Here is a 112,282-nt window from a genome sequence, read left to right as displayed (position 1 = left end):
GACCACGGGCACGACTTCACCCGTCCGCGCAACACCAACTACCCGCGCGACGTGATCGATGAGCTGGTGCGCTACGACCGCGCGTACATGTACGGGTTCATGACGGACTCTGGCCGCAACGGCGACCCGACCAGCGAGCCGAATTGGGAGACCGAGGGGTGGGCGAACGCGCTCACGCTGCCGCGCCGCGTGACACTGCAGGGCGGCCACCTCTACCAGGTCCCGGCCCCGGGCCTGCCGGATGCGGTCGACACCGCAGAACGTGCCCTGATGTGGACGGCGTTGTGCGACATCCCGTCCGGCTCCCAGATCGTCGCGGAGGTGCTGGACGGGGGCGGCGAGCCGGCGGTGCGCATCACCCACGACGGCGAGCACATCGTGCTGGATCGCTTCGACGGCAACCCGAAGACCGCCGAGCTTCACGACGAGGATGAGGACAACGTGACCGTCATCGTCGACGGCTCCACGATCGAGGTGTACGCGGGCGGCGGCAGCGTCGTCATGTCTTCGCGGTTCTGGCCCGAGGGCGGCAGCACCGGTATCAAGGTGCGCACGAACGGCGACGCGCAGATCCACAGCGAGTGGCGCCGCGGCCACGCTTCCTTGGGCTAGGCCGCGCCCCTACTACGCTTTGCGCAGCCGGATGAGCTGCGCGCGGGCCGTGACCTCCAGGCGCTCGGGCAGCGCCGCGACGCGCTCCTTCAGCGTGGCGGGCTCCACGTGGCGCGCGGAGGGACTCATGCCCACCTGCGCCGCGATCGCCTCGCGCTCAAGCTGCATCGGGAACTCAATCAGTTCCGCATCCCCCACCGGTGCCAGGTAGCCCTTGGCCTGCTCCAGCATCCGCTCCAGCTTGCCTTGCTCCACACCGAGGATGCCCAGCGGCTCGCGCAGCTCGTCGAGGTGGCCCTGGTCCGCGGTGAGGACGACAACCTCGCCGTCATCCGCCAGCACGCGGTGGAACTCGGCGGGGTTGCGCGGCGCGAAGACGACCGTGATCGCGTCAACCGCCCCATCGCGCACGGGGATGCGCTCCCACACGTCCGCCACCACGGCACCGACGCGCGGGTGCGACTTCGCTAGGTGCTTCGCGGCCGGCACCGAAATGTCCAGTCCCACGCCGCGCGATCCTTCGATCGTGTCCAGCGTGTGCGCAAGGTAGTAGCCGGTGCCCGCACCGACCTCCAGAATCACCGGCTCGGCGACGCGCTCAACAACGTCCTCAACAGCCTCAGTGACCCGCTCCACAAACGGCGCGAAGTAGCCCTTGGACAGAAACGCCTCGCGGGACTGCACCATCTCCAGCGAGTCGCCCTCGTGGTTCAGGCCCTTGCCCCCGGCGAGCGTGACGTAACCCTGGCGCGCCACGTCGTACGAATGGCCGGTCTCCGACACCAGGCGGGTGAAATCGTCCGCACCGGTCAGCGGCGAGAGGTCTACCGGATCCGCCAGCACATCCACGATGTTGTTGAGCATGGGGGTGATAGTAGCGCAGCCCCGCGCCCGCGAATAAACGCAGGTACGGGGCTGGCATCGGGCGCGCGGCACATGCGCGGCCCGGGGTAACGTGGCGTGGGCTACTGAGCGGCGTCCAGCAACAGCTGGCCGAGCTCCGCAGCCTCCTCCTTACTCATTTCCACTACAAGGCGACCGCCGCCATCAGACGGGATGCGCATCACAATCTTGCGGCTCTCCTCCACGGCCTCCATCGGGCCGTTACCGGTGCGCGGTTTCATTGCTGCCATGCGTCAGCTCTCCTTCACGTATCACTGAGTCTCCCCTATATTCTACGCTGTTTTCCTCCAGAGCCGGGGCGGCAATCTCGCGCTCTGCCCGCGTATCCACGCTCGCAGGATCAGCCCCCGTCAACTGCGCGATCAGCGCGTCCACCTGGTCCATGCGGTAGCCGCGGTGCACAACCTCGAGCTGAATATCGTCGAAAGTGCCGGCTTCCACCGCAAGGCGGTTGGCCTCTTTCACGTCCGCGGTGTCCTCCATCGGCGGCAGCGCCTCGCCGCGCCCAAACACGGCGGAAAACAGCCAAACGCCGAGGACGCTGAACAGTACCAGCGCGATGATCAGCATGATCCAGGAAAGCATGCGTCGTATTCTAGCTGGCGCCGTTTACCCCGCACGCCACGGCGGTCGCTGCGCGGGCGCGAGCTCCGGCTCCAGCACCCCGGCGCGTGCCAGAATCGTCCGCGCGACCACATCCGCCATCGGTGCGAGTTCCGCCAGCGGCCGGGTGCGGTGCGTGCGCGCCCCAAGCGACACTTGGGTTGCGGCTTCTGGGGCATGGTGCTTGCCGACGTCGATAAGCAACCCAGCCTCAACCCCGTACCCTGCAACGAAGGGCAGCCCGAGCGCGGTGGAGCGGCGGATGGCGTATTCGCCGGCCAGCGGTTGCTCAATGTGCGCGAGTTCGGGGAAATAGCAGCGCAGGAGTGGTTTCGCGGTGAGCTCGGTGACGCGGCCGCCGCCACGGCCGTCTGCGGTCGGCGTGCGCTGGTAGGCGGCTTTGACCAGGTGGATCGCAGGATCCGCGAACGGCGCGGCGAGGGCGTCAACCCAGTTGGGCCGGACGGTGGTCACGTCCGCGTCGATGAACACCACCACGTCGCCCTTCGCGGCGCGCACCCCGCGCCACAGCGCCTCCCCCTTGCCCGGCCACGGCTCGCGCGGGTCTACGTCGCGCCAGTTGAGCACCGTCGCGCCGGCCGCCGCAGCCTGGCGGGCGGTGGCATCCGTGGAATCGGAGTCAATCACCAGCACCTCTGCGGCGCTCGAGGCGAGGCACTGCTTGACGACGTTTCCTACCGTCGCCTCCTCATTCAACGCCGGGATGACAACGCTGACGCTCAGTGCTGTTTCGGCTGTCTGGGCTGCCTCGGCTGCCTGGGCGGTCACGCCAAGCCCCGGATCGTGTCGAGTGGGGCCGCATCGCCGGTAATCGCGGCGGTCATGCGGAGGACGTCGACGGTTTCGCGGACCTCGTGGACGCGGAACGCCGCCACCCCTCGCGACGCTGCCCACGCCGTCGCCGCCAAGGTTCCGGCCACGCGCTCCCCCACGCCGCGGCCCACGGTTTCACCGACGAAATCCTTGTTGGACAGCGCCATGAGCACTGGCCACCCAGTTGCCACCAGCTCGTCGACACGGCGCAGAATCTCCAAGCCGTGGAAGGTGTTCTTGCCAAAATCGTGCGTCGGGTCGATGAAAATCTCGTCCTCTGGCGCGCCGAGGGACGCGGCCCGCTCCGCAAGCGCGCAGGTTTCGCGGATGACGTCGGCCACCACATCGTCGTAACGCACGCGGTGCGGGCGAGTGCGCGGGGTGGCGCCGCCAGTGTGGGAGCAGACGTAACCCACGCGGTTCGCGCCCGCAACCTCGACGAGCTCCGGGTCGTAGCCCGCCCACGTGTCATTGACCAGGGTCGCGCCGGCATCGATGGCTGCCTGCGCGACGTCCGCCCGCCAGGTGTCCACACTAATGGTCACCGCCGGGTCAGCCGCGCGCACCGCCACGATCACCGGCAGGACGCGATCCATCTCCGCGTGCGGGTCCACCTCATCGCCAGGGCCGGCCTTCACCCCGCCGATGTCGATGATGCTCGCGCCGTCCGCGATCGCCGCCAGCGCGCGCTCGACTGCCTTGTCCACCGCGAACGTCGCGCCTTTGTCGTAGAACGAGTCCGGGGTGCGGTTCACAATCGCCATCACCCGGGCGAGGGGTTTAGGCATCGTGCTGCTGGTTAATGCGCGCGTCCGTCATCACCTTGTGGGCCTCCACGATGTGGCTGACAGCCTCCTCCACGGAATCGGTGACGATGAACAGCTGGTCATCCCCCTCCGAAATCAGGCCGCGCGCGAGTTGCTGGTTGCGGATCCAGTCCACGAGCCCGGACCAGAACTCCGTGCCCATGAGCACGATCGGGAAATTGGTCACCTTGCCGGTCTGCACCATGCAGAGGACCTCGAAGACCTCATCCATCGTGCCGTAGCCGCCCGGCAGCGAAATGAACGCCTGCGAGTACTTCAAGAACATGGTCTTGCGCGCGAAGAAGTAGCGGAAGTTCAGGCCCAGATCCACCCAGTCATTCAGCCCCTGCTCGAACGGCAGCTCGATGCCCAAACCGACAGAAATGCCGTCCGCCTCGTGCGCGCCGCGGTTCGGGCCCTCCATCAAGCCCGGGCCGCCGCCGGTGATCACGGCGTAGCCAGCCTCGGTGAGCGCCTTGCCCACCTCGCGGGCCTGCTCGTACTCCGGCGTGCCCTCGCCCAAACGGGCCGAGCCGAACACCGTGACGGCCTTCGGCAGCTCGGACAGCGCGTCAAAGCCGGCCACGAATTCGGACTGGATGCGCATGACGCGCCACGGGTCCGCGTGCTTCCAATCGTGGTCCGAGTGGCCGAGCGACTCCAGCAGGCGCTGATCATACGTCGAGGCCTGGCCCTCCTCGCTGCGAACCATGATGGGGCCGCGCAGCTTACGGTCGCGGTCTGGCCGGGGGAAGATGTGCGGGGCCATAAAGGTGTCTCGCCTTCGTTATCGGTGATGCAACAGTTCTGCGCGCGGAGTTAGCGCGCCGTGAGGTACTCCATCAACTGCTCCGACACGTGCCGGATGTCCGCCACCGGGCACTGTTCGTCCCGTTTGTGGGCGAAACCTGGGTCGCCGGGGCCGAAGTTGACGGCCGGAACACCCAGACTAGAGAAGCGCGCCACGTCCGTCCATCCGAATTTCGCGCGGAAGTTCCCGCCCACAGCCTTGACCAAGTTCGCCGCGACCGGGTTGTCCAGGCCGGGCATGGCGCCGGGAGCGATGTCGTCGTATGTCAGCGTCAGCCCGTCCTCCAGCGCCAGCGCCTCCTCCAGGTGCGCCTTCGCGTCCTCGACGCTGCGGTCCGGGGCGTAGCGGAAGTTGATAACCAGACGCGCCTCGTCCGGAATCGTGTTGGTGGCCACGAACCCCTCTAAGCCGACAACGTTCAAGCCCTCGCGGTACTCGCACCCCGCGATGGTGACGCGCCGCGGCTCATACGCCGCCACGCGGGTGAGCACGCCCGCGAGATCGTGCGCCGCGTTGTGGCCCAGCCAGCTGCGGGCAGAGTGCGCGCGGGTGCCATGACCATCAACGAATACGCGAATGGAACCTTGGCAACCCGCCTCGATGATGCCGCCGGACGGCTCACCCAACAGCGCAATGTCACCGGCCAAGAGCTCCGGGTGCTCCTGCTCCAGGTGGTAGAGGCCGTTGTACTTCGTGGCCACTTCTTCGCACTCGTAGGCAATCAACGTGAGGTCGAACGCAGAGCCGCCCTGCGACAGCCGCGCAAACGCGTTCAGGTAGCACGCCAGGCCGGACTTCATGTCCACCGACCCGCAGCCGTAGAGCACCTCGCCCGCCTCGTCGAAGTGGTGCGGCGTGTTGTCCGCCAGCGGCACCGTATCAATGTGCCCCGCCAGCACCACGCGCTGCGGCAGCCCGAAGTGCGTCCGCGCAACAACAGTGTTGCCGTGGCGGATCACCTCCACGCCCTCCAGCGCACGAAGCGCAGCCTCGATCGCGTCGGCAATCTCGGCCTCGTGGTGGGACGGCGACTCAATATCGATGAGTGCTGCGGTCAGGGTCACGGGATCGTCGAAAAGCGAAAGCTCAGTCACCCTTCCGATCCTACGGGCCGCGGCGGCGGGGGTTATGATGTGGCCATGCCGCAGGGAGCACAGGGTACTGGAATTGCAAATATCGCCATGGATGGGACCGTGCTGGACACCTGGTTCCCCAACCCGACGCTCTTCGACTCGGACGCGCAGCCGCACCACATCACCGGCACCGAGCGCGTGAGCGCGCGCGACCTGTCGGATCGTTTCCTCAACCTCGTGGGCATGGACCGCGACCGCCTCGTCGAACTGGTGCCCGTGCGCACCACCATCGCGGACCTGGACCAGCCTCCCGTGGACGCGCACGACGTGTACCTGCGCCTGCACCTCCTCTCCCACCGACTGATCAAACCCACCACCATCAACATGGAGGACTGCCTCGAGCACCTCGTGCCGGTGGTGTGGACCAACAAGGGCCCGTGCCTGTCCGACAACTTCGAGTACATCCGCACCAACCTGCGCTCGCGCGGCACGATCCAGGTATGGAGCATCGAGCGCCTGCCGCGCATGGTCGATTACGTCGTGCCGTCCGGCGTGTCCATCGCGGAAGCCGACCGCGTGCGCCTGGGCGCCTACCTCGCGCCGGGCACGGCGGTGCTGCGCGAAGGGTTCGTGTCCTACAACGCCGGCGCGATCGGCCCGGCGCGCATCGAGGGCCGCATGTCCTCCTCCGTCACCATCGGCCAGGGCACGAAGATTGCGCTGTCCGCCGTCGTCATGGCGCGCTCCGGCACCGGCCGCAACCGCAAGCCGCTGCGGATCGGCGAGAACTGCCTGCTGCGCCACGCGTCCGGCGTCATCGAGGTGGACCTGGGGGACAACTGCGAGGTCGGGCTCGGGGTGATCCTTGAGCCGGACACCGTGCTTTTCGACGCTCGCTTCGGCCAATCCGTCACCGCCAAAGATGTCGCCGGGCAGGATAACCTCTTGATTTCCAACGAGCCGTTCTCGAATTCGCCGGTGTTGCGCACTCGCCCTGACGTGGGGCCGTCGATCCGCCTGTAGTTCGCCCGGAGGCGGTGCAAACGTCCGACCATAGGGCGTTTAATGTGTGACGCATGTCTTCTACCGTCTCCCCCGGTGCGCCGCAGCCTGCGCCTGTGCCCGCGCCTGCGCCCCCAGCTGTGCCTGCAGCCGCGCCGGAAACGGCGCTCAGCCGCGGGCTGAAAACCCGGCACCTGACCATGATGGGCTTGGGCTCCGCGATCGGCGCGGGGCTGTTTTTGGGTACGGGTGTGGGAATCGCCGCGGCCGGGCCGGCGGTGCTGCTGGCGTACGTGATCGCCGGCGCGATCACGGTGTGCGTGATGCAGATGCTGGCGGAGATGGTGGCGGCGCGGCCGTCGTCCGGCACGTTCTCCACCTATGCCGAGCAGGCCTTCGGGCCGTGGGCAGGGTTCACCGTGGGCTGGTTGTACTGGTTCATGATGATCATGATCATGGCGGTGGAAATCACCGGCGCCTCCGCCATCATCGCCGCCTGGTTCGGCATCTCCGCGTGGATCCCGGCGCTGGCAGCCATCGTGGTATTCACGCTGATCAACTTCGCGGCCGTGCGCAATTACGGCGAGTTCGAGTTCTGGTTCGCCCTGATCAAAGTGGCGGTGATTGTCGGTTTCCTTATCCTCGGCGTGCTGTTGTGGCTGGGAGTGCTGCCCGGCACCTCGTTTGTGGGCTTGAGCAACGTCCGCGAGGTCGGGTTCATGCCCAACGGCTGGGGCGGTGTAGCCACCGCGCTGCTTGCCGTCGCGTTCGCGTTCGGCGGCATCGAGCTAGTGACCATCGCCGCGGCGGAGTCGGAAGAGCCGGAGGTAGCCGTGCACTCTGCGATCCGCTCCATTATCTGGCGCATCAGCGTCTTCTACATCGGCTCGGTGCTGCTCATCGTGCTGCTGCTGCCGTTCGAGCAGATCGGCGGGGCGAACTCCGCCTCCGAGTCCCCGTTTACCGCCGTACTCAGCATGGCCAACATCCCGGGTGCCGTGGGCATCATGGAGGCGGTGATCGTGATCGCGCTGCTCTCTGCGTGCAGCACCCAGATCTACGGATCGTCCCGGTTCCTGCACAACCTCGCTGTGCGTGGGGACGCACCCGCCGCCTTCGCCGTCACCGATGCCCGCGGGGTGCCGGTTCGCGCCGTTATCGTCTCGGTGCTGTTCGGGCTCGGCGCGGTTGCGCTGCAGTATTGGAACCCTCCCGGTCTCTTGGCGTTCCTGCTCAACGCGGTCGGTGGCTGCCTGATTGTCATTTGGTTCGCCATCGCGTTCTCGTTCATCCGCCTCCACCCGCGCCTCGAGGCATCCGGCGAGATCACGCAGGTGCGCATGTGGGCGCCCAAGGTCTTGCCGTGGGCCACCATCGCCCTGGCGGCCGGCATTGTCGCGCTGATGTTCACCACCCCAGACGGTCGCTTCCAAGTCCTCGCGGTGGCCGTCGTCGTCGGCGTGATTGCGCTGGCCAGCTTGCTGTGGACGCGAAAGGAAATCTAGTCACATGACTACCGCACACCACGCTCACTCCAACACCGGCACTAACGCCAGCACCGGCACTATCACCAGCCCCGGCAACAGCGCCGGCAACAGCCCCGGCACCGGTACCGACCTGGGCAGCGGCCTGAAAACCCGCCACCTCACGCTCATGGGTCTGGGCACCGCCGTCGGCGCGGGCCTCTTCCTCGGCGTCGGCGTGGGTATCCGCGCGGCCGGCCCCGCGATCCTGATCGCCTACGTCATCGCCGGCGCCATCGTCATCGCGGTCATGCGCATGCTGGGCGAGATGGCGGCGGCGCGACCGTCGTCAGGCTCTTTTGCCACCTACGGCCGCCAGGCGTTCGGCCACTGGGCCGGGTTCCTCCTCGGCTGGATTTACTGGTTCCTCCTCATCATGGCGTGCGGCGCGGAAATCACGGGCGCGTCCGCCATCATGGCCAGCTGGTTCGACGTGCCGCAGTGGGTGCCGGCGCTGATTGTCGTGGCCGCCCTCACGGCCGTGAACCTCGCGCAGGTGAAGGGCTTCGGCGAGTTCGAGTACTGGTTCGCCATGATCAAGATCGCCGTCATCCTCGGCTTCCTGGTTATCGGCGCAGCCCTCTGGCTCGGCCTCCTGCCGGCCAGCGACTTTGTCGGCTTCGGCAACGTCCGCGAGTCCGGGTTCGCGCCCAACGGCATCACCGGTATCGCCGCTGGCCTGCTGGCCGTCGCGTTCGCGTTCGGCGGCATCGAGGTGGTCACCATCGCCGCGGCGGAGTCCGAGAACCCGGCGCAGGCCGTCAAAACCGCGGTCAACTCCATCATCTGGCGCATCGCGCTGTTCTACGTCGGCTCCGTCATCGTCATCATTCTGCTGCTGCCATACGCGCAGATCGACGGTGCTGATTCTGCCGCCACCTCACCCTTCACCCAGGTCCTCGAGATGGCGAACATTCCCGGCGCCGCCGGCTTCATGGAGGCCGTGATCGTGCTGGCGCTTCTTTCCGCGTTCAACGCTCAGCTCTACGGCACGTCCCGCCTCGCCTACCAGCAGGCGCTCGAAGGCGACGCTCCGCGCTGGATGGCGCGCACCAACCGCAATGGCGTGCCGATGAACTCCGTGCTCGTCTCCGTCTTCTTCGCGTTCGTGGCGGTCGGCCTGCAGTGGTGGAACCCGCCGGGGATGATCGATTTCATCATGAACGCCACCGGCGGCTGCCTCATCGTCACCTGGATCATGATCACGCTCAGCTACATCAAGCTGAAGCCGGAAATCACGGGCTCCGCCGTCCAGGTCCGCGGCTCCAGCTGGGTGCCGTGGGTGGCGCTCGCCGCGCTTCTGGGGCTCGTTGCACTCATGCTTTTCGACGACTCTTCGCGCAGCCAGGTCATCTCCGTCAGCATCCTGTCCGCGGGGTTGATCGCTTTGTCCTTCACCACCCGCGGCCGGAGGGTCAGGTAACCTCCGCCCCAATAATGTTTTAAGGTAGCTCCCATGACTTCCCCAACCTCCGCGTACGCGCGCGGCCTGGCCACTGTTACCCACGACGGCACGGTGCTGGATGTGTGGTATCCGGCTCCGAGCGTCGATAAGCATGAAGCCCAGACCGGCACGCGCCGCCTGGAGGAAGCGGATGCCCGGTTCGCGCACCTGGTCGGCCCAGATGAGGACCGCGGTGTGGCGCGCGTGGCTGTGGAGACCGCGATTGCGGATCTGTCCCAGCCCGCGGTGGACGCGTACGACGTGTACCTGCGCCTGCACCTGCTATCCCACCGCCTGATTCGCCCGCACGGCGCGAACATGGACGGGGTGTTCGGGCTGCTCGCGAACGTCGTGTGGACCAACTACGGCCCGTGCGCGGTGTCCGATTTCCAGATGACGCGCGGCCGCCTCGCTGCCAAGGGGCCCGTGATTGTGTACTCCGTGGACAAGTTCCCGCGCATGGTGGATTACGTGGTGCCGTCGGGCGTGCGCATCGGTGACGCGGACCGCATCCGCCTCGGCGCCCACCTCGCCGAGGGCACGACCGTGATGCACGAGGGGTTTGTGAACTTCAACGCCGGCACGCTCGGCGCGTCCATGGTGGAGGGCCGCATTTCCGCAGGTGTGATTGTGGGCGACGGCACCGACATCGGCGGCGGCGCATCCATCATGGGCACCCTTTCCGGCGGCGGCAAGGAGACCATCACCCTCGGCGAGCGCTGCCTGCTCGGCGCCAACGCGGGCGTGGGCATTTCGCTTGGCGACGACTGCGTGGTCGAAGCCGGCCTCTACGTCACCGCCTCCTCAAAGGTTGTGCTCACCGCGGAGGTCGCCCAGGCGCTCGGCCGCGAAGACGGCGCGACTGTGAAGGCGCTCGAGGTGTCCGGCAAGAACGGCCTGCAGTTCCGACGCAACTCCCTGACCGGTGCCATCGAGGTCGTGCCTGCGAAAGGCATCGAGCTCAACGAGGCGCTGCACGCGAACTAATGGCGCTTCCCGAATTCTCCTGGCCGATCTCCTGCCCCACGCTCCTTGACGGCGACCTGACGCTGCTTCCATGGTCAGAGGTGGGCACGCTGCCTAACCTTGTCGATGACATTGTTTCGGCTTGCCGCGACGAGCGCATGGTGCGGTGGACGCAGGTCCCGTTGGAGTACACGGCTGCCGATGCGGAGGAGTATATCCGCCGCGACAGGTCCACGTCAGCCGAATGGGTGTTGGTCCAGGGCGGCCGCTACAGCGGCAACATCTCGCTACGCCTAGGCAGCGAGATGCACCGCTCGGCTGACTTCGGTTACAGCACCACTCCGTGGGCACGCGGCCAGGGACTCATGCGCCGCGCCGTCGCAATGGTGAGCTCCCATGCGTTCGACCAGGGAGTTCATCGGTTGGAGATTCGCGCTGGTGTGGACAACGCCGCCTCCCGCCACGTCGCTGAGGTGTGCGGCTACACCTTCGAGGGCATCATCCGCGATGGCGAGCTGCTGCACGGGAAATTCCACGACATTGCGCAGTATTCGCTCCTGGCAACGGACCCGCGGCCGGCTTAATGAAAATTGCCTGTGGATAACGTTTTCCGTGATCCGCCGGATTGTGGATAAACGTTTTACGGATCCTCGTTCTCGCTCTAGGTTTCGGGGCATGAACTTCACTTCACTCATTGATGCCCTGTCCAACGCCACCATCGACACCCTTGCCGACTTTGACCGCCAAGCGGCGCTCGACGCCGGAATCAACCCCACCACCGTGCGTATGTGGGCCAAACTGCACGACGTTTACCTCGGCCCAAGCAAATACAGCAAGTTTCAGCGCCGCGGGTTGAGCAATGCCCGGGCCGGCGGGTTCACGCTCGATCAGCTAACGACGCTGGAGCGCCGCATCGCCCACCTGAACCCCGCCGAGCAGTGGCGCTACCGGGTGAGGCTTTTAGCCAATCCCGCCACGTATGCGGAGTTCGAGAAGGCTGTGAAAGCGAGCGTCCCCAAGCGGAAAGCCCCGAAGAAGCAGGAGCACACGCGCAAGGCACCGAACGAGCAGGGGTCGCAGCCGGCGAAGGGGTCGCAGCCGGCGGAGAAGCTGACGGAGCCAGCATCGTTCGAGGATAACGCCCGCAGCATCGGCTTGCTCATCGACCTACTGCAGCATGGCGGGTTCGGTTCGACCGAGGGCAAGGAGCAGGCGGTGATACTGCTAACGCTCGAACAACACATGGAGATCATGAGCGGCGATCTCGACGTGCTGATCCAGCGCAGCGACGGCACCACCATGACGGGTGCGGAGTACCTCTCGCGGCAGCACGCCATCGACCTCAATGTGGCGCTGATCCACCCTGTGATCGGGATGTTGAACGCGTACCGCGCAGATCGGGGAAGCGACAAGCGCGGCGGGAAACCCGGCCCAGCGCAGCGGGCGCTGCCGATCGCGAGCTAACGTGCGGTGCTGATTACCGGCTAGCGTCCGGCGGCGGCCTCGGAGACGGGGACCACCTTGGGCTTCCCGAACGTCCAAAACTTGTTGATGAAGAAGTTCACGGGCATGGCCACGAACGTCGAGATCGCCTGTGCCCAGTAGGACTTGGTGCGCAGGCCCGTGGAGTCGTCGAAAATGTCGGACGGCAGCGCCAGGGGCGACGTTTCGTTCATCAGCAGCGTCATCACGGTGAGCGACACCACCAGCGCCACGACGCCCGTTGCTAGGAACGGGAAGTACCCGCGCAGCCAAGAACGCTGCGGCACGTGCCTGAACGTCCAGGAACGGTTCAGCTGGTAATTCCACGTATTGGCCACCAAGAACGCGATGGTGGACAGCACGTGGTACCAGCGGATGTTCCACCGCGTGCCCAGCAGGTTCAGGAAGACTTCGGATTCGTGGATGTTGAAGCCGGCGTCGATAAGCTTCTTTACTGCGTAAAACACCAGGAAGTTGACTAGCACGCCGGAACCGCCGACGAGGCCGAACTTCACAAACTCGCGCAAGCCCGCCACGAGCCGGTGCGCGCGCGAAACACCCGCGGCAGGCGTTGCTGCGGCGGGGGTCGAAGGCGTGCGTGTCGGCTGAGACCGAGTTGGGTGAGACCGAGTTGGGTGAGACAAGGCGGGACCGGGATTTTTCGGAAAGCTAGGAATCAAGGCTAGGAATTACTGCGCGAGGCGGCGCGCGGCTTCTTCCACCCGCTCGTCGGTGGCGGTCAGCGCCACGCGGACGTGGTTAGCGCCGGCAGGGCCGTAAAAGTGTCCAGGCGCGGCGAGGATGCCCCGCTCGGCCAGCCAATCCAGCGCCTCGTGCGAGTTCAGCCCGTCGCGGCGCGCCCAGAGGTAGAGGCCGGCCTCGGATTCGTCGATAGTAAAGCCCGCCCCGGTTAGCGCCTTCAGCAACGTCGCGCGGCGCGCGGCGTAGAGCGACGCCTGCAGCTGCTCGTGCAAGTCATCGCCCAGCGCGGCGACCATCGCGTGCTGCACCGGCCCCGGCACAATCAAGCCGGCGTGCTTGCGCACCAGCAGCAGCTCCTGCACCAGCTCGCGGTCGCCCGAAATCGTGCCCGCGCGGTAAGACGCCAGGTTGGACGTCTTCGACAGCGAATGCAGCGCGAGAAGCCCCGTGTTGTCGCCGCCCGTCACGTCCGGGTGCAGCACGGAAACCGGTTCCGCCGCCCAGCCGAGGCCGAGGTAGCACTCGTCAGAAGCAATAATAGCGCCTGTCTCGCGGGCGAACTCGACCCACGCGCGCAGCTCGTCCGCGCTCATCACGCGCCCCGTCGGGTTGGACGGCGAATTCAAGAACACCAGCGACGCACCCGCGGCGGCGGAGGGATCGTCGGCACGCACGACATCGCACCCGGCAATGAGCGCGCCGACCTCGTACGTCGGGTACGCGACCTCCGGGATCACCACGGTATGGCCGCGCAGCCCCAGCAGCGTGGGCAGCCACGCAATCGCTTCCTTCAGCCCGATGACCGGCAGCACCGACTCCGTGTCCAGCCCGCCGATGCCGAAACGCCGCTCAAGCGCCGCGACGATCGTGCGACGAAGCTCAAGCGTGCCGGCGGTCTGCGGGTACCCCGGCTCCGCGGCGTGCTCCGACAGCGCGAGCTGAATCGACGGCGCAACCGGATCGACCGGCCCGCCGACGGAAAGGTCGACCAACCCACCGGGGTGAGCCGCGGCCTTCGTTTTCGCGTCAGCGATCGTGTCCCAAGGAAAATCGGGCAGGGTGGAACCGAGCGGGGTGCGCTGCATCATCGTCGCGGGCCTCTACTCCTGGTTCTGCGGCGGCAGGGCGGCAACAAACGGGTGGTCGAAGTCCTGCGGGCCGGTCTTCGCGGCGCCGCCCGGGGAACCGAGCTCGTCGAAGAAGCCCACGTTCGCGTCGTAGTACTCGCTCCACTCGTCCGGCAAGTCGTCCTCGTAGAAAATGGCCTCCACCGGGCACGCGGGCTCGCACGCGCCGCAGTCCACGCACTCGTCCGGGTGGATGTAGAGCATGCGCTTGCCCTCGTAGATGCAGTCGACTGGGCACTCCTCAACGCAGCTGCGGTCCTTCACATCAACGCACGGTTGGGCAATCACGTAAGTCATGCCCTTCAGTATGGCACTACCGCTTGGCCGTGGCCCAAACGCCGCCCGCAATCCCCGCCGCGGTCAGCACCACCATCAGCGGGAGCTCATTGCTTATCGACGCAACCATCCCACCAAAAACCCACACCCCCACCACCCAGATCGCGATGGGGACAAGCTGGAGTACGCGCGAAGACACCCACAGCCGTGCGGTTTTCACCAGCACCCAGTTGAAAGCGAACGCGGCCGGGATGGGCCACGGCACCGGCACCGGGCCGAGGTGCGCGCCGAGATACGGCACCTGGATCACCGCTGAAATTAAAGCGAAGATGGCGAGCCAGATGAACGCGTGGATGACCTCTCCCCTGGAGAAGTCATCGCGGTTAGCGTTCAAGGCCGCCGAAGAGCCCTTCGTCCGGGTTCGCCGGCGGGGCGCCAGCACCGAGCTGGTAGTGCTCGACGCGCTGAATGGGCTGCATGATGAGGTTGGACAGCGAGTAGTACACCACCGGCCCGGCCGCGAGGATCGCGTGCGGATTCGTCTTGGAGATCCGCCCGTCCCCGATCCACAGCTGGGTAGCGTGAGCGCGCATGGCTTCGACTTTGGCGCTGTAGGAGTGATCGTCGAGAAGCATGCTTACGTCAGCCCGCTCCACGCCGTCAAGCTCGCCCTCCTCCGGGAGGCGCCAGCCCTCGGGCGCTGTGTCCGGGAGAAGCGCGGCGGTCTCGGCGGCGAGACGCACCGTCCAGAGGATGCGCGGGATGTCGACGATTTTTGCAGCGGCGTGGGTGATCTCGTGCGCGCGGATGTGATCCGGGTGGCCGTAGCCGCCGTCGGGGCCGTAGGTGAGCACGAGGTGCGGGCGCTCGGCGGTGAAGATCTCCGCCAGCAGGTCCACGGCCAGCTTGCCGGAGTTCACGAACGCGCGCGGGTCCTCGCTGGAGGGGGACCCGGCCATGCCGCTGTCGCGGAAGCGTCCCGCACCGCCCAGGAAGCAGCCGCGCACGCCAAGCGCCGCGAGGGACGCCTCGAGCTCGCGGATGCGGAACCCGCCGAGCTGGTCGGCCTCGTCCGCCACGAGATGCTGGTACGTCTCGCCGATCACCTCGCCCTGCTCGCCGAGTGTGCAAGTGACCACCAGCACGTCGGCGCCGCGGGAGGCGAGGTTCGCCAGCGTGCCGCCGGTGGTAATCGCCTCATCGTCCGGGTGGGCGTGGACGGCCACTACGCGGTAACCCGCGAGATCGCGCGCAGCCATTACTTGTTCAGCTGCTTCGCGCGGGAGCGGGCGCGGCCGCGCTCGGTGGCGTTGAGGATGATCTTGCGCACGCGCATCGCTTCCGGGGCGACCTCGACGCACTCGTCATCGTCGCAGAACTCGATCGCCTCGTCCAGGGACAGCGTGCGCGCCTTCTGCAGCGTCACGGTCGCGTCCGCGGTGGCGGAACGCATGTTGGTCAGCTTCTTCTCCTTGGTGATGTTGACGTCCATGTCCTCATCACGGGAGTTCGCGCCGACGACCATGCCCTCGTAGGTCTCCGCGCCCGGCTCAACGAAGAAGTCGCCGCGGTCCGCCAGCTGCTGCAGCGCGTACGCGGTGACCTGGCCGGAGCGGTCCGCGACCAGGGAGCCGGTTGGGCGGCCCTTGATCTCACCGGCCCACGGGCGGTGCTCGATGGAGTAGGAGTTAGCGATGCCAGCGCCGCGCGTCTCGGTGAGGAAGGTCGTGCGGAAGCCGATCAGGCCGCGGGACGGCACGTCGAACTCCATGCGCACCCAGTCGCCGGAGCCTGCGTTGGACATGCCGGTCATCTGGCCCTTGCGGTTCGCCAGCAGCTGGGTCACGGCGCCCTGGTGCTCGGACGGCACGTCGATCACCATGTGGTCGTACGGCTCGTACACCTTGCCGTCGACCTCCTTGGTCACTACCTGCGGCTTGCCCACGGTGAGCTCGAAGCCTTCACGACGCATGGTTTCAATCAACACGGTCAGCGCCATCTCGCCGCGGCCCTGGACCTCCCACGCGTCCGGGCGGTCGGTCGGCAGCACCTTGATGGAGACGTTACCGATAAGCTCCTGGTCCAAGCGCGCCTTCACCATACGGGCGGTGAGCTTGTCGCCGCCGTTGCGGCCGGCCATCGGGGAAGTGTTCACGCCAATGGTCATGGAGATCGCCGGGTCGTCCACCTTGATGCGCGGCAGCGGCTCGACGTGCTCCGGGTCGCACAGGGTGTCACCGATCATGATCTCGTCCACACCGGAGATCGCAGCGATGTCGCCCGCAACCACTGCGTCGGTTGCCGGCACGCGGTCCAGCCCCTCGGTGACCAGCAGCTCGGCGATCTTCACGTTCTTCACGTGCTGGTTGCCCTCGGCGTCGTAGTGCACCCAAGCCACGGTCTGGCCCTTCTTCACGGTGCCCTTGTACACGCGGATCAGCGCGATACGCCCAAGGAAGGAGGAAGAGTCCAGGTTAGTCACCTGAGCCTGGAACGGCGCATCCACGTCGGCGGACGGCTCCGGAAGCACGTCATAGATAACGTCGAAAAGCGGCTGCAAGTCCTCGTTGTCGGGCAGCTCGCCGTTGCCCGGGTTGTTCAGCGAGGCGCGGCCAGCGCGGCCGGAGGTGTACAGCACCGGCAACTCGAGCAGGTTCTCCGCAGCCTCGGCCGCCTCCGGATCCTCCAGGCCCGCGCCGAGCTCCAGCAGCAGGTCCTGCGCTTCTTCAACGACCTCATCAATACGCGCGTCCGGGCGGTCGGTCTTGTTCACGCAGATGATCACCGGCTTCTTCGCGGCCAGTGCCTTGCCCAGCACGAAGCGGGTCTGCGGGAGGGGGCCCTCGGAAGCGTCGATAAGCAGAACAACGCCGTCCACCATGGACAGGCCACGCTCCACCTCACCGCCGAAATCGGCGTGGCCCGGGGTGTCAATCACGTTGATCACCAGGTCAGACCCGTCCTTGCCCTGGCCTACGCGGCGGATGGACGTGTTCTTGGCCAGGATGGTGATGCCGCGCTCAGATTCGAGCTCGCCGGAGTCCATCACGCGGTCGCCGTGTTCGCCGTGGTCGCCGAACACGCCGGACTGCTCCAGCATTGCGTTCACCAGGGTGGTCTTGCCGTGGTCAACGTGGGCGACAATGGCTACATTACGAAATTCAGGGTGCGACACGTGCTGCGTCCTTTAACATTGCGGGGTTTGAACGGTTTCACATTAGGGCTTTTTGCTTGACGACGCACACCCGACCACCGCCCTACGCCTCCAGCGCCGCCTGGATTTCCGCGTAGCCTTCGTCGAAAAATCGGTCGTCCTTATCGGATCTGCTCGAAGGCACAAGCCCGAAACCACGGGCACATCTGCTAGCAACCGCACAATCTTCTCCGACAACGCTTGACGCTGCCTTGGAAGTGACTACTGTTACTGGAGTTGCTGAAGTACATTCCAGTGATCCCAGTTCCCGTGCCCGAAGGAGAGCCGTGCGCTTCTTCCGTCCCTTGACGCGCGCCGCGACGTGCGCTGTCGCCGCCGCCGCCATCGCGGTCGGTGCCGCAGCTGCTACCCCGGCCGCGGCCCAGTCGTCGGTGTACCTCGACGAGCTTGGCCGCCCGACCGACCACACCGTCCAGCGCGTGAACGCGTTCGCCGACCAGCCGTTCGTCCCGCCCCAGGTGGCGAACGCCCTGCGCACCGCAGTGAACTTCTACGCCGGCACCGGCGAGCTGGGCGGGCCGCCGCTGCCGGAGGACGCTCCCCCGTTCACCCAGTTCTACTGGCCCACGGTATCCAGCAACTGCATCGGTGAAGGTTTGCACTCCACCGCCTCCGCGCTCGTCGTCCCCGGCCCCGCAACCACGCCAGCGCCGGGCGCGGGCCCCGGCGAGGCGACATTCGTGTTCACCGCCCTGGGCACCCCGGCCGCCGCGCCGGAGCAAGGTGAACTGCGTGCGTACTGGATCAACATCGACAACTTGCGCACGGGCGTAACACAACTTGGTAACAATCAGATAAACCCGTTAGGACCAGCAACCCTGTCCGGCACCGCTAACACGGGTCCGGGACGGGTACTCGCAGTCATTGACGGCCACGTTCGCACCGCCGACAACGTCTGCGCCTTCGCCCCAACCGCCGCTACTTTTTCCGTGAGGTAAACGATGAGCACTGATCTTCACCCCGTGAAGCAGGAGACGTTTGATACGTCGCGGAATACCAACATTGACCCGAAGGGCTACCTCCGCGAGGTGGATACGTTCCGTGTGACAGACTTCGGCCTTTATATGGCCCGCGGCGCGGACCACCCGGACTTCGGCTACCTGGAGAGCTGGCTGCTGCCGGAGCTCGGCCTGCGCGCGAACATCTTCCACTTCCGCGAGGGTGCGGAGCGCCACCAGGATTTCTACTTCGACGTCGCGGACATTGATACGGACGGCGACGTCTGGCGCACGCGCGACCTGTACGTGGACCTGGTCTCCCTCACCGGCAACCCGATCGACGTACTGGACATCGATGAGCTTGCGGCGGCCACCTCCGCAGGCCTCATCACCGCCGAAGAGGCGGAGAAGGCGATCGATGTCACACTCAACGCCGTCGAAGGCATCACCCGCCACCGCGATGACGCGATGGAGTGGCTGCGCGCCCTGGGCATCGAGCTCACATGGGCAGACGAGGTGGAACTTTCGCCTGTTGGTTAAGAGCCATCGTCGATAAGCATGAAAGCCCCGCTAAGGGGCTTTTTTTGCTTTGCGACGGGGGTAGTTTGCCGAATTGTGACTGGAGAATCTTGTTGAAAATGCTGTGATCTGGCCCGCATTGGGTTAGATTTCTCAGCAACCCGCTGTCTGCGTTCTGTTCACGTGCTGTTCGCTTTCACAGTCAGCTGGGGCGCCGAATGGTCGGTGCCACGTCACGAATACCGTTTTCCAACCGCTGCCCACCGCAAACGGTTGGTTTACCTGAAAGGATTCTCGGCCGAAATGAAGAACCGTTTCCGCGTCGCCGCGATCGCTGGTCTCTCCACCGTCTCCCTGGTTCTGGCCTCCTGCTCCGGCAACGAGGCTGACACCCAGACCGCTACCGAGACTGCAACCTCCACCAACACGGCAACCGAGACCGTCGCAGCCGCAACCGAGACCGCAGGCGCAGGCGCCAATGGCATCGAGGTCAAGCCGGCCGGCGACTACAACCCGCTCGAGCGCGACCAGATCAAGGACGGCGGCGAGCTGACCCTGGCCCTCACCGAGCTGGCTGAGCAGCAGAACCTCTTCCACGCGAACATGAACCTGTACACCCGCAACGTGTGGACCAAGTACAACCCGGTCATGACGCTCATGGATGGTGACGGCACCTACCACCCGAACCCGGCATACCTCACCGACGTGACTGAGGATGTTGTGGACGGCAAGACCGTGATCACCTACACCATCCACCCGGACGCCACCTACAACGACGGCACCCCGATCGACTGGACCGCCTACGAGAACACCTGGCGCTTCAACAACGGCTCCAACCCGGACGTGCAGGTCAACTCCACCGACGGCTACGAGCTGATCGAGTCCGTGGTCCGCGGTGACGACGACAAGCAGGCAGTGGTCACTTTCAAGCAGGCGTACCCGTGGTGGCAGGGTCTCTTCGACGGCCTGGTGCCGCCGCAGGTTGACACCGCTGACAAGTTCATGAACGCCTACCTGAAGCAGCGGTGGCAGGGTCTCTTCGACGGCCTGGTGCCGCCGCAGGTTGACACCGCTGACAAGTTCATGAACGCCTACCTGAAGCAGCTGCACCCGGAGTGGGGCGCTGGCCCGTTCAAGGTTGAGAACGTGAACTTCGAGACCGGCGAGGTCTCCTTCGTCCGCAACGAGCAGTGGTGGGGCGAGCCGGCCAAGCTCGAGCGCTTCACCTACCGCGCAATGGAGGACCAGGCTTCCATCAACGCCTTCCGCGCAGGCGAGATCGACGCTACCGGCGTTGGCACCCGCGACCGCCTCGAGACCGCGAAGCAGATGGGTGATGCCGCAGACATCCGCGTTGCACTGCGCCCTGCTACCTACCTGATGACCATCAACTCTCAGGCTCCGGGCCTGGATGACCCGAAGGTGCGCGAGGCGATCATGACCGCCATCGACCGCTCCCAGCTCGCAGCCATCCGCTTCAACGGCCTGGATTACACCGAGGAGCTCCCGGGTTCCCTCACCCTGTTCCAGACCCAGCCGGGCTACGAGGACAACTTCGGCTCCGTGGTCCAGTACGACCCGGAGAAGGCCAAGAAGCTGCTCGAGGAGGCAGGCTACGATGCCTCCAACCCGCTGTCCGTGCGCTACGTGCTGCTGGGCGACAACCCGATGGTTCAGGCTTCCGCGTCCGCTATCCAGGCAATGCTGAAGCAGGTCGGCATCGACGTGCAGATTGAGGAGCGCCCGAGCTCCGACTTCTCCAAGGTCACCTCCGAGCGCGACTTCGACCTGTTCATGTCCGGCTTCGCATCCTCCGACCCGTTCGGTGTTGCGTACTTCGGCCAGATCTTCTCCTCCGACTCCGAGCTGAACAAGTCCGGCACCGGCTCCGCCGAGATGGACAAGAAGATCGAGGAGCTGCAGAAGATCGAGGACGCGGACAAGCAGATCGCCCGCGCCAACGAGCTGGAGAAAGAAGCCTTCCGCGAGTTCGGCCTCATGCCGTACGCGAACGGCCCGGAGATGGTTGCCACCAAGCCGGGTCTGGCGAACTTCGGCGCCATGTCCTTCGGCGTGGTACCGGTCGAGAACGTCGGCTGGGCGAAGTAAGCAGCCTGAAGCTCACCGCTTAGTCCGCTGATGCCGCCGCAAGAATCCGTCGGGGCCACGTGCTTCGGCGGATTTTTGCATCCCGTAGACTGCATCACCAAGCTACCGCCCGTGTGACGCGGGACGCACCGAACCGACTGCGAGTAAGAATGTTTCGATACCTGATCAGGAAGATCCTGAGCTGGGGCCTCATCGTGTTCTTGGCCACCAACATCACTTTCTTCCTAGCTAGCTTCTTCCTGGATCCGCGCGCCAATTATCAAGGCCGCCGCCCACCTTTGAGCGAAGAACAGATTGACGCCCTGCTGCTGCCGAACAACTTGAGCCCCAACACGCCAATTATGGAGCGTTGGTGGACGTGGTTGACCGGCATCCTCACCCGCTGGGATTGGGGCAACTCCCCGCTCGGCGACTCGGTGAACGAGCAGATCTCCTTCCGTATCTGGGTCTCCGCGCAGCTGACGCTGGTGGCCACGCTGCTCTCCATCGTCATCGGTGTGGCCATCGGTGTGTACACGGCGTCGCGCCAGTACAAGAAGGCTGACCGCATCTGGCAGGGCATCTCCATCATCACCATGAACACGCACGTGGTGGTTGCCTCCATCGCCGTGGTGTGGCTGGGTATCAAGATCAACGAGTGGACGGGCCGCCGCATCTTCTACGTCACGGGCGCGACCTCGAGCGGCGTCGAGGGCGCATGGAACAAGGCGCTCGATTTCGGCCAGCACCTGATCCTGCCGACCGTGTCGCTGCTGATCATCTCCTACGCCGGCTACCACTTCATGCAGCGCACGCTGCTGCTGGACAACTTGAACGCGGACTACGTGCGCACCGCGCGCGCCAAGGGCCTGACCAAGGCGCAGGCGGTGCGCAAGCACGCGCTGCGCACCTCGCTGATCCCGGTTGCCACCTCCGTCGCCTTCTCCGTGCCGGGTATTTTCACCGGCGCGGTGATGACGGAGCGGATCTTCGCCTGGAACGGCATGGGCCAGTACTTCATCCAGACCATCTCCCGCAACGACGTCCACGGCGCGGTGGCCGTGGCCGCGTTCGGCGCGGCCATGACTGCGGTGTCCGCCATCCTGGCAGACATCCTCGTTGTCGCCCTCGATCCCCGCGTCCGCGTGAGCTAAGGAGCCTGCTATGACTAACCGGAATCCTGAAGAGGCACGCAAGACAACTGCGGGCGGCAGCACGCGTGTGATGCACGCCGCGCTCCCGGTCAACGACATGACCACCACCTCCGACCCCAGCAGCCAGGCGGACAGCGTCGTCACCGACGAGCCGCCAGCGCAGGTAGCCTCCCTCCGCGGCACGTCCAAGGGGCGCATCTACTTGCGACGCTTCCTGCGCAACCGCATGGCCGTCGTAGGCACCATCATCTTCCTCCTGCTGGTCCTCCTGGCCGTCTTCGGCAAATTCATCAGCCCGTGGGCGTACGACGAGCCGGACTTCTTCAACCTGGCCACCGGCCCCAGCGCCGAGCACTGGTTCGGTACCACCGACTCCGGCAATGACCTGTTCGCCCAGGTTGTGCACGGCCTCGGCCGCTCCCTGACCATCGCGGTGCCCGCAGCGTTGGCAATCACTATCCTCTCCGCCATCATCGGCGCAGGTGCTGCGCTGTACGGCGGCTCGCTGGAGAGGGTCGTCCTGGCCGTCATCCACTTCATGCTGGCTGTCCCGACCTTCCTCCTGATCGCCCTGCTGGTCTCCGGCTCCGGTGGTGACTGGAAGGTGCTCACCATCGTGCTCATCGCATTCGGCTGGATGTACCCGGCACGTGTGATTTGGTCGCTTGCACTTTCAATCAGAGAAAACGACTACGTGCGCGCCGCGCGCTTCATGGGTGTCTCCCGCCCGAAGACGATCGTGCGCCACATCATCCCCAACGTCTCTTCCCTGCTGATCATCCAGTTCATGATGGGCGTGGTCTCCACCATCATGTCGGAGACGGCGCTGTCCTTCCTGGGCCTGGGCGTGAAGCTTCCCGACGTTTCCTTGGGTACCCTGCTGCAGACCGGTACCGGCACGCTGTTGACCACGCCGTGGCAGTTCTACTTCCCGGCCATCGTGCTTACCCTGCTCACTGTCTCGCTCGCGTTTATCGCCGACGGCATGCGCGACGCGTTTGACCCGAACTCGAACTCCGGAGGCCGAGCATGACAACCAGCATTTTCAACGGCGGCGACAACGCGGCCGACAACGCAGCCGCACAGAATCAGCCGTACGGCGACCCGGTGCTCAGCGTCCGCGGCCTCAACGTGTCGTTCCCGTCCGAGGCCGGCGTCGTCTCCGCCGTGCGCGGCGTTGACTTCGACCTCTACCGGGGCCGCACCCTGGGCATCGTGGGCGAGTCCGGCTCCGGCAAATCCGTGACCTCCATGGCCATCATGGGCCTGCTGCCGGAGTACGCGAAGGTCTCCGGCTCCGTCATGTACGGCGGCGAAGAGTTGCTGACGAAGAACGACAAGCAGATGTCGAAGATTCGCGGCAAAGAGATCGGCATGATCTTCCAGGACCCGCTCTCCGCGTTGACCCCGGTGTATGACATCGGCACCCAGCTCGTCGAAGCCCTGCAGGCGCACGACAACATTCCGAAGGGTAAGGCTTTGGACCGCGCCGCGGAGTTGCTGGACCTCGTGGGCATCCCGGAGCCGAAGAAGCGCCTGAAGTCCTTCCCGCACGAGTTTTCCGGCGGTATGCGCCAGCGTGTGGTGATCGCTATCGCGATTGCGAACAACCCGAACATCATCATCGCGGACGAGCCGACGACGGCGCTCGACGTGACCATCCAGGCCCAGATCCTGGATGTGATCAAGGTGGCCCAGCGCGAGACCGGCGCCGCCTGCATCATGATTACCCACGACATGGGCGTGGTTGCCGGCACCGCCGACGACGTGTTGGTGATGTACGGCGGCCGCCCGGTGGAGAAGGGCGACGTGCACACCATCTTCAAGCAGCCGCGCATGCCGTACTCCATCGGTCTGCTCGGCTCCACCCCGCGCGTGGACCAGCCGTCCACGGAGCCGTTGACCTACATCGAGGGCACGCCGCCGAAGCTGGTGAACATGAAGGCCCGCTGCCAGTTCGCCCCGCGCTGCCCCATCGCTGTGGAGGCGTGCCTGGAGGGCGAGCCGCCGATGATCCAGGTGGGCGACGTGGCGAACCACGAGGTTGCCTGCATTCGTTACGACGAAATCCAGGGCGGCAAACTGAATGGCAAGCCCCTCTATCCCACCCCGGTCCTGCCGGAGGATAAGTACGCGGGCATCCCGCGCGAGGAGCGCGAGGTCACCCTCGAGGTGGAGAACTTGAACAAGGAGTTCCCGCTGACCAAGGGTGCGCTGGTGAAGCGCCGCGTGGGCACCGTGCACGCGGTGAAGAACGTGTCCTTCGACCTGCGCGCCGGCGAGTGCATGGCCATTGTGGGCGAGTCCGGCTCCGGCAAGACCACCACGCTGCTGGAAATCATGAACCTGGACCCGGCACCGGGCAGCCGCATCGTCATCTGCGGCGAGGACGCCTCCAAGTTCACCACCTCGACCCGCCAGAAGGCGCGCCGCAACCTGCAGATGGTGTTCCAGGACCCGATGAGCTCGCTCAACCCGCGCATGACGGTCAAGGAGATCATCCAGGAGCCGCTGGACGCGCTGGGCTACGAGGGGGACAAGGACGCGCGCATCGCGGAGCTCATGCGCACCGTGGGCCTCGACGAGTCCCAGATCGACCGCTTCCCGGGCCACTTCTCCGGCGGCCAGCGCCAGCGCATCGGCCTCGCCCGCGCGCTGGCCACTAACCCGGCGATCATCGTGCTGGATGAGCCGGTGTCCGCGCTCGACGTATCCATCCAGGCCGGTGTGATCAACCTGCTCGAATCCCTCAAGCGGGAGCTGGGCCTGTCCTACCTCTTCGTCGCCCACGACCTGTCTGTGGTGCGCCACCTCTCCGACCGCGTGGCGGTGATGTACAAGGGCGATTTCGTGGAGTTTGGTGAGGCGGACGAGGTCTTCGACAACCCGCAGCACCCGTACACCAAGGCCCTGCTGTCCGCGATTCCGATTCCGGATCCGGACGTGGAGCGCGGCCGCACCCGCATCCGCTACAACCCGGATGCCCCGGCGGGCACGGAAACGACTGTCTAAGCGTCTTCCTGCGATCGTCGAAAAGCCATCTCCCGCAAGCGCGCGGGAGGTGGTATTTTCTTTTCCCGTTGCTTATTTCCTTCTGAAAGGATCCTGCATGGCCGGTGGCCTCCTCGCCCTGCTTGATGACGTTGCACTGATCGCCCGCACCGCCGCCGCTTCCGTCGACGATGTCGCGGCCCTTACCGCGAAGACGTCCGCGAAGGCAGCCGGCGTGGTCATCGACGATGCCGCAGTGACGCCGCAGTACGTCTCCAACGTCACCCCGGCGCGCGAGCTGCCGATGATCTGGAAGATCACCAAGGGCTCGCTGCGCAACAAGCTGCTCATCATCCTGCCGATCGCGCTCCTGCTCAACGCGTTCGCCCCGTGGGCCCTCACGCCGCTGCTCATGCTCGGCGGCGCGTACCTGTGTTTCGAGGGCGCCGAGAAGATCCTGCACAAGCTCACCGCTGACAGCGAGGCGGAGCAAGAGCGCGCGGTGAACAAGTCGCCGGAGGACGAGGAAACGCTGGTCAACAGCGCAATCCGCACCGACCTGATCCTCAGCGCGGAGATCATGATCATCGCGCTGGATGAGGTCGCGGACCAGTCCATCTGGATGGAAGCCGCCGTGCTTATCGCGGTGGGCATCTTCATCACCATTGCGGTGTACGGCGCGGTTGCGCTCTTGGTGAAGATCGACGACATCGGCCGCGGCATGATCGAGCGCGGCAACGCCCCGCGCACCGGCCGCGCCCTAGTGAAGGGCATGCCGCACGTGCTGAACGCCATCGGCGTGATTGGCACCATCGCCATGCTGTGGGTGGGCGGCCACCTGATCGTGCGCGGCTTCCACGAGGTGTTCGGCTGGCACTGGCCGCACGACATCATCGAGCGCGGCGCGGAGGCCGTCGGCGGCGGGTTCGCCGGCTGGCTGGTGGACACCGGCGTCTCCCTGGTCTTCGGCCTGATCACCGGCTTCATCATCGTCGCCATTGTGAAGCTCGTGGGCAAGGCCCGCACCAAGGAAACCGCCGCAGCCTAAGCACGGTCTCGGTGCGGGTTAAGGTGGTGCAATGAGCACTCGCCATTACCCCCTCGCGCCGTCCGTGTGGGCGGCGGCGGAGGAAATCGACGTCACCGGCACCATCCAGGCGCTGCTCTTCGCCGAGTTCGGCACCCACGTGGGCACCGCGTACCTGCGCGTCGCGTTGGAGCCGAACCCGCTCACGGGCACGTGGCGGGTGCGCCGCATCGGGGACGGCGGGGCGCAGGGTCCCGTGCTGGGCGAGGTGCCCGCCCCCGACCGCGCGCGGTTTACGGATTTCATACGTATCGACGCTTCCCTGCTCCGCCCCCTCACCACCGCAGCCGTGGCACTGGACCCCGCAACAGGCACGTTCCGCGTCCAGGTTCTCCTCCCTCCGCCGGTGCTCGCGGTGCCGCGTAACGACGTTCCCCAGGGCGCAACCGTGCTCCCCCCGGGCGACATGATGGTGGTGGACACCGCAAGGGGGGAATTCACCGCGGAAGAACTGATCGCCCGCTCCCCCGGCCAATGGTTCGTGGCGCTGCACCGCATCGGCGAAGCTGTGGCCGCGACGCTGGGCGATAAGGTGCTCGGCGGCTTCGACGCGGCGGACAACGAGGAATTGGGCTACATTCTCGAGGACGCCGCGGCAGACCTCGCCAGGCTCACCCAGCCCGCAGTGGAGCCCGGCCCCATCTACGCCCGCGCGTTCCTGCTCGACGGCATGGCGGCGCTTTCCGTCGCCGGCCCAGAGGAGGGCCTGGAGACAGTGCCCGCGCTCAAGGTGCCGGACCCGCGCCCGCTGGTGCCGTGGCAGATCACGGAGTTCGCCGACGGATCCTGGGGTGTGACCGTGGAGCGGGACCACGTCATGGCACCGGAGGACGCGCCCCGCCCGCGCCACACGGCGCGCTACGTCTCGCTCGCGGGCACCGACCGACCCGAAGACGTCGCCGCCCCCACAGAGATCTTCGGACGCGTGGACATCCCGGACGACCAGGTGCGCGGAGCGCGTCACGCCGCGCCGGAGGAGCAGCATGCGCAAGTGAAGCAGGTGGCGGGAAAGGTGTCGTCGATAAGCGATATGCCCCAAGCCGCCAGCGAGTACCTCACCGAGGTGGAGAAGGTGCGGCTGCGGCGCAACGCGCGCATCGCCGCAGGTAAACGCGGTGCGGGGCGGCACCGTAAGTAAGCGAAACCTCAGTAAGTGTGGCCTGTGTCGGGGAAATGTCGCTACCGTGGGAAACGTACGTAACCGCGAATTCTAAGGAGCACTCATGAGCAACGATCACGGCCCCAACCCGTACGTGGTGGACATCGAGAAGGCCACGCTGGACAACGAGGCGTTCCGCGACACCCTGTGGACCGGCAAGAACCTGCAGCTGACGGTGATGACGATTCCGGTCGGCGGCGAGATCGGCGCCGAGATCCACGATGATCACGACCAGTTCCTCCGCCTCGAAGAGGGCGAGCTGCGCGCGCAGATCGGCGCGAGCGAGGATGACCTCGAGGTTGACCAGGTTGTCAGCGCGGACTGGGCGGCGTTCGTCCCGGCCGGCAAGTGGCACAACTTTGTCAATGAGTCGGACGCGCCGGCGAAGCTGTACTCCATCTACGCCCCGGCAGAGCACGAGCCGGGCACCCGCCACGAGACGAAGGCGGACGCGGACAACGACCCGGCTGAGACGGACGGCGTTTAAAATCCGCTAGACCACAACCCGCTGCGTGCCTGCCACGCGGCGGGTTTTTCCTTGCGCGTCGAGCAGTTCAAGCAGCGGGATGGCCACGCGGCGCGTTGTGCCCCACGCCTTGCGCGCGTCGGAGGCGGTGAACGGCTGCTCGATGCCGCGCAGCAGCGCCGCGGCGCGGGCGGGCGCGTCCGGCAGCAGCACCACGCCGTCCGCGATACGGATGACTCGCCCCGCGCGCTCCGCAGCAGCGAGCTCCTTCGCACCCACGTGCCACGCCTCCAGGTCGCGCGCCTCGGGCGCGGCGAACGGGTCGCGCTCGAGGTGCGCCTCCAACTTCGCAATCCCGGGCCCTAGGTCCAGGTCGCGCCCGGAGCTAATCACGCCGCCGCGCACCGTGAGTTTCGCCGCGGCCGCCGCGAGCGGGAGCAGCTTGGCATCCGGGAGCCCAAGCTTTTCGACGCCCGCCCCCACCGACAACCCCGCACCCAGCGGATTCGCTTGTTCATACTCGGCCACGGCGGCGATGAGCTGCTCTTTCCACGACATGACCTGTTCGGCGCGGATCCAGTAGCCCGCAAACGCGATAGACCCCGCCGGCGGGGTGTCGCCCACCTCGAAGCCGAGGCGCGCGAGGTGCGCCGGCGTAACGGCGACGCGGCGCGCGATCTCCCTGCTCACGTCCGGGTCCGGATCGAGCTCCTCGGCTCGGCGGGCGGCGTCGCCGCGGCGGGTGAACGGCTCCGGGTCCACGTCAATCGCGGTCAGGCCGGCCAAAATGCGCTGGCCGCCGGTGCCGCGCAGCACGATCGTGTCGCCGAGTGTGAGCGGCAGCGGCTCCTCCAGCGTCAGCCGCGCGAACGCCGGCCCGAGCGAACGGACCCGGCAGCCCACGCCCGCGGTGCCGATGTGCGCCACGGCCTCGCGCGGCAACTCCTCGCATGTGCCGCCCTCCGGCGGCGATACCGCAAGCACCACGTCCACCAAGGCGGTGCGGTGCCATGCGCCCGGGGTGGTCAGCGCGTCCCCGCGCCCCACGCGCTCCGCGTCTACGCCGCGCAGATTCAGCGCCACGCGACGCGCCGGGGTCGCGGTGTCGATCGGGGCGTCCTCCGACTGCACGGAGCGCACCTGGACCTCCTCGCCGCGCAATGCAAGTGTGTCGCCCGGGCGGATCGTGCCCGCGGTGAGCGTGCCCGTCACCACCGTGCCCGCGCCCTTGACCGTGAAGGAGCGGTCCACCCAGAACCGCACCCGCGCCCCCGCGTCCGGTGCCGGCGCCGCCCGCAGCACTTCGGCCAGCGCGGTCCGCAGCTCGTCCAGCCCCTCGCCGGTGACGGCGGAGACCTCCACCACGGGCCAGTCCTGGAGCGTGGTGCGCGCCACCGCGTCTGCGATCTGGGCACGCGTTGTTTGACGACGCTCCCCTTCAGCCCGATCCGCCCTCGTCACCGCAATCACGCCGGTGCGGATGCCGAAGCCGTCGATGGCCGCCATGTGCTCCACGGTCTGGGCCATCACGCCCTCATCCGCTGCCACGACCAGCATCACCGCCGGGGCCGGGCCGACACCGGCGAGCATGTTGGCGATAAAGCGCTCGTGCCCCGGTACGTCCACGAAGGCGACATCCTGGCCGTCGATGTCGGCCCACACAAACCCCAGGTCGATAGTTAACCCGCGCTGGCGTTCCTCCTCCCAGCGGTCCGGCTCCATGCCGGTCAAGCGCTTGACCAGGGTGGATTTGCCGTGGTCTACGTGCCCGGCGGTGGCGACGACGTAGCTCACTTCCCCGCCTCCTCGATCACGTTCCGCACCGCGGCGGCGACTTCGCCGTCGCGGTCCTCCGGCACGCAGCGCAGGTCTATCAGCAGGTGACCGCCGTGCACGCGCCCCAGCACTGCGGGGTTGCGGTGGCGCAGGGGCGCTGCAAAGGAAGCGTCGTAACGCACGGCCCAGCCCGGAAGCGGGTGGCCGGGCGCTCCCCCGCCGCCGACGCGGCCGTCGTGGGGCACGACCTCACCGCCGGTAGCGGCGGCCAGCGCATCGGCGCGGGCCTTGAGCTGCGCGGGATCGGCGTGCAGGTACGCGTGCGTGGGGTTGTGCGCCAGCCGAAGCGTCGCCTCCAGCGCGGCAAGGCGCACCTTGTCGATCCGCACCGCGCGCGCCAGCGGGTGCTTGCGCATCGCCGCGATCGCCTCCGCGCGGCCCAGCACCACCCCGGCCTGCGGGCCGCCGAGCAGCTTGTCGCCGGAGAACAGCACCACGTCCGCTCCCGCCCGCAGCGCGGTTGTCGCGTCAGGCTCGTCCGGCAGCGCCGGATCCGGCGCGAGCAGGCCGGAGCCGGTATCCACAATCAGCGCCGCCCCGTGCGCGTCCGCGATCACGCGCAGCTCCGCCACGCTGACTTGCGACGTAAACCCTTCCACCCGGTAATTTGACGGGTGCACCTTCAGAAGCGCCTTCGCCCCGGCAGCGGCGGCGCGCTCGTAATCCGCCGGGTGGGTGCGATTGGTCGCGCCTACCTCCACAAGCTCCACGCGCGCGGACTCGATCAACTCGGGCAGACGGAACCCGGCACCGATCTCGATCAACTCGCCGCGCGAAATCACCAGTTTGCTGTGTTCCGCGAACGTCGCCGCCGCAAGCAAGAGCGCAGCCGCGCCGTTGTTCACCACCAGCGCGTCTTCCGCTGCGGGGCACGCGGCCAGCAGCGCGTCGGTGGCCTGCTTGCCGCGCTCGCGGGAGCGTTCCCCGCGGGCCAAATCCATCTCCACGTCCACGTACCCGGCCGCGCGCGCCATCGCTTCCACCGCGCCATCTCCGAGCGGCGCGCGGCCGACGTTGGTGTGCACCACCACGCCGGTGCAATTGATCACCGGCGTCAGTGTGGACGCACCACGCGCCACCCCCGCCAAGAACTCGGCCTCCACATCCCCCGGCGCGATCTCGCCGCGTCGCGCCCGTTCCTGCGTCCGCGCAGCGATGGCCTTGAGGCTCGCGGGATGTAAGGGCGGGTGCGAAGAAGCGTCGACAAGCGCGAGCAATGCATCGGTGCGCGGAATGGCGCGGCGCGGGTCCATGGTGCCTCCCTAGCAACGTATGGCGGAGACGGACAGGAATCGAACCTGCCAGGCCGAGATGCTCGACCTCACCAGTTTTGAAGACTGGGGCGCCCACCAGGACACGTACGCCTCCGTGCGGTGACGCTACCATGCGGGTATGAGCGAAATCCGTTTGACCCAATTTGCCGCAGGCGGCGGCTGCGCCTGCAAGATCCCGCCGGGCGAGCTCGAGGACGCGGTGGCCGGCCTGGTCGGCTTCGCGGACCCGAACGTGATCGTCGGCCTAGACGACGGCGATGACGCCGCCGCGATCCGCGTGCGCGATGACCTCGCAGTGATTTCCACCGCCGATTTCTTCACCCCCGTGGTGGATGACGCGTACACCTGGGGCAAGATCGCCGCAGTCAACGCGCTGAGCGATGTCTACGCCATGGGCGGCACCCCCATCACCGCGATTAACCTGCTCGGATGGCCGCGCGACGTGCTGCCGCAGGAGCTCATCCGCGAGGTGCTGCGCGGCGGGCTCGACGCCGCCACCGAGGCCGGCATCTCCGTCACCGGCGGGCACTCCATCTCCGCGCCCGAGCCGATCTACGGCATGGCTGCGACTGGCACCGCGGACCCGGCGAGGCTCATGCGTAACGACACCGCCGAAGCCGGCCTCCCCATCACCCTGACCAAACCGATCGGCTCCGGCCTGCTGAACAACCGGCACAAGGCCACCGGCGAGTGGTTCGACGAGGCGATCGCCGTGATGACCACGCTGAACCGCGCCGCGTCCGAGGCCGCCGTGGCCGCCGGCGCGCGCGCTGCCACCGATGTCACCGGCTTCGGCCTGCTGGGGCACCTGTTCAAGATGGCGCGCGCCTCCGGCGTCGACGCCGTGGTGGACTTCCGGAGCGTCCCGCTTATCGACGGCGCCTTGCAAACCCTTCAGGACGGATTCGTGCCGGGCGGTTCGCGCCGCAACTTGGATTGGGTGCGCCCGCATGTGGATTCGGACTTGGGCGAGGAGGAACTCCTCGTGCTCGCGGACGCGCAGACCTCCGGCGGTTTGCTGGTGATCGGCGAGGTGCCGGGCTACCCGGTGATCGGCGAGACAGTCGCCGGCACCGGGCGCGTGCGAGTGGTTTAGCCCGCGGTTCCAGGCCCGCGTTTCTAGCCCGCAGTGGTGATGGAGTCTGCCACGTTGCCCCGCTCCCGGCGCTTGGCCAGGCGGGCGCGCTGCGGCTCCACCACGTACTTCGGGTCTTCGGTCGAGCGCTTGCCCGCGGCCATGATGCCGAAGCGGGTGAGGCAGGATCCGGTCAACAGCGCAACGCCGGACAGCGCGGCGATGACGCGGTTGCGCCCGCCCACGGCAGCCCCGACGCCGCCCGCGGCGACGCACACCTCGGCGGCTTTGAGCAGGGTGCCTGCTTTGCCGTCGTGAAGCGTTTCCTCCAGCGGCTCGTGGAGATTGCGCTCGAGGCGCTTCGTCGCCGCGATGTCGGAAGCGGCACCGATCGCCGCGAGCGCGCGGGCCGGGCCGTTGTTCGCCGTGGAGGTGGCTACGAGCGCAGCGCCCGAGGCCGCCGACGCAGCCGAGGAGACAAACAGTCCTGGCAACTCCTCGCGCGCATCCTGCCACAGTGGCACGGAGGTATCGCCGAGCAACACCGCGGTGTAGACCGCAAGCGGCGCACCCATGAGTCCGGAGAACACGCCGGCCGGCGTCGCCGCGGCCTGCAGGAAACTGCGGGCGAACTTCGGCAGCGGAAGGATCTCGCCGGTCAGCTCATCCACCTCGGCCGCAGCGGCGAGCGCAGCCGCCGAGGAGAAGGACCCCAGGATCCAGGACCCCACCGACATCGGCGAGGACAGCTTGAACACGCGGAACATGTTGAGCAGCCGCTCCGGGCGGCCTAAGTCGGCCACCAGGAACGCGGACCCCAGCGCGGAAGCGCCAGCAGCGGCAATGCGCGCGTTGCGCTGCAGCTCTCGGTTGCCCGTGGCACCGGCGCCAACGCCCAAGAGCGCGGAGCCGCCCGCCACGCCGCCGAGGAAGAGGTAGCCGGCGATCGGCCACTCCCACGGCGGGAACTTCACAATCGGGCGACCGTAATAAGAGTCGTACTGCTCGAACTCCGCGCGCGGAACCATGAGCTCCTCGCCGCGTCGCTGCTTGCGCTGCCCCGGCGTGCGCTGCCCCTTCGGGCGGCGTGGCTCCTCCGGCGGACGGAAGCTATCGAACTCTGCCATTACCCGCGCCCTCCAATCGCAAACGCTGCCGCTGCGGCACCGATGAGGCCGGCCGCGGCCACCGCGGCCCGCTTCGCCATCGCCGGCAGGTTCGCCGTGGGCACCTGCGGGTCCGGCGGCAGGCCGTACACCTCGGGCGCATCCAGCAGCAGGAAGATGGACCCGGTGCCGCCCACGCCGTCCTCGCTGTTGGCGCCGTACAACCGCGCCTCGGTCTGGCCCTGCGCGTGCAGCTCGGCCACGCGCGCCCGGGCGGTGGCCAGCATCTCGTCGTAGGAGCCGTACTTGATCGACGTCGTCGGGCACGTCTTCGCGCACGCGGGGCCCTCGCCTACCGCCTGGCGGTCGAAGCACATCGTGCACTTCTGCGCCACGCCGACGTTCTTGATCGGCGCCACCTCACCTGCGGTGAAGTCTTCGCCGATGCGCGGGGAACGGTCGTTGCGCTTCTCCACGCCGCCGTCGGCACGCCGCTCGATGACCCCGAACGGGCAGCCGGCGACGCAGGTGCCGCACCCGTTGCACACGTCGTCCTGCACCACCACGGTGCCGTGCTCGGTGCGGAAGAGCGCACCGGTCGGGCACACGTCCAGGCAGCCGGCGTTGGTGCAGTGCTTGCACACGTCGGAGGACATCAGCCAGCGGAAATCGGGCGTGTCCTGGGGCATGATTGACGACGGTTCCGGGGTCGCCTCCCGCACCTCAGCCGCGCCGACGCCCGGCATGCCGAGGGAAATCAGGCGCGCACCTTCTTCGCGGGCGCGTTCGATCTGGTCCTCGGACTGTTCGATGAACGCCACGTGGCGCCACGTGTCCGCGCCGAGGGAGCCGGTGTTGTCGTAGGACATGCCGGAGAACTCGTAGCTGCCGTCCTGCGGGTTGCGGTTCCACTCCTTGCACGCCACCTCGCAGGCTTTGCAGCCGATGCAGATGGAGGTGTCGGTGAAGAACGCCTTGCGCTCCGCGCGGTCGTAGCCGATGTTGTAGGGCGCCTCTGTCACCCGATTCTTCGTGGTCATCGGCGTCTATCCCTCCCTCTCCGACATGTTGTGCTTCGTGTTGTCCACCTCGGCGCCATCCTCGACGTCGTCGTGCAGGCCCGCCGCTTCCTCGGCCTTCTTGTTGCCCAGGGTGGAGCCGGTGTCCTCCGTCAGTCCGGCGCGGCGCTGGTACTCGCGCACCAGCTCGTCGCGCTCTGCGCCCCGCGGGCGGCGGCCCGGACGAATGTCCACGGCCGAGACCTTGGAGGCCTGGATGTTCACGTTCGGGTCCAGCATGATGCCCAAAAGGTCGTTCGGGCCGTCACCCTCAACCTCGGCGTACTTGCCCTGCCCGTAGTGGAACGGCATGCCCACCTGCTCGTACTCGCGGTCCCCGATGACCAGGGACTGGATGCGGTCCGTCACCAGCACGCGCGACTCAATCGCGCCGCGCGGGGAGATGATGGTCGCCCACTCGCCGTGCGTCAGGCCGGCCTTGGCGGCCAGCTCCGGCGAGACCTCGCAGAACAGCTCCGGCTGCAGCTCCGCCAGGTACGGCAGGGTGCGTGTCATGGCGCCGGAGGTGTACATCTCCGTCAACCGGTACGTGTTCAGCATGTACGGGTACACGTCCGTGCCCTCCTCGCCGTAGTTCGGGGCGGAGAGGTTGTTCGGCCCGCGCATGACAATGCGGGACGGGGACTGCTGCTGCGCGTACAGGAAGTTCGGGAACGGGGATTCCTGCGGCTCGTAGTGGGTGGGCATCGGCCCATCCACCATGCCGCGCGGGGCGAAGAGCCAACCCTTGCCGTCCGGCTGCATGATGAACGGGTCATCGCCAGCGAGTGCTGCCGGGCCAACCGCGTCGCGGTCCGGCTTGTAGCCGGGCGCGCGGTCCACCGGGAAGTCCACCACGTCGTTGGAGTCCCACTTCTCTTGGTCCTCGTCCCACCAGACCAGCTTCTTGCGCTCGGACCACGGCTTGCCGTCCGGATCAGCGGAGGCGCGGTTGTACAGCACGCGGCGGTTCATCGGCCACGCCCAGCCCCAGTCCAGCGCCATCTCGTTCTGCTCGGAGCCCGGGCGCTTGTTGGCGGCGCGGTTCACGCCGCCCGCGTACACGCCGGAGTAGATCCAGCAGCCGCAGGAGGTGGAGCCGTCCGCCTTCAGGTCGGCGAACTTGTCCACCAGCTCGCCCTTGCGCGGGCCGGAGAGGTAGTAGCCGTTGATCTCGCGCAGAACGCTCTCGGCGTCAATCTCTCCATCGCTATCAAGCTCGTAGTCCCACGTGATCTTCTGCAGCGGCAGGTCGCGCGGATCGGTGGAATCCTTCACGCGGTCCTTGATGCGGCAGCCCAGCTCGTAGAAGAACTGCAAGTCACTGTCCGCATCGCCCGGCGCATCCTTGGCCTTGAAGCGCCACTGCAGCATGCGCTGCGTCTGCGTGAACGTGCCGGCCTTCTCCACGTGGTTCGCGGCCGGGAAGAGGAACACCTCGGTGTCAATCTCCTCGGTGACCAGGTCGCCGGACGCGATCTCGGGCGAGTCCTTCCAGAACGTCGCGGTCTCGATCTCCTGGAAATCGCGCACCACCAGCCACTTCAGCTTGGACAGCGCCATGCGCTGCATGTGGCCGTTCGACTGCGCCACGGCGGGGTTCTGGCCGAAGACGAAGTAGCCGTCCACCAAGCCCTGCAGCATGAGCTGCAGCGTGTGGTACGTGGAGTGCGCGCCGGTAAGGCGCGGCATGAGGTCCATGCCCCAGTTGTTGTCCTCCGTCGCCGCGTCGCCCCAGTAGGTCTTCATCAGGGACACGGCATAGGTGTCGCCCTTCTGCCAGAAACCCTTCTGGTCGCGCTTCGCAATCGCGTCCAGGTACTGATCCCACGTCTGCACCTCCGCCTGCGGCATCGGCAGGTAGCCGGGCAGCAGGTGGAACAGCGTCGGCACGTCGGTGGAGCCCTGGATGGAGGCGTGGCCGCGCAGCGCCATAATGCCGGAGCCCGGGCGGCCGACGTTGCCCATCAGCAGCTGCAGGATCGCGCAGGTGCGGATGAACTGGGCACCCATGGTGTGCTGCGTCCAGCCCAGCGCGTACGCGAAGCACGTGGTGCGCTCGCGCCCGGAGTTCTCCGCGATGGAGTTCGCCAGGTAGAAGAAGTCCTCCTGCGAAATGCCGCAGGCCTTCTCCACCATCTCCGGGGTGTAGCGGGAGTAGTGGCGCTTGAGAATCTGGAACACGCAGCGCGGATCTTCCAGCGTCTCATCCTTCTCCACGTCCCAGGAGACCTGCGCGTCCCAGGCCGGCTTCGGCTGCCACGACGAATTGTCGTACGCGCCCGTCTCCGGGTCATACCCGGAGAAAAGCCCGTCCAAATCCTCGGTGTCGCGGAAATCGTCGCTGATGATCGTGGACGCGTTGGTGAACGCCTTGACGTACTCCTCGAAGTACAGGTTGTTCTCCAGCACGTAGTTGATCACGGCACCGAGCAGCACCACGTCGGAGCCGCCGCGGATCGGGATGTGCTTGTGCGCCACCGCGGAGGTGCGGGTGAAACGCGGGTCCACGTGGATAATCCGCGCACCGCGGTTCTTAGCCTCGATAACCCACTGGAAGCCCACCGGGTGCGCTTCCGCCATATTCGAGCCCTGGATGACAATGCAGTCCGCATTTGCCATGTCCTGCAGCGGCTGGGTTGCGCCGCCACGTCCAAACGAGGATCCCAAACTGGGAACCGTGGAGGAGTGTCATATGCGGGCCTGGTTTTCGATCTGCACCGCGCCGGAGGCGGTCCAGAGCTTCTTAATCAGGTAGTTCTCCTCGTTATCCATGGCCGCGCCGCCGAGGCCGGCGATGCCCATGGTGCGGCGCACCGGCCGACCCTTCTCGTCGGTGTCCTGCCAGCCGTTCTCGCGCGCCTCCATAAAACGGTCCGTGACCATCTCCAGCGCGGTTTCGCGGTCCAGCTTCACCCATTCCTTCGCGCGCGGGGCGCGGTACAGGATGTCGCTGAGCCGGTTCGGCGCGTTGACCAGCTGCTCAGATGCCGCACCCTTCGGGCACAGGCGGCCGCGGGAGTGCGGGGAATCCGGATCTCCCTCAATCTGGATGACTTTGTCATCCTTGACGTACACGCGCTGGCCGCAGCCGACCGCGCAATAGGGGCACACGCTTTTGACCACGCGGTCCGCGTCAACGATGCGGCCCTGCATGTCCTTCGTGCGGGCCGATTCCGTGTGCTCGCCGCGCGCGAAGAGATCTCCGTCGCGCAACTGGCGCACTACCGGCCAGTTCAGGGGACTTAACCGTGACATGCCCCCAACCCTAGCCCATCGCACCCCACTCCCCCCGTTTCTTTCCCGGGCACGGGCTGCGTTCTTTGTTACGGTTGTCATGCTTATCGACGCTCACTTCAACCTCTCAAAGGGACCCCCAGCATGCCCCGCTCCGCCCAAACCCTGGCACTTGTCAGTGCTGCGACCGTCGGCACGCTTGTGCTCGGCGCGTGTTCCGCTCCGGAAGCCCCGATCCGCGCCGCCGGCGGGGAGGAAACCGCGACGGTGCAGGCGGCGACGGCGAAGACCCGGCTGACGGTGCAGGCGACGGCGAGTGTGCAGCCCCCGGCCCCAGTAGATGACCCGGACGCGACGTCGGTGGAGCCGTCCGTCGCCGAGGCGGAGCCGGACGAAGCGGAGGCGGCTGAACCGCGCTCCGCGTCCTCGGCCGCGCACCGGCGCTCCAGCTCGGGCTCGTCGAAGGGATCGTCGAGCCCCTCCGACTCGGCCGCTACCCCCACCCCGCTGCCCGCGGGCCCGCTGCAGAAGTACCCGTCCCAGCCGGTGGTGACGTCGCAGGGGTTAACCATCCAGAACCGTGGCGACGTGCTCGGCCCCTACTCCGCCCACGTGGGCGTGCGCTCCGGCGACCTGGGTGCCATGGTCTCGCTCGGCGACGGCACCTTCGCCATGGTCTTCGGCGATTCTTTCCGCGGCGGCAGCATCGGCCAAGGCGAGTGGATGAGCCCAGTGGGCGTGACCGCGAAAGTGGACGGCGACGGCGCGATTGAGATCCTCTCCCCGCTCGGCCGCGGCAAGCGCGTGGAGCAGATGATCGCCTACGGGCGCTACGAGCACACCAACCTCACCCTCATCCCCTCCGACATCATCAACGTCGGCGGCACGCTGTACCTGCAGGGCATGTGGAACTACGGCCTGGGCAACGTCACGCACAGCGAAATCTGGCGCTCTGACGACATGGGCAAGTCCTGGCGCAGCGTGGGCACCACGCCGAAAAATTACATGGACTCGATGGGCGAGCTGCTCTCCTGGACCCCGGGCCCGGACGGCTACATCTACGCCGTGACCACGTCCTTCACCCGCCGGGACCCCGTCTACCTCGCCCGCTTCACCGAGGAGGACATGGGCGATCGCTCGAAATGGCAGCTCTACACCCCGTCCACCGGCGAGTGGGGCGACAGCGGCGCGCCGATCCTGGATCAGGGCATGAAGGCCGGGGAAATGTGCCTGCGCTACATCGACGGCCACTGGGTGCTCTCCATGTTCAACGAGGCCACCCTGGCCATCGAGGTGCGCGTCTCCCCGACGATTGCGCGGGATTGGGACGATGTGCCGGTGGCGACCGTCGCCAAGCATGGCTCCTGGAGCAAGGAGCAGACGCCGCTGAACTGGTCCCAGCCGTACGGCGGCTACATCGTGCCCGGCTCGACGCTGAAGAACATGGGCATCGTGGTCTCGCAGTGGAACACCGAAAACGACAGCCGGTACATGGCCACGCAATTCAACGTGGAGGGGCTGGATACGTTCTTCGGGGTCACGTCGAACAGTACCCACGTATCGCGCCTGACCATCGTGGAACCGCCAGCCACCCCGCCGCCACCGCCGCCCGCGCCGTCACCCGAGGCGCAGGGTTCGAGCGACGCCGAGGTGGCGCTGGTGGTGCTCGCGGTGCTGGGTACCGTCGCGGGTCTCGTGGCGGTGAACTGGCAGACGCTGCGCCCGCTCTTGCCGCCGCAGGTGCGGGGCGCGCTGCCCTTCTAGCGCCGGGCCGTTTCAGCTCCAGGCCGGGCGCGTAAAATCTCCTCGGTGACCACGCAAGAGAGGCGATCCCGCACCCAGCCCGGCCGTTCCCCCTGGTCGGCGCTCTGGGCGATGATGTTGGGATTCTTCATGATCCTGGTGGATTCCACCATCGTCTCCGTGGCCATTCCGGCGATCGCGGAAAGCTTGGACGCGACGTACAACGAGGTCATCTGGGTTAACAGCGCGTACCTCTTGGCGTATGCGGTGCCCCTGCTGATCACCGGCCGGTTCGGGGACCGCTACGGCCCGCGCACCATCTACCTCATCGGCCTGGCGCTGTTCACGGCGTCGTCCCTGGCATGCGGTCTGGCCGATTCGGCCGCGGCGCTGATCGCCGCCCGCGCCGTCCAGGGCCTCGGCGGCGCGTTGGTCACGCCGCAGACCATGTCGGTGATGATCCGCACGTTCTCCCCCCGCGAGCGCGGCGGCGCGATGGGCGTGTGGGGCGCCACCGCTGGCCTGGCCACCGTCACCGGGCCGCTCCTCGGCGGTCTGCTTGTGGATACCGGCGGTTGGCCCTGGATCTTCTACGTCAACGCGCCCGTCGGCATCGTGGGCCTCATCCTCGCGTGGATCTTCGTGCCCAAACTCGAACGCACGAACCGCAACTTCGACTGGGTCGGTACGGGCCTCAGCGCCTTCGGCATGTTCTGCTTGGTCTTCGGCATTCAGGAGGCGCAGCGTTTCGGGTGGGATTGGCGTTTCTGGGCGCTGCTCGCCGCCGGCGCGGTGCTGCTCGCCGCTTTCGGGCGCTGGCAAACCCGCCGCGGGGACGACGCGCTGGTGCCGCTCCGTCTCTTCACCAACCGCAACTTCACGCTCGCGGGCTTGACCATCGCCACCGTCGGTTTCGCCGTGTCCACCTTCGCCATCCCGTGGATGATCTACGTCCAGACCGTGCAGGAATGGGAAACTGACCAACTCGCACGACCCCAAGCCTTTCGCCATTGCAGGCTTATCGACGGCAGCTTTGGCAATCGCCATGACCGCCCTCATCGCCACCCCAGCCGTGGACCCGCGGTGGATGTATCTTGCCTCTGTGCTCTACGGCGTGGGCAACTCGATGATGTGGGGACCGCTGTCCATGGTGGCCACCCGCAACCTGGAGCCTGCGCTGGCCGGCGCCGGTTCGAGCGTGTACAACACCATGCGCCAGATCGGCGCGGTCATCGGCTCCGCGGCTGTGGCGGCGATGATATCGGCCCAGCTCAACGCTCGCTTGGGGGATAACGCCAGCGCCGCCGCACCGGGCGCCGGAGGCGGTTTCGCCGGCCCGCTGCCGGAAGCGCTCCACGAACCGTTCGCCCAGGCCATGAGCACCACCATCTGGCTGCCCTGCGCCGTGTTGCTCGCTGGCGCGGCACTGGCCTGCGGTTTCGCCAAGACCCAATCATGGAACAACTAGGCGGCACCTCCGGCGGGCGCAAGCCCCGCGCCGCGAAGAAGCGCATCGCGGGCACGTACCCGATCGACACGGGCGAGGCCGCTATCGTCGCCGACCCGCAGCGCGACGGCGCGTACATCCTGGAGGTCAACCGCGTCCCGTCCTCCTACGTCGTGCCCGGCGCGCCGGAGGTGTTGGAGTACGACTACATGCGCTGGATCGCCGGCTTCATCTCAGGCCACGCCCTCGCCGAGCCGTTCACCGCCGTCCACCTAGGCGCCGCCGGTTGCGCGCTGCCCGCCTACGTCGCGCACCGCTGGGAAAGCAGCAACACGGCCGTGGAGGTGGACCGCGGTCTCGCCCGCCTGGTGCGCTGGGCGTTCGACCCGCCGGTGCAGATCACCGTCGCCGAGGCCCGCGCGTTCACGCACGCGCTTGTGCCGGGCTCCACGGATGTGATCGTGCGCGACGTCTTCGCCGGCCCCACCACGCCGCGCCCGCTGACCACGGTGGAGTACTTCCGCGCCGTGCGCCGCGCACTCGCCGCGGGCGGGCTCTTCGTGGCCAACATCGGGGACCGCGCCGGGCTCCCCGTCACGCGAGCGGAGCTCGCTGGCTTATCGACGCTCTTTCGACACACCGCAGCCGCCGCCCCCGCCGCCATGCTGGACGGGCGGGCGTACGGCAACGTGGTGGTCGCCGCCTCGGACGCGCCCTTGACGTTCGACCACGCGCTGGCCAGCGCAGACGCGCAGTGGCGCGACGGTGCAGAGCTCATTGACGGCGCCGCACCCAACCACGACTAGAACTTCAGCCTGAGAATTTCAGTTCCGCGCCCAGGCTCGGCTGGTAGAACGCGGCGCGCTCGGCGGTGAGTTCGTTGAAGTGCGGCGAGGTGACCTCGGCGAGCGCCTCGATGTAGGCGGGCACGATCGCCTTCGGGATACGCAGCCCCATGGTGAGGTGCGGGATCCAACGGTCGCCGCAGCCGTCCGGGTTCATTGCACTCAACCGTCGTGAAGCAAGCTCTAGCTCCTCGGGCGCCTCCAAGAGCCAGGCGACGGTCTGCTTCGACTTCGTGCCAAAGACAACGGTGCCCACGCGGCGGAGCGTAGCCGGCATACACGGCGGCAGGGTCACCGCCGCCTCCCCCACCACGCGGCGGTCCATCGTCGGCGCGAACGTCACCGAGATTCGCGGGCGCTGGTGCTGCTCCGGCAGGCCGCGGGCGGCAAGGGCGCGGTAGATGTCCCGGATGGCATGTTCCTGCTCCGTCGTCACGCGAAGCAGAATGTTTTCCGGGGAGCCTGCCACTATTCTTCGACGTCCTCGGCAATCGCCTTGGCTTCGGCGGGCGAGACCTCGCCACGGCCCACCATGTTCTCCAAGTGCGCCTCCGCCTCCGGTACCCACAGGTTGCGGGACCGGCGGATGACCACCAGGAAGCCGATGACGTAGATGGCGGTGACCACCGGCACGCCCACGAAGCCCCAGAAATAGGTGCCGGTGAGGTCCGGGATGAGGCCCCACAGTGACGCACCGACTGAAAGGCCGATCGGGTACGCCATGCCCAGGATGCCCCACAGCTTGGAAAAGTCGCGCTGGCCAAACGCGCGCTCGCCGATCAGCGGCGGGGTGACCGTACCGGTGGCCAGGCCAACGGCAACCAGGAACATCGAGGCGATGAACACCCACGGGCTGCGGGCGAACGCGAAGATGACAAAGCCGATGGACGCGATGGTGAAGCACAGCACCAGCGCCTTCTCCAGACCGATCTTGTCCACAACCCAGCCCAGCGCCGGCTTGTACGGGATGAGCAGCACGGTGGCCAGCACCACGATGGTGGAGATGAGCTGCGGGCTCACCGCCATGCCCCACGGCGCGGAGTTCAGGTAGTTCACCAGGTGCTGCGTCATGCCGTAGGTGATGCCGAAGATGGCCAGGGAGGCCAGCAGCACCCAGAACCACGGGGACTTCAGCGCCTGCTCCTGCGGCAGGCCCGGCTCCCACTCGTCCTTCGCCGTGGTCCTCATCTTGTCCGCCGGCGGGGCGCCGTACGGGCTCAGCCCCTGATCCTCCGGGTTGTTCCGGATCATGAACAGGCCGGGCAGAATCGTCGCTGCGGCCATAATGCCGGCCAGCACCAGCATGGTGCTGCGCCACCCGATGGAGCCCATCAGCGGCGGCACGAGGAAGCCCAGGATCACGCCGCCCACGCCGGAGCCGGCGAGCACCGCACCCAGCACGGTGCCGCGTTTCTCAATGAACCAGCGGTTGATCACCACCACCGGCACGTACTGCACGGATAGGCCCACGCCCACGCCGATGATTAGGCCGGCGAGGTAGAACATCCACAGCGACTGGGAGAACGCGAACAGCGCCAGGCCCGCGGTGGCGATTGCGCCGCCGATGAGTAGAACATCCACAGCGACTGGGAGAACGCGAACAGCGCCAGGCCCGCGGTGGCGATTGCGCCGCCGATGATCATCAGGCCCTGCGCTTTGAGCTTGTCTATGAGCTGGGCCGCCGCCAGCATTGTGAACGCGGAGGCGAAGCCGTAGATGGTGTAGTAGATCAGAAAGCTCGAGGTGGTGAACTCCGGGAAGTCCTTCAGCACCATCGGGGTGAAAAAGCTCAGACCCGTGAGCGTGACGGCGAAGCCGATCTCCGAGATCGCCGCGCCGAGTGCGGTGCGCTTGTGGGCACCGGGCATTTTCCCGGCGGTGTCGGTGCCTTTCGGGCCCGCGCCTGTGGCTGTAGACATGGGGCACAGTTCCTTACGTTGTGCGAGGTGTATCACTTCCCAACGTAGCACCGCCCGAGGCACCTCAAAGTCCCGCGCTACTATCGGGTGCACCATTTATTAACCAAGATGAAACCTGGAGGCCACCGCCATGCAGAACGATCCCGCAAAGCCCGGCTACACCACCGATGGCAGCACCAACAAGCCGGTCGACCACGATGAGGACCAGTTCGCGCAGGACACCGGCTCCGCCCTGGGCTACGGCGAGGAGGCAGAGGACGGCGTTGAGGATGCGCAGCTGACGTACGAGATCTCCCAGGAGGATGAGGGCGACCACCCCACCATTGAGAAGTAAATCGAAAAGTAGGCGGAAGAAGTAGCCGCTACACCTCCCAGCGGACGTCGTCGGGCGATTTGTCGTCGCGCCACCCGCGCCACGACGCCTGCCGCACCTTGCCCCCGCCCGTCGCGCCCGCCAACGCCACCTCGGCCACCCGTTTCGGGGTGACCCACCACGCGTCTTTCGCGTCTTCCGCCGGCACCTCGACGGGCGGGGTTTTGCGCTTGATGCGCCCCAGCTCCCGCTCGATCTCGGCGAGCTGCCCCGACGAAAACCCCGTGCCCACGCGCCCGGCGTAGGTCAGCTCCCCGTCCTCGTTCGGTACCGCGACCAGGAGCGATTTCCCCTCGCGCACGCCCACCACCACAACTTCCTGGTGCAACGCGCGCTTCACCTTCAGCCAGCTCCGGCTGCGCCCGGACACGTACGGGGAGCTGGTGTGCTTTGCCACGACACCTTCCAACCCCATCTCCCCCGCCACCGACCACGCCGCTTTGAACGCCCCGCGAAACGCCGGCGGGATCGCGGCGGTGTCTGTCTCCGAAAGCGCTTCCAGCTCCGCCCGGCGCGCGTCGTACGGCTCGGCCGTGAGGTCCCTCTCCCCCACCCGCAGCAGGTCGAACACCATGTACCGCAGCTGCACATCCCCCGCATCGCCGTGCTTGTCCGCCGCGTGCAGCAGCGAGAAGTTCGGTTTCCCGTCCGCGTCGAGGGCGACCAGTTCGCCGTCAAAGGTGGCGTCGTCAAGCGGGAGCTCAAGCTGCGGGAACAGCGACGTGTAGTCCTTCCCGCCGCGGCTGATCAGGCGAATCGTGTCGGCGGATGCGTCCGCGATGATGCGGTAGCCGTCCCACTTCATCTCGTACGCGAGCGTCGCGCCGTCCTGCACCGCCAGCCGGATGTCCGCCTCCGTCGCCGCCGTAGCCAGCATCGGGGCCGGGGGCTCATGCTTGTCGACGTCTGCTTCCGCCCGCCCCCCAGAAGCCTCAGTGGCACCAGGCGCCTCGGGCTCGGGCCGCCCGTGGGGCTCGGCCGGCGGCTGGCGCTTCATGAATTTCAGCAGCCAGTTCTCCCCCTCCGTGCGGATCAGCGCGTAGCGGCGCGGTACGCCGCCCAAGCCGCCGCCCGCACGCCCGTAGAGCACCGCGATCACCTCGTCGTCTCGCCACTTCTCGATTTCGCAGGTACCGATATCCCAGATTTTCACGTTGCCCGCGCCGTACTGGCCCTTGGGGATGGTGCCTTCGAACCAGGCGTACTCGTACGGGTGGTCCTCCGTCTGCACCGCAAGGCGGTTGAGCTCCGGGTCCAGCGGCGGGCCCTTCGGCACCGCCCAGGAGACCAGCACGCCCTCGTGCTCCAGGCGGAAGTCCCAGTGCAGGCGGGTGGCGTCGTGCTCCCCGATGACAAAGATCGGCTCCCCCTCGCGCGGCTGCGGGGCTGCGTCCGGCACTGGCTCGCCCGTCTTGGTGGCGTCGCGCATGGAGCGGTACTTGGTCAGCCGGTCGGTGGGTGCTGCAGATGCGTCGGCGGGAGCACCGGGCGCACCCAGCGCGGCGATGGGGTCCAACCCGTCCGCCACCCGCTCAATCACTTCTTCGAACTCGAGGTGGCGCAGATCCGGGTCCGCGATCTCCTCCCACGTTCGCGGCGCGGCCACGGTTGGGCGGGCGCGGCCGCGCAATGAATAGGGGCTGACCGTGGTCTTCTTGCCGTTGTTCTGGCTCCAATCCAGAAACACCTTGCCCGCCCGCTCGGTCTTGCGCATGGTGGCGGTGACGCGGCCCGGGTGCTCTTCTTCCAGCGCCTGCGCCAACGCCTTGGCCACGCTGCTTACGGCCGCGGCATCGCTGGTCCCGTCCAGGCCCGCGTAGAGATGGATGCCCTTGGACCCGGAGGTCACCGGCACGCTGGTCAGCCCCATGCCCTCCAGAATCTCGCGGCACCATAGCGCCACCTCCGCGATCTGGGGCATAGTCACACCCTCGCCCGGGTCTAAGTCCAGCACCAGCCGGTCCGGGTTCCCCTGCTTACCGTCCGGGCCGAACCGCCACTGCGGGGTGTGCAATTCCAGGGCAGCCACTTGGGCGAGCCAGGCGAGGGTCTCGGGACCGTCGATAAGCGGATACGCATTCGTGGAGGTCTTGTGCTGAATCTCGCCGGTGCGGATCCAACTGGGCGCGGACGTTTCCAGGTCCTTGCGGAAGAAGCTCTGCCCTTCCACCCCGTCCGGCCAGCGTTTGCGCGTCACGGGCCTGCCGCGCACCTGCGGCACCAGCACGTCCGCCACCTCGAGGTAGTAGCGCATCACGTCCGCTTTCGTGGTGCCCGTTGCCGGATAGAGCACTTTGTCCAAGCTGCTCACCGAAAGCGTGCGGCCGCCGACGCTGACCTTTGTGGTTGCCATGCTGGCCATCCTAGATTTGCCCGTACACTGGCGTTCTATGCGCGCGATTTGGACCGGCTCCATCACCTTCGGCCTTGTCAACGTCCCCGTCAAGGCATTCGGGGCGACCGAGGACCATGATATTTCCTTCCACCAGGTCCACGACAAGGATGGCGGCCGCATCCGCTACGAGCGCCGCTGCGAGGTCTGCGGGGAGAAGGTGGAGTACAGCCACATCGACAAGGCTTTCGAGGAAGACGGGGACACCGTCGTGCTGACGGACGAGGACTTTGCCAGCCTCCCCGAGGCGGACAACGACGAGATCGAGGTTGTCCAATTCGTCCCCGCCGACCAGATCGACCCGATCATGCTGGAAAAGTCCTACTACCTCGCGCCGGAGGGCAAGACACCGAAGTCCTACCTGCTGCTGCGCCAGACGCTCGAGGATACGGACTTAACCGCCGTGGTCCGCTTCGCGCTGCGCCAGAAGACGCGCCTTGGCGTGCTGCGCGTAGTGGGCAAGGTCATCGTGCTCCAGGGCATGATGTGGGCCGACGAGATCCGCGAGCTCGATTTCGACGGCCAGTTCAAGGGCGTGAAATCCCGCGCGAAGATCTCGGACAAGGAGCTCGAGCTCTCCTCCCAGCTCGTGGAGTCCTACTCTTCCGACTTCACGCCCGAGGAGTTCGAGGACGATTGCCAGATCGAGCTGCGCAAACTCATAGACGCCAAGTTCGAGCAAGGCGACACCATCGACACCGAAGCCACCTTCGGGGAGCAAAAGCGTGACGACGATAGCGAGGCCGACGTCGTCGACCTCATGGAAGCCCTCAAGGCTTCCCTGGACAAGCGCTCCGGAGGCAAAAAGAGCTCGAAGAAGGGCGCGAAGAAGGACAGCGCGTAACACCGATGGCCCCGAAGATGAAGGAGTACTTCAACGCGGAGACGGCGGAGAAGCTCGGCAACCAGCTCGGTATTGACGGGGCGGAGTACGCGGCCTGGGTCGCGCCGCGCGTCGGCGAGCTGGAGATCCTCGGCCGCGTCACCGTGTTCGCCGAGGGGCTGAAAGACCGCCTGCCCGAAGGGTACGGGGAGGCGGTTCAAGGGATCGTCGCAAGGCTTGGCCCCGAGCTTTTGGAGGGCGAAGGCTACTTCAACCACGCCTTCCACCTCTGGCCGGTGAGCCGCTACATCGAGCTGTACGGGCTCGATGAGCCGGAGCTGTCCCTGGATGCCATCGAGGCCCTGACCCGCGCGTTCACCGGCGAGTGGGCAGTGCGGCCGTACTTGGAGCGCTACCCGGAGCTGACGCTCGCAAGGGTGCACGAATGGGCGCGGTCGGGAAGCCACAACGTGCGCCGGCTGGCATCGGAAGGCATCCGCCCGCGGCTGCCGTGGGCGCGGGTGCACACGCCGTTCGTTGCAGACCCAACCCCGATCATCCCGGTGCTGGAACAGCTCCACGCCGACGAGTCGCTGTTCGTGCGCACATCCGTGGCCAACAATCTGAACGACATCTCGCGCACCCACCCGGAGCTCGCGCTGGAAACCGCCGGGCGCTGGGCCGCGAGCTCCGCGCCCCATGCCACGTGGATGGTGGAGCGCGGCCTGCGCACCCTGATCAAACGCGGCGACGCGGGGGCGCTGGCGCTCGCCGGTTACGGGGCGGGCGAATACATCGCGGTTCAGGACCTGTCATTTCCTCCCCGGGCCACCGTGGGCGAGGCGGCGACGCTGAAGGTGACGCTGGCAAACACCAGCGCTGAAAAGCAGGAGCTTCTTGCCGAGTACCGCCTGCATTTTCTAAAGAAGAACGGCCAGCGGCGTCCGAGCGTGTTCCGATTAGGCAAGTTCACGCTCGCACCGGGCGAGCGGCTGACCGTGGAGAAGCAACACGTTTTCCGCCTGACCAGCACGCGGACCTACTACCCCGGCACGCAGGCGATCAGCGTTGTGGTGAACGGGCGCGAGAGCGACCAGCTCGAGTTTGAGCTGGTTGGCCAGGAAGGTCCGTAGACTGACGGTGTGAACTCCCCTGAAACGCCGCGGACAAGGCCGCACATTTCTTCTCAACCCTCGATTTCCTTCGCCTTAATCGATGACAAGGGAGAACTTGTACGGGCCAGGCACGACACCAAGCCCTACTATGCCGCAAGCACTATCAAGACCCATGTGATGATCGCGGTGCTTCAGAGGGTTGACCAAGGCATTCTGAAACTTGGTGATCAAGTCCAGTGTTCTCGAACATTCACCGGTACCGATGGAAAACCATTTACCCTCACTGGAGATCATCTTGATCCTGTCTACCCAGCAGATGGAGTCGCCATCGGCTTGGGCGATAGCCTCCACGCAATGATTACAAGGTCCAGTAACGAAGCCACAAATGTGAATATGGGTCTACTTGGCGATTATCGCGCTGCCCTAGATACGGTTTGTCACCAGATCGGGCTTCACTCGACACGGGTGCAGAGATTGATTGGAGATCAATCAGCCATTCTCAATGGTTTAACTAACGAGACGTGCGCGCTTGACCTTGCCACTACAATGCATAAGCTCACTACCGGTTCACTGCTGAGTGAAGAATCCACAGCGTTCGCTTTAAATTGTCTTCGTCAGCAGGAGAAACGGTTGGTCACGAGTGCACTAGATTCTGGGATCGATTGCGGATCGAAATCAGGCGAAATCGATAACCTGCAGCATGACGTAGCGTTTTTGGGCAACCCCGCGTGGTCCCTTGCGGTGTTGACTGAAGGCTTCAACGAAGACGCTTCTCGGGAGGCAATCACCGCCATGGCAGAAGCCTTCCTGCCTCCCGAGGTTGTGCGTCCTGGTTAAAGCGGGTCCTCGGCGGGTTCCAAGGTCTCCAGCGCGAGACCCGGCCCTTGGTTCAGCCGAAGCTTCCCCTCGCTCTCCGTGTACCCACCACGCGGCACATCGTTAGCGAACCAAGCAGGAGGATCTAGGTCGATCATCGTAACTGCCGGGTGCCCTAAAGCAAGGTGGGCGGCTGCAGCAATCGAGATGCGAGGCTCCATCATGGCTCCAACCATGCAGCTCAACCCTGCTTCCTGAGCTTTATGAGCAATCTGGATCGCAGGCTGGAGACCGCCGGTCTTAGCAAGCTTGATGTTCAGTAACGTGGCTGCTGAGTGCTCGATGATCCGATCAGCATCCACAGGACTCCACAGAGACTCGTCGGCCATGATCGGTATCGGCGAGCGCGCAGTCACTTTTGCCATACCAGCGATGTCTTCGCGCGCCAACGGCTGTTCAATCAGGTCAATCGGCAACTCAGTATCTGCTAACTCATTGATCAGGCGTATAGCCTGCTCGGTTGTCCAACCTTGGTTCGCATCAAGTCGAAGAGAGACTCCGGGGGTTGCATCCATCACGGACTGTAAGCGCACCCGGTCCGCTTCAGGGTCGGAGCCTAGCTTGATCTTCAGGATTGAGTACCCATCCCGCACTGCTTCAGCCGCACGTTGAGCCATAATCTCTGGGGCATCCAAGCTCACAGTCATATCGTTTGTAAGCTCTCCGTCTAGAGAGCCAGACGGGAAGCTGTATGGCGGATATCCACTCAGCAATACCCCGAGCGGAAGTCCATGTGCCGTGGCCACGGCACTGTGTACCGCGACATCAACCGCCGCTCGTGCACTTGTCGCATTGGGAGCGACGCGCTCGAGAAGCTGATACATCTCTTCTAAGGTGCCACGGAACCTTTCGAGTTCAGATCGAATTGGCCCGTTCACTTCTCGAAGAATCGTCTGTGCGCTCTCGCCGGTGACTTTCACAGTTTCGGCAGCCGATCCCTGTGCCCGGAAGATTCCTCCAGCGGTTTCTACCGCTACATCGACTACCACGTAATCGACAGAATCCGTTCGGCGTGCTGCCGTGATGAATGGACGCTTAAGCGGCGACCGGTGACCGTGGGCTGAAACCCCAACTACGCCGAAGCTCTGGTTCCATACTTTTGAAAGAATCTGATCCACGGTTACAAACCTGCCATTACCTGTGCGCCCGCCAAGCCAATCCACGTGCCAAGCAGCGAGCCGATTAAGCCGTACAAAACACCAATCGGGGCAAGGGACTTGTTGTAGGCCGCGGCGACGACAGGCGCGGACGCAACGCCGCCAATATTTGCAGTCGAAGCAACAGCCAGAGAGAACAGCTCAGTTCGAGTGAGCTTCGCGTAAATCACCATCAGAAGAGCGTGGATCACTAAGACGAGGAGACCGGAAATGATGTAGATCGGCGCCTGCGTGATAGCAGAGAAATCGGATCCTGCTGCAATTTGTCCAATCACAAGGAACAGCATGAGAGTCGCAATCTCTTCGGAACCGGCGATTTCCCCCAACTTCGTTTGTGCAGCAACGAGGCCCAAGACGGAGACAATGATGATTGTCCAAGCCGAGGCGTTAATTACGTCGCCGACCTGCGGCAACAGACCTCCTAGCCAGATGGAGAAGCAAGATACCGCAATGGACCCAAAGATCACGATCGCAAGAGATTCGACAGAGATGGGCTTCTTCGTCGTTTCAATGTCCCGAGCGTCAGCCGTGAGATAGTTGTCTTTCGCTCGGGTGAAACGGTTGAAGCGGTCGGAGAACGCAACCGACGAGAACATCACCATCAGCCACACCGAGTACACGATCGTGTCCGTAATCAGCGCGTATCCGAACAGCGTCTGCGGGCCCTGGAGAATATCCTGCACAGCGACCATGTTCGCGCTGCCACCGGTCCAGGAAGCGAGCAGAGCACCAAATACCTTCCAAGACCCCTCCCCCAGCGAAGACTGGAACATCCAGTACACCGCACAAACGGCGACAAATAGAGAGGCACTGGCGACCGCCATGGTAAGTAGCAGTTTCGGACCAAGCTTGATGATTTTCCTCAGATCACAGCCAAAGAGGAAGAGGAAAATCATCGCAGGCAGAGCGACCTTCTTGACTGCGTTGAGTGGCGCTGTCACTTCCTCGCCATCGCCGAAAACTCCAACAGTGTTAAGGAGAGCGCAGGCGAGGTACATGATGACCATGGCTGGAACGTATTTGAAAAGCCTCCACCCAGTAGTGCGCTCAAGCACGATCAATATTCCCGCGAGCCCGGTGATTATCCCGAGCATCACCAACCCATCAGTAACCAAACCTTCTCCTTACTCCGTATCCATACTGAAATTTGCCGTAGAGCACATTGGCGCGCCAATGTAGTGTGAGTCACATTAACAGTTGGAAAGGCTTAGTGAGATCGTTTTAAGGGATTAGATGATGCGAGCGATCGCCTCGCCTTTTTTGTCTAGAGAACCGAACTCATTCGAGTGCGCGGTCTCAAAAGCAGATGTCTAAGGCCCCTCTTACTTTTCACAGGTCACACCCGGGGCATTCAAGCAGGGCGGCGGTGCATTGCACATCACAGCTCTGATGGCGAATGCGAGCAAGTGAAATACGAGCTGCATATTGGGGGCGATATGGCCGCCGACTCCACCGTCGATGACCAGGTATCACCGGTCTCCTATTTCTTGTCACGACTGGAGACCGTACTGGGGTTTTACGACGCGGTCGCCTGGGACCCGTACTGGGGTTGCGACGAACTTGATGCGATGCTCGATCGTTCGGAAAACGAGGTGGCTGCGCCCTACGTAGACCCAGTGAAGTTAGAGAAGCTTAACACCCCTCACGCTGCGGGGGCGCAACTTTCCGACGTGTTGTAAGGGCTCAAAGTCGCCCAACCCTGCCTAGAGCAAGGCGAAGGTGCACGATCATAGCGCGCGGCACCACGCACCCCTGCTCCGCTGCTTCGAGGTGGATGAAGCTCCGCTGAGGGCCACATTCTCCAACTTGGTCATTGAGCACGGCGAGTTTGAGCTGGCCTAGTTGCCCGTTGCCCGCTTCAAGCGGTCGATGTGCTTGGATGCCTCGGCCTTGGTCAGGTTGGCCGGCAGCTGCTCCCCCGCCTGCTTGGCCAGGGTGTCCAGGTAGGACTTCTGGGCTTCGGTCATCGGGTCATCGCCGGACACCCAGTCAGCCGGGTCCTTCTCCAGCGTGTCGTCGCCCTGCGCGTCGCCCGTTGCGCCGATCATTTCCTGCTGGCCGGACGCGTCCTGCCCGATCGGCGCCTCCTGCGGGTCGTTGCGCTGGCCGCCGGCGTACTCGGCTTCCGCCTGCTTCTGGCTGGCCTCGGTCACGGGCTGGCCGGCGGCCGCCTGCTGGCCGTCGACGGCCGGCTGGTCGGTGGGTACCGGGCCGTCAATCTCCGGGTCGTACGGAGGCTGGTCCGGGAAGTTCTGGGGATCAGTTGGGGTAGTCATGGCGCCATGCTACCGGTCACGGGGTTGGCGCGGGGTGAAACAGCTAACGCGAAAGTCATTGACATTAGCTTTGCCTTACCTTAATGTTCTTTGGGTACCTGTTACTTAGCTTAGGCTTCCTTAAATGAAGGGGTTGCGTTGAAACTCTCACGCAAAATTGGTGCAGTCGCCGTTGCGCTCGCCACCACGCTCGGCCTGGCCGCCTGCTCCGACTCCGGCAACACCACCGCCAGCACCACCGCCAACACCGCATCCTCTGAGGTTGCCACCTCGGCAGCAGCGGCGGAGAAGCAATCGTCGGCACGCACTGCGGACGCAGCGCTGACAGTGAAGGATGCGGCGGGCCGCACCATCGAGTTCGCAGAGATGCCGGACCGGATCGTGCTGGCGGAGGGCCGCGCAGCCTACGCCACTGCCCTGCTGCAGGAGAACCCGCTGGACAACATCGTTGCGTACGGCCAAGACCTGGTGAAGAACGCAGGCGCGTTCCGCGAGAAGCTCCTCGAACTGCAGCCGGAAGCGAAGGACCTGCCGGCGATCGGCATGATCCAGAAGGGCGACGTCACCGTTGAGAACCTGCTCGCGCAGGACCCGGACGTGGTCATTATGACGCTCGACCAGAAGAAGGCCGCCGAGGAGGCCGGCATGATCGCGGACATGGATGCCGCCGGCATTACTTACGCCTACATCGACTTCCGCCAGAAGCCGCTGGAAAACACCACCGTGTCCATGCAGCTTCTGGGTGACCTGCTCGGCCAGAGCGAGCGCGCCGCGAAGTACAACGAGTTCTACGACGCAAAGGTCAAGGAAATCTCCGAGCGTGCAGCCAAGATCGCCGAGAAGCCGGACGTGCTGCTGTGGACCGCGGCCGGCTACAACGAGTGCTGCGCCATCGCAGGCAACGTGCACCTGGGCACCTTGGTCACCGCGGCCGGCGGCCACAACCTCGGCCCAGAAGTCCTCGGCCCGGAAACGAAGACCATCACCCCTGAGAAGCTGATTGAGCTCGACCCGGAGAAGATCATCGTCACCGGCGGCGAGTGGGCGCGCGACCCGAACAAGACCGACCTCTTCCGCCACGTCGAGATGGGCTACCAGTCTAATGCCGAGCTGGCGAAAGAAACTTCCAGCGGCCCGCTGCAACTGCCCGGCTTCGAGCTGCTCGAAGCGCCGCAGACCGGCAACTACTTCGCCGTGTACCACCAGTTCTACGACAACCCATTCAACGTCTTCGCGCTTGAAGCCTTCGCCAAGTGGATCCACCCGGAGGAGTTCGCTGACTACCACCCCACCAAGGACTTCATCGAGTTCCACAAGGAGTGGATGCCGTTCGAGTACAGCGGCGTGTTCTTCTACGATCCTGCGAACCCGGACGAGAGCTAACCCATGACAACTCGAGTTTCCGCGGAGCCCGTCGCAACCGTGGATGCTCGCCAGGCCGCGATTGCGAGCTACCACAAGCGCGGGCGTAACAAAGCGTTCGCCATCGTGGGGCTGGTCATCGCGGCTTTCGCGAGCTTCCTCGTCGCTGTCGTCGTCGGCCCTATCGACATCGCACTTGCCGACGTCTACAACGCCGTTTTCCGCCCCGAGCTGGTGGACGATCAGACCCGCGTGGTCATTCGCACCCTGCGCTTGCCCGCCGCAGTGATGGCACTGCTGTGCGGCGCCGCGCTCGGCCTCGCTGGCGGGCAGATGCAGACCATCTTGGATAACCCCCTTGCCGAACCCTTCACCCTCGGCATCTCGGCGGCGGCTGCGTTCGGAGCGGCGATCGCCATTGTGATGGGCTGGACGCTCATCCCGAACCCGCAGTTCAACCTGGCGCTCACCGCGGCGATCGCAGCACTTCTCGCCGTCGCTATCGTGGCAGCCGCGTCCGTGTGGCGCGGCGCCACCGCCGAATCGATGATCCTCCTCGGCATCGCGCTGAGCTTCTTCTTCCAGGCCCTGCTCTCGCTGCTGCAATACAGCGCCAATATCGAAGCCCTCCAGCAGATCGTGTTCTGGACCATGGGTTCGATGCAGCGCGCGAACTGGACCGCGAACATCATCCTCGCCGTGGTCGTCGCCGCAGCGATCCCCTTCTGCGTAGTTAACTCCTGGCGCCTCACGGCACTTCGGCTTGGCGACGATCGCGCTGCCGCCCTCGGCATCGATGTCAAGCGCCTGCGCCTCACTACCCTGCTTGTGGCATCCTTCCTGGCCGCCTCGGCGGTCGCATTCACCGGCATCATCGGCTTCATCGGGCTTGTCGGCCCCCACGTCGCCCGCATGCTGGTGGGCGAGGACCAGAAGTTCTTCCTTCCCGGCGCGGCAGCCGCGGGCGCGATGCTGCTCAGCGTGGCGTACGCGGTATCGCTCTCCATCATCCCGGGGCTGGCGATCCCGATCGGTATCATCACCTCGCTGGTCGGCGTGCCGTTCTTCGTCTTCCTCATCTTCACCCGCGCACGAAGGAGGGGCTAGACGTGGCAATTTCTGCTGAACACCTCACCGTCGGCTACGGCCGCACCACGATCATCGACGACATGACCTTCGGCCCGCTCGAAGAAGGCAAAGTCGTAGGCCTCATCGGCCCAAACGCCGCCGGCAAGTCCACGCTGGTGAAAACCATCGCGGGGATTAAGAAGCCGTCGCAAGGCACCTGCTCCATCGTCGTCGACGGGCGCGAAGTCACCGGCAAGTCTCGCACCACCGCCATCGGCTACGTGCCCCAAGACATGCTGACCACCGCGTCACTCACCGCGTTCGAATCCATCATGGTTTCCGCGAAGCGCCGCGGCGCGGCCGATATCGATCCAGTCGCGGCAACTGCGGACATCATGGAGCGGCTCAACATCACGCACCTCGCCGACCGCATGGTCTCCGACATGTCCGGCGGCCAGCGCCAGTTGGTCGGCGTCGCGCAGATGCTCGTGCGCTGCCCGAGCGTTTTGCTTCTCGACGAACCTACGTCCGCCCTCGACCTGCGCCACCAGGTGCACCTGCTCGACATCATCCGCAACGAAGTGGCGGGGACCGAGAGGCTTGCCCTGGTTGCAATCCACGACCTCAACCTCGCCGCACGCTTCTGCGACGAGCTGCTCGTGGTCAAAGCGGGCCGCGTCGTGGCGCTGGATACCCCGGCCGCAGTACTCAACCCCGAGCTCCTCAACGAGGTCTACGGTATTAATGCCCGCGTCCTCGACGACGCCGGCGTGCCGGTCATCTGCCCTGTGTGAAAGCGCAGGCATGAAGACGGGGCAGCAGCTAGATGCATGGGCACATGCGTTTGCCGCCGCCGGCCTCTTACACCAGCGGCCAGGGGAACTGGTATTGCGAGTGCGGCTCGGGCAGCCACGGTAAGCGCACCAGCCGGCTCGCGCGACTCTTCAGCGCTTCCACCTCGGCATCGGAAAGGAGTTCCGCGACCTGATCGGGCACGGACTCCATCAACGGCTCCACCACAGCGATCCACTCGTCCGGGATCGGGACGTGCGCGAACTCCCAGATCACGGTGCGCAGCTTCGGGTCTTCGTGAAAGCACAGCCCCTGGTCAATTCCCCACACACGCTCGCCACGCTCACCGCTCTCACCAATCGCGCCCAGCAGCACGTGCCCAGACTTGCGGTCCGTGTTGTTTGCCAGCAGATCAAACACCGCCAGACGAAAGAACTGCTCGTGCAAATCCTCGCGCGTCTCCAACAGCGGGAAGTAGTGCGACCCGTCGTTGTCCACGTAAAACTGCAGCGACCCTACCCCGAACGGCTCCACGTCACGCACCACCGTCGGCGGCACCTGATTCCACCCCAGCCACTGCGAGAGCAAGAAAGCCGCTCGTTCGCGCCGCCACAACCCCGGCAAGAAATCGTTCAGGTATTGCTCCCCGGCTTCGGGCTTGTAGATGGCCCAGCAGTAGTCGTCGTCAAGGGAAAGCTCCACCACGAACGCCGCGTTCGAGGACTCGGCGAGCTGCCCGACAAAGCCCACCTCGCCGTGGGTCAGCAGGTTCAACTGGGCCTCAAAGTCCACGGGCATCAGAGCTCAAGCTTTGCGACGGACCCTGGTTCCGCCTGGGCCTTTTGGAACTCGTCCAAGGGTTTGCCGGCGAAGTGAGTCAGCGCGGCCTTGATCGGGTCGGCGTGGGAGAAGCAGGCGACAACCTGGCCAGGGTGCGCGGCCGCGATGCGTTCAAGGCCCGCGACGATGCGGTCCTGCATCTCCGCGAAGCTCTCTCCGCCTGGGAAGCGGAACTGGCTCGGGGTCTTCTGCACCGTCTCCCACTCAGGTAGCTTAGCCAGGTCAGCGAGCTTTTCTCCGGTCCATGTGCCGAAATCGGCTTCCAAGAGGGCGTCGTCAAGCAAAGGCTCTATCTTGAACTTTTCGGCGAGCGGCGCGGCGGTTTCCTGGGTGCGCTCGAGCGGAGAGGTGTAGATCGCGTCGACGTGCTCGATGCCCTCGGAGACCTTGCGTGCCTGCTCCTGGCCTTTTTCCGAGAGGTGGAGGCCCGGCGCGCGGCCCGGCAGGACGGTGCCTGTGGTCGGCGTTTGCCCGTGGCGGATGAGGAGGATGGTGGTGGGCATGAAGTTGGGAAGCTTCAGACCTAGCTTGAGGGGCTCAACCTCGAGATCAACGGGAGGCCCCTCGATCAACAGTTCATCCACCTTTATTTTCTCTGAACCCTCCACGGCCCACTCCTTTTACTGCGACTGACTCCCAGCACCGAAGCCGTTCGCGATACTACGGATCCTTACTTACGCGCGTGACGTGCGACGCGTGCGCGGTTTCCGCAGGTGTTACTGCACCAGTGTTGACTGTCGCGCATTCGCGTGTAGTAGAGCACGCAATTCGGTCCTTCGCACTTCTCGAGCTGGGCCACCTGCGGGGCAGAAACCGTAAAAGCGCAGGAAAGAGCGACCTCAGCCATGAAGCTTTCAAGAGGGTTTCCACGCCCAGCGAAGTCGATCAGCGCTTGAGACTTTCGCTTGGGAATCGCTGGGTCGATTTCCACGGAACCAACCAGCGCGTTGAGTGAATCTGCGATCTGATCTCGGTCGTTGCCGAGCGCGTGCTCGTAGACCGTCGCTACCCCATCGCGCAGACCCCGTAGCGCGTCCAGAGCACGCGCATCCACGTGAGCAACCGGCGGCCTCGACAACTCCTGCGTCATCACTGCAAACCAATGCTCGGCCAACTCCGGAGTTTCCAGGGCATCCACAATCTTGCGGCCGTCGTAGAAGCGACTACTCAGAAATTGCGTGGAGATGGGCTCGAAAGGCCGAACCAGCACTCGGTCAACGGTGTATTGGGCTTTCACCTAACGCTCCTCCATCCCTCATGCTGCAACAACCGGATGAATTAATGCCTTTCACGTTAGTGCCAATGTCGGTAATTCTAAAGCTCGCTAATGCCAAACCCATTAGAAAGGATCTGCAGATGTCTCTCATCCAAACCAAAGCTCCGCCAAGACCCGCTGGAAGCGTCATCCTTGTAGCTACCGCGTCGAGTGTCGCCGCTCTTCTTTCACTCGCTCTGCTCACTGCGACTTCCGGTTACGAATGGCTCATTCCACCAATGGCCGCATCGATGGCACTGATCATGGGCGCACCAAGGTTGCCGCTCTCTCAACCTCGCAACGTCATTGGCGGACAAACAGTGAGTGCAACCGTCGGTGTCGCGGTGGGAGCGCTGGGCGACTCCCTCTGGTTAGCAGCTCTAGCCGGCGGGTTGGCCCTGGGAGCGATGATGCTGCTTCGCATGCCCCATTCGCCCGCCGCGGCCACAGCGGTCATCGGAGTTGCCGTTCCGGTGGGCTGGTCGTTCGTCCTTCTCGCTTTCCTTGCCGCGGCCGTTCTGGTCCTGATCGGAGTGCTCGGCAACCGACTCAACGGCGCAACCTACCCCGAGTACGTCTGGTAGCGCCTGGAAACTGGGGCTGCCTCACAGCGAACGTGCGTACCCTGGCCACCATGAGCCAAGCTCCAAGCATGTCCACCCTCGGCGAGCTGCGTGCCGCCGGGGCAACCTACAAGCCCGTGCGGAAGGAACTGCGCGATAATCTGCTGGCCAAACTGCGTGCCGGCGAGGACCCGTGGCCGGGTTTGCACGGTCTTGAAAACACTGTGATTCCGCAGGTGGAGCGCGCGATTCTTGCCGGGCACGACATTGTGCTGCTCGGTGAGCGCGGCCAGGGCAAGACCCGCCTGTTGCGCACGCTTCCATTGCTTCTCGACGAATGGACACCCATCCTTGAAGACTCCGAGCTGCGCGAGCACCCACTGCACCCGATCACGGACGCCGCGAAGCGCCGCATCGACGCCGAGGGCGACGCGACCCCGATCACCTGGCTGCACCGCTCCGAGCGTTATTCGGAGAAGTTGGCCACCCCGGACACCTCGGTGGCGGACCTGATCGGCGATGTCGACCCGATGCGCGTGGCCGAGGGCCGCCGCTTGGGCGACCCGGAGACCATCCACTACGGCCTAATCCCCCGCTCCAACCGCGGGATCGTGGCCATCAATGAGCTTCCGGATCTCGCCGAGCGCATCCAGGTCGCCATGCTCAACGTCATGGAAGAAGCTGACATCCAGATCCGCGGTTACATGCTGCGCCTGCCGCTGGACGTGCTGGTCGTCGCCTCGGCGAACCCGGAGGACTACACCAACCGCGGCCGCATTATCACCCCGCTTAAAGACCGCTTCGGCGCGGAGGTGCGCACCCACTACCCGCTTGAGCTGGACGCGGAGATCGCCGTGATCCGTCAGGAGGCCGACCTGGTGGCACAGGTGCCGGACGTGATCATGGAGATCCTCGCCCGCTTCACCCGCGCACTGCGCGAGTCCGACGCTGTGAACCAGCGCGCGGGTGTGTCCGCCCGCTTCGCCATCGCCGGCGCGGAGACGGTCGCCGCCGCAGCCCAGCGTCGCGCGGCCGTGCGCGGCGAGGACGAGGCCGTGGCTCGCCTGGTTGACCTCGAAGCCGCCGTCGACGTACTCGGCGGCAAGGTGGAGTTCGAGCACGGCGAGGAGGGCCGCGAGTGGGACATCCTCGAATACCTGCTGCGCAACGCCGTCGCCGAAGCTGTGCGCGGACGCATCCGCGGCCTCGACTTCGGCCCGCTCGTCGAAGCGCTCGACGGCAACACCTTCATCACCACCGGAGAGCAGGTCACCGCTCGCGAGTTCTTGGAAGGTTTGCCCAGCTTGAGCAGTTCGTTTTACGACGACCTCGCGGACGCTTTCAATGCCTCCAGCGACGGCGAACGGGCCGCCGCGATCGAGCTAGGCGTGGAAGCGCTCTACCTGACGCGCAAGATTTCGAAGGACTCCGGAGAGGGCGAAACGATCTATGGCTAACGCCTACTCTTCGCGCGGGCCTAGGCGGGGTGCCCGCTACCGCGCGTACACGCCGGGGCCGGACCCGTTGGCCCCGCTGCCGGATCTGACCAAGGCGGTGCGCGCCATCGCGAACGATGTGATGGCGGGCTACTCGGCGGAACAAGCGCTTCGCGAGTATCTGCGACGAGGCGGTCAAGGCATCGAAGGCTATGACGACCTGATGGCGCGTCTCGCGGAGCGTCGACAAGCAATGCTTTCGAAGCACAACCTGACCGGTACCTTGCGCGACGTGCAGAAATTGCTCGATGAAGCTGTGCTTGCGGAACGCGGCCAGCTCGCGCGCGACGTGGAGATGGACGACCTTGACCGCTCCATGCGGGAGATGACCTTAGACAACCTGCCGGATTCGCCGGCGGCTGCAGTGAGCGAGCTCGGCGAGTACGAGTGGGCATCTGGCGAGGCGCGCGAGAAGTTCGACCAGATCAAGGATCTGCTCGGCCGCGAGATCTTGGACCAGCGATTTGCCGGCATGAAGGGCGCGCTGGAGAACGCGACTGATGAGGACCGCGCGGCGGTGGCCGAGATGCTGCGAGACTTAAACGTGCTGCTGGGCAAGCACCGTGCGGGTATGGCCACCGACGCCGACTTCAACGAGTTCATGGCGAAGCACGGCCACCAGTTCCCGGAGAACCCGAAGAATATCGACGAGCTGGTGGAGCTGCTCGCGCAGCGCTCAGCCGCCGCGCAGCGCATGCTCAATTCGATGACGGAAGAGCAGCGCCGCGAGCTCATGGAACTGGCTGCCCAAGCTTTCGGCTCCGAGGAGCTGATGAACCTGGTCTCCGAGCTAGACGCGAACCTGCGCGGGATCCGCCCCGACCTCGACTGGACCTCCGGCGAGCAGTTCTCTGGCGATGACCCGCTGGGCCTCGGTGATGCTTCGCGCGCAATGCGCGACATCGGCCGCATGGACCAGCTCGCCGACACGCTTTCCGGAGCGCGCCCCAGTGACATCGACCTCGATGACATTGCCGACCTGCTCGGCGAAGACGCCGCGACCAACGCCCAGATGCTCAAAGACCTCGAGCGCGCGCTTCGCGACTCGGGCCTGCTGAACAAGGGCGAGTCCGGCTCATTGCAGCTTTCACCTCGCGCGATGCGCATGTTGGGCAAGGCATTGCTTGACGACGCCGCGCAGCATCTGTCTTCCCGCGAAGGCCAGCGCGACACGCGCTTGGCCGGGCAGACCGGGGAGGCCACGGGCGGGACCCGGCCTTGGGAGTTCGGTGACACGCAGCCGTGGGACACCACCCGCACGATTACCAACGCCATCCAACGCACGGTGGCCGAGGGCGGCGACGCGGTGGGGCTCGTCGACGGCGTGCGCATCCAAGTGGGCGACATCGAAGTTGTAGAGACCGAGGCACGCACCCGCAACGCTGTCGCACTTTTGGTTGACACGTCCTTCTCTATGGCGATGGAGGGCCGCTGGACACCAATGAAGCAGACCGCGCTTGCGCTGCATCATCTCATGTCCACGCAATTCCGCGGCGACGAGCTCACGCTCATTGGCTTCGGACGCTACGCCCAAACGCTGTCGATCGAAGAGCTCACCGCCCTACCGCCGATCCAGGAACAGGGCACGAACCTGCATCACGCGCTGCTCTTGGCGGAGCAGTTTTTCACCCGCCACCCCGGCCTCGACCCAACGCTGTTGGTTGTCACCGACGGCGAGCCGACCTCCATGCTCACAGAGTGGGGTGAGGCATACTTCAATTGGCCCACCGACCGCATTACGCTGGCGCGCACCATCGACGCGCTCGATTCGGTGACCAAACGCGGCGCGCGCATCACCTTCTTCCGGCTCGCCGACGACCCCGGCCTCATCGCCCTGCTCGATGCAATGGCAAACCGCTCCGGTGCTCACGTCGTAGCGCCAGATTTGAACGAGCTCGGCGGCGCGGTTGTCGGCGAATATCTGCGTGGCTGGTTGTAACCTCGTCGTACGGATCGGTCTTTGCTGAGGTCTACAACGGGGCATCGCGCACTCGCTCGCGGGGTCAGCGGCGAGGTCGATGCCAGAAAACAGTGTCACGCCTGCCATTACACCGCGCTTAGTCGAGCGGTGCCTTCCGGTTTCGCGCCGAGGCCATAGCGAGCGCTGCGAGCAGCACGAGGACACCCGCGCCAGCGGCGATCTTCCACCACAGGCCGTTATCGCCGTTCTGCCTCATGCTGTCGGCCGGGTTGGCCTCCGCCTGCGAGATGGTCTCGCGGATCCAGCTCGCCTGGTCCGCCACCGGCGCCACCGCCACGGCGGCGTTGCTGGTCATTTCCTCTTCTGTCGGGTTGTCCGGGTCTTCGAAGAGGCCGGCGGACATGATGCCGGCTACCTTTCCTCCGTCGAAAATCGCCCCGCCCGAGTCCCCCGGCTGGATGCGCGCACCGTTTTTCAGCGCGACGTGGAGCGCGGTGGGCGCCTCGAAGAGTGCCAGCGGAGACTCGCCCCGCACCTCCGCTTCAGCGGACGGGAGGCGCTCCGACCCGCCGGAGCCGTCGCTGGACCAGCCGTAGATGTTCACGTCGCCGTCCGGTACGGTGTCCGCGATCTCTGCGAAGCGGCTGAGCTGCATCGGCTGGACGGTGTGGGCGAGTGCGATGTCGCCGCGGGGTGCAACCTCCCAGCGGTCCACCTCGTAGACCTTTTGCATGTCGCCCTGCCCGGTGCGGACGGAGCCGCCCAGCTTCTTCGCGGCCTCTACGCAGTGCCGCGCGGTGATCACCCAGTGCTCCCCGATCGCGGTGCCGGTGCACACGCCGTCGGCCGGGTCCTTGTCCTCCACGCGGACGGACACCACCGGCTCCGCCTCTGCCGCGTCACCCGCGAACATGGTGCTCTCCATCGCGAGTGCCTGCGGCGGGGTCAACCCGGCCGCCATCACCGTGGCCAGCCCCAGGCCCGCCAGTCGCTTCGAGTTCATGTGTTTTCTCCTTATCTATAAACGTGTTGATCGTGTTCGCGCCCGCTGCAACCACGCGGCGAAGGACATCCTCGAGCGGACCGCGGCGGAAGAACTGCAGCCACAACGTGGCCAGCACCGCGGCGCCGAGCACGGTCGGCCAAATGCCGATGAACGGTTCGGTGACCACGTGCAGGCAATACAGCGTGAGCGGCATCGCGCCCATCCGCGGCAGCACGCGCTGCCAGGGTTGCGCTACTAGGCAACACAGGGCAGTGATGCCGAGCGACGCACCAGTCGAACCCGCCACGTCAATCAGCCCGCCCGTATGCCCGTCCGCGTCGAAGAACCAGTGCAGCGGCACGTACCAGCGCACGGCGATATCCGCCGCGAGTGCCACCAAGCCCACAACGGCACACGCGACCAGCCGGGTCGCATGCCCCAGCACGTGGCGGTGGAACAGCATGCCGGCGAGCATCAGCACCGCCCACATGCCCGGCGAATACATCGCCGGAATCACTTGCGCCGCAGACAGCAGCGCCAGCGGCACCATGAGCGCGGCGAGCCATGTCGAGTCCCACCTCGGCGCCCACGCGAGCGCAATCATGCAGATGCCGAGCGTGCCCAGCACGATGTAGATGTTGGTGGGCACGAGCGAAAGCAGCGGGTGCAGCGCAACCAGCAGCGCACCGCGCACAACGAAGTGCGCGGGCGTTGCGCCCTTCGCCGCCATCAGGGACATCGAGATGCCCGCCACGAAGGCGAACAGCGCCGAGGGGAAGCCGTAGAGCACCTCGCCCGCAATGCCATTGGGAAACGTGAGGTGGGCGAAGAACATGCCCACCAGGGCCAGCGCCCGGGCGACATCGATGCCCACAATGCGGCTTGGGTTTCGCGTCTGCATGGCAGCGAGCGTAAAAGCGCCGATGTTGCGCTCGCGTTAACACCGCCGCAACAGCTCCGTCGATACCATTTTGACCATGACAATCCGAGTGCTCGTGGTAGACGATGAGGAGTATCTGGCCGAGGCCGTCGGTGCCGCGCTCACCCGCGCAGGCATGCGGGTCTCGCTCGCTTTCGACGGGGCTGAAGCACTTTCGCTTATCGACGCTTCTTCGCCCGACGTCGTCGTCCTCGACCGCGACCTGCCCGAGGTGCATGGGGATGAGGTGTGCAAGGCAATCGTCGATACGCATCCGGCAACGCGCGTGATCATGCTGACTGCGTCGGGCACGCTCGATGCCCGGTTGGAGGGGTTTTCCCTGGGTGCGGATGATTACCTGCCAAAGCCGTTCGAGCTGCCGGAGCTGATTGCGCGCGTGGAGGCGCTGGCGCGGCGCAATGCGCCCGAGCGCGGTGAGGTCTACCGCTGCGGCGATGTGCGCCTGGATACGTTCAAGCGGACGGTAACCCGCGGCGATGCGGTGATCCCGCTGTCGCCCAAAGAATTCGCGGTACTTGAGGTGCTGATGGCTGCGGGCGGCGGCGTGATCTCCGCCGAAGAGCTGCTGGAAGAAGCGTGGGACGCGAACGCGGACCCGTTCACCAACTCCCCGCGCGTGACGGTGTCCCACCTGCGCCGCAAGCTGGGAGACCCGTGGATTGTGCACACCGTGACCGGTGCCGGCTACTACGTGGCAGAGGAGGAACGCTGATGCGGCGGCTCAGCCTGCGCGCACGCATCACCGTGATGTTCGTGCTCACGGTGCTTGGTGTGGGCCTCGCCCTGATCGGGCTCGTGTACGCGTACCTCCGGTTCACGCCCGTGCCGTTTCAGGCGGTGCTGGGTGCGGATGCTGCGGAAGGTGCGGGCCCGGACGCGGCGGTGATCGATGCCGCCGTGCCCATCACCCGGGAAATCCTGCGCGTGGTGTTAACGATCTCTCTGGCTGTATTGGCCGTGCTCACTGCGCTGAGCGGCGCGATCGGCTGGTGGGTGGCGGGGCTGGTGATCAAGCCGCTGCGCACCATCGCGGATGCCGCCGCCGAGGTCACGCACGGCGATTTGGACCGGCGCATCGAGCACGCGGGACCTGACGATGAGGTGGGCGAGCTGGCCGCGGCGCTGAACGCCATGCTGGATTCGCTCGCCGCGTCGATTGCGGCGCAGCGCCGCTTCGCCGCCAACGCGTCGCACGAACTGAAGAGCCCGATCGCGACCATCCAGACCGTGGCGGACGTGGCGCTGGCGGATCCGGATGCGGCCCCGGAGGACCTGCGGAAAGCCCTCGAGCGCGTGCGCGAGGTGAACACCCGCGGCGCTAGTGCCACCTCCGCCCTGCTCAGCCTCGCCGAGCTGGAGGGCGGGACGCGACCTGCGCGCGAAGCAGTGGACTTGAGCCACCTGTGCGCCGACGTTGCACACGAGCGCCGGATCACGCACACCGCCATCCCGGGCAGCATCACCGTCACCGGCGACCCGGAACTCCTGCGCCAAGCCGTGGACAACCTGGCCCGCAACGCTATCCAGCACGGTGCGCCGGGCAGCGCCTTCCTTGTGCTCGAGCGCACTCCCGCCGGCGGCGCCGTGGTCACGGTGCGAAACGGCGGCGACGTGTTCGAACAATCCGAGGTGGACACGTTCGCCGAGCCGTTTGCGCGGGCGCGGAAACGCGGGCGGCGCGACGGCGGCCACGGATTGGGCGTGGCTCTCACCCGAGCTATCGCCGCTGCCCACGGTGGATCGCTCTCACTCACGGCGCGCTCAGAGGGCGGCGTGGAAGCAGAGCTGACCTTGCCCTAGTCGCGCGGGAGGGAACACGCGTTCGACGGTCGGCCAGGCGAGGTGGGGCGGCACCTGTACCTTGAGGACCCACCCAAACAATGCAAGGAGGCACCATGCCCACACCCCTCTCCCCCATCTCCCGCGCCCGCGGAGTGCTCTTCGGCCAGGTCATCGGCGACAACTTGGGCGCGCTCGTGGAATTCTCCGATGCCGCGAGCATCCGCGCCGCATACCCGGGCGGCGTGCGCGAACTCACCGGCGGCGGGCCGCACTACGTCGCCCCCGGCCAGCCGACGGATGATTCGGAGCTCGCCCTCGCGCTCGCCCGCAGCCTTTTGCGCAACGGCGGTTTTGATAAGGACGACGTCCAGGCCAGCTACCGCCGCTGGGCGGCGTCGCATCCGTTCGACATCGGAAACACGTGCCGCGCGGCGCTGCGTGAGCCGTTCCACTTCGACCCCGAAAGCAAGTCCAACGGCGCACTGATGCGTGTGAGCCCGCTCGCCATCGCCTACGCGGGCGCGCCCGGGGAAGCTGGGAGCTTCGCGCGTGCCGACGCTACCTTCACCCACGTCAACCCATACCCCGGCGACGTGAACGCGGTGTACGTCGCAGCACTCGCGGACGTGATTGCGGGCGCGGACCCGGTCGATGCACTGCTCGCCCACGCTGGCCCCTTGCGCGACGAGGTTGAAGCGTTCACGGCCGCCCTGCCGGAGGACGTCCAGGACCGCAACGGTTTTGTCCGCCACGCATTCCACCTCACCTGCTACCACGCGGCGCATGCCACGTCGTTCGAGGAAGCCCTTGTGGAAGTCATCGCTATGAGCGGAGACACCGACACCAACGCCGCCATCGTCGGAGCATTCCTCGGCGGAGTCATGGGCGAAGACGCGATTCCGCAGCGCTGGCGCGACACCATCACCGCCTACCGCCCGGAGATGGGCGGCCGCCCGGAGGAATACTCGCCGCACGACATCGTTGCGCTGGCGGAGGGCCTGTTCGCGCTGTCGGCGGTGTGACGTGAAGCTAAATTCGGGCCGATTCATAATATGCGCCACTCGATGATCTATGCTCTGCGGTTAACGCCACAACCGCCGTGGTTGGGTACTGATTCCCCAGGAGGGCTTCACCATGTCTCTTCGCGCTTTTAACCGCCGCGCCCGCGTCGTCGCCGCCACCCTTGGCGCTACCGCTTTGGTCCTTGCAGGCTGCAGCGGGGAGTCGTCCGAAAGCACAAGCTCCAACGCCGGCGGCGAAAGCTACAACATCGGCATCAGCCAGCTGGTGCAGCACCCGGCGCTGGACGCCGCCACCGCGGGCTTCAAGCAAGCCTTCGACGATGCCGGTGTGAACGTGAAGTGGACCGAGCAGAACGCCAACGGCGAGCAGGCCACGGCACTGACCATCGCCCAGCAATTCGCGGGCCAGAAGCTCGACGCCGTGCTGGCAGTAGCTACCCCGGCCGCGCAGGCGATGCTGCAGAACGTCACCGATACGCCGGTGTTCTTCACCGCTGTCACCGATCCGGTTGAGGCGCAGCTGGTCAACTCCATGGACGCTCCGGGCGGCAACGCCACCGGCACCTCCGACATGACCCCGATCAAGGACCAGTTCGACCTCATCGCAGAGCTCGTGCCCGATGCCAAGAAGGTTGGCATTGTCTACTCCTCCGGCGAGATCAACTCCCAGATCCAGGTGGACAACGCCAAGGAGGAGGCCGCCGGCCGCGGCTGGGACATCAAGTCCCAAACCGTGACCAGCGTCAACGAGATCCCGCAGGCTGTCGAGGCACTGAAGGACGTCGACGTGTTCTACGTGCCCACCGACAACATGGTCGTCTCCGGCATCGCGTCCCTCGTGCAGGCAGCGGAGGAGCGCGGCATCCCGGTAATCGCCGCCGAGGCCGGCACGGTTGAGGGCGGTGCCGCCGCCACCATCGGCATCGACTACAAGCAGCTGGGCTACCAGACGGGCGAGATGGCGCTGAAGGTGCTGCGTGACGGCGAGGACCCGGCCAAGATGCCGGTCGAGACCGCCACCGAGTTCTCCTACGTCATCAACGAAAAGGCCGCCGACAAGCAGGGCATCACCTTCCCGCAGGCGATCCTGGACCAGGCTGAGAAGGTTTAAGCAGCAGCACAATGATTGGCGCGCTCGAACTCGGCATCCTTTACGGCGTGATGGCGCTGGGGGTCTACTTGACCTTCCGCGTCCTTAACTTCGCCGATCTGACGGTGGACGGCTCGTTCACCGCCGGCGGCGGCACCGCAGCCATGCTCATCATCAACGGTGTCAACCCCCTGCTCGCCACCCTGGCGGGCTTCGTGGTGGGCTTCGGCGCAGGCATCATCACAGGTGTCCTGCACACCAAGGGCGGCATCGACGGTCTTTTGGCAGGTATTCTCACCCAGATTGGCCTGTGGTCGATCAACCTGCGCATCATGGGCAGCGCCAACCTGCCGCTGCTGCGCCAAGACACGGTGTTCACGCCGCTGCGTGACCGCGGGCTCATCGGCAGTTGGGGCGGCGTGGCCATCCTGCTTGCGGTGGTGCTCGTGCTTGCGCTGATCGTGTTCTGGTTCCTCTCCACCGATCTCGGGCTGGCCATCCGCGCCACCGGCGACAACGGCCCGATGATCACGTCATTCGGCGTGTCCACGGACAACACCAAGATCCTCACCTTAGCGCTCTCCAACGGCCTGGTGGGCCTCGCCGGTGCGGCAGTTGCGCAGTACCAGGGCTTCGCGGACATCTCGATGGGCATCGGGCTCATCGTGGTCGGCCTCGCTTCCGTGATCGTTGGCCAGGCAATCATCGGCCAGCGCAAGCTGCTGCAAGGCATCCTCGCAGTGGTCGTCGGTGCGATTGTGTACCGCCTCATCATCTTCTTCGCCTTGCAGCTAGGCCTGAACCCGAACGACATGAAGCTGGTGTCCGCCGTGCTGGTGGTCATTGCGCTCCTGCTGCCCAAGTTCCAATCCATGGGTAAAGGCATTGCCAACCCCGGCGGGAAGAAGGTGAAAACCCATGCTTGAGATAAACGGCGTCCACAAGACGTTCTTCCCGGGCACGGCCAATGAGCGCGTGGCCCTCGACGGCGTCACGCTCGCCCTGGCGGAGGGGGACTTCGTCTCCATCATCGGCTCCAACGGCGCCGGCAAGTCGACGCTGCTCAACACCGTCTCCGGCAGGTTGCGCCCCGATCAGGGCACCGTGCGTATCGACGGCACCGATGTCACCAAAATGCACGAACACCAGCGCGCCAAGCTGATCGGCCGCGTGTTCCAAGACCCGCTTGCGGGCACGGCACCGAACCTCACCATCGAGGAAAACCTCTCCCTCGCCTACCTACGCGGCAAGTCGCGCGGCCTGGGGCGGGCCCTGAATCAGCAGCGCCGCGATATCTTCGTCGATCAGCTGAAATCGTTGGAACTGGGGCTGGAGAACCGCCTCACCCACAAGGTGGGCTTGCTCTCCGGCGGCCAGCGTCAAGCGCTCTCGCTGCTCATGGCCGGCTTCACCCAACCGAAGGTGATGCTGCTTGACGAGCACACCGCAGCCCTCGACCCTGAGCGCGCCGCGCTTGTCACCGACTTGACGCACTCCATCGTGGAAGAGGGTGGGCTGACCACGCTCATGGTCACCCACAACATGGAGCAGGCGCTGCGTGTGGGCAACCGCTTAATCATGATGCACGAAGGCAAGATTGTCTGGGAGGCGGACAACGCCACCAAGAAGTCGCTCACCGTCCACGACCTGCTCGCGCAGTTCGCCAAGATCAAGGGCGCGACGCTGTCCGACAAGGCCTTCTTGGGCTAAGCCTCCCGGGCTAGACTTCCCGGGTTGGCGATCCGCCCAGGAAGCCTTACGCCGCAACCCCGCCGATAACGGCTGCCGCGACAACCACCGCCCACGGCGGGAGCTTCCACATGTGCAGCGCCACGAACGCGGCGGCGGCAATCGCCATGGTGACGGGACCGGTGATGCCGGCGGTGAACACTGGGTTGTACAGCGCGGCGGCGAGGATACCCACCACCGCGGCGTTCGCGCCAGCCAACGCCGCGGACGCGAGGCGGTGCTGGCGCAGCTGATCCCAGAACGGCATCACGCCGATGACCAGCAAAGCCGCGGGCAGGAAGATCGCCACCGTAGCCAAAGTGGCACCCCACAGCCAGTTGGTGCCGTTCGCGGATGCACCCAGGAAGGAAGCGAACGTGAACAGCGGACCCGGTACCGCCTGCGCGGCGCCGTAGCCGGCGAGGAACGTGTCGTGGTCGACCAGGCCCGCCGGCACCGTCGCCTGCTCCAGCAGCGGCAGGACGACGTGGCCGCCGCCAAACACTAGCGCACCAGAGCGGTAGAAGCTGTCGAAAATATCCATGCCGGTGGAGCGCGTCATTCCGGCAAGTGCCGGCAGGGCGACCAGCAGCCCGGCAAACGCCGCGAGGGCCGCTGCTCCGACCGCGCGGGATTGGGTGCGCACCTTCGTGCCTACCACGCCGCTCGCCGACTGGGCCCCCTGCTTTTCCCCGAGGCCAAAGAGCGCCACGCCAGCCGCCATGCCGAGCGCAATCACACCGACCTGCGTGAACGGGCTAGCCACGAGCAGCACCAGCACGAATGCCGCGAGCGCGACCGCCGCCCGCTTGCCGTCGGTGACGATGCTCTTGCTCATGCCCAACACCGCCTGCGCTACGACCGCCACGGCCGCGGCCTTCAGGCCGGCCAGCCAGCCGGCGTCGGCAATGTCCCCGAGCTGCCCCACGCCGAGCGCGAAGATCACCAGCGCGATCACCGATGGCATGGTGAAGCCGATCCACGCAGCAAGCATGCCTGCATAGCCTGCTCGCTTCAGGCCGATCGCCATCCCCACCTGGCTCGACGCGGGGCCGGGCATGAATTGACACAGCGCCACCAGGTCTGCGTATTCCTCGTCCGTCATCCACTTGCGCTTCTCCACGAATTCGTCGCGGAAGTAGCCCAGGTGAGCCGTCGGGCCGCCGAAAGAGGTGAGGCCAAGGCGGGTGAAAATACGTAGTACTTCAAGCACAGGTAGGGACTGTACCGAGTGCCCAGCTGAAGTGCCCGGCAGCATTACAGTTGAAGCTGTCTCCTTCCCGCCGTGTCCTGCAAGGTTGGTGCCCACTCGTGCGCTCTTTCGCTTCCCGCTTATCGACGTTCGCCTTCACCGCCACACTCGCCCTCACCCTCTCCTCATGCAGCAGCCAGGATATGGGCTCTACCCGAGAGCCAGGTTTTACTCCTGTTTCCGCTGCGCCGGCGAAACCGGACGTGGACGTGCGTTCCCTCCCGGCGTGGATTCAGGCCTATGACGACGCGCTTGACCATCCGGATTCTTACATCCCGTACCCCACCGTCTCTTACACCCCCACCGGGAAGTACCAATATGCGGTGGTGGAAGCGAACGGAGAGGGCAACCCGGAACTGCTGATCAGAATCGGCACTGAGGACTTTGATCCGGTCGTTGTTTTGGAGTACCGCGAGGTGTACCCCGATGGGCCGGAAGAGCTGGTCTTCTCCGAGAACAGGCCCCTTTTCGCCGGCTACTCGGAGGCGATGGGCACCGAGTCCCGCGTCGAGATGTCGGACCCGGACTCCCTTGTCCCTGGTTTGTTCCAGATGACGCGCTACAACGACGAAACCTTCAGCACCTACTATCTTCTCGGGCAGGAGGGCAGTTGGAAATTTTATGACGTGGCTGACCCAGCTCGTACCCACAAGCTGCAGGAAAAGCATTACGCCATTCAGTGGCACGATGTTAATGATCGCGCTCCGCTCTACGCCGGTGAGCTCACGGCGACCCAGGACAACGGCCCCGACACCCGGAACTTGCAGCCCGGCAGCGGTGCGGTGAAGGCGGGTCCTGGCGAGATGCTGCTAGAGGGTGAGATCCGCATGCTTGACGCCGCCCAAGTGCAGCAGGAAACAAGCGGCATCTTTTTCGACGATGATCTGGCGAGCTACTACTTCCTCTGGCTCGACTCGCCCACCGAGATCAAGGGTCACCAGTACGGGACCCCGATAAGTGGTACTAGCCGATACGTCTACCTCGGCACAGCCTCTGCCGCGCCCTTCGGCGAAGGCCGCGCAGACGGGCTCAACGTTCAGCAGCTTGAAGGTCTGCGGATCAAGGCCGTCATCGCCGAGGATGACGTGGCGTATGCCAGCGACCCGCGGGTACCCGAAGATTCACCAACCTGCGGCAAGCTCACTGACTTTGAAGTGGTGGGCTAGAAAATAAACCTACCTCCCTCTGCAGCAGGCCTTTGACCAAGGACCTGATGTCGTCCACCCTGGTCTCCGAGACCACCGCCGAGACCCTGAGCGAAATCCAGGCGGATCAGATCAGCCGCTACCGCGCCGCGTGGAAGGAGGCGGGCCACGCTCGGACGCCGCGCGTGTCGGTGTCCCGCTCCATCTTCCCCATCGTCGACGGCGCGGACATGCAGATGTTCGGCCGGCAGGCCTCCGGTTCCGACCAGGTGGGTGCGCTGCCTGATGTCGGCTCCACCACCTTCGGCCGCACCTACGCCGCCGAGCCGGACAAGCTCATTGAGCAGTGGACGTCAACGTGAAGATCTTGGAGAACTTCACCACTCACGTCGCTCCCGCACTGGGTTGGCAGACGAACCGCGAAGGACCAGTCACCGGCTATCCCATCGACGAATTCCTGCAGGTCGCAGGCTCCTCACGTTAACCTCAGTTCAGCCCATATTGAAGAGTTCATTATGCGATGTATAGTTCAGCACATGCTGACTATTGCTTCGCGCCTCGACGTCATGAACCGGCTCGGCCGGGCTATGGCCGATCCGACGCGCTCCCGAATCCTGATGACCTTACTAGACGGTCCGAGCTACCCGGCCGTGCTCTCGGAAAGCTTGGATCTGACCCGCTCGAACGTCTCGAACCACCTGTCCTGCCTGCGCGATTGTGGCATTGTCGTCGCCGAGCCGGAGGGCCGCAAGACCCGCTACGAAATCGCCGATCCGCATCTTGCGGCAGCGCTCGACGCGCTGGTAAACGCGACGCTGGCTGTCGACGAAAATGCCCCCTGCATCGACCCTGAGTGCTCGGTACCCGGCTGCGACCAGAAAGGAGCGGACGCATGAGTTCCGCATGTGGATGCGAACACACACCCGCCCCGGAGATCGAAGAGCCCGATCGGCCGTGGTGGAAGGACCCCGAGCTTCTGCTACCGATCTTCTCCGGCGTAGCTCTCTGCATCGGCCTGGCGCTGGATTGGAACGGGCTTGAGACGCCCGCGAAGGTACTGTTTTGGGCCGGCCTGCTGTTGGGTGCGTCCACGTTCGCGCCTGGAGCGATCCAGAACCTTGTCACGAAGCGCAAGCTCGGCATTGGTTTGCTGATGACGATCAGCGCGGTCGGCGCGGTGATCCTCGGCTTCGTCGGAGAGGCCGCGGCGCTAGCGTTCCTGTACTCGATCGCTGAGGCGCTGGAGGACAAGGCAATGGACCGGGCCCAGGGCGGACTGCGGGCACTGTTGAAGTTGGTACCGCAGACCGCGACGGTGCTGCGCGACGGCACGGCGGTCGAGGTCGCAGCGAAGAACCTCATGGTTGGCGAGCTAATGCTCGTGCGCCCCGGGGAGCGGATTGCCACGGACGGCATCATTCGGTCCGGGCGCTCTAGCCTTGACACCTCAGCGATCACCGGAGAATCCATTCCGCAAGAGGTTGCGCCCGGCGACGAGGTTCCCGCGGGAGCGATCAACTCCGCCGGTGTACTGGAGGTCGAGACGACCGCAGCTGGCACGGACAACTCGCTGACCACAATCGTGAACCTGGTCGAGCAAGCGCAGGCGGAAAAGGGCGACCGTGCCCGGATCGCCGACCGGATTGCCCGCCCCTTAGTGCCCGGGGTGATGATCCTGGCGGTGCTGGTCGGCGTGATCGGCTCGCTGCTGGGCGACCCCGAGACGTGGATTACCCGTGCGCTGGTTGTCCTGGTCGCAGCGTCGCCATGCGCGCTGGCAATCTCCGTGCCGCTGACGGTAGTGGCCGCGATCGGCGCGGCCAGCCGGTTCGGAGTCGTCATCAAGTCCGGCGCGGCGTTCGAGCGGCTCGGCGGCATCCGTCACCTGGCGGTGGATAAGACCGGAACCCTCACCCGCAACCAGCCCGAGGTTACCGGCGTAGTCCCGGCAGACGGATTCGATCGGGCGCAGGTGCTTGCCTTCGCGGCGGCAGTTGAGCAGCAATCAACACACCCCCTCGCCGCGGCGATCGCGGCAGCCGGGCCCGAAGTGCCCGCCGCCCTAGACATCACAGAGGAAGCCGGGCACGGCATCGGCGGCACCGTCGACGGTCGACGGGTGCTGGTGGGCAGCCCCCGGTGGATAGACGCCGGGCCGCTGAAAGCAGACGTTGAACGAATGGAGTCCGAGGGTCAGACCTGCGTCCTAGTCACCGTCGATGACACCCTCGCCGGGGCGATCGGGGTCCGCGACGAGCTGCGGCCCGAGGTACCCGAAGCCGTACAGACCCTGCACGCCAACGGCGTGGAAGTGAGCATGCTCACCGGCGACAACATCCGCACCGCTCGGGCACTGGCTGAAATCGCCGGAATCGACGACGTGCGCGCCGAGCTGCGCCCGGAGGACAAAGCAAGCATCGTCGCCGAATTCTCCTCCAAGACACCGACGGCGATGATCGGCGACGGCATCAACGACGCGCCGGCACTGGCGGGCGCAACGGTGGGCATCGCGATGGGGGCGACCGGCTCTGACGCCGCGATCGAGTCCGCTGACGTCGCCTTCACCGGCCACGACCTCCGGCTGATCCCGCAGGCGCTGCAGCACGCCCGCCGAGGCAGCAGGATCATCAACCAGAACATCGTGCTGTCTCTGGCCATCATCATCGTGTTGATGCCGCTGGCGATCAGCGGCGTGTTGGGCCTGGCCGCCGTCGTGTTGGTTCACGAGGTCGCCGAAGTCATCGTGATTTTGAACGGCCTGCGGGCTGCGCAAGCGAAGCGCTGAGTTCATCGACACGGCCCGCGATAACCTGGGCAGTGTGCTTGGCAAAGGGCCCCACACCCATCAGCGTTGCCGAGCCATCGCCGGTCCAATTGCCGTAACCGACGAGATGCAGATTCTTCACCGCGGTTTCGCGGCCGTGCATGAGGTGGCGGAACGGGCCGAGGGCCGGACGGAAACCAGTGCACCAAATCAGGTGGTCGTGGTCGAGCTCGCTCAAGCTGTCGAAGATGGGGGTAGCGGTGAGCTGACCGGAGTTGCGGAGCTCACGTAGATGAGGAAGCGCGACAATGTCTCCCAGGTTCGGGCCGGAATCGCCGCCGAGAATCCGGCGGCGGCTGCGGAGAAAGAGATCGCGGCCATCGACATCGTCAGGCATCCAGCGCGGCGGCTCAAGTGTGAACCATGTGACCTCCGACGTCCCGATGAGGTCAGCGGCGATCTGGGCACCCGAGTTCGCCCCACCGACCACCGCGACCTTCGCGCCGCGGAATGGTTCGGGACCCGGGTAGGTAGACGAGTGCCACTGGCGTCCGTGGAAGGTACCGGGATAGTGGGGCACGAACGGCGCGGACCACGTGCCTGTGGCCGCGACAACATGTTCCGCTGTGAATTGGCCGGCGGTCGAATCTAGGTAGAACATCCCTCCCTCATGGGACACGCTGCGAACGTGCACTGGGCGCCTCACCGGGAGGTCGTACCGTCGTTCGTAGTTTTCGAGATAGTCGATGACATGGCTTGCCGGCGGGTACCCCGGGTATTGCGGCATCGGCCAGCCGGGCAGATTGGAGAACCCCGCGGCGGAGAAAAGCGTCAGTGAGGGCCACGCGTGCAACCACGCTCCCCCAGGTTCCTCATGGTTGTCTAAGACCAAGAAATCCACTTTAAAACGCTGCAGGTAGTATGCCGTGGCTAGGCCGGACTGGCCACCACCGACGACGATGGCCGTGTGATGCTCAGCCAATCGATCATCCCTCCAGAGTCCTTGTCGGCGAGCGATTGGATCACGCTTCAACCTACCCCCATTGCCTGAAGCGTCCTAACGACCCGCGTTACACGTTGCACTTCAACTTGACGGCGTGTCGGCGCAAAGAAACCTTTCTGCTAAAGACAGTAAGTAAATCCAGGGAAGTACCGCAGGATGCGGTCATGGCGCTATCCCCAGGGTGAACGTAGGGTGTGGGGCATGCAGGACCTGACCATCGCACCCGGCCCGGGTATCCCCGGCGGCTTCGTCGTCGCCGCCGCGGATCTGACGGAGCGGTTTGCGAAGGCGTCGGGCCCCGGCGGCCAGGGCGTCAACACCACCGACAGTAAGGTGCAGCTCTCCATCGACATCGCGGCGTGCGCATCGCTTTCCGACGCCCAACGCCGCCGCGCCCTCCACAACCTCGAACACCGCCTAGACGGCACTGTGCTCACCGTGAGCGCGTCGACGCAGCGCTCGCAGGTCCGTAACCGCGCCGAGGCGCGAGAGCGCATGGCCGCCCTATTGCGTGAGGCGCTCGCCCCACCGCCTCCCCCGCGGCGGAAAACGAAGCCGACGCGTGGCTCGGTGCGGCGCCGTCTCGAAGCGAAGAAGCGGCGCTCGGAGCTGAAGTCGACGAGGCGCCGGCCCCGGCTGCCGTAACACCGCTCCTGAAGCACGGGTACGGTGCGGACTATGCGTGACTCAACTTTCGCTATCCGCCAGATAACCTTCGACTGCAACGATCCCTCTCGGCTCGCCGAATTCTGGTCCTCCGCGACAGGGTGCGAGATTGTCGCCGACTACGGAGACTTTGTCATGGTCGGCTCCACCCCGGCACTAGGTTTTCAGCGCGTTGCCGACCCCACCCCCGGTAAAAACCGCGTTCACATCGACGGCGGCGGCACTGAACGCGAAGCCCTAGTGGAGCGCCTCAAGATGTTGGGTGCCACTGAACTCGGCAGTCATGAGGCACCGGGACTCGTTTGGACCGTTATGCAGGATCCAGAAGGCAACGAGTTTTGCGTGGGCAGCCCCGAAGCGTAACTACACGTTGAACTTGAACTCGACGGTGTGTCGGCGCAAAGAAACCTTTTCGCGAAAGACAGTAAGTAAATCCAGAGAAGTACCGCAGGATGCTGTCATGGCGCTATCGCTCCCGGAACATCTAGCAACCCAGGAAGCAACAGGGCACGGAAAGATGCTCGTCAAATGTACATATTTTTCATGCAGCAAGAGTTGGAAGGATTACTGCTCCGTTTCTAACCCCACTGCGGGTTGCCCACATCCACACCTTCGGCCGCCGCGTGGGCGGTGACCAGCTCGAGCAGGTAGTCTTGCGCGCCGCCGTAGGCTTCGTGGAAGCGCGCGTCGTCAACGTACATGCGCGCGAGGATGAGCTGGCGAGCCGGGGTCGCCTCGTACCACTGGGCGATGCTTGCGCGGTGGCGCTCCACCAGTGCTTCGGCTTCCTCGGAGCCGGGTTCCACGCCGGAATCGCGTGCGGCGATCAGATCCGCGGCGAGTGCGTCCTGTTCTTCCTGCAGGCGCTTGAAGTCGCCTTCGCCCATTTGAGCGAGCTTTTCCTGGGACTGCGCCCACTCCGGGGTATCACCCCAGCGCTGCTCAGCCTCCTCCTGGTAGGCGGGCATATCTTCGCCGAGGTACTTCTTCATTGCGTCCATGTCGATAGATCCTTTCGTTGCGTTGTCAATGAGGTGCTGGACAGATGTGAGTTGGGCGTCGAGCGTGCGCCGTCGAGAAGCGAGTGCTTCTTGGTGGTGCTTGAGGGCGCGGGTGAGGTCGGCTCCGGAGGCGTCGAGAAGCTGCGCGATCTGCGCAAGCGGCACGCCGACTCCGCGGTAGAGGGCGATGGCCGCGCCGCGCTTGAGGTCCGCCTCGCTGTAAACGCGGTGGTCGGCCCACGTGCGCGCGGGTGCGATGAGGCCGAGCGTCTCCCAGTGGCGCAGCGCCTTGGTGGAAATGCCGAGGGCTTCTGCGGCCTCGCTGATTGTGTATTCGATACCATCTGCCATGGTTGCGATTGAACAGCTTGCCGCAGGGGCAAGTGCAAGTTGGGAGCGATAATGGACGAAATCCGCGTGGGCGACGCCGAGCGCTCGGACGCGCTGGACCGGCTGGGCACACTGTTCGCAGACGGCTACCTTGATGTGGGAGAGTTCGAAGAACGCACAGGTCAAGCCGCGGTTGCGCGCACTCGCGGGGAGCTTTCAATGCTTTTCAACGACCTCCCGGCCGAACCGGTCGCATTGGAGAAGCGGACGCCGTCCGAGGTCGAACTGGATGAGAAACTTGCAGCGAAGCGGAAGATGGACACCGCGATCTACACCACCCTCATTTGCGGCTTGGCGGTCTATTTGGTGCTGCAGATTGGGCTGGATCTGGACTTCGCCTGGGTGGTGTGGCCGATGATGGGCGCACTCGCGTTCGCTTGGTACGCCGTCTTCGACATCTCCGACGAGGAAGATGAGATCCTCGAGGAACTGCTGGAGAAGGAACGTTCTGATCGCGCCGAGCGGCTGAAACTCGCCGCCGAGCGACGCAAGGAGCTTGGGAAATAGCCGAGAGTTTCCTGCGCCCGCCGGTTAGGCTCCCGGCCACCCGCCAATGAAGGATCAGTTTGTCCCCCTCCTGGTGTGATGGGGCAGGCGCGTAGCGTTTGTGTCATGCGTATTTTCACCGTAGGCCACTCCAATCTCGAGTTTGCAGAGTTTGTGCGGATGCTCCGTACTGCCGGCGTTGAGTCGATCGTTGATGTGCGCAAGCTCCCCGGGTCTCGGAAGTACCCGTGGTTCAACGACGACTACCTCACCGCCCACCTGCCCGAGGACGGCATCGCCTACAGCCGCAGCGCGGGGCTCACCGGCCGCCGCAACGTCTCACGTACCGTTCCCTTCAAGGTCAACGGCAACTGGCGCAACCGCAGTTCCACAACTACGCCGACCACGCCCTTGGCGACGAGTTCGTGGCCACGCTTGATGCCCTTCGAGACCAGGCCGCTGAAACCCCTACCGCGGTGATGTGCTCAGAAGCGGTGTGGTGGCGTTGCCACCGCCGCATCATCGCCGACCACTTGCTTGCGCACGGGGACGAGGTGTTGCATGTGACGGGGCTGGGGGCCGAAGGTGCGTCGATAAGTGAGGCAACCTTGAACGAAGGCGCGGTAATCGGCGACGACCCCTCGTGCGCTACCCCGCACCGCCCGAAACGAGCGGCCAGGGTGACTGACCGCGACTACTGCTGCCGGCGGAGCGCGCCTTTGTAACGGGCCCTCGCAGCCTCGACGTCCTCGGCGTTGTGGGAGGTGGGCACATCCGACCGGTCCGGGAAGACCGCCTTGCCTTGCGGCAAGTTGATGGCAGGCTGGTTCGGCTGCGGGTCCTCATCGGGGCGCAGGTGGGCGTGCGCGTAGTCGGCGCAGTGGTCCAAGAACACGCGCGGCGGAGCAAAGAAGTTGCAGCCCGTCAGCGCCTCGGAGAAGTCCAGGATGCGGTCGTAGTTGCCCTCCGGCTCGCCGATGAACATGCGGCGCAGCATCACTTCGGTGACGCGGGGGTCGCGGGCGTAGCTCATGAAGAAGGTGCCCTGCTTGCCCAGCGCGTCGCCGAACGAGAGGTTGTTGCGCACGATCTCTAGGCCGTTGCCGTCCTCGTCCTCAACCTGATTGACGGCCACGTGGCTGTTCGGGGCCTTCTCATCCAGCTCGATGTCGGAATGCTTCGTGCGGCCGATGACCTGCTCCTGCTCCTCCACCGGCAGGGTGTTCCAGTCCTTGAGGTTGTGCACGTACTTCTGCTCGACGATGTAGCTGCCGCCCTTCCAGATGCCGTCGCGGATGATCGCAACCTCCACGCCCTCCTGGCCGCGGGGGCTCTCGGTGCCATCGACGAAGCCGAGCGGGTCGCGGAAATCCTGGTACTGGAAGGCGTGAACCTCGTCGTGGTAGTCGATGTGGTCCTCCACGATCGCGTTGATGCGGCGGGCGAGCTCGAAGGCGACGTCGAATTCGTCGGACCGGATGTGGAAGAACAGGTCGCCCGGCGTGGACGGCGCGTGGTGCTTCGCGCCGTGGAGCTCGACGAACTCGTGCAGGTGCTCCGGTTTGTCCAGTGCGAAAAGCCGGTCCCACATTGTCGCGCCGATGCCGGCCACCGCGGTCAGGTGCGCCTTCGGGTACCGGAAGCCCACGCCGTTGGTGAGGCTGGACAGGCTGGAAAGTGCCTCGAGCGCGGCCTCCTCGCCGCCTTCCTTGAAGCCGAGGGTAATAAACAGCGCGTCCCGCGACTGCGGGAGAATCACGGTCTGGGTAACTTCTGCCTGGTTCCTGCTTGTCATGGGGAGTAAGTATTCCCTATCGGCGTGAGTTGCGCTTCACAGCTCCCGGACGTACAGGAGCATCCGCGAGCCCTGTGCGATGTTGGTGAAGCCGTGCCGCTCGTAGAATCTCCGGGGTCATCCTCCTCATCATCTCGGTCGTCATCGCCGCGTTCGCAGTCGTGGCGTTTTTCGTGCTGCGTTCCGGAAAAGACGTCACCGAGCGTCCACCTGGCAATCCCGGTGTCGCTGGCCCCGTAGTCAATCAGGGAAGTCCTCGCGAGGCCATCATCAAATTAAAGGAGTCGCGTAAGCAACACCGGCAAGGGCGCATTCCGGAGGAATAGCGCATCAGGCACGGGCGACCTGCAGCGGCTGAATAGCCTCGATCTCGGCCAGAATTCGATCCTCCGCCTCATCGAGGTCGTACTGAGTCTGCAATCCAAGCCAGAATTGCGGGCTCACCCCAAAGAACTTTGCCAAGCGGAGTGCCGTGTCAGCAGTGATCGCACGCTTTCCGTGGGCGATCTCGTTGATCCGGCGCGGGGGAACGCCGATGGAAACGGCGAGCTTGTGCTGGGTGATACCCATTTCATTGAGGAAATCCTCCATGAGGATCTCTCCTGGGTGGACAGGAGGGAGCTTGTCAGTGATAGTCAACTATCTCAACCTCCTCTGGCCCTGCGACGGTCCACCGAAAGCAGATCCTCCACTGGCCGTTGATACGGATACTGTGCTGACCCTGCCTATCACCCTTGAGCGCTTCGAGGCGGTTGCCGGGCGGAATCCGCAGGTCCTCAAGACTCTGCGCGGATCCGAGGATACGCAGCTTGCGCAAAGCCACAGAATGGATACGCGGATCGATCGAGCGAACCCGCTCTCGGTTCCACAACCGTTCGGTGTCTTTGTCAGCGAAAGACTGGATCATGCTTCACCGTACCCCCCATAACGCGAAGCGTCAATAACGCCTCGCGTTACACGTTGAACTTGAACTCGACGGTATGTCGTTGCAAAGTTACCCCCTCTCGTTAACACCATCAAAAGGAGTGTTATCCAATGAAAGCGTTCGGCTTCTTAAGCTTCGGGCATTACGCCTTCGGCAGCTAGTGCGGGCCATCTGCGGAAAAGATCGCCAAGACTCGTCTGGAGATCACCCAGGCTGCGGACGAAATCGGCGTGAACAACGCGTCCTTCCGAGTCCACCACTTCGCGCTGCAGGCCTCCGCCCCGATGCCGCTGCTATGTGCTATCGCGGCCACCACCAAAATCATCGAGGTGGGCACCGGCGGCATCGACATGCGCTAGCGCATATCGGGGTTGTAGCGTTTGAGTCATTGACTCCCGCCATCTACAAGTACCTACACACTTGATCGGTGCTGCACGTTTCAGGATCCGGGTGCGCGGCGTCCTGGCTAAGGTCCGCGATAGTGTCGCGCAGCACGGAGAGCTGCGCGATCTGCTGCTCGATCTCAGCGAGGCGCACGTCAAGCAGGTCGCGCACGTGCTCGCAGGGCGCATGGCCGCCGTCGCGGATGTCGAGGATCTGGCGGATCTGGGCGAGGGTGAGGCCCGCGGCCTGGCCGCGGTGGATGAAGTCGATCCGAGCGACCGTCTCGGGCGCGTAGTCGCGGTATCCGGACGGCGTGCGCTCGGTCGGGGGCAGAAGGCCCTGTTCCTCGTAGAAGCGAAGGGTCTTCGCGGTAGTGCCCGCCCTCTCGGCGAGTTCTCCGATCCACATTGCTGTCTCCCTCCGTGGCCGCGCTTGACCTTCCCCTGCACTGGAAGGTCCAGTATGGCTGAGACAGAGCAGAAAGCCAAGAGTTGACAGGAGTAGCGATGCCTACGAAGTACGATCTCGCCATCATCGGATCGGGAGCCGGCGCGTTCGCCGCTGCGATCCGCGCCAGCACGCTCGGGAAGTCGGTGGTGATGATCGAGCGCGGGACGCTCGGCGGCACCTGCGTGAACACGGGCTGCGTCCCGTCGAAGGCGCTCATTGCCGCGGCCGGCGCGCGGCACGTCGCGGTCGACGCCGCAACCCGGTTCCCCGGGATCGCGACGACGGCGGATCCCGTCGACATGCCCGCGCTGATCGCTGGGAAGCAAGCGTTGGTGGAGTCGCTGCGCGGCGAGAAGTACGCCGACGTCGCCGACTCCTACGGCTGGCAGGCCCTCCGCGGCGACGCCTCGTTCGTGGGCACCCCTGATGCGCCGGTTCTCGATGTTGCCGGATCCGACGGAAGCGTCGAGACCATCGAGGCCCACCACTACCTGGTCGCGACTGGTTCTCGCCCGTGGGCACCGCCGATCGACGGCCTGGAGGAGACCGGATACCTGACCTCGACCACGGCGATGGAGCTGACGGAGGTCCCCGAGTCGCTGCTGGTGCTCGGCGGCGGCTACGTCGCCCTGGAGCAGGCGCAGCTGTTCGCCCGCCTCGGCTCGCAGGTCACGCTGCTCGTGCGGTCCCGGCTCGCCTCGAAGGAGGAGCCGGAGGTGTCGAAGGCGCTCCAGGAGGTGTTCGCCGACGAGGGCATCCGCGTCGTCAGCCGCGCAGTGCCCACCCGGGTCTCCCGCGGCACGGGAGGCGAGGCCGTCGTGACCGCCGCCTTGTCCGGCGGCTCGCAGGAGTTCCGCGCCGACCAGGTCCTGGTCGCCCTCGGACGCCGTCCCGTCACCGATGGCCTGAACCTCGATGCGGTCGGGGTGAATACCGGAGACTCCGGCGAGGTGGTCGTCTCCGATCGGCTGCAGTCCTCGAACCCGCGGGTCTGGGCCGCGGGCGACGTGACCGGGCACCCCGAGTTCGTCTACGTCGCCGCCCACCACGGCACCCTCGTCGCCGAGAACGCGTTCGCCGACGCCGACCGGTCCGTCGACTACGCCCGCCTGCCGCGGGTGACGTTCACCGGGCCCGCGATCGGCGCGGTCGGGATGACCGAGAAGGACGTCCTCGCCGCGGGGATCCGCTGCGACTGCCGCGTCCTGCCCCTGCACCACGTGCCCCGCGCCTTGGTGAACCGCGACACCCGCGGGTTCATCAAGATCGTCGTGAACGCCGAGACGAACGAGATCCTCGGCCTGACCGCCGTCGCCAAGGACGCCGGGGAGCTCGCCGCCGCAGGCGTCCACGTGCTCGGCAGGACCGTCGCCGAGGTCGCCAACGCCTGGGCCCCCTACCTGACCATGGCCGAGGGCATCCGGATCGCCGCGAAGGCCTTCACCACCGACCCGTCGCTGCTGTCGTGCTGCGCATGAACGGCAACACAGGCAATCGGGGAGATCTCATCCTGAAGCAGACGATGAGCGCCGATCAGGACCGCGACGAATGGCGCGCCGGTCCCGTCGTCGCTGCAGTGACCGGGCTGCTCTTGCTGGCATGCTGCGCGCTTCCGTCGCTGCTCTGCTGCGGCCTGCCGTTCATCGCGGCGGGCGGAGCACTCGCAGGCGTCGGTGGGCTCCTCGGTAATCCCTGGATCATCGGTGCCGGGACCGCCGTCGTGATGGCCGTCATGGCGGGGATGCTCGTCAGGCTACGGCGGCGGCACTTGCGCCGCAGGTCCGGCTGCTGCGAAAATCCTTCGACCGCTGATCGGAACCGGTAGTTCGAGCGGATCCAGCGATCACTGCCACCTGCGGAGGCCGCTGAAATCGAAGCCCGACGGGAGAAGGAGGAGCAAAAAGCGTTCGAATCAACCGGTGACGAGGATAATACTGAGGCTGGATCCCGGCCGTCGCGACGCGGTCTCCGCTTCCGCCGAGACGAGAAAGGGTTGTGGGCACCTAGGCTGGGCGGCATGAACGACCTGACCATAGCGCCCGGCCCGGGGATCCCCGACGGTGCGGTCATCGCCGCCGATCTCGCGGAGCGTTTCGCGAAATCGTCGACTCCAGGCGGCCAGGGCGTCAACACGACGGACGGCAAAGTCCAGCTTTCCATCGATGTCGCCGAATGCGCATCGCTTACCGACGCCCAGCGTCACCGTATCTCGCGCAACCTCGAGCACCGCCTAGACGGCTCCGTCTTTACCGTGACTGCGTCGACTCAGCGGTCTGTGTTTCGCTCCTGGTCCTCTCGCTTGCACCTGCGACACAGCCTCGTGCCCCCGGGCCGTAGCGTTCGGGGGAGCACAATAGCCCCAGTCCTCATCACGTCCCGGGATCAAAGAGTTCATCGCAGAGGTTAAGCACTACACGTTAAACTTAAACTCCACCACGTTACGAATCGGATCAACCTCTCCCGCCAGGAGACATTGGCTCCAATGAAACCCGCGGCCCTTTCGAGCGCTATCGGTTATAACCGCTCTGAATCCGTTATGGCCTCACTGATGCCGTACGCGCCAAGCTCTAAGAGAGAGTCCAAAACGTCGAGCAACTCCGCTCGGTGGGTACGATCCCGGCACTGCGCTAGCCCACGCACCACCAGTTCACTGATGTAATGCGCATCTCCCGCTGCGCCGGTGCGAATGTCCGCGGCATCGTGCCCGAAGACATCGACGAACCGTTTTGCAGCTCTCAAGACCAGTTCATCGACCTTATCCGGCGCGTACTGTAGCGTGACCAGCAACTGGGGCGTGGCGTGTTCGTAAGCCGGCGAGTCGATCAAAGCCGCGAGTAGTTTAACGAATGGCTGGAGCGGTTGCTCGCGGAGGTGAAGCGCCACAGTAGCCGCTTCCTTACGCACCCCATCCGCCTCGTCGTTCATAAGCCGGGTTAGGGTCGCCGTGGCCAGTTCGACATTCGAAGTGCGATCGACACACTGAACACAGGTTTCAGCGATGCCCTTTCGGGCGTGAAAGTCTCCCGACAGCGCTTGTTTCATAAGATCGGGGCGGTCCCATTCCATCGCCGCGAACGCCGCGACGGCGCCACCAGCCTCACGAGCTTCGGCATCATCCGATGCCAACATGCGCTGAATTACCGGATCTATAACCTCGGGATTCACGTTGCCGATGTAGACCATCAAATGCTGAACAGATCCGGCGGCGAGGAGACGATCGTCAGTATTGATCAGGGTTGAGAACGCCCTCATGACCTCTGGGCGAGCATGCCGTAGCGCGGCGGCGAGGGTGTAGGCAACGCACGAACGGACACTGAGTACCGGATCACCGGCCATCGCGTTGAGATATGGCGCGACCAGTGCAGTTCTCTTGCCGTCACTGTCGGTGACCAAAAGATCGCCGAGAGCTTCGGCCAAACTCCCTCGTACCGTGTTGATGCCGTTCAATTGCATATCCACGGCACTTGGTGCGTCCGTTCCATCCCGAACGATCACAGGAGAACAATCGGCCGGATCCAGCGCGTTCACAGCGCTGTCTCTAATCAGTTCGACCAGGTCAAGCGGCACTTCGCGGTAGTATTTTTGTAGCGCCATCCCGAGCCACCGATCATTTTCTGCCTGTCCCAGCGAAGCAATGTGACGGACAGCGTCGAAGATCAGCGGCGCGGTGCTATCGCTCGCATCGGCCTCGCCAAAGCCCCTAAGCATCGCACCGGAGTAAGCCGCATTGAACTCTGGGGACAGCCGCAGCGCCAGCCTAGCGAAGCGCTCGGGGTTTGCGGCTACTTGATTGCCCAGCACGCTGGACAATTCATGGGCCCCGCCGGTGAAGGTCGCCCAATTCGTCTTGTCAGTGTCATACTTTGACATAGCCCTCAGCCACTGTGAATCGCTCATTTTCTTTGCGGCACCAAGGCCGATCGGCGAACCGATGGAACCACCGGTAATTCCCTGTGGCTCTGCGGGGGCGTCCTCCCCAAACTTCCGTCGATATTCCCCGAGGAGTCGTTGACCGACCGTAGTAAGCCGCGCTTCTTCCAGGGCGGATAGAAACGTGAAAGCCGAGCGTCCCGAGCCGCAGTTACTCCCCCACTCGCAGGGCAAATCTCGAAACAACTTCTCGAGCCGCTGGTGAATTTCGTCGGACACGTCTGGTGCAATCGCCAGGACAAGCTCCCGTGCAACCCATAGGGAATCGGAGATATAGCCGCAACGGAGACGACGTCCGCCTTGGAGCAAGAGACTCGCCGCCCACCCGGCAAAATGCTCTGCGCCCGCTGACAACGCTCGGTAGAGCAAGAATTGCGATCCGTCGTAGGGATCGGAAGCCAGTTCCTCGAGAAGGAACCGGATCTCCTCAGGGGCGCTCTTTGCCACACTCTCCAGCGCTCGGACCGACGCCGCCAGCAGGATGCCATCAAGCCGGTAGCTGCCGAAGTCATCGTCCTTGATGCGAAAGCTGAAGTGCAGATCGCGAATCAGGCCGTCGACGCCAGGCTCGATCGCGGTCCTCGCCATGACTCGTCGGAGATACGGCACCGTGACCAGCACGAATGCCAACGGTTCAGCATGTGCGGTATACCTAACGAGTTCGGCGGCGCTGTACTCTCGCATGCCGAGCACAGTCACCTTGCCTTCCTCGTTAAGCGTCAGGGCATCCCCGTGATCGATCAGCCGAGCCTGCAACAACTCGATCGCCCAAAGTGGTTCGTGCTTAGGCAGGTTGCGCATCGTTAGCCAAAGTTCATGCTGTGCCCCATCGTAGGCGCCTTCGCGAACTCCTTCGAGCACCAAATCGAACAAATCTCGGTTCTGAAAGACATCCGAAAAACGGCTGACCCAACGCAACCAGCGGTGATATTCCGGCTGGGCCTTGCGGTCCCCTAACAGCTTTGCGATCGATACCGGGTGCTCTTTGACCGCACTAGCCATCATATTCAACGCGTGATTCCGCATGCCCTCGTTCGGGCCATCGAGCCAAGCAGCAATCTGACCATCCTCAAGGAATCGCCTGAACCACTGTGGTCTACTCAACTGCTGCCAGAGCCGGTCTTCAAAGCCCGGATGTCCCGCGGCGATCCGGACCATCACTTCGGCATCGGCAGTCGTCGGCGCAAGAAGATTAGCTACGACGGCAAGGACTGTCTCCTTTATGTGAAATCGGATGTCGTTAGCGGTAAGTACTGATTCGACCTCGGTATGGAAACGATCCGGCGCTCGCTCGTAGAGATGTTGCAGGACCTGGCGAACCTGGGCACGTCGAAAAAGTGCCTGCTCGTCACGGAGCAGGAAGTCAACGAGTGACTCCCCGCGTGACACCCACAGACGTGCGAAGGCGTAGTCGAAAAACGTTTCATGGAAGAACGCGATGCGACCGCCGTCTTGCGCAAGCAAGTGTTCTGAAACGAGGACGTTGGCGTCTTCAATAAGGTCCTCATCGTCCAGAATCTCGATTGGGACAGACAGCGCTTGCAGATCGCTTGCAGCGTTGGCGATCCGACTGACCACGTCGTTGAATCTGACATTCACTCGCCGCGAACGCACTGCTTGTCGCTTGCGCTCCCAAAACGCTTCAAAGAGCGATCCGCGCGAATGAAAGGCCAGCGCTTCAGCCTGAGTCGAAATCGTTTGCAGGAGTACAAGGTGCAGCGGCGTCTGCAGAAGGGCTAGTTGTGATTGATTTAACCGCGCTGGGTCGAGTCCCATTCTTGTCACTGCCGCTTCGACTTCCTCCTTCGACAATCGGTCGACTTCCACCGTTGTTACGTCGGTACGAGACGCAAATGCGCGGATACGGTGATCATTATCGATGTCGAACTGGCGACATGCCATAACAACACGGATTCCGCACACTGACAGTGCTTCGTCGATGAGATCCATAACGACATCGAAACTCTCCGGCATACGTCCGGAGGCAAGACTCACCGCGTCGAGTTGGTCGATAATCAGGAAGGCGTCGCGATCGTCAGCCGCCCTCGCCAAAGCGGCTGCGGGAGAGACTTCGAACCCGAACTGATGCCCCAACTCGACAGTCGACGCGAACGGACCACATCGGTCCAATCGTAGCGCCAGCACCTCGGCACCAGCCGATTCAAGAGTGGCAGCAGTTTGTTCGAGAACGGAACTCTTCCCACCTCCCGCCGTACCTGCGACGAGCCCGATCCGATATTTATCAAGCGCCTCCACTAGGTGGGCGGCCTCTGCACGCTTAATCGGTGGTTGCAAGAGTTCACGTTCAACGGACTGACGCCAGCTTTTCGTGATCTTAAACACCTGCTGGTGCGACGTCAGATGCGACCCAGGTTCCAGTGGCTTGATGCCCCTTTGAGCGAGAAGAGCAAAAAGTTCAGTTCGAGTCAACCGCTTACCGAGGTTGTCGAGAAGGATATCCCCTATAGCAAGAGATATGAGGTCGCCGCTAGCTCCCCTCAGACTGCACACAGCAAGCATACTGTTCGTGCGGACGATGTCGAGTTCATCTTGAACTAAGAACCGCATTCCGCGAAGTGTGTTCCAGGCCACTTGGGGATTGCCTAGGATTTCGGCCGCCGCCAATTGGTTAAAGACCGGTGTTAGCTCTTTAGAAAGCCAGCAGTCGGTGAAACTCGTTAGATCATCTGACTTGCGAGCACGATCGGACAATTCTTGTAAGGGCCGGCACGGCACCAGGGAGACAAAATGGTAACTTCGGCCCGCCGCCACATGCTCCGCAGCCGCCTCGAAGATCTTTTGATCGGCGAGAGCCTTGACTGTCCAACTGTTACTAGTGCCGTTCTGTCGTTTTAACTGGTGCACTTCGGTAACGAGACCGTCGTCGTAAGTGAACTCGGAACCTCGATTTAGCTCGGCGTCGATGTCTTCCGCAGTCAACGCCCGTCTATCGTCGACGATGCAATATAAGGCATGGCGGATAGCCCATGCGAGCTCGTACCTATTTCCAAGTTTGTCTGTTTCTCCGCCAGGTCTAGGCGACATCAGACCTCCGAGATCACTTTCAACGTGGGATGCCGTATGGCGACACTCATAGCAGACTAGTGCAGGCTCGGCCGAGTGTGGGCACCGAGTGTGAGGCACTTGCGTCTATTTAAGTACACTCAAACGACTACGGGCCAAAATGCGATTACAACTAAAAGTAACCCTGTCCAGGAACTACACGTTGAACTTGAATTCAACGTCGTGTCGGCGCAAAGAAACCTTTCCGCTAAAGACGCCGCCAGCTTCATCACCCCGACCGCCCTGCTGATGGTGCAGACGGTCGAGGCCTCCCCCGTCTGGCCGATGCTGGTCGCCCGCACCGCAGCAAGTCGATCGAAAGCACTTCGAGATCACTATCGGGGTGTGTGATCTCCAGGCGCTGGGTGCGGTGGTCGTAGCTGATGGTGCCGCTGAGCTGGACGTCGCCCAGGCGCAGCAAGACGTCTGAATAGGTGGTCATGGACATGGTGAAGCCACCTAACGGTCATGTGATCGCTGTCAGGAGGGCTCCCGGCACCGCCTCAGCGGTGCTTCTCCTGGGGTTCCAGGGATATCTGGAGGTCGAGGGCCTTGGCGAGCTTCAGCAGGCTCGTGGACGAGACCCCACGTCCCGTTTCGAGTCGGGCGATGGTGGGGCGCGAGACACCGGAGCGCTCGGCCAAGGCGGACTGGCTCCAGCCAAGGGCTCTCCGGGCGTCGCGGACAGCGTTGCCGAAGAGGGTCCGATCCGTGACGTCGGCCACGGTCACCTCCTCGATGAGTCGCGTACCGTTCCGAGCAGTGGGGTGGCCGTGTCAGTCATTGACAGCTCCCATGGTCGTCACGTTTCCGTGCCTGTTGGTGAGGAGGGCGATGGCCATCTCCGCGGCGCGAACGGCGGCTGTCTCTAGACGGTCGGCTTCCGCCGAGAGAGCCGTGGCCTCATCGGAAAGGTCGGCGATCTCGTCCTCCTGCGCCTGGCTGAATCTGGGCACCAGTACGTCACGGATGTCAGGCGGGTCAAGGTGAGGGACGGAGGTGCCTGACGCGTAACGGACGACGCGTGGTCGCCCATAGTCCACGTGGTTCAGCACGGTCTGCAGGTAACCGGTGCGCGCCTTGGTCTCGTCGGGCACGATCCGAATGAGGTCGTCGCTACCGAACACGCCTTCATGGTTCTCGGTGAGCACCATGGTCCGTCCCAGCAGGCCGTAGGTCTGGCCTGAGCGCGCCGTGATGATCCAACCTGGTTGGAGCATGTAGCGGTCGGGGTCGGGCAGCAACGCTGAATAGATACGCTTTGTCACCGGCGGGTTCACGTCGAACAGTTCGCTCGCGGAGCGGTACGGGGTGCCATTGGGGCCGAAGTATCGCTTGAATCTTGAACCGAGCGAGATGGATTCGACGAGATCGTCGAGCGGCTGAACGGATAATCCGGCAGCCTGGACCATGTCCTCGACCTGGCGCACGTCCGCGCGGTGGAACTGGCCCTCCATGCGTCGCCTGCCGGTCAACAGCTCAGAGCAGCTCACCGTGGTGTAGGGGCTTGCGGTCGGGACGAGTCCCTGAGGGTTGACCAAGCCTGCGTAGAGGTCGTCGGCCTGCCCTTGCAGCCGCCGGGCGTGCTGCCTCATCTCTAAGGCATTCTTCGCGTCCTGCCCGATGTCACGGCGGACGTCCAGGCTCGGCATCGCCACGGGCATCTGCTGGACGTGCTCGGGTTCCAGGTGCTTGATCATGTGACCGTACTGGGCGCTGCGAGCGATGGCGAAGAACGTAGGCGTCTTCATGTAGGCGTAGAGCCAGCCGTAGTCGGCGGGATCATGAGCGTCGATCCGAAGGAGGTCGTGCGTGATGACCTTGTCAAGATGCTCGTCGTAAACGGCGGTGACTCGGCCGACCTCGCCGGAGCAAGACAGGAGCAGCGAACCGACGTCGAGGTACCGGGTCTCGACAGCCGGGATCATGGCTTCAGCCAGCCACTTCCGCACGCGAGGTTGGCTCTCGAAGACCTGCCCGGCAGAGAGGAAGGGTAGCCCCTTGCCGTCGTTGACCGGAAATCCCTTGAGCCGCGAGGGCTGCCACACCTTAGCGAGCTCAGCCATCTCAACCGTGGAGTCGAGCGCTTCGAGACCCTGTCGCAGACCGAACCCGTCAGTGAGGAACGTGGAGGCTTCCAGCCTCCGTTCGCCGCTCGTGAGGAGCTTCGAGCTGACCGGTGCCCAGAGGACGCCGGAGTCGAGCTCTTTGGTTAGTTCCTCAGAACCCAGTTGCCGGGCTAGAGCGTCCGCAGCCATGATCTGAACTGCTCGGCGATCTCCTGGGTGTTGTCGTCGAGCACCCTCTCCTTGGCCAGATGGGTCTGCTCGTTGTCGTCACCATCGGCCGCGGTGGTGACCGCGTCCTCGGTTTCTCGAACGATCTCGTAGCCCTGGTCATCGCGCATATAGACAGCGTTACCACGCTTGTCATGACCGATGTGGTCACAGATCGCCATGAAGACCTCGTAGTCGTCGATCTTACCCGCAGCCATCTCGTCTCGGATCTGACGGTCGGACTTGCGCTGCAGAATGAGCACCGAAGTCTGAACGCTGGTCCCCGGCTGGAAGGTGTCCGGGTGGAGGTCCACTGACGCCAGGACGGTGGTATGCGTCAGGATCCACTGCCGCACGTAACCAAGCCCGGGGCTGCCGAGGATGCCATCAGGCAGGACCAGCGCGGCGCGGCCGGTGCCGGTCTTGAGGAGCTGGACGCAGCGCTCGATGAACAGGATCTCTGGCGGGCGCGCCGAGGTCTTGGTGGTCCTCGACCAGCGGTCCGAGTCTTCGTCGTACTCCCAGTGGTGGCCGAGATCGAACTGCTCCAAGATGGCTGGATCGTCAATCGGGATCTTGGAACCGAAAGGCGGGTTGGTCAAAATCACGTCCACAGTACCGAGCAGGTTCCGGGCGCGGAGGTCCTCGGTCCATCGCATGGGGTTGTCCAGGGAGTTGGCCTGGAACAGCCCACCTGAACCGTCGTTGTTCATGACCATGTTCATCTTGGTCGCGCGAACGAGGTTGGGATTGAAGTCGAGCCCGACGAGGTTGTTCTCCAGGAAGTAGCGCTTCCGGTCACGGATGGAGTCATCCTGGAGCTGGCGGCTGCGCCCTGAGGCCCGAACCTCGCGCTTTACCCCGGCGATCACGTGGTTCATGGCGGAGATGAGGAATCCGCCGGTGCCGCAGGCCGGGTCGAGGATCAGGTCCTTGTCGGTGGGGTCGAGCATCCCGACCATCATGTTGCAGACGTTACGCGGGGTGAAGAACTCGCCCCTGTCGCCGCGGAGGTTGGAGCCCACAACCTCCTCGTAGGCTTTGCCCTTGACGTCAACGTCGGAGTCCAGGAGCGAGAACATTTGGAGCTGGGTAACGATGTAGGCCAGAACCTTCGGCTCCAGCTCGATCTCCTCGTTGGCCTTGAAAATCTGGGGGTACTGCTTCTTGACGCCGGCGAAGAGCTTGCCGATGCGGCTGGTACAGCGCATCAGACCGGTGATGTTCTGGCGCTCCTTGGGCGTAGCGTAGAACTGCGGAGAGCTTGAGTCACGCTCGTCTTGGATCTTGCAGAAGATCAACTTCAGCAGCTCCCAGAACGCCTCAGGCTTTTGCATGCCCTGGTTGCCGGCGATGTAGCTGTGGGCGCGGCGGAAGGCGAAAAGGAGTGAGTCCGACGCCGCGGGACGCAACTGCTCGAAGCGAGGAGTACCGGCCTCGACGGTGTCTCCACAGTACGGAATGTCCGGGATCTCGACGGAGACTCGGTGACCATCGTCGTTGGTCTCGAAGGCGTAGGTCGCCATGTCCTCGCCATTAGTCCACATTCCGACCTCGACGTTGGGGCAGGCAGCCATGTAGCTGAGCATTTGCTCGACGCCATCCTTCTTCATGGACGGGCGAACCTTAGAGCTCTTGCACTCGATGATCAGCCAGGCGTTGGCTTGGGTCTGCTCGACAGCACGTAGTCCGGGCGGGAAGATCACGATGTCGACTCGGACGCGGCGGCTCCCGAACTTGATCGGAACCTCGACGCGAATGTCCTTCTTGTCGTAGCCGTACTCACGGACCAGCGACTTGAGGATCTCTTGCCTGACGTATTCCTCAGGAGTGTCCTGCCGTAAGGTGGCCCCGTCGATGAAGTCGAGGACTTTACCCGGCGGGACGATGGCCACGCCTCCATGCGGGGCATCAACTTGCAGCGGCACGTTCGAGTCCTCTCACCTGTGGGGCCTCGTCTGAGGCCCGAGCTTTGAGGATCCATAGCAACCACACGCACGACCCTAGTTCGCCTGGCCCGTCAGCGTGAACGCCATGACACCCTCGCCATCCATTGTATCAGTTTTGATACATTTTGCCAGCCTCAGAAGGCACGGCGAGATGCTCAGGACCCGCTGCGCCCTGGACGGGTTGGGCACGACGAGCGCTACTCGGCAAAGACGGAGATCGCGACCTGGTCGCCGAAGTCGACGTCGACCGAGGCGGGATCGAAGCCCTTGCGCCCGCGGGGTTGCGGCCACAGGCGCACGGTGGCCAGCACCTCGATCGTGGTGCCGGATGTTCAGATCGGCGTCGAGGAAGTGCTGGGCGGGGTTCTCGACGGCGAGCACGGGGATGTGCACTGCGCCGCGCGGCAGTGACCTGATCTTGGCTTCCAGCCGGGCGATGGCCTCTTTCGAGATCGACTGATCCACATAGGTGTGTACGACCGTCCAGCCACGCTGCTTTGCGATGGCTTTGCAGTCTTCTCGCTGACGCTCGATGGCAAGACCGTCCATTGCAGCATCGAGCGAGATGCGAACGAAAATGGCAGCACGTGTTGCCATACAACTAGCACTAGCTCGCCTTAGGTTACGTTGAACTTGAACTCGACCACGTCGCCGTCAACCATCACGTAGTCCTTGCCTTCTTGGCGCACCTTGCCTTTGGCGCGGGCCTCGGCCATGGTGCCCAACTCGTCGAGGTCGTCGAACGCCACAATCTCGGCCTTGATGAAGCCCTTCTCAAAGTCGGAGTGGATCACACCCGCAGCCTTCGGCGCGGTGTCGCCCTTGCGGATCGTCCACGCACGGGCCTCCTTCGGGCCGGCGGTCAGGTACGTCTGCAGGCCGAGGGTGTCAAAGCCGGCCTTCGCCAGCGTCTGCAGGCCCGGCTCATCCTGGCCCACCGCGGCGAGCAGCTCGGCAGCGTCTTCCTCATCCAGTTCAAGCAGCTCGGTCTCGGTCTGGGCGTCGAGGAACACGGCCTCCGCCGGTGCTACGAGGTCGCGCAGCTCTTGCTTGCGGTCCTGATCCGTCAGCACGGCCTCGTCGGAGTTGAACACGTAGAGGAACGGCTTCGCCGTCATCAAGTGCAGGTGGTGCAGCAGCGGCAGGTCCACCTCCCCGCTCTTGGATGCCGCGAACAGCGTGCGCCCGTCTTCCAGCACTGCCTGCGCCTTCTTCGCCTCTGCCACTTGGGCCGCGATGTCCTTATCCTTGCGCGCCTCCTTCTCCAGACGCGGCAGGGCCTTCTCGATGGTCTGCAGGTCGGCGAGGATCAGCTCGGTGTTGATCACGTCGATGTCAGTCGCCGGATCGACGCGGCCGTCCACGTGAATCACGTTATCGTCCGAAAACGCGCGCACCACCTGGCAAATCGCGTCGGCCTCGCGAATGTTCGCCAAAAAGGCGTTACCCATGCCCTCACCCTCGGACGCGCCCTTCACAATGCCCGCGATATCCACGAAGGACACCGTGGCCGGCAGGATGCGCTCAGAGGAAAAAATCTCGGCGAGTCGCGTCAGACGCGGATCCGGCAGTTCCACCAACCCCACGTTGGGCTCGATAGTGGCGAACGGGTAGTTGGCCGCCAGCACCTCATTGCGCGTCAGCGCGTTGAAAAGGGTGGATTTACCAACGTTGGGCAGACCGACGATTCCAAGAGTAAGGCTCACGCTGGGCAAGTGTAGTGCACTGCTTTTCGACGCTTGCTTGCGAGCGTCGCAAAGCATCAGCCCATCGGGCACAATGGTGCGGGTGAATGCCTCCGCACCGTCTTCGAAGCGAGACCCGTACACCCCGGACGCACCGGTGCGGCCCGGATCACCCGAGGACCGGGTGGACCGCGGGATAGTGATGAACCAGTGGGTGAAATCCACCGCGAAGTTCACTCTGCAGATCCTTGTAGTCGCGGTGTTCCTCTACGCGTTGGGCAAGCTGATTGGGGCGTTCTGGGCCGGCGTGCTGCCGCTCGTCCTGGCGCTGATCATCTGTACCGTGCTCGCCCCGATCTCGACGTGGATGCGCAAGCGTGGCCTGCCCTCCGGGCTCGCAGCCTTCATCACCATGCTCGGGTTTGTTGCGCTGCTGGCCGCAATCTTTCTGCTCATCGCGCCGGATGTGGTCTCGCACTCCCGCCTGCTCTACCTCCAGGCTCTGGAGGGTATCCAGCGCCTCCAGCTCTGGCTGCAGGGGCCGCCACTGAACCTGGATCCGGAGGACCTCAACGAGGCAGTCAACGAGGTCGCGCAATGGATGCAGAACCAGGCCGGAGCGATTGCGGGAGGCGTGTTCTCCGGCATCGGCACCGCGGCGGGTCTCATGGTCACGCTCGTGGTCATCCTGGTGCTGATCTTCTTCTTCCTCAAAGACGGCCACCGGTTCCTCCCCTGGCTGCGCTCCGCCACGGGAGGCCGCAGCGGCCTCCACGCCACTGAGCTGCTTACCCGCGCGTGGAACACGCTCAGCGGGTACATCCGCGCACAGGCAATTGTGTCCTTCATCGACGCGATGCTGATCGGCGGCGGCATCTGGCTCTTGGGCGTGCCCATGGCGTTCACGCTGTCGGTGATCACATTTATCGCCGGCTTCATCCCCATCGTCGGTGCGGTGGTAGCCGGCGCCCTGGCGGTCCTAGTTGCACTGGTGTCGCTGGGTTTCACCAAGGCGCTGATTACGCTCGGCATCGTCATCGTGGTGCAGCAGCTTGAGGGCAACATCCTCTCCCCCATGCTGCAGTCCCGCGCAATGGACCTCCACCCCGTGATTGTGCTGATCTCGGTGACTATCGGCGGCGGCCTCTTCGGGCTGGTGGGCGCCTTCCTTGCAGTTCCGGTCGCGGCCATGATCGCCGTTGCGTACCGCTACCTGCTAGATATGCTGCGCATCCACTCAGGTGAGCGCACCGCGGATGAGCTGGACTTTTTCACCCCAGAAGGCCTCGCCATCGCCCAGATCGAGGAGGAAGAGGCGGTGTACGAGCGCAAGCGGTGGCGCGAAGACCGCGAATTCACCGCGGCGCCGGTAATGGATGAAGTGGTGGAGCAGCCGAAGCGCGGCCCGGGTGCAACCAGCTGGAGCAAGTTGCGCCAGCGCAGCGCCAAATTGCGGCGCATGCGGGGCAAGACTGCCGACACGACGGAGAAGACAGTGAAGAACCCGCCGAACTCCGGCGACTAAGGTTGATCAACGTGACTCATACGCCGAACCGCGCCCGCGCGGCAGCCCCAACGACTTTTGCTGGCCTGCCCACCGGTTCCGCAATCGGCATTATTTTTGCCGCGCTGTTCACGGGTGCCCTGATCGCCATCTACACCGGCCAAGTTGGCTGGCCTCTGCTGGCGCTATTTGCCACCGCCGTGGTGCTCACCACCACGCTTGTGAACCCGCGCGGCATTTTCTTGACAGTGGCATCCTCCCCATTGCTTTTTGTCGCTGCCGTGGTTGCTACCGGCTACGTATTGGGGCGCGAGCAGATTGCAAGCGGCGGCGCATCCGCCAAGACAGCTCAGCTGCTGGTGGTATACCCGCTCGTGGAAGTTTTTCCGGTCCTGCTCACGGTTACCCTCGGCGCCATAGTCATCGGTGTGCTGCGCATCTGGCTGATCAAGCGCCAGAACAAAGCAGTGCAGCGGTACGAGGTGAGTGAGCGCAGCCGCGCAGCGGCGAGTAACCGGCGCACCAACACGCAGGGTCGCCGAGCACGCGAGCGTTCCGGCGGCATCGGCGTTGATGAGCTAGTTCGCCGCGAGAAAGCCGCCCGGGCTTCCAAGGCTGCGAGGTCGGTGAAGCAGTCGTCGAAAAGCGTGAAGCCCCAGCGGCAGAACCGCGGAGGATCAACCCGCATCGCGGGCAGGCTGGGCGACGACCTGTACGGCGACAGCTAGGCGCTACGCGTCTACCTTGCGCGGCGGCATGCGCAGGTCGCGCGGGAGAGCAAACGTGATGGTCTCCACGGTGGTGGTCACTTCCTCCACGTCCGTGTAACCGCGCTCACCGAGATGCGCGACTACTTCCTGCACCAGAATCTCCGGCACCGAGGCACCGGAAGACAGGCCGATCGTGTCCGCGTTCTCCAGCCAAGACTCCTCAATCTGGTGTGCGTAGTCCACCAAGTGAGCTTCACGCGCACCCGCCTCCAACGCGACCTCCACGAGGCGCTTGGAGTTGGAGGAATTCTGGGAGCCGACCACAATCACCAGATCGCAGCGCGGCGCAATGTTCTTCACAGCCGCCTGGCGGTTCTGGGTGGCGTAGCAAATATCGTCGCTCGGCGGATCCTGCAGGTGCGGGAAGCGCTCTTTCAGCTTTGCGACGATTTCCAAGGTCTCATCCACCGACAGCGTCGTCTGAGAAAGCCACACCAGCGGCTGGTCCTCCGGGAAATCCGGCAGGGCATCCACGCCCTCAACGCCGTCCACGAGGTGGGTCACCTCCGGAGCCTCGCCGGATGTGCCCTCGACCTCCTCGTGCCCCTCATGGCCCACCAGCAGGATCTGGAACCCGTCGCGAGCGAAGCGCTTCGCCTCGTTGTGCACCTTGGTCACCAGCGGGCAGGACGCGTCGAGCGTGAGCAGATTGCGCTGGGCGGCGGCGTCGCGCACCGCCGGGGAGACACCGTGGGCGGAGAAGACGACGTGCGCGCCCTCCGGTACCTCGTCCGTTTCGTCCACGAAGACGGCACCGCGTTCTTCCAACGTCTTCACCACGTACTTGTTGTGCACGATCTCTTTGCGCACGTACACGGGCGATCCGTACTTCTCCAGCGCCTTCTCCACGGTCTCAACCGCACGGTCTACGCCCGCGCAGTACCCGCGCGGGGAGGCCAATAACAGGTTTTTAGCGCCATCAGTCATGGAACCGACCCTACCTAAGCAGCGTCTAAAAGGATAGAAGGATCAAGGCGGGCATACTCGTTGATGCGCGCGCGACAGCAAGGAGGAACGTGGTTATGGAATCAAGCGCTGGGGCATCCCCAGCACCGAAGAGCACAGCCGAGGCGCCGTGGAGCGTCTCCCGGCTGAACACCAGCGTCAAGGGGTGGATTGAACGCCTCGGCTGGCTGTGGGTGGAGGGCCAGCTCACCCAGGTGAACACGAAGCCGAACTGGGCGAACTCCTATCTGACGTTGCGCGACACACAAGCAGAGGCCAGCGTTGAGTTGATCATGGATACCCGCCAGCTCATGGCAATGCCCTCCCCGCCCAAAGACGGGGACCATGTTGTCGTTCACGGCAAACCCAACTTCCACCAGCAGCGCGGCTCCTTCAAAATGCGCGTGGTGGAGATCCGCCACGTAGGCGAAGGCGAACTGCTGGCGCGGATTGAGGAGCTGCGGCGGAAACTCGCCGCGGAAGGTCTCTTCGCCCCGGCGCGCAAGCGGCCGCTGCCCGTGCTGCCGCAGAAGGTGGGATTGATCACCGGCAAGGGCTCTGCGGCAGAGCGGGATGTCATGGCTGTTGCCCAATCGCGCTGGCCGGCGGTGCGCTTCGAGGTGGTTAAAACCGCGGTCCAAGGCGCAAAAGCGGTGCCCGAGGTGATCCGCGCCCTGGAGATCTTGGACGCAAACCCAGACGTTGAAGTGATCATCATCGCGCGCGGCGGCGGGTCTGTGGAGGATCTGCTCCCGTTCTCCGAGGAGGCGCTGCAGCGCGCCGTCGCCGCCGCGGGCACGCCAGTGGTGTCCGCGATTGGGCACGAGCCGGATAACCCGGTGCTGGACAACGTTGCCGACGTTCGCGCCGCCACCCCGACGGATGCCGCCAAGCGCGTTGTCCCCGACATGGCGGAAGAAATGGCTGGAGTGAACCAAATGCGCCAGCGCAGCGCGGCGGCCTTACGCGGCTGGGTGCGGCGGGAAGCCCAGATTGTGCAGGCAGCGCGCTCACGCCCAGCATTGGCGAACCCGCTGGCCTCAATCCACCAGCGGCAGGACGAGGTGGCCCGAGAGGTGCAGCGGATGCGCCGCGAAGTCACGCATGCGGTGAGCCGCCAAGAGGCAGTGATCTCGTCGCTGCGGTCACAGGTTTCTGCGCTGGGGCCATCGGCGACGCTTGCCCGCGGATACGCCGTCGTCCAGGTCCTGCCGCGGGACGGATCCGGGCCAGACGTGGTGACCAGCATTGAGCAATCACCACCAGGCTCCCAGCTGCGCATCCGCGTGGCGGACGGTTCCATTGCCGCCGCAGCGATGGGTACCACCCCGGCGGACTAACAACGACACATTGCCCACACATTCCCACCTATTTTTCAAAACTCAGAAGGAGCAGACATGGCAGAGAACACATTCGGCGCGGGCCAGGCAGGCGAGAACGCATTCCCAGATCCGGAGACCTTAAGCTACGAGCGGGCCCGCGACGAGCTGATTGAAACCGTCAAGATTCTGGAGCTCGGTCAGATGAGCTTGGATGAATCACTGAAGTACTGGGAGCGCGGCGAGGCGCTGGCCAAGCGGTGCGAGGTGCTCCTGCAGGGTGCCGCCCAGCGCGTCGAGGCTGTGATTAGCGAGCACTCCCGCACCCCCAACCAGGGCGAGTAGTTACTGGTTCTCGTTCGGGTCAATGGGCGCTGCGGCGAGGGCGGCGGCGATCAGCTCTCGGAACTCGTCGTCAGTCCCCGCCCCGGTGAGCACCATGCGCACATCACCCGCGTCCAGCGCCCAGATGTCGCGGACTTTTTGATCGTTCGAGTGGAGAACGCGGACCTCGCGGCCGGCGACGTTCTCGGTGCGCTCATCCGGGCGGTCGTGGTTGTCTTGCGCTGCGATAGCGTCCTCGAGCGAGGCTCCGGTTTGCGTGAGCTGCAGGAAGCCCCCGTCCGGGCTGACCCAGCCAACCACCGGCGCGGGCTGCTGGTTGATCATGGTGCGGCGCGCTGAGTTAGTCACCCAGCCATCAGGCATCTCGGGGTAGCGCACGGGGAAGCCCACGGCGCGGGATTCCAAGCTCAGGAAGGTGCGGGCATCCACTTCCTGCACCGGCCCCTGCTCAGGGCGGCCGGGGTTGTATGTGCACAAGCCGGTCGCGCCAACTCCCACCAGCATGAGCACGACCACGACGATGACATTGAGAAGCATGTCGCGGCCATCTTGGAACACCCGGGGTTTGCTGTCCTTTGCCACGGGCACAAGTATGGCACGGGCCCTCACCGCAGCTCGAATCCTCCCGCGCCCGGGCCGATGAACGCACTGAAGCGAGTTGTGCCCCTTTTAAGGTGTGAAAACTCAGGTTCCGGGCCCCAGAAAGTGCCACAATGGAGGTGTGCTGTGCCGTGCGCGCAGCATGCACGACGAACGCTTCAAATGCCCTCAGGAGGCCCTCGATGACTGAATCGCCCGAATACTTCCCGGATCGCAACCTCGCGATGGAACTCGTCCGCGTGACCGAGGCGGCAGCGCTGGCCTCCGGCCGTTGGGTCGGCCGCGGCAAGAAGAACGAGGGCGACGGCGCCGCGGTGGACGCGATGCGCAAGATGATCAACTCCGTGAACATGGACGGCGTCATCGTGATCGGCGAGGGCGAGAAGGATGAAGCGCCCATGCTCTACAACGGTGAGCAGGTTGGTAACGGCGAGGGCGCGCAGGTGGACCTCGCGGTTGACCCGGTTGACGGCACCCGCCTGATGGCGGAGGGCCGTCCGAACGCCATCTCCGTGATCGCGGCGGCTGACCGCGGCTCCATGTTCAACCCGCGCGACGCGTTCTACATGAACAAGATCGCCGTCGGTCCCGAGGCGAAGGGCGTCATCGACATCACCGCGCCGGTCTCCGCCAACATCAAGGCTGTGGCGATGGCGAAGGGCATCCGCCCGTCCGACGTCACCGTGGTGGTGCTGGACCGCCCGCGCCACGTGCAGCTGGTGGATGAGATCCGCAAGGCAGGCGCCAAGGTCCGCTTCATCATGGACGGCGATGTCGCGGGCGCCATTGCCGCGGCGCAGGACACCAACTCCATCGACATCGCCATGGGCGTCGGCGGCACCCCGGAGGGCGTCGTCGTGGCCTGCGCCATGAAGTGCCTGGGCGGCGAGATCCAGGGCCAGCTCGCCCCGCAGTCGGACGAGGAGCGCGAAGCCGTCCTCGCTGCAGGCCACGACCTGGACCGCGTGCTCACCCTCGACGACCTGGTTGCTTCTGACAACTGCTACTTCGCCGCAACCGGCGTGACCAACGGCGACATGCTGCGCGGCGTGTCCTACCGCAAGAACGGCGCCACCACCCGCTCCCTGGTGATGCGCTCCAAGTCCGGCACGGTTCGCTACGTGGAGTCCATCCACAAGCTGTCCAAGCTGCAGGAGTACTCCGTGGTGGATTACTCCGAGCCGCACGCCTAACCGGCCAATTGTGTGAACAGCGCCGCGAACACGCCCAGGCTGCTCACGGTGTTGTTCACTAGATGCGCGATCAAGCTGCCTGTGATGCCGCTGTGCAGCCGCGCCAGCCACGCCAGGCCGATGCCGAAGAAGAAGGTGTAGATGATCGCTGGCGGCGCGACGTGCGCGACTCCGAAGATCGCCGAGGTCAGAAGGATACTCGCCCATCCGGGCATGCGGGTGTCGAAGTAGTTCAACAGGACGCGGCGGAAGACCAGTTCCTCAATGAACGGGCCGAGCAGCAGGTAGCCAGCCAGCACGAGCAGTATCGGCATGGCATTCGTCGCCTCGCCGGCGATCGACTCCGCCGCCGTGTCCGCGCCCGGTGAGATTCCAAGCAGTGGCGCTACCACCCCGGTCGCTAACCCTGCAGCGAGCATTATTGCGGGGACCCGCCACAACAGGTGCCACCCGTCTCTCCCCAGCGGCGTCAGCCCAAGCTCCAGCCCGCGGCCGCGCATGTAGCGGATGAGTAACCAGGTGGGCACTACCAACGAAACTAGAATTATCGCCGGTAGGGCCATTACCGCCACATCGCGCGGGGGCTGCGCCTTGATCAGCACCCAACCCTGCCCAATCAGCAGCAGATATACCGCCGCAATCGCCCCGGCTGCCATCAAGGTGTCTTTGGCGCGTGGCGGGGTGAGTTGCTGCACATCGGCTCCTTCGAGGTGACCCATCAGGCATAATAGAGGGCTGTAAGTGTCTCTTGCAACGGAAAGCAAAGGATGATCATGGCTGATCAGGAATACCGTATTGAACACGACACCATGGGCGAGGTCAAGGTCCCGGTCAACGCCCTGTGGCGCGCGCAGACCCAGCGCGCAGTGGAGAACTTCCCGATCTCCGGCCGCGGCCTCGAGGCGCAGCAGATCCGCGCACTCGGCCTGCTGAAGGCAGCTTGCGCGCAGGTGAACAAGGACCTGGGCAACCTGGACGCCGAAAAGGCTGACGCCATCATCGCCGCCGCCAAGGAGATCGCGGACGGCAAGCACAATGACGAGTTCCCGATCGATGTGTTCCAGACCGGTTCCGGCACCTCCTCGAACATGAACACCAACGAGGTCATCGCCTCCATCGCCAAGGCCAACGGCGTTGAGGTCCACCCGAACGACCACGTGAACATGGGCCAGTCCTCCAACGACACGTTCCCGACCGCAACCCACGTGGCTGCTACCGAGGCCGCGGCGAACGACCTCATCCCGGCCCTGAAGGTGCTGCACGAGTCCCTGGACAAGAAGGCAAACGAGTGGCACGAGGTGGTCAAGTCCGGCCGCACCCACCTGATGGACGCAACCCCGATCACCCTGGGCCAGGAGTTCTCCGGCTACGCACGCCAAATCGAGCTGGGCATCGAGCGCGTGCAGAACACGCTGGTCCACCTGGGCGAGCTGGCCATCGGCGGCACCGCCGTGGGCACCGGCATTAACACCCCGGCCGAGTTCGGCGCCAAGGTCACCGAGGAGCTGAAGAAGCTCACCGGCGTTGAGCAGCTGTCTGAGGCGAAGAACCACTTCGAGGCTCAGGCGAACCGCGACGGCTTGGTCGAGTTCTCCGGCGCGATGCGTTCCGTCGCTGTCTCCCTCTACAAGATCGCCAACGACATCCGCCTGATGGGCTCCGGCCCGCTCGCCGGCCTCGCCGAGATCCACCTGCCGGATCTGCAGCCGGGCTCCTCCATCATGCCGGGCAAGGTCAACCCGGTGCTGTGCGAGACCGCTACCCAGGTCTCCGCGCAGGTCATTGGCAACGATGCAGCTGTCGCGTTCGCCGGCACCCAGGGCCAGTTTGAGCTCAACGTCTTCATCCCGGTCATGGCACGCAACGTGCTCGAGTCTTCCCGCCTGCTGGCCAACACCGCCCGCCAGTTTGCTACCCGCCTGGTGGACGGCATCGAGCCGAACGAGGAGCGCATGCGCACCCTCGCAGAGTCCTCCCCGTCCATCGTGACCCCGCTGAACTCCGCAATCGGCTACGAGAACGCAGCCAAGATTGCCAAGCACGCGGTCAAGGAGGGCATCACCATCCGCCAGGCCACCATTGACCTGGGCTTTGTGGACGGCGAGCAGCTCACCGAGGAGGAGCTGGACAAGCGCCTCAACGTCCTTGCGATGGCGAACACTGACCGCAACTAGCCCCCGCTAGGATCAATCCCCAGCACTATCCACGCGAAGGGCTGGGGATTTTTCATGGCTGATTCATTTTCTGAACTGCGCGGCGCCGGCGGCTCCAACAAACCCTGGATCGCCGCCGGGGTCGGTGCGCTCGCGGTCTCCCTGATCCTCATCGCGCTGGCCGCAGCGTGGTGGTACGCGCAGCCGGAACCCGAGGTGGACACCATCCCGGCCACCGTCACCGTCACCGCAAACCCCGGCCCGCCCGCGGCGGAGCTCGCCCCCGCCGGCACCTACTCCGGCATGCTCAACAGCTTGAGCGAGCACGCACGCACCCCATCCTGGCCCGCCGTCGCCGTCTTCGGCGGGGGCACCGGCACCGTGACGTACCCGGACTCGGGTTGCACCGTGCTTATCGACGACACTTTGAACAACCACCCGCTCACCGATGCCTGCAACACCACCCCTGGCGCGGAGGGAAGGTGGGAAATCGATGCGTCCGATCCTGGCCTCGTACACCTCACCTACCTCGAGCGGGACACCGCACTGGTGGAGGGCACGCTGTCTGCCGGTATGCCTGTGACGTGACAACGGGAGTAGCATTGGCGCGTGCAAGACAACCAAACCGCAGATAATCAGACGCAAGATCAGCCAGCTCCAAACGTCGGCTTGGTGTTTGCCGCGCTGCTCACCACCATGATGATGAGCTCGCTGGGGCAGATGATCTTCTCCACGGCGCTCCCCACTATCGTCGGCGAGCTCGGCGGCGTGAACCACATGAGCTGGGTCATCTCCGCGTTCCTGGTGTGCCAGACGATCGCGATGCCGATCAACGGCAAACTGGGCGACGTCCTCGGCCGCAAGTGGCTGTACATCTTCGGTATCGCCCTGTTTGTCATCGGCTCCACCGTCGGCGGCTTCGCTAACTCGATGGAGCTGCTCATCATCGGCCGCGCCATCCAGGGCTTCGGCGCCGGCGGCATGATGATCAATTCCCAATCCATCATCGCCGAGGTCGTTCCCGCCCGGGAGCGCGGCAAGTACATGGGTGTGATGGGCGCCGTCTTCGGTGTCGCCTCCGTCCTTGGCCCCGTGATGGGTGGTTGGTTCACGGACGGCCCCGGCTGGCGCTGGGCGCTGTGGATGAACATCCCGCTGGGCCTGCTCGCGATGGGCGTGTCCGCCGCTGTGCTGCACCTGCGCCGCGGCTCCGCGAAGGGCATGGACGTGGACTGGCTGGGCACGGTGCTCATGGCCACCGCCACAACCTCGCTCATTCTCACCACCACGTGGGGCGGCACGCAGTACGAGTGGACCTCCCCCACCATCATCGCCACCGCAAGCATTGCCGCGGTCGCCTCCGTGGCGTTTGTGATCGTGGAGCTGCGGGCTGACGATCCGCTCATCCCGCTGGGCCTGTTTCGCAACCGGAACATGGTGCTTACCACCCTGGCCGGTACGGTCCTCGGTTTCGCCATGACGTCCGGCCTTGCATACCTGCCCACCTACCTCCAGATGGTGCACGAGATGAGCCCGACCGCAGCCGGCCTCATGATGCTGCCGATGGTTATCGGCATGCTGGCCACAGGCATGGGCGTGGGATTCATCATTTCGCGCACCGGCAAGTACAAGATCTACCCGATTGTCGGCATGGCTGTGACCACCGTGGGCCTCTACCTCTTCTCCACACTCACCCCGGAGACGACGCTGACCACCCTGGGTGTCTACATGTTCATCTTCGGGTTCGGCTTGGGCTTGGTCATGCAGGTGCTTGTGCTCATTGTGCAGAACTCCTTCCCTATCGCCGTAGTGGGCACCGCCACGTCCACCAACAACTTTTTCCGCCAAATCGGTTCCGCCATCGGCGCATCCCTTTCCGGTTCGCTCTTCATCCACGGCATGCGCACCCGCCTCGAGGAGCGGTTGCCGGAGGCACTCGCCAACATGGGCCCGGAGGGCGCCGCGTACGCCGAGACGTTCAACGAGGGCGCCGCCAACAGCCTTACCCCGGAGCTGGTGAGCCAGCTGCCGCCGGAACTCAAAGCAGTGGTGCTCAGCAGCTACAACGACGGACTGACCCCCGTGTTCCTCCTCATGGTCCCGCTGGCAGTCCTCTCCCTGCTGCTCCTTCTCCCCGTGAAGGAAGAAAAACTCAAGGAGGACCTGAGCTAACGCTTTCCCACCGCACACGAAAAGGCCCCGTCCGCACTGGACGAGGCCTTCCCTTTTGCGCGCTACTGAACGCGCTACACGCTTACTTTGCGTTCACGGTTGCCTTGAACGGAGCGTCTGCAGCGCCGTCGCGGGACCAGTCGATGGTGCCGTTCTCGAACTCCTGGTTCCAGCCAGAACCGTCGGTGTTCGGGGTCTCCGGCATCAGCGGGAAGCCAACGGTGCGTGCGCCGCGCACGTCGTTCAGCCAGGAGTTCGCGATCTCGCCCCAGATCGGGGAGCCGCCGGTGGACTCCTTCCAGGTGATGTAGTGCTCGCCGTCGTAGGTGACAACCCAGCCGCCGTCGATCTCCTCGACTGCGGTCGGCTCGCCCCACTCAGACTCGGCGTACTTGTCCATGGTGTCCACAACACCCTGCGGAACAAGCGCGGTCTTGCCGTCTGCCAGGGTGATCTCCTGGGTGGCGTCCGCGCCAGCAGCTGCGGCGCCGGAAGCGGAAGAGGTCACGGTCTCGGTAGCGGTGGAGGAAGCGGTCTCGGTCTCCGCAGGCACGGTTGCCGTAGCGGTGTCGGTCGCGGTTGCCGTCTCGGTCACGACCTCGGTGGCCTGCTCATCGTTAGAGCAAGCAACCAGGCCGGTTGCAAGTGCGAGTGCAGTAGCGGAAGCAACAATCTTACGGTTCATCTTAGTAATACCTTTCATCGTTCTTTTGAGCCGTTGCCCATTATGCAGAAAATTGTCGTGTCGACGTTTTTCCGACACACCCATCCGGGGGCACTAGCGCCGCTTCCGGTTGCGCGCCACTGCACCTTGGGGTTGCTTCCGCACCCGCTTTTGAGCAGGCTTTTTCGCCGCACGCTTCGCCGGGGCTTGAGAGCTTCTCGACGATCGCGGGGAGCGCCCCTTCGCAATCCCCACAAAATCTTGAATCTCGTCGCCGTCGCGCTCCTTCAGCCACACGAGAGCAACCTCGGTGTCAACACCGTCACTGCCCACCAGCCCAAGCGGGACCACCTGCTTCTTGCTCAGCGCTTTCAGCACAGGCAGGGGCGCGTACGCGACACCCACGTTCGCGGCGACCACCTGCAGCGCGCCACGCAGCTCATCGATGTCCGCGCCAGGCGCGTAGGAGAAGTTCACGATCTCGTCTGCCAGTTCCCCCGCCTCGACAGCCTCGCCCACCTCCGCGTATACGGAGTCCTTGGGCACCGCGACACCACGCGCCTCCTCGTAGAGCCGCACAACGTGGTGTTCCTCCCCCACGCGCGCATCCGGTAGCCGGGTGAGCACAATGTCGGCGCGGCCTGCTTCGCCTTCGGCGCTGAGGAGGGGAACTGGGTCGTCTGAAGGGACCGTCGTCAAGCGTGCGCCCGAGAATTCCTCATAGCGCCGGAACCATTTGCCGGGCTCTGTGCCGGTGACAAACCCAATGGTGAGCATGGAAGAAAATGCTACCGTTTTCCCCATGACTGACCAGATGCCTTCCGGCACCGCCATGAAGCCCGCCACCGCCGCGAAGAAGCTGGGGATCTACCTCCCCGCCGCCCCGGAGGAGTTCCAGCAGGGCGCTGTGACCCACGCTGAGCTGCGCGAATTGCAGGATAACCCGCCGGAGTGGTTGGCCGAGCTGCGCCGCAACGGGCCGCACCCACGCCCGGAGGTCGCGCGCAAGCTCGGCATCACCATCACCGCACTGAAGAACAACGGGATGGATGAGCCGCTGACCACAGAGGAGATCAAGGCGCTCTTGGCCGATCAGCCCGAATGGTTGCGAAAGGCCCGCACCTCCCTGGCGGAAGAGCGCGGGCCTGCGGCGGACGCGTAGATGCGTTAGAGCATCTTCCAATCCTCAATACCCGGGTAGAGCGGGTACTTCTCGCCAAGCGCAGCGGAGCGCGCGTGCAGCGCGGCCATGTCTGCGTCCTTGCCCTTGATCAGCGTCTCCGCGATGATCTCCGCAACCTCGCGGAAATCCTCCTCCCCGAAGCCGCGAGTGGCCAGCGCGGAGGTGCCGATGCGCAGGCCGGAGGTGACGGCCGGCGGACGCGGGTCGAACGGCACGGCATTGCGGTTGACGGTGATGCCTGCCTCGTGCAGCAGATCCTCCGCTTGCTGACCATCCATCTCGGAATTGCGCAGGTCCACCAGCACCAGGTGCACGTCGGTGCCGCCGGAAACGACGCCGACGCCTGCCTCGCGGGCGTCGTCCTGCATCAGGCGCTCCGCCAGGATGCGCGCGCCGTCCAGCGTGCGCTGCTGGCGGTCCTTGAACTCATCCATCGCCGCGATCTTGAACGCGGTCGCCTTCGCGGCCACCGCGTGCATGAGTGGGCCGCCCTGCTGGCCCGGGAAGACCGCGGAGTTGAGCTTCTTGTGCAGCTCCAGATCGTTGGTGAGGATGAAGCCGGAGCGCGGGCCGCCCAGGGTCTTGTGCACGGTGGAAGACACCACGTGCGCGTGCGGGACCGGGGACGGGTGCAGGCCGGCAGCAACCAGGCCAGCGAAGTGGGCCATATCCACCCACAGGTAAGCGCCGACCTCATCCGCGATGGAGCGGAATTCCGCGAAATCCTCGTGGCGCGGGTACGCGGACCAGCCGGCGATGATCACCTTCGGCTTCACCTCGCGCGCCTGCTCGCGCAGCTTGGCCATGTCGATCAGGTGCGTATCCTCTTCAACCTCGTACGCCGCGACGTTGTACAGCCGGCCGGAGAAGTTGATCTTCATGCCGTGGGTGAGGTGGCCGCCGTGGGCCAGGGAGAGGCCCAGGATGGTGTCGCCCGGCTCTGCCAGTGCCATCAGCACAGCCGCGTTTGCCTGTGCGCCGGAGTGCGGCTGCACGTTCGCATACTGCGCACCAAACACTGCCTTCGCACGTTCACGAGCCAGGTCCTCCACAACGTCGGCGTGCTCGCAGCCGCCGTAGTAGCGGCGACCCGGGTAGCCCTCCGCGTACTTGTTGGTGAACACGGAACCCTGCGCCTGCAGCACCGAGCGCGGCACGAAGTTCTCGGAGGCGATCATCTCCAGGGTGCCTCGCTGGCGGTCCAGCTCGCCGACGATCGCGGCATGCACCTCAGGGTCAAAGGATGCGAGATCCTGGTAGCGGAAATCTTCAGACACGTGCACCGGGTCCTTTCACGGTATTGCTTGTCGTGGTTCAGCCCAAGTATAAGCGGGTATGGAGCGTGCCCCAGCGCAGCCCGCTTATCGACGAATGCAACAATGGCGCCTATGTCCAAAGCACACCGCGGCGCCGACTCGAGCCCGTACCTTGACTTCCATCGCAACGATTGGAAGCAGCGCCGCGCCGCGATGCCCCAGGTGCTCACAGAAGAAGAGGTGGCGGAGCTCAGCGGCATCGGCGAGAACCTCGACCTGAAAGAGGTCGAAGACATCTACCTGCCGATCTCCCGCCTCATCCACCTGCAGGTGAGCGCACGTCAGCAGCTCATCTCCTCCACCGAAAGCTTTATCGGCGGCGACCCGGGCCACGTCCCTTTTGTTATCGGCCTCGCCGGGTCCGTCGCCGTGGGCAAGTCCACCACCGCCCGCGTGCTCCAGGTGCTATTGCAGCGCTGGGAATCCCACCCTCGCGTGGACCTGATCACCACTGACGGGTTCCTCTACCCCACCGAGGTGCTGAAAGAGCGCGGCCTGATGCAGCGCAAGGGCTTCCCGGAGTCCTACGACCGGCGTAACCTCATGCGCTTTGTCACCGAGGTGAAATCCGGCCAGCCGCTGGTCACCGCGCCCATTTACTCCCACAAGGCCTACGACATCCTTCCCGGCGAGCACATTGAGGTGCGCAAGCCGGACATCTTGATCCTCGAGGGCTTGAACGTGCTGCAGACCGGCCCCACCCTCATGGTGTCGGACCTGTTCGACTTCTCCATCTACGTGGACGCGAAGACCGAGGACATTGAGCGCTGGTACATCGACCGCTTCCTCAAACTGCGCCAGACAGCGTTCCGGGAGCCCGGCGCCCACTTTGCCAACTACGCGGACTTGGACGATTCCCAAGCCACGCTCAAAGCCCGCGAGCTCTGGCAGACCATCAACCTGCCGAACCTGGTGGAAAACATTCTGCCCACGCGCGTCCGCGCGTCGCTGGTACTGCGTAAGGGCCACGACCACACGGTGCAGCGGGTGCGGATGCGCAAAATCTAACGTCGTAAAGCGAAAAGCCCCTACTTGCCAAAGCGACGGTTGCGCTGCGAGTAGTCGCGCAGCGCGCGCAGGAAGTCGATCTTGCGGAAGGCCGGCCAGTACGTGTCGGTGAACCAGATCTCGGAGTAGGCGGCTTGCCAGATCAAGAACCCGGAGAGGCGCTGTTCGCCGGAGGTGCGGATCACCAGGTCCGGGTCCGGCTGGCCGGAGGTGTAGAGGTGCTCGCCGATGGATTCCACGGTGACGCGGTCCGCCAGGCCTGCGGCGGGCGTGCCCGCGTCGGCCTCGCGCTCAATCAGCGCGCGCACGGCATCCACGATTTCCTGACGGCCGCCGTAGCCCACGGCGATGTTGACGGTCAGGCCTGCCTTGCCCGTCGTGGCATCGGCAGAAGCCTGCATCCGCTGCGCAACCTCCGGCGGGAGCAGGTTGAGGTGGCCGACCAATCGCACGCGGCAGGAATAGTGCTCCGCAGCCAAGTCATCGATCACATCCGAGATGATGGCGAAGAGGAGCTCCACCTCCTCAGATGTGCGCTTCAAGTTCTCGGTGGACAGGAGGTAGATGGTGACTACATCCACATCCATCTCTGCGGACCAGCGCACCAACTCGCCGATCTTCGCGGCGCCCGCGCGGTGGCCATGAGAAATATCGGTAAAGCCGGACTCCCGCGCCCAGCGACGGTTGCCATCCGCCATCACCGCGATGTGGCGTGGCCGAGGCTTACCGCGCAGTTCGCGTTTCAGCCGCGCCTCATAGAGCGGGTACAGGAGAGTCTCAAGCACAGCCACGCCCCCAATATTACTGGCGCGACCGCCTAGAGGAACCCCTTCTTGCGACGGTCCAGCACGCCAGCCTCTGCCATTGCACGCGTCACGGCCTCCTCATCGAACGGGTCGATGCCGTGCATTTCCGCAAACACCTGGCGGCGGCGGAAGCGGGAATAGCGGCGGTGGAAGGCATAGCCGAGGGAGAGCACCACAACGGCCAGCGCGACGATGAGCAGCAACCCGACCGGCGAGGCTTTGCCGAAGTCCGGGCCCACCGGCGTCTGCGCCGGCTGCTGCGCAAGAACGAACCCGCTGGCGTTGATCACTGCGGTGTTCAGTTGGGCGATCATGCGTCTGCCTCCTTCATGCCGGTCTCCTCGGGGGTAATACCGGCGAACAGGTCATCTTCCGGCAGCGTGGTTTCCACCCGGCTGCGGGCAAGCTCAAACTCTTCCGTGGGCCACACGCGCTGCTGGTCCTCTACAGGGCTGGCCAAAAACGCGCCCGCCGGGTCAATCTGCGTGGCGTGGGCCGCAAGTGCACGTGCGCGGTTTTCAAAGTAGTCCGCGCAGTTCACCCGCGTGGTCACCCGCTCCATCACATCCGCCTTGTTCTCTTTCCACCGCTTAATCATCAGCTCGTAGGGGCTGGGCTTCCCAGCTTCCAGAAGCAGCTCCTGCAAAAGCACCATGCGCTGCATGATGAAGCCGTGGGTGTAGTAGAGCTTCAGCGGCGTCCACGGCTCACCGGCCTCCGGGGCAAAGGTGGGGTCCCCGGCCTTTTCCCAGGCGACCATGGAGATAGCGTGCACCATCAGGTGGTCCGGGTGCGGGTAGCCGCCGTTTTCGTCGTACGTGATGATGACGTGGGGGCGGAACTCCCGGATGGACGCGACGATGCGCTTCGCCACCTCCTCCACCGGCTGGAGTGCAAAGCACCCCTCAGGCAGCGGGGGCAGCGGGTCACCCTGCGGCAGGCCGGAATCTTCGTACCCCAGCCATTCGTGCTCCACGCCCAGCGCATCCACGGCGCGGGCCATTTCATCCTTGCGCACGTCGTAGATGTTCTCCAGGACGCCGGGGCGGTCCATGGCCGGATTCAAAATATCGCCCCTGCGCCCGTCGGTGCAGGTCACCACCTTGACGCGGTGCCCCTCAGCGGCGTACTTGGCCATGGTGGCGGCACCTTTTGAGGATTCATCGTCCGGATGCGCGTGGATTGCCATGAGGCGCAAACCAGTCACTCGATCTCCAACTTCCTGTCTTCGGGGTTGACTTAGTTGACGTGGGGGTGATGCAGGATCACCGCGCCATCTTAGTACCATCGTTGTCAGATCAACCCCACCGTCCCCGGAGGTTCCAACGCCGTGTCCACGTCCTCCCCTTCGCCCCGCTCGCGCTACGGCTCTACCGCGGCGAATACCGGCAGCAGTGTGAGTGGCAAGGTGGTGGCGATTTTCGCCGTCGCCATGTTGGCGCTGGTGGTGTTCATGGGCATCCGCGCATTCACCCAGGCGCAGTCCCGCCCAATCACTGCGGAATTCATTTCCCAGGAGCGGGTGGATGATTCGACGGCTCGGCTGTGGATTGAGGTAGACCGCAAGGACGTGGAGCAGGATGCATACTGCATTGTCTTCGCGGTGGATTATGAGCACAACGAGATCGGCCGCCGCGAGGTTGTCATCCCCGCCGGCGGGGAAAAACTGCAGCGCCTCGCAGTAGAGCTGCCAACGCGCAGCCCGGTAGCGTCCGGGCGCATCTACGGGTGTTCGCAGCAGATCCCGTTCTATATGGACACCGGCACCACCTACCTCAGCGCGCGCTGATAAGCTTCGCTGAAGGAAAACCCGACGATGCCTGGCCCTCCCACTTTGGGCGGGCTCGTTTGACGTATGAGGGAAGGTTTGAGACCCCATGGCTGAGACTCAGCAGCAGTACATCACCCCGGAAATGAAGGCCAAGCTGGAGAAGGAACTCCAGCAGCTGATTGATAACCGCCCG

114 protein-coding genes, 1 tRNA gene and 5 pseudogenes (2 of these 120 only partly in view) are annotated in these 112,282 nt (G+C 64.9%); 65 read left to right on the top strand and 55 right to left on the bottom strand.

Translation table 11 applies throughout. The annotated features are described in order from the left end of the window. Positions 1-612, top strand: the end of a protein-coding gene (locus tag JZY91_RS03920; protein ID WP_234948654.1) for a GH32 C-terminal domain-containing protein. Its footprint begins 828 nt before the window's first position; 612 of the gene's 1,440 nt are visible here — the last part of the coding sequence; its start codon lies off the left edge, out of view; it ends in the stop codon at positions 610-612. 12 nt (positions 613-624) lie between these two features. On the opposite strand, the gene JZY91_RS03915 is transcribed toward JZY91_RS03920, so the two are convergent. The 7 genes from JZY91_RS03915 to dapE form a co-directional block, all read right to left on the bottom strand. Continuing rightward, positions 625-1,476 carry a methyltransferase domain-containing protein gene (locus tag JZY91_RS03915; RefSeq protein WP_234948653.1) on the bottom strand — a complete coding sequence of 284 codons (852 nt, stop codon included), beginning with the start codon at positions 1,474-1,476 and terminating at the stop codon, positions 625-627. Positions 1,477-1,577: 101 nt separating this feature from the next. Then, on the bottom strand, positions 1,578-1,745 hold the full coding sequence (locus JZY91_RS03910) for a DUF3117 domain-containing protein (RefSeq protein ID WP_234948652.1): 168 nt from the start codon (positions 1,743-1,745) through the stop codon (positions 1,578-1,580). Next, complete coding sequence (locus JZY91_RS03905) at positions 1,717-2,100, bottom strand: cell division protein DivIVA (RefSeq protein ID WP_234948651.1); 384 nt, start codon at positions 2,098-2,100, stop codon at positions 1,717-1,719. Before JZY91_RS03905 ends, JZY91_RS03910 begins: the two co-directional genes overlap by 29 nt. Positions 2,101-2,124: 24 nt before the next feature. Next, the gene (locus JZY91_RS03900; RefSeq protein ID WP_255695757.1) at positions 2,125-2,907 is read right to left on the bottom strand and encodes a glucosyl-3-phosphoglycerate synthase; all 783 of its coding nucleotides are present in this window, start codon (positions 2,905-2,907) and stop codon (positions 2,125-2,127) included. Continuing rightward, on the bottom strand, positions 2,904-3,740 hold the full coding sequence (folP, locus tag JZY91_RS03895) for a dihydropteroate synthase (protein ID WP_234948650.1): 837 nt from the start codon (positions 3,738-3,740) through the stop codon (positions 2,904-2,906). The genes JZY91_RS03900 and folP overlap by 4 nt, the downstream gene beginning before the upstream one ends. Beyond that, positions 3,733-4,527, bottom strand: coding sequence for a TIGR00730 family Rossman fold protein (locus JZY91_RS03890; RefSeq protein ID WP_234948649.1), 795 nt, complete (start codon positions 4,525-4,527; stop codon positions 3,733-3,735). Before JZY91_RS03890 ends, folP begins: the two co-directional genes overlap by 8 nt. A 50-nt stretch (positions 4,528-4,577) precedes the next feature. After that, positions 4,578-5,663 (bottom strand): succinyl-diaminopimelate desuccinylase, encoded by a 1,086-nt coding sequence (gene dapE, locus JZY91_RS03885; protein WP_234948648.1) that lies wholly within the window; start codon positions 5,661-5,663, stop codon positions 4,578-4,580. 45 nt (positions 5,664-5,708) lie between these two features. On the opposite strand from dapE, the gene JZY91_RS03880 reads away from it, so the two are divergent. From JZY91_RS03880 to JZY91_RS03855, 6 genes are all read left to right on the top strand, one after another. Beyond that, positions 5,709-6,665, top strand: coding sequence for a succinyltransferase (locus JZY91_RS03880; RefSeq protein ID WP_234948647.1), 957 nt, complete (start codon positions 5,709-5,711; stop codon positions 6,663-6,665). 53 nt (positions 6,666-6,718) lie between these two features. Then, the gene (locus tag JZY91_RS03875) at positions 6,719-8,149 is read left to right on the top strand and encodes an amino acid permease (RefSeq protein WP_370639260.1); all 1,431 of its coding nucleotides are present in this window, start codon (positions 6,719-6,721) and stop codon (positions 8,147-8,149) included. A 4-nt stretch (positions 8,150-8,153) separates the two neighbouring features. After that, positions 8,154-9,590 carry an amino acid permease gene (locus JZY91_RS03870; protein ID WP_370639259.1) on the top strand — a complete coding sequence of 479 codons (1,437 nt, stop codon included), beginning with the start codon at positions 8,154-8,156 and terminating at the stop codon, positions 9,588-9,590. A gap of 33 nt (positions 9,591-9,623) precedes the next feature. Further along, positions 9,624-10,598, top strand: a complete 975-nt coding sequence (gene dapD, locus JZY91_RS03865) for a 2,3,4,5-tetrahydropyridine-2,6-dicarboxylate N-succinyltransferase (protein WP_234948646.1) — start codon at positions 9,624-9,626, stop codon at positions 10,596-10,598. Continuing rightward, the gene (locus tag JZY91_RS03860; RefSeq protein ID WP_234948645.1) at positions 10,598-11,161 is read left to right on the top strand and encodes a GNAT family N-acetyltransferase; all 564 of its coding nucleotides are present in this window, start codon (positions 10,598-10,600) and stop codon (positions 11,159-11,161) included. Before dapD ends, JZY91_RS03860 begins: the two co-directional genes overlap by 1 nt. Positions 11,162-11,252: 91 nt before the next feature. Beyond that, positions 11,253-12,041, top strand: coding sequence for a hypothetical protein (locus tag JZY91_RS03855; protein ID WP_234948644.1), 789 nt, complete (start codon positions 11,253-11,255; stop codon positions 12,039-12,041). 20 nt (positions 12,042-12,061) lie between these two features. Here the strand turns inward: JZY91_RS03855 and JZY91_RS03850 are convergent, their stop codons facing one another. From JZY91_RS03850 to typA, 6 genes are all read right to left on the bottom strand, one after another. Then, positions 12,062-12,595: a GtrA family protein gene (locus JZY91_RS03850; RefSeq protein WP_370639258.1), complete on the bottom strand. Its 534-nt coding sequence runs from the start codon at positions 12,593-12,595 to the stop codon at positions 12,062-12,064. A 153-nt stretch (positions 12,596-12,748) separates the two neighbouring features. Beyond that, positions 12,749-13,846 carry a succinyldiaminopimelate transaminase gene (gene dapC / locus JZY91_RS03845; protein WP_234949043.1) on the bottom strand — a complete coding sequence of 366 codons (1,098 nt, stop codon included), beginning with the start codon at positions 13,844-13,846 and terminating at the stop codon, positions 12,749-12,751. Positions 13,847-13,861: 15 nt separating this feature from the next. Continuing rightward, positions 13,862-14,185 carry a ferredoxin gene (gene fdxA / locus JZY91_RS03840; RefSeq protein WP_234948642.1) on the bottom strand — a complete coding sequence of 108 codons (324 nt, stop codon included), beginning with the start codon at positions 14,183-14,185 and terminating at the stop codon, positions 13,862-13,864. Positions 14,186-14,201: 16 nt separating this feature from the next. Beyond that, positions 14,202-14,558, bottom strand: a complete 357-nt coding sequence (locus JZY91_RS03835; RefSeq protein WP_234948641.1) for a hypothetical protein — start codon at positions 14,556-14,558, stop codon at positions 14,202-14,204. After that, positions 14,548-15,423, bottom strand: a complete 876-nt coding sequence (mshB, locus tag JZY91_RS03830; RefSeq protein WP_234948640.1) for an N-acetyl-1-D-myo-inositol-2-amino-2-deoxy-alpha-D-glucopyranoside deacetylase — start codon at positions 15,421-15,423, stop codon at positions 14,548-14,550. The genes JZY91_RS03835 and mshB overlap by 11 nt, the downstream gene beginning before the upstream one ends. Beyond that, entirely contained in the window at positions 15,423-17,339 is a 1,917-nt protein-coding gene (typA, locus tag JZY91_RS03825) for a translational GTPase TypA (RefSeq protein ID WP_234948639.1), read from the bottom strand. The genes mshB and typA overlap by 1 nt, the downstream gene beginning before the upstream one ends. A 305-nt stretch (positions 17,340-17,644) precedes the next feature. On the opposite strand from typA, the gene JZY91_RS03820 reads away from it, so the two are divergent. The 9 genes from JZY91_RS03820 to JZY91_RS03780 all read left to right on the top strand — a co-directional run bounded on the left by JZY91_RS03820 (position 17,645) and on the right by JZY91_RS03780 (position 27,801). Further along, a complete protein-coding gene (locus JZY91_RS03820; protein ID WP_234948638.1) occupies positions 17,645-18,316 on the top strand; it encodes a hypothetical protein in 672 nt (223 codons plus the stop codon). A gap of 3 nt (positions 18,317-18,319) precedes the next feature. Further along, on the top strand, positions 18,320-18,856 hold the full coding sequence (locus tag JZY91_RS03815; protein ID WP_234948637.1) for a DUF402 domain-containing protein: 537 nt from the start codon (positions 18,320-18,322) through the stop codon (positions 18,854-18,856). Between the two features lie 282 nt (positions 18,857-19,138). Continuing rightward, positions 19,139-20,944, top strand: a complete 1,806-nt coding sequence (locus JZY91_RS03810; RefSeq protein WP_234948636.1) for an ABC transporter family substrate-binding protein — start codon at positions 19,139-19,141, stop codon at positions 20,942-20,944. Positions 20,945-21,093: 149 nt separating this feature from the next. Continuing rightward, positions 21,094-22,077, top strand: a complete 984-nt coding sequence (locus JZY91_RS03805) for an ABC transporter permease (protein WP_234948635.1) — start codon at positions 21,094-21,096, stop codon at positions 22,075-22,077. 70 nt (positions 22,078-22,147) lie between these two features. Next, a complete protein-coding gene (locus JZY91_RS03800; RefSeq protein WP_234949042.1) occupies positions 22,148-23,110 on the top strand; it encodes an ABC transporter permease in 963 nt (320 codons plus the stop codon). Then, positions 23,107-25,089: an ABC transporter ATP-binding protein gene (locus tag JZY91_RS03795; protein WP_234948634.1), complete on the top strand. Its 1,983-nt coding sequence runs from the start codon at positions 23,107-23,109 to the stop codon at positions 25,087-25,089. The genes JZY91_RS03800 and JZY91_RS03795 overlap by 4 nt, the downstream gene beginning before the upstream one ends. A 97-nt stretch (positions 25,090-25,186) precedes the next feature. Continuing rightward, positions 25,187-26,116: a DUF808 domain-containing protein gene (locus tag JZY91_RS03790; protein ID WP_234948633.1), complete on the top strand. Its 930-nt coding sequence runs from the start codon at positions 25,187-25,189 to the stop codon at positions 26,114-26,116. A gap of 31 nt (positions 26,117-26,147) precedes the next feature. Next, the gene (locus JZY91_RS03785) at positions 26,148-27,293 is read left to right on the top strand and encodes a hypothetical protein (protein ID WP_234948632.1); all 1,146 of its coding nucleotides are present in this window, start codon (positions 26,148-26,150) and stop codon (positions 27,291-27,293) included. An 85-nt stretch (positions 27,294-27,378) separates the two neighbouring features. Continuing rightward, positions 27,379-27,801 carry a cupin domain-containing protein gene (locus JZY91_RS03780; RefSeq protein WP_234948631.1) on the top strand — a complete coding sequence of 141 codons (423 nt, stop codon included), beginning with the start codon at positions 27,379-27,381 and terminating at the stop codon, positions 27,799-27,801. Between the two features lie 6 nt (positions 27,802-27,807). Here JZY91_RS03780 and selB read toward each other — a convergent pair whose 3' ends face one another. The 3 genes from selB to JZY91_RS03765 form a co-directional block, all read right to left on the bottom strand. Then, complete coding sequence (gene selB / locus JZY91_RS03775; protein WP_234948630.1) at positions 27,808-29,574, bottom strand: selenocysteine-specific translation elongation factor; 1,767 nt, start codon at positions 29,572-29,574, stop codon at positions 27,808-27,810. Beyond that, positions 29,571-30,869, bottom strand: a complete 1,299-nt coding sequence (selA, locus tag JZY91_RS03770) for an L-seryl-tRNA(Sec) selenium transferase (RefSeq protein ID WP_234948629.1) — start codon at positions 30,867-30,869, stop codon at positions 29,571-29,573. Before selA ends, selB begins: the two co-directional genes overlap by 4 nt. Positions 30,870-30,889: 20 nt before the next feature. Continuing rightward, a tRNA-Sec gene (locus JZY91_RS03765) sits at positions 30,890-30,984 on the bottom strand. A gap of 24 nt (positions 30,985-31,008) precedes the next feature. On the opposite strand from JZY91_RS03765, the gene selD reads away from it, so the two are divergent. After that, positions 31,009-31,986 carry a selenide, water dikinase SelD gene (gene selD / locus JZY91_RS03760; RefSeq protein WP_234948628.1) on the top strand — a complete coding sequence of 326 codons (978 nt, stop codon included), beginning with the start codon at positions 31,009-31,011 and terminating at the stop codon, positions 31,984-31,986. Positions 31,987-32,009: 23 nt separating this feature from the next. Here selD and nrfD read toward each other — a convergent pair whose 3' ends face one another. Genes nrfD through fdnG form a run of 3 tightly spaced genes read right to left on the bottom strand, consistent with a single transcriptional unit; the run spans position 32,010 to position 37,387 of the window. Then, positions 32,010-33,092: an NrfD/PsrC family molybdoenzyme membrane anchor subunit gene (nrfD, locus tag JZY91_RS03755; RefSeq protein WP_234948627.1), complete on the bottom strand. Its 1,083-nt coding sequence runs from the start codon at positions 33,090-33,092 to the stop codon at positions 32,010-32,012. After that, positions 33,092-34,111, bottom strand: a complete 1,020-nt coding sequence (locus JZY91_RS03750) for a 4Fe-4S dicluster domain-containing protein (protein ID WP_234948626.1) — start codon at positions 34,109-34,111, stop codon at positions 33,092-33,094. Before JZY91_RS03750 ends, nrfD begins: the two co-directional genes overlap by 1 nt. A 6-nt stretch (positions 34,112-34,117) precedes the next feature. Continuing rightward, entirely contained in the window at positions 34,118-37,387 is a 3,270-nt protein-coding gene (fdnG, locus tag JZY91_RS03745) for a formate dehydrogenase-N subunit alpha (protein ID WP_234948625.1), read from the bottom strand. 123 nt (positions 37,388-37,510) lie between these two features. On the opposite strand from fdnG, the gene JZY91_RS03740 reads away from it, so the two are divergent. From JZY91_RS03740 to JZY91_RS03725, 5 genes and pseudogenes are all read left to right on the top strand, one after another. Then, entirely contained in the window at positions 37,511-39,130 is a 1,620-nt protein-coding gene (locus JZY91_RS03740) for a DUF4185 domain-containing protein (RefSeq protein WP_234948624.1), read from the top strand. Between the two features lie 111 nt (positions 39,131-39,241). Next, a pseudogene (locus JZY91_RS11825) lies at positions 39,242-39,715 on the top strand (MFS transporter); the annotation flags it as partial. Between the two features lie 370 nt (positions 39,716-40,085). Continuing rightward, positions 40,086-40,286, top strand: a pseudogene (locus JZY91_RS11820) (MFS transporter); the annotation flags it as partial. 69 nt (positions 40,287-40,355) lie between these two features. Continuing rightward, on the top strand, positions 40,356-40,577 hold the full coding sequence (locus JZY91_RS03730; RefSeq protein WP_234949155.1) for a hypothetical protein: 222 nt from the start codon (positions 40,356-40,358) through the stop codon (positions 40,575-40,577). Beyond that, a complete protein-coding gene (locus JZY91_RS03725; protein WP_234948623.1) occupies positions 40,565-41,362 on the top strand; it encodes a spermidine synthase in 798 nt (265 codons plus the stop codon). The genes JZY91_RS03730 and JZY91_RS03725 overlap by 13 nt, the downstream gene beginning before the upstream one ends. A 4-nt stretch (positions 41,363-41,366) precedes the next feature. Here the strand turns inward: JZY91_RS03725 and JZY91_RS03720 are convergent, their stop codons facing one another. Genes JZY91_RS03720 through JZY91_RS03710 form a run of 3 tightly spaced genes read right to left on the bottom strand, consistent with a single transcriptional unit; the run spans position 41,367 to position 43,320 of the window. Then, complete coding sequence (locus tag JZY91_RS03720; protein ID WP_370639257.1) at positions 41,367-41,837, bottom strand: 2'-5' RNA ligase; 471 nt, start codon at positions 41,835-41,837, stop codon at positions 41,367-41,369. Between the two features lie 32 nt (positions 41,838-41,869). Further along, positions 41,870-42,982: a nitrate/nitrite transporter gene (locus JZY91_RS03715; protein WP_234948622.1), complete on the bottom strand. Its 1,113-nt coding sequence runs from the start codon at positions 42,980-42,982 to the stop codon at positions 41,870-41,872. Beyond that, entirely contained in the window at positions 42,886-43,320 is a 435-nt protein-coding gene (locus JZY91_RS03710; RefSeq protein ID WP_234948621.1) for a hypothetical protein, read from the bottom strand. The genes JZY91_RS03715 and JZY91_RS03710 overlap by 97 nt, the downstream gene beginning before the upstream one ends. A 130-nt stretch (positions 43,321-43,450) precedes the next feature. Here JZY91_RS03710 and JZY91_RS03705 point away from each other — a divergent pair, with 130 nt between their 5' ends. Beyond that, complete coding sequence (locus tag JZY91_RS03705; RefSeq protein ID WP_234948620.1) at positions 43,451-43,654, top strand: hypothetical protein; 204 nt, start codon at positions 43,451-43,453, stop codon at positions 43,652-43,654. A gap of 28 nt (positions 43,655-43,682) precedes the next feature. Here JZY91_RS03705 and JZY91_RS03700 read toward each other — a convergent pair whose 3' ends face one another. Next, on the bottom strand, positions 43,683-46,046 hold the full coding sequence (locus tag JZY91_RS03700) for an ATP-dependent DNA ligase (protein ID WP_234948619.1): 2,364 nt from the start codon (positions 46,044-46,046) through the stop codon (positions 43,683-43,685). Positions 46,047-46,083: 37 nt separating this feature from the next. Here JZY91_RS03700 and JZY91_RS03695 point away from each other — a divergent pair, with 37 nt between their 5' ends. From JZY91_RS03695 to JZY91_RS03685, 3 genes are read left to right on the top strand one after another with little or no spacing between them, the layout of a single operon-like run. Beyond that, positions 46,084-46,929 carry a Ku protein gene (locus JZY91_RS03695; RefSeq protein ID WP_234948618.1) on the top strand — a complete coding sequence of 282 codons (846 nt, stop codon included), beginning with the start codon at positions 46,084-46,086 and terminating at the stop codon, positions 46,927-46,929. Between the two features lie 5 nt (positions 46,930-46,934). After that, a complete protein-coding gene (locus tag JZY91_RS03690; RefSeq protein WP_234948617.1) occupies positions 46,935-48,041 on the top strand; it encodes a DNA alkylation repair protein in 1,107 nt (368 codons plus the stop codon). 9 nt (positions 48,042-48,050) lie between these two features. Then, positions 48,051-48,860 carry a serine hydrolase gene (locus JZY91_RS03685; protein ID WP_234948616.1) on the top strand — a complete coding sequence of 270 codons (810 nt, stop codon included), beginning with the start codon at positions 48,051-48,053 and terminating at the stop codon, positions 48,858-48,860. On the opposite strand, the gene JZY91_RS03680 is transcribed toward JZY91_RS03685, so the two are convergent. After that, entirely contained in the window at positions 48,857-50,017 is a 1,161-nt protein-coding gene (locus JZY91_RS03680) for a dipeptide epimerase (protein ID WP_234948615.1), read from the bottom strand. The genes JZY91_RS03685 and JZY91_RS03680 overlap by 4 nt on opposite strands. A 2-nt stretch (positions 50,018-50,019) precedes the next feature. Next, positions 50,020-51,150, bottom strand: coding sequence for a DUF819 domain-containing protein (locus tag JZY91_RS03675; RefSeq protein WP_234949040.1), 1,131 nt, complete (start codon positions 51,148-51,150; stop codon positions 50,020-50,022). 312 nt (positions 51,151-51,462) lie between these two features. Between JZY91_RS03675 and JZY91_RS03670 the strand changes: the two genes are divergently transcribed. Both JZY91_RS03670 and JZY91_RS11705 read left to right on the top strand, forming a co-directional pair. Continuing rightward, positions 51,463-51,735: a hypothetical protein gene (locus tag JZY91_RS03670; RefSeq protein ID WP_234948614.1), complete on the top strand. Its 273-nt coding sequence runs from the start codon at positions 51,463-51,465 to the stop codon at positions 51,733-51,735. A gap of 40 nt (positions 51,736-51,775) precedes the next feature. Further along, complete coding sequence (locus JZY91_RS11705) at positions 51,776-51,898, top strand: hypothetical protein (protein WP_255695754.1); 123 nt, start codon at positions 51,776-51,778, stop codon at positions 51,896-51,898. On the opposite strand, the gene JZY91_RS03665 is transcribed toward JZY91_RS11705, so the two are convergent. Beyond that, positions 51,895-52,104 (bottom strand): DUF3072 domain-containing protein, encoded by a 210-nt coding sequence (locus tag JZY91_RS03665; protein WP_234949039.1) that lies wholly within the window; start codon positions 52,102-52,104, stop codon positions 51,895-51,897. The genes JZY91_RS11705 and JZY91_RS03665 overlap by 4 nt on opposite strands. A gap of 366 nt (positions 52,105-52,470) precedes the next feature. On the opposite strand from JZY91_RS03665, the gene JZY91_RS03660 reads away from it, so the two are divergent. From JZY91_RS03660 to JZY91_RS03650, 3 genes are read left to right on the top strand one after another with little or no spacing between them, the layout of a single operon-like run. After that, positions 52,471-53,715: an ABC transporter substrate-binding protein gene (locus JZY91_RS03660; protein WP_234948613.1), complete on the top strand. Its 1,245-nt coding sequence runs from the start codon at positions 52,471-52,473 to the stop codon at positions 53,713-53,715. 3 nt (positions 53,716-53,718) lie between these two features. Next, positions 53,719-54,801, top strand: coding sequence for an iron ABC transporter permease (locus JZY91_RS03655; RefSeq protein WP_234948612.1), 1,083 nt, complete (start codon positions 53,719-53,721; stop codon positions 54,799-54,801). Positions 54,802-54,803: 2 nt separating this feature from the next. Beyond that, complete coding sequence (locus JZY91_RS03650) at positions 54,804-55,556, top strand: ABC transporter ATP-binding protein (RefSeq protein WP_370639256.1); 753 nt, start codon at positions 54,804-54,806, stop codon at positions 55,554-55,556. Between the two features lie 67 nt (positions 55,557-55,623). Here JZY91_RS03650 and JZY91_RS03645 read toward each other — a convergent pair whose 3' ends face one another. From JZY91_RS03645 to JZY91_RS03635, 3 genes are all read right to left on the bottom strand, one after another. Further along, positions 55,624-56,355, bottom strand: coding sequence for an SCO1664 family protein (locus JZY91_RS03645; protein WP_234949037.1), 732 nt, complete (start codon positions 56,353-56,355; stop codon positions 55,624-55,626). After that, positions 56,352-56,978, bottom strand: a complete 627-nt coding sequence (locus tag JZY91_RS03640) for a histidine phosphatase family protein (RefSeq protein WP_370639255.1) — start codon at positions 56,976-56,978, stop codon at positions 56,352-56,354. The genes JZY91_RS03645 and JZY91_RS03640 overlap by 4 nt, the downstream gene beginning before the upstream one ends. A gap of 86 nt (positions 56,979-57,064) precedes the next feature. After that, on the bottom strand, positions 57,065-57,631 hold the full coding sequence (locus JZY91_RS03635) for a CGNR zinc finger domain-containing protein (protein WP_234948611.1): 567 nt from the start codon (positions 57,629-57,631) through the stop codon (positions 57,065-57,067). Between the two features lie 20 nt (positions 57,632-57,651). On the opposite strand from JZY91_RS03635, the gene JZY91_RS03630 reads away from it, so the two are divergent. The 3 genes from JZY91_RS03630 to JZY91_RS03620 are packed head-to-tail and all read left to right on the top strand — an operon-like array spanning position 57,652 to position 61,647. Continuing rightward, positions 57,652-58,233, top strand: a complete 582-nt coding sequence (locus tag JZY91_RS03630; RefSeq protein WP_234948610.1) for an HPP family protein — start codon at positions 57,652-57,654, stop codon at positions 58,231-58,233. A gap of 50 nt (positions 58,234-58,283) precedes the next feature. After that, positions 58,284-59,669 carry a magnesium chelatase gene (locus JZY91_RS03625; protein ID WP_234948609.1) on the top strand — a complete coding sequence of 462 codons (1,386 nt, stop codon included), beginning with the start codon at positions 58,284-58,286 and terminating at the stop codon, positions 59,667-59,669. Continuing rightward, positions 59,662-61,647, top strand: a complete 1,986-nt coding sequence (locus tag JZY91_RS03620) for a VWA domain-containing protein (RefSeq protein WP_234948608.1) — start codon at positions 59,662-59,664, stop codon at positions 61,645-61,647. Before JZY91_RS03625 ends, JZY91_RS03620 begins: the two co-directional genes overlap by 8 nt. 118 nt (positions 61,648-61,765) lie before the next feature. Here the strand turns inward: JZY91_RS03620 and JZY91_RS03615 are convergent, their stop codons facing one another. Together JZY91_RS03615 and JZY91_RS03610 are read right to left on the bottom strand one after the other, a co-directional pair. Continuing rightward, a complete protein-coding gene (locus JZY91_RS03615; protein WP_234948607.1) occupies positions 61,766-62,632 on the bottom strand; it encodes a trypsin-like serine protease in 867 nt (288 codons plus the stop codon). Continuing rightward, on the bottom strand, positions 62,529-63,515 hold the full coding sequence (locus JZY91_RS03610) for a DUF1624 domain-containing protein (RefSeq protein WP_234948606.1): 987 nt from the start codon (positions 63,513-63,515) through the stop codon (positions 62,529-62,531). The genes JZY91_RS03615 and JZY91_RS03610 overlap by 104 nt, the downstream gene beginning before the upstream one ends. Positions 63,516-63,597: 82 nt before the next feature. On the opposite strand from JZY91_RS03610, the gene JZY91_RS03605 reads away from it, so the two are divergent. From JZY91_RS03605 to JZY91_RS03580, 6 genes are all read left to right on the top strand, one after another. Continuing rightward, positions 63,598-64,266, top strand: a complete 669-nt coding sequence (locus JZY91_RS03605; protein WP_234949035.1) for a response regulator transcription factor — start codon at positions 63,598-63,600, stop codon at positions 64,264-64,266. Continuing rightward, positions 64,266-65,354 carry a HAMP domain-containing sensor histidine kinase gene (locus tag JZY91_RS03600; RefSeq protein WP_234948605.1) on the top strand — a complete coding sequence of 363 codons (1,089 nt, stop codon included), beginning with the start codon at positions 64,266-64,268 and terminating at the stop codon, positions 65,352-65,354. Before JZY91_RS03605 ends, JZY91_RS03600 begins: the two co-directional genes overlap by 1 nt. Before the next feature lie 95 nt (positions 65,355-65,449). Next, positions 65,450-66,358 carry an ADP-ribosylglycohydrolase family protein gene (locus tag JZY91_RS03595; RefSeq protein ID WP_234948604.1) on the top strand — a complete coding sequence of 303 codons (909 nt, stop codon included), beginning with the start codon at positions 65,450-65,452 and terminating at the stop codon, positions 66,356-66,358. A 112-nt stretch (positions 66,359-66,470) separates the two neighbouring features. Then, complete coding sequence (locus tag JZY91_RS03590; protein ID WP_234948603.1) at positions 66,471-67,469, top strand: ABC transporter substrate-binding protein; 999 nt, start codon at positions 66,471-66,473, stop codon at positions 67,467-67,469. Positions 67,470-67,480: 11 nt separating this feature from the next. Then, positions 67,481-68,374: an ABC transporter permease gene (locus JZY91_RS03585; protein WP_234948602.1), complete on the top strand. Its 894-nt coding sequence runs from the start codon at positions 67,481-67,483 to the stop codon at positions 68,372-68,374. Next, a complete protein-coding gene (locus tag JZY91_RS03580) occupies positions 68,367-69,158 on the top strand; it encodes an ABC transporter ATP-binding protein (protein WP_234948600.1) in 792 nt (263 codons plus the stop codon). The genes JZY91_RS03585 and JZY91_RS03580 overlap by 8 nt, the downstream gene beginning before the upstream one ends. Positions 69,159-69,204: 46 nt before the next feature. Here JZY91_RS03580 and chrA read toward each other — a convergent pair whose 3' ends face one another. Next, the gene (gene chrA, locus JZY91_RS03575) at positions 69,205-70,434 is read right to left on the bottom strand and encodes a chromate efflux transporter (protein WP_370639254.1); all 1,230 of its coding nucleotides are present in this window, start codon (positions 70,432-70,434) and stop codon (positions 69,205-69,207) included. 53 nt (positions 70,435-70,487) lie between these two features. Between chrA and JZY91_RS03570 the strand changes: the two genes are divergently transcribed. The 4 genes and pseudogenes from JZY91_RS03570 (at position 70,488) to JZY91_RS03555 (ending at position 74,358) form a co-directional block, all read left to right on the top strand. After that, positions 70,488-71,594 (top strand): hypothetical protein, encoded by a 1,107-nt coding sequence (locus JZY91_RS03570; RefSeq protein ID WP_234948597.1) that lies wholly within the window; start codon positions 70,488-70,490, stop codon positions 71,592-71,594. 41 nt (positions 71,595-71,635) lie between these two features. After that, positions 71,636-72,057 (top strand): annotated as a pseudogene (locus tag JZY91_RS03565) (alkane 1-monooxygenase); the annotation flags it as partial. Positions 72,058-72,109: 52 nt separating this feature from the next. Further along, the gene (locus JZY91_RS03560) at positions 72,110-72,469 is read left to right on the top strand and encodes a helix-turn-helix transcriptional regulator (protein ID WP_234948595.1); all 360 of its coding nucleotides are present in this window, start codon (positions 72,110-72,112) and stop codon (positions 72,467-72,469) included. Then, a complete protein-coding gene (locus JZY91_RS03555; RefSeq protein ID WP_234948594.1) occupies positions 72,466-74,358 on the top strand; it encodes a cation-translocating P-type ATPase in 1,893 nt (630 codons plus the stop codon). The genes JZY91_RS03560 and JZY91_RS03555 overlap by 4 nt, the downstream gene beginning before the upstream one ends. Here JZY91_RS03555 and JZY91_RS03550 read toward each other — a convergent pair. Next, positions 74,312-75,319 carry an NAD(P)-binding domain-containing protein gene (locus tag JZY91_RS03550; RefSeq protein WP_234948593.1) on the bottom strand — a complete coding sequence of 336 codons (1,008 nt, stop codon included), beginning with the start codon at positions 75,317-75,319 and terminating at the stop codon, positions 74,312-74,314. The genes JZY91_RS03555 and JZY91_RS03550 overlap by 47 nt on opposite strands. Positions 75,320-75,541: 222 nt before the next feature. Here JZY91_RS03550 and arfB point away from each other — a divergent pair, with 222 nt between their 5' ends. Next, on the top strand, positions 75,542-75,985 hold the full coding sequence (gene arfB, locus JZY91_RS03545; RefSeq protein WP_234948592.1) for an alternative ribosome rescue aminoacyl-tRNA hydrolase ArfB: 444 nt from the start codon (positions 75,542-75,544) through the stop codon (positions 75,983-75,985). A 33-nt stretch (positions 75,986-76,018) separates the two neighbouring features. After that, entirely contained in the window at positions 76,019-76,369 is a 351-nt protein-coding gene (locus tag JZY91_RS03540) for a VOC family protein (RefSeq protein ID WP_234948591.1), read from the top strand. Between the two features lie 215 nt (positions 76,370-76,584). Here JZY91_RS03540 and JZY91_RS03535 read toward each other — a convergent pair whose 3' ends face one another. Continuing rightward, positions 76,585-77,358 carry a MerR family transcriptional regulator gene (locus JZY91_RS03535; RefSeq protein WP_234948590.1) on the bottom strand — a complete coding sequence of 258 codons (774 nt, stop codon included), beginning with the start codon at positions 77,356-77,358 and terminating at the stop codon, positions 76,585-76,587. 51 nt (positions 77,359-77,409) lie between these two features. Here JZY91_RS03535 and JZY91_RS03530 point away from each other — a divergent pair, with 51 nt between their 5' ends. From JZY91_RS03530 to JZY91_RS11700, 3 genes are all read left to right on the top strand, one after another. After that, entirely contained in the window at positions 77,410-77,904 is a 495-nt protein-coding gene (locus tag JZY91_RS03530) for a DUF1707 domain-containing protein (protein WP_234948588.1), read from the top strand. 105 nt (positions 77,905-78,009) lie between these two features. Further along, a complete protein-coding gene (locus tag JZY91_RS03525) occupies positions 78,010-78,363 on the top strand; it encodes a DUF488 family protein (RefSeq protein WP_234948586.1) in 354 nt (117 codons plus the stop codon). Then, positions 78,309-78,608 carry a DUF488 domain-containing protein gene (locus JZY91_RS11700; RefSeq protein WP_255695752.1) on the top strand — a complete coding sequence of 100 codons (300 nt, stop codon included), beginning with the start codon at positions 78,309-78,311 and terminating at the stop codon, positions 78,606-78,608. Before JZY91_RS03525 ends, JZY91_RS11700 begins: the two co-directional genes overlap by 55 nt. Here the strand turns inward: JZY91_RS11700 and JZY91_RS03520 are convergent. The 4 genes and pseudogenes from JZY91_RS03520 to JZY91_RS03505 all read right to left on the bottom strand — a co-directional run bounded on the left by JZY91_RS03520 (position 78,578) and on the right by JZY91_RS03505 (position 80,585). Beyond that, complete coding sequence (locus JZY91_RS03520) at positions 78,578-79,678, bottom strand: Dyp-type peroxidase (RefSeq protein ID WP_234948585.1); 1,101 nt, start codon at positions 79,676-79,678, stop codon at positions 78,578-78,580. The genes JZY91_RS11700 and JZY91_RS03520 overlap by 31 nt on opposite strands. A gap of 36 nt (positions 79,679-79,714) precedes the next feature. Beyond that, positions 79,715-79,792, bottom strand: a pseudogene (locus JZY91_RS03515) (GNAT family N-acetyltransferase); the annotation flags it as partial. Positions 79,793-80,008: 216 nt separating this feature from the next. Next, on the bottom strand, positions 80,009-80,269 hold the full coding sequence (locus tag JZY91_RS03510) for a HigA family addiction module antitoxin (RefSeq protein ID WP_234948584.1): 261 nt from the start codon (positions 80,267-80,269) through the stop codon (positions 80,009-80,011). A gap of 34 nt (positions 80,270-80,303) precedes the next feature. Beyond that, positions 80,304-80,585, bottom strand: coding sequence for a type II toxin-antitoxin system RelE/ParE family toxin (locus JZY91_RS03505; protein WP_234948583.1), 282 nt, complete (start codon positions 80,583-80,585; stop codon positions 80,304-80,306). Positions 80,586-80,713: 128 nt separating this feature from the next. On the opposite strand from JZY91_RS03505, the pseudogene JZY91_RS11815 reads away from it, so the two are divergent. Next, positions 80,714-80,959: pseudogene (locus JZY91_RS11815) on the top strand (alkane 1-monooxygenase); the annotation flags it as partial. Positions 80,960-81,005: 46 nt separating this feature from the next. On the opposite strand, the gene JZY91_RS03495 reads toward JZY91_RS11815, so the two are convergent. Further along, complete coding sequence (locus JZY91_RS03495; RefSeq protein WP_005290994.1) at positions 81,006-81,395, bottom strand: heavy metal-responsive transcriptional regulator; 390 nt, start codon at positions 81,393-81,395, stop codon at positions 81,006-81,008. A 98-nt stretch (positions 81,396-81,493) separates the two neighbouring features. Here JZY91_RS03495 and merA point away from each other — a divergent pair, with 98 nt between their 5' ends. Further along, positions 81,494-82,915 carry a mercury(II) reductase gene (gene merA / locus JZY91_RS03490; RefSeq protein ID WP_234948582.1) on the top strand — a complete coding sequence of 474 codons (1,422 nt, stop codon included), beginning with the start codon at positions 81,494-81,496 and terminating at the stop codon, positions 82,913-82,915. Then, positions 82,912-83,262 (top strand): hypothetical protein, encoded by a 351-nt coding sequence (locus tag JZY91_RS03485; protein WP_234948581.1) that lies wholly within the window; start codon positions 82,912-82,914, stop codon positions 83,260-83,262. The genes merA and JZY91_RS03485 overlap by 4 nt, the downstream gene beginning before the upstream one ends. Before the next feature lie 87 nt (positions 83,263-83,349). Here JZY91_RS03485 and JZY91_RS03480 read toward each other — a convergent pair whose 3' ends face one another. Then, a complete protein-coding gene (locus tag JZY91_RS03480) occupies positions 83,350-83,664 on the bottom strand; it encodes a hypothetical protein (RefSeq protein WP_012359882.1) in 315 nt (104 codons plus the stop codon). 287 nt (positions 83,665-83,951) lie between these two features. Continuing rightward, positions 83,952-88,307, bottom strand: a complete 4,356-nt coding sequence (locus tag JZY91_RS03475; RefSeq protein WP_234948580.1) for a hypothetical protein — start codon at positions 88,305-88,307, stop codon at positions 83,952-83,954. A gap of 204 nt (positions 88,308-88,511) precedes the next feature. Here JZY91_RS03475 and JZY91_RS03470 point away from each other — a divergent pair, with 204 nt between their 5' ends. Next, a complete protein-coding gene (locus JZY91_RS03470; RefSeq protein WP_234948579.1) occupies positions 88,512-88,781 on the top strand; it encodes a hypothetical protein in 270 nt (89 codons plus the stop codon). A gap of 152 nt (positions 88,782-88,933) precedes the next feature. On the opposite strand, the gene JZY91_RS03465 is transcribed toward JZY91_RS03470, so the two are convergent. The 5 genes from JZY91_RS03465 to ychF form a co-directional block, all read right to left on the bottom strand. Then, complete coding sequence (locus JZY91_RS03465; RefSeq protein WP_234948578.1) at positions 88,934-89,155, bottom strand: helix-turn-helix transcriptional regulator; 222 nt, start codon at positions 89,153-89,155, stop codon at positions 88,934-88,936. Positions 89,156-89,206: 51 nt separating this feature from the next. Next, positions 89,207-90,688 carry a hypothetical protein gene (locus JZY91_RS03460; RefSeq protein WP_234948577.1) on the bottom strand — a complete coding sequence of 494 codons (1,482 nt, stop codon included), beginning with the start codon at positions 90,686-90,688 and terminating at the stop codon, positions 89,207-89,209. After that, complete coding sequence (locus tag JZY91_RS03455) at positions 90,670-92,634, bottom strand: N-6 DNA methylase (RefSeq protein ID WP_234948576.1); 1,965 nt, start codon at positions 92,632-92,634, stop codon at positions 90,670-90,672. The genes JZY91_RS03460 and JZY91_RS03455 overlap by 19 nt, the downstream gene beginning before the upstream one ends. Before the next feature lie 75 nt (positions 92,635-92,709). Continuing rightward, positions 92,710-93,252, bottom strand: coding sequence for a recombinase family protein (locus tag JZY91_RS03450; protein WP_234948575.1), 543 nt, complete (start codon positions 93,250-93,252; stop codon positions 92,710-92,712). 20 nt (positions 93,253-93,272) lie between these two features. Beyond that, on the bottom strand, positions 93,273-94,361 hold the full coding sequence (gene ychF / locus JZY91_RS03445; protein WP_234948574.1) for a redox-regulated ATPase YchF: 1,089 nt from the start codon (positions 94,359-94,361) through the stop codon (positions 93,273-93,275). An 82-nt stretch (positions 94,362-94,443) separates the two neighbouring features. Between ychF and JZY91_RS03440 the strand changes: the two genes are divergently transcribed. Both JZY91_RS03440 and JZY91_RS03435 read left to right on the top strand, forming a co-directional pair. Next, positions 94,444-95,865, top strand: a complete 1,422-nt coding sequence (locus JZY91_RS03440; protein WP_370639253.1) for an AI-2E family transporter — start codon at positions 94,444-94,446, stop codon at positions 95,863-95,865. An 11-nt stretch (positions 95,866-95,876) separates the two neighbouring features. Next, complete coding sequence (locus JZY91_RS03435; RefSeq protein ID WP_234948573.1) at positions 95,877-96,572, top strand: DUF6542 domain-containing protein; 696 nt, start codon at positions 95,877-95,879, stop codon at positions 96,570-96,572. Positions 96,573-96,575: 3 nt separating this feature from the next. Here the strand turns inward: JZY91_RS03435 and JZY91_RS03430 are convergent, their stop codons facing one another. Beyond that, positions 96,576-97,541 (bottom strand): 4-hydroxy-3-methylbut-2-enyl diphosphate reductase, encoded by a 966-nt coding sequence (locus JZY91_RS03430; RefSeq protein ID WP_234948572.1) that lies wholly within the window; start codon positions 97,539-97,541, stop codon positions 96,576-96,578. Positions 97,542-97,636: 95 nt separating this feature from the next. Between JZY91_RS03430 and xseA the strand changes: the two genes are divergently transcribed. Both xseA and JZY91_RS03420 read left to right on the top strand, forming a co-directional pair. After that, on the top strand, positions 97,637-98,899 hold the full coding sequence (xseA, locus tag JZY91_RS03425; RefSeq protein ID WP_234948571.1) for an exodeoxyribonuclease VII large subunit: 1,263 nt from the start codon (positions 97,637-97,639) through the stop codon (positions 98,897-98,899). 57 nt (positions 98,900-98,956) lie between these two features. After that, positions 98,957-99,223: an exodeoxyribonuclease VII small subunit gene (locus JZY91_RS03420; RefSeq protein WP_234948570.1), complete on the top strand. Its 267-nt coding sequence runs from the start codon at positions 98,957-98,959 to the stop codon at positions 99,221-99,223. Here JZY91_RS03420 and JZY91_RS03415 read toward each other — a convergent pair whose 3' ends face one another. Further along, positions 99,224-99,805, bottom strand: a complete 582-nt coding sequence (locus tag JZY91_RS03415; protein ID WP_234948569.1) for a DUF4245 domain-containing protein — start codon at positions 99,803-99,805, stop codon at positions 99,224-99,226. Positions 99,806-100,005: 200 nt separating this feature from the next. On the opposite strand from JZY91_RS03415, the gene glpX reads away from it, so the two are divergent. Next, positions 100,006-101,016, top strand: a complete 1,011-nt coding sequence (glpX, locus tag JZY91_RS03410) for a class II fructose-bisphosphatase (RefSeq protein ID WP_234948567.1) — start codon at positions 100,006-100,008, stop codon at positions 101,014-101,016. Here the strand turns inward: glpX and JZY91_RS03405 are convergent. Then, on the bottom strand, positions 101,013-101,711 hold the full coding sequence (locus JZY91_RS03405; protein ID WP_234948566.1) for a type II CAAX endopeptidase family protein: 699 nt from the start codon (positions 101,709-101,711) through the stop codon (positions 101,013-101,015). The two genes, glpX and JZY91_RS03405, sit on opposite strands and share 4 nt — an antisense overlap. A 78-nt stretch (positions 101,712-101,789) precedes the next feature. Between JZY91_RS03405 and JZY91_RS03400 the strand changes: the two genes are divergently transcribed. Genes JZY91_RS03400 through JZY91_RS03390 form a run of 3 tightly spaced genes read left to right on the top strand, consistent with a single transcriptional unit; the run spans position 101,790 to position 105,341 of the window. Beyond that, positions 101,790-103,190, top strand: coding sequence for a class II fumarate hydratase (locus JZY91_RS03400; RefSeq protein WP_234948565.1), 1,401 nt, complete (start codon positions 101,790-101,792; stop codon positions 103,188-103,190). 54 nt (positions 103,191-103,244) lie between these two features. Continuing rightward, positions 103,245-103,757, top strand: a complete 513-nt coding sequence (locus tag JZY91_RS03395; RefSeq protein WP_234948564.1) for a hypothetical protein — start codon at positions 103,245-103,247, stop codon at positions 103,755-103,757. 21 nt (positions 103,758-103,778) lie between these two features. Continuing rightward, positions 103,779-105,341: an MDR family MFS transporter gene (locus JZY91_RS03390; protein ID WP_370639252.1), complete on the top strand. Its 1,563-nt coding sequence runs from the start codon at positions 103,779-103,781 to the stop codon at positions 105,339-105,341. 82 nt (positions 105,342-105,423) lie between these two features. On the opposite strand, the gene JZY91_RS03385 is transcribed toward JZY91_RS03390, so the two are convergent. Further along, the gene (locus tag JZY91_RS03385) at positions 105,424-106,026 is read right to left on the bottom strand and encodes an LGFP repeat-containing protein (protein ID WP_234948563.1); all 603 of its coding nucleotides are present in this window, start codon (positions 106,024-106,026) and stop codon (positions 105,424-105,426) included. Positions 106,027-106,119: 93 nt separating this feature from the next. After that, entirely contained in the window at positions 106,120-106,782 is a 663-nt protein-coding gene (locus tag JZY91_RS03380; protein WP_234948562.1) for a LysR family transcriptional regulator substrate-binding protein, read from the bottom strand. Between JZY91_RS03380 and JZY91_RS03375 the strand changes: the two genes are divergently transcribed. After that, positions 106,781-107,167, top strand: coding sequence for a DUF5997 family protein (locus JZY91_RS03375; RefSeq protein ID WP_234948561.1), 387 nt, complete (start codon positions 106,781-106,783; stop codon positions 107,165-107,167). The genes JZY91_RS03380 and JZY91_RS03375 overlap by 2 nt on opposite strands. A 5-nt stretch (positions 107,168-107,172) precedes the next feature. Here JZY91_RS03375 and glyA read toward each other — a convergent pair whose 3' ends face one another. After that, entirely contained in the window at positions 107,173-108,465 is a 1,293-nt protein-coding gene (glyA, locus tag JZY91_RS03370) for a serine hydroxymethyltransferase (protein ID WP_234948560.1), read from the bottom strand. A 111-nt stretch (positions 108,466-108,576) separates the two neighbouring features. Here glyA and coaA point away from each other — a divergent pair, with 111 nt between their 5' ends. Then, positions 108,577-109,512 carry a type I pantothenate kinase gene (gene coaA, locus JZY91_RS03365; RefSeq protein WP_234948559.1) on the top strand — a complete coding sequence of 312 codons (936 nt, stop codon included), beginning with the start codon at positions 108,577-108,579 and terminating at the stop codon, positions 109,510-109,512. A gap of 20 nt (positions 109,513-109,532) precedes the next feature. Here coaA and JZY91_RS03360 read toward each other — a convergent pair whose 3' ends face one another. The 3 genes from JZY91_RS03360 to mca are packed head-to-tail and all read right to left on the bottom strand — an operon-like array spanning position 109,533 to position 111,525. Beyond that, positions 109,533-110,303, bottom strand: a complete 771-nt coding sequence (locus JZY91_RS03360; protein WP_234948558.1) for an isoprenyl transferase — start codon at positions 110,301-110,303, stop codon at positions 109,533-109,535. Between the two features lie 26 nt (positions 110,304-110,329). Continuing rightward, positions 110,330-110,632, bottom strand: a complete 303-nt coding sequence (locus JZY91_RS03355) for a hypothetical protein (RefSeq protein ID WP_234948557.1) — start codon at positions 110,630-110,632, stop codon at positions 110,330-110,332. Continuing rightward, a complete protein-coding gene (gene mca, locus JZY91_RS03350) occupies positions 110,629-111,525 on the bottom strand; it encodes a mycothiol conjugate amidase Mca (RefSeq protein WP_234948556.1) in 897 nt (298 codons plus the stop codon). Before mca ends, JZY91_RS03355 begins: the two co-directional genes overlap by 4 nt. A gap of 123 nt (positions 111,526-111,648) precedes the next feature. Here mca and JZY91_RS03345 point away from each other — a divergent pair, with 123 nt between their 5' ends. Both JZY91_RS03345 and greA read left to right on the top strand, forming a co-directional pair. Further along, a complete protein-coding gene (locus JZY91_RS03345; RefSeq protein ID WP_234948555.1) occupies positions 111,649-112,107 on the top strand; it encodes a DUF4307 domain-containing protein in 459 nt (152 codons plus the stop codon). 88 nt (positions 112,108-112,195) lie between these two features. Further along, positions 112,196-112,282, top strand: partial view of a transcription elongation factor GreA gene (gene greA / locus JZY91_RS03340; RefSeq protein WP_234948554.1) — the beginning only. The gene runs 435 nt beyond the window's last position; only the first 87 of its 522 coding nucleotides appear in the window; the start codon lies at positions 112,196-112,198; its stop codon lies off the right edge, out of view.

Source organism: Corynebacterium sp. CNCTC7651 (genome assembly GCF_021496665.1).
Lineage (GTDB): Bacteria > Actinomycetota > Actinomycetes > Mycobacteriales > Mycobacteriaceae > Corynebacterium.
Note: the sequence above shows the minus strand (reverse complement) of the source record. Positions and strands in the feature narration are given on the sequence as shown.

Coding starts and splice junctions, on each gene's coding strand:
- JZY91_RS03915 (WP_234948653.1), bottom strand. CDS start 1,476: ATGCTCAACAACATCGTGGATGTGCTGGCGGATCCGGTAGACCTCTCG.
- JZY91_RS03910 (WP_234948652.1), bottom strand. CDS start 1,745: ATGGCAGCAATGAAACCGCGCACCGGTAACGGCCCGATGGAGGCCGTG.
- JZY91_RS03905 (WP_234948651.1), bottom strand. CDS start 2,100: ATGCTTTCCTGGATCATGCTGATCATCGCGCTGGTACTGTTCAGCGTC.
- folP (WP_234948650.1), bottom strand. CDS start 3,740: ATGCCTAAACCCCTCGCCCGGGTGATGGCGATTGTGAACCGCACCCCG.
- JZY91_RS03890 (WP_234948649.1), bottom strand. CDS start 4,527: ATGGCCCCGCACATCTTCCCCCGGCCAGACCGCGACCGTAAGCTGCGC.
- JZY91_RS03880 (WP_234948647.1), top strand. CDS start 5,709: ATGCCGCAGGGAGCACAGGGTACTGGAATTGCAAATATCGCCATGGAT.
- JZY91_RS03875 (WP_370639260.1), top strand. CDS start 6,719: ATGTCTTCTACCGTCTCCCCCGGTGCGCCGCAGCCTGCGCCTGTGCCC.
- JZY91_RS03870 (WP_370639259.1), top strand. CDS start 8,154: ATGACTACCGCACACCACGCTCACTCCAACACCGGCACTAACGCCAGC.
- dapD (WP_234948646.1), top strand. CDS start 9,624: ATGACTTCCCCAACCTCCGCGTACGCGCGCGGCCTGGCCACTGTTACC.
- JZY91_RS03860 (WP_234948645.1), top strand. CDS start 10,598: ATGGCGCTTCCCGAATTCTCCTGGCCGATCTCCTGCCCCACGCTCCTT.
- JZY91_RS03855 (WP_234948644.1), top strand. CDS start 11,253: ATGAACTTCACTTCACTCATTGATGCCCTGTCCAACGCCACCATCGAC.
- dapC (WP_234949043.1), bottom strand. CDS start 13,846: ATGCAGCGCACCCCGCTCGGTTCCACCCTGCCCGATTTTCCTTGGGAC.
- fdxA (WP_234948642.1), bottom strand. CDS start 14,185: ATGACTTACGTGATTGCCCAACCGTGCGTTGATGTGAAGGACCGCAGC.
- mshB (WP_234948640.1), bottom strand. CDS start 15,423: ATGGCTGCGCGCGATCTCGCGGGTTACCGCGTAGTGGCCGTCCACGCC.
- JZY91_RS03815 (WP_234948637.1), top strand. CDS start 18,320: ATGAGCACTGATCTTCACCCCGTGAAGCAGGAGACGTTTGATACGTCG.
- JZY91_RS03810 (WP_234948636.1), top strand. CDS start 19,139: ATGAAGAACCGTTTCCGCGTCGCCGCGATCGCTGGTCTCTCCACCGTC.
- JZY91_RS03805 (WP_234948635.1), top strand. CDS start 21,094: ATGTTTCGATACCTGATCAGGAAGATCCTGAGCTGGGGCCTCATCGTG.
- JZY91_RS03800 (WP_234949042.1), top strand. CDS start 22,148: ATGCACGCCGCGCTCCCGGTCAACGACATGACCACCACCTCCGACCCC.
- JZY91_RS03795 (WP_234948634.1), top strand. CDS start 23,107: ATGACAACCAGCATTTTCAACGGCGGCGACAACGCGGCCGACAACGCA.
- JZY91_RS03790 (WP_234948633.1), top strand. CDS start 25,187: ATGGCCGGTGGCCTCCTCGCCCTGCTTGATGACGTTGCACTGATCGCC.
- JZY91_RS03785 (WP_234948632.1), top strand. CDS start 26,148: ATGAGCACTCGCCATTACCCCCTCGCGCCGTCCGTGTGGGCGGCGGCG.
- JZY91_RS03780 (WP_234948631.1), top strand. CDS start 27,379: ATGAGCAACGATCACGGCCCCAACCCGTACGTGGTGGACATCGAGAAG.
- selA (WP_234948629.1), bottom strand. CDS start 30,869: ATGGACCCGCGCCGCGCCATTCCGCGCACCGATGCATTGCTCGCGCTT.
- selD (WP_234948628.1), top strand. CDS start 31,009: ATGAGCGAAATCCGTTTGACCCAATTTGCCGCAGGCGGCGGCTGCGCC.
- nrfD (WP_234948627.1), bottom strand. CDS start 33,092: ATGGCAGAGTTCGATAGCTTCCGTCCGCCGGAGGAGCCACGCCGCCCG.
- JZY91_RS03750 (WP_234948626.1), bottom strand. CDS start 34,111: ATGACCACGAAGAATCGGGTGACAGAGGCGCCCTACAACATCGGCTAC.
- JZY91_RS03740 (WP_234948624.1), top strand. CDS start 37,511: ATGCCCCGCTCCGCCCAAACCCTGGCACTTGTCAGTGCTGCGACCGTC.
- JZY91_RS03725 (WP_234948623.1), top strand. CDS start 40,565: ATGGAACAACTAGGCGGCACCTCCGGCGGGCGCAAGCCCCGCGCCGCG.
- JZY91_RS03710 (WP_234948621.1), bottom strand. CDS start 43,320: ATGTCTACAGCCACAGGCGCGGGCCCGAAAGGCACCGACACCGCCGGG.
- JZY91_RS03705 (WP_234948620.1), top strand. CDS start 43,451: ATGCAGAACGATCCCGCAAAGCCCGGCTACACCACCGATGGCAGCACC.
- JZY91_RS03700 (WP_234948619.1), bottom strand. CDS start 46,046: ATGGCAACCACAAAGGTCAGCGTCGGCGGCCGCACGCTTTCGGTGAGC.
- JZY91_RS03695 (WP_234948618.1), top strand. CDS start 46,084: ATGCGCGCGATTTGGACCGGCTCCATCACCTTCGGCCTTGTCAACGTC.
- JZY91_RS03690 (WP_234948617.1), top strand. CDS start 46,935: ATGGCCCCGAAGATGAAGGAGTACTTCAACGCGGAGACGGCGGAGAAG.
- JZY91_RS03675 (WP_234949040.1), bottom strand. CDS start 51,150: ATGCTCGGGATAATCACCGGGCTCGCGGGAATATTGATCGTGCTTGAG.
- JZY91_RS03665 (WP_234949039.1), bottom strand. CDS start 52,104: ATGATCGGCGCAACGGGCGACGCGCAGGGCGACGACACGCTGGAGAAG.
- JZY91_RS03655 (WP_234948612.1), top strand. CDS start 53,719: ATGACAACTCGAGTTTCCGCGGAGCCCGTCGCAACCGTGGATGCTCGC.
- JZY91_RS03630 (WP_234948610.1), top strand. CDS start 57,652: ATGCTGCAACAACCGGATGAATTAATGCCTTTCACGTTAGTGCCAATG.
- JZY91_RS03625 (WP_234948609.1), top strand. CDS start 58,284: ATGAGCCAAGCTCCAAGCATGTCCACCCTCGGCGAGCTGCGTGCCGCC.
- JZY91_RS03620 (WP_234948608.1), top strand. CDS start 59,662: ATGGCTAACGCCTACTCTTCGCGCGGGCCTAGGCGGGGTGCCCGCTAC.
- JZY91_RS03615 (WP_234948607.1), bottom strand. CDS start 62,632: ATGAACTCGAAGCGACTGGCGGGCCTGGGGCTGGCCACGGTGATGGCG.
- JZY91_RS03610 (WP_234948606.1), bottom strand. CDS start 63,515: ATGCAGACGCGAAACCCAAGCCGCATTGTGGGCATCGATGTCGCCCGG.
- JZY91_RS03600 (WP_234948605.1), top strand. CDS start 64,266: ATGCGGCGGCTCAGCCTGCGCGCACGCATCACCGTGATGTTCGTGCTC.
- JZY91_RS03595 (WP_234948604.1), top strand. CDS start 65,450: ATGCCCACACCCCTCTCCCCCATCTCCCGCGCCCGCGGAGTGCTCTTC.
- JZY91_RS03590 (WP_234948603.1), top strand. CDS start 66,471: ATGTCTCTTCGCGCTTTTAACCGCCGCGCCCGCGTCGTCGCCGCCACC.
- JZY91_RS03585 (WP_234948602.1), top strand. CDS start 67,481: ATGATTGGCGCGCTCGAACTCGGCATCCTTTACGGCGTGATGGCGCTG.
- JZY91_RS03580 (WP_234948600.1), top strand. CDS start 68,367: ATGCTTGAGATAAACGGCGTCCACAAGACGTTCTTCCCGGGCACGGCC.
- chrA (WP_370639254.1), bottom strand. CDS start 70,434: ATGCTGCCGGGCACTTCAGCTGGGCACTCGGTACAGTCCCTACCTGTG.
- JZY91_RS03560 (WP_234948595.1), top strand. CDS start 72,110: ATGCTGACTATTGCTTCGCGCCTCGACGTCATGAACCGGCTCGGCCGG.
- JZY91_RS03555 (WP_234948594.1), top strand. CDS start 72,466: ATGAGTTCCGCATGTGGATGCGAACACACACCCGCCCCGGAGATCGAA.
- arfB (WP_234948592.1), top strand. CDS start 75,542: ATGCAGGACCTGACCATCGCACCCGGCCCGGGTATCCCCGGCGGCTTC.
- JZY91_RS03540 (WP_234948591.1), top strand. CDS start 76,019: ATGCGTGACTCAACTTTCGCTATCCGCCAGATAACCTTCGACTGCAAC.
- JZY91_RS03535 (WP_234948590.1), bottom strand. CDS start 77,358: ATGGCAGATGGTATCGAATACACAATCAGCGAGGCCGCAGAAGCCCTC.
- JZY91_RS03530 (WP_234948588.1), top strand. CDS start 77,410: ATGGACGAAATCCGCGTGGGCGACGCCGAGCGCTCGGACGCGCTGGAC.
- JZY91_RS03525 (WP_234948586.1), top strand. CDS start 78,010: ATGCGTATTTTCACCGTAGGCCACTCCAATCTCGAGTTTGCAGAGTTT.
- JZY91_RS03520 (WP_234948585.1), bottom strand. CDS start 79,678: ATGACAAGCAGGAACCAGGCAGAAGTTACCCAGACCGTGATTCTCCCG.
- JZY91_RS03510 (WP_234948584.1), bottom strand. CDS start 80,269: ATGGAGGATTTCCTCAATGAAATGGGTATCACCCAGCACAAGCTCGCC.
- JZY91_RS03505 (WP_234948583.1), bottom strand. CDS start 80,585: ATGATCCAGTCTTTCGCTGACAAAGACACCGAACGGTTGTGGAACCGA.
- JZY91_RS03495 (WP_005290994.1), bottom strand. CDS start 81,395: ATGTGGATCGGAGAACTCGCCGAGAGGGCGGGCACTACCGCGAAGACC.
- merA (WP_234948582.1), top strand. CDS start 81,494: ATGCCTACGAAGTACGATCTCGCCATCATCGGATCGGGAGCCGGCGCG.
- JZY91_RS03485 (WP_234948581.1), top strand. CDS start 82,912: ATGAACGGCAACACAGGCAATCGGGGAGATCTCATCCTGAAGCAGACG.
- JZY91_RS03460 (WP_234948577.1), bottom strand. CDS start 90,688: ATGGCTGCGGACGCTCTAGCCCGGCAACTGGGTTCTGAGGAACTAACC.
- JZY91_RS03450 (WP_234948575.1), bottom strand. CDS start 93,252: ATGGCAACACGTGCTGCCATTTTCGTTCGCATCTCGCTCGATGCTGCA.
- JZY91_RS03430 (WP_234948572.1), bottom strand. CDS start 97,541: ATGACTGATGGCGCTAAAAACCTGTTATTGGCCTCCCCGCGCGGGTAC.
- xseA (WP_234948571.1), top strand. CDS start 97,637: ATGGAATCAAGCGCTGGGGCATCCCCAGCACCGAAGAGCACAGCCGAG.
- JZY91_RS03420 (WP_234948570.1), top strand. CDS start 98,957: ATGGCAGAGAACACATTCGGCGCGGGCCAGGCAGGCGAGAACGCATTC.
- glpX (WP_234948567.1), top strand. CDS start 100,006: ATGACTGAATCGCCCGAATACTTCCCGGATCGCAACCTCGCGATGGAA.
- JZY91_RS03400 (WP_234948565.1), top strand. CDS start 101,790: ATGGCTGATCAGGAATACCGTATTGAACACGACACCATGGGCGAGGTC.
- JZY91_RS03395 (WP_234948564.1), top strand. CDS start 103,245: ATGGCTGATTCATTTTCTGAACTGCGCGGCGCCGGCGGCTCCAACAAA.
- JZY91_RS03385 (WP_234948563.1), bottom strand. CDS start 106,026: ATGAACCGTAAGATTGTTGCTTCCGCTACTGCACTCGCACTTGCAACC.
- JZY91_RS03375 (WP_234948561.1), top strand. CDS start 106,781: ATGGAAGAAAATGCTACCGTTTTCCCCATGACTGACCAGATGCCTTCC.
- JZY91_RS03380 (WP_234948562.1), bottom strand. CDS start 106,782: ATGCTCACCATTGGGTTTGTCACCGGCACAGAGCCCGGCAAATGGTTC.
- coaA (WP_234948559.1), top strand. CDS start 108,577: ATGTCCAAAGCACACCGCGGCGCCGACTCGAGCCCGTACCTTGACTTC.
- JZY91_RS03355 (WP_234948557.1), bottom strand. CDS start 110,632: ATGATCGCCCAACTGAACACCGCAGTGATCAACGCCAGCGGGTTCGTT.